Source organism: Amycolatopsis sp. cg9 (assembly GCF_041346945.1).
In the GTDB taxonomy this organism is placed as follows: Bacteria; Actinomycetota; Actinomycetes; order Mycobacteriales; family Pseudonocardiaceae; genus Amycolatopsis.
On sequence record NZ_CP166850.1, the window covers coordinates 6,130,349 to 6,240,921 of the forward strand.

At 72.8% G+C, this 110,573-nt stretch carries 111 protein-coding genes and 1 riboswitch (2 of these 112 running past the window's edge); of the genes, 61 read left to right on the forward strand and 50 right to left on the reverse strand.

Features of this window, described 5'->3' with window-relative positions; genetic code table 11:
• The 3 genes in view from AB5J73_RS28520 to AB5J73_RS28530 are tightly spaced (at most 55 nt apart) and all read left to right on the forward strand, a layout consistent with a single transcriptional unit that may run on beyond the window.
• Window positions 1-341 carry the 3' portion of an RIP homotypic interaction motif-containing protein gene (locus tag AB5J73_RS28520; RefSeq protein WP_370961742.1) on the forward strand. It extends 52 nt beyond the left edge of the window, so 341 of the gene's 393 nt are visible here — the last part of the coding sequence; its start codon lies beyond the left edge, outside the window; it ends in the stop codon at window positions 339-341.
• Entirely contained in the window at window positions 338-2,587 is a 2,250-nt protein-coding gene (locus AB5J73_RS28525; RefSeq protein WP_370961743.1) for an AAA family ATPase, read from the forward strand. The genes AB5J73_RS28520 and AB5J73_RS28525 overlap by 4 nt, the downstream gene beginning before the upstream one ends.
• Window positions 2,588-2,642: 55 nt before the next feature.
• The gene (locus tag AB5J73_RS28530) at window positions 2,643-3,473 is read left to right on the forward strand and encodes an NAD(P)H-binding protein (RefSeq protein WP_370961744.1); all 831 of its coding nucleotides are present in this window, start codon (window positions 2,643-2,645) and stop codon (window positions 3,471-3,473) included.
• A 15-nt stretch (window positions 3,474-3,488) separates the two neighbouring features.
• Here AB5J73_RS28530 and AB5J73_RS28535 read toward each other — a convergent pair whose 3' ends face one another.
• Together AB5J73_RS28535 and AB5J73_RS28540 are read right to left on the reverse strand one after the other, a co-directional pair.
• Entirely contained in the window at window positions 3,489-4,259 is a 771-nt protein-coding gene (locus tag AB5J73_RS28535; protein ID WP_370961745.1) for an IS5 family transposase, read from the reverse strand.
• A 47-nt stretch (window positions 4,260-4,306) separates the two neighbouring features.
• On the reverse strand, window positions 4,307-5,476 hold the full coding sequence (locus AB5J73_RS28540; RefSeq protein WP_370961746.1) for an MFS transporter: 1,170 nt from the start codon (window positions 5,474-5,476) through the stop codon (window positions 4,307-4,309).
• Between the two features lie 73 nt (window positions 5,477-5,549).
• On the opposite strand from AB5J73_RS28540, the gene AB5J73_RS28545 reads away from it, so the two are divergent.
• Window positions 5,550-6,080, forward strand: a complete 531-nt coding sequence (locus tag AB5J73_RS28545; protein ID WP_370961747.1) for an ABATE domain-containing protein — start codon at window positions 5,550-5,552, stop codon at window positions 6,078-6,080.
• A gap of 52 nt (window positions 6,081-6,132) precedes the next feature.
• On the opposite strand, the gene AB5J73_RS28550 is transcribed toward AB5J73_RS28545, so the two are convergent.
• Entirely contained in the window at window positions 6,133-6,567 is a 435-nt protein-coding gene (locus tag AB5J73_RS28550; protein WP_370961748.1) for an OsmC family peroxiredoxin, read from the reverse strand.
• A complete protein-coding gene (locus AB5J73_RS28555; RefSeq protein WP_370961749.1) occupies window positions 6,554-7,012 on the reverse strand; it encodes a MarR family winged helix-turn-helix transcriptional regulator in 459 nt (152 codons plus the stop codon). Before AB5J73_RS28555 ends, AB5J73_RS28550 begins: the two co-directional genes overlap by 14 nt.
• An 80-nt stretch (window positions 7,013-7,092) precedes the next feature.
• On the opposite strand from AB5J73_RS28555, the gene AB5J73_RS28560 reads away from it, so the two are divergent.
• The gene (locus tag AB5J73_RS28560; protein WP_370961750.1) at window positions 7,093-7,596 is read left to right on the forward strand and encodes a DinB family protein; all 504 of its coding nucleotides are present in this window, start codon (window positions 7,093-7,095) and stop codon (window positions 7,594-7,596) included.
• Here the strand turns inward: AB5J73_RS28560 and AB5J73_RS28565 are convergent.
• Window positions 7,583-8,344 carry a DUF1295 domain-containing protein gene (locus AB5J73_RS28565; protein ID WP_370961751.1) on the reverse strand — a complete coding sequence of 254 codons (762 nt, stop codon included), beginning with the start codon at window positions 8,342-8,344 and terminating at the stop codon, window positions 7,583-7,585. The genes AB5J73_RS28560 and AB5J73_RS28565 overlap by 14 nt on opposite strands.
• Window positions 8,344-9,615 carry a class I SAM-dependent methyltransferase gene (locus tag AB5J73_RS28570; protein ID WP_370961752.1) on the reverse strand — a complete coding sequence of 424 codons (1,272 nt, stop codon included), beginning with the start codon at window positions 9,613-9,615 and terminating at the stop codon, window positions 8,344-8,346. The genes AB5J73_RS28565 and AB5J73_RS28570 overlap by 1 nt, the downstream gene beginning before the upstream one ends.
• An 82-nt stretch (window positions 9,616-9,697) precedes the next feature.
• On the opposite strand from AB5J73_RS28570, the gene AB5J73_RS28575 reads away from it, so the two are divergent.
• The 11 genes from AB5J73_RS28575 (at window position 9,698) to AB5J73_RS28625 (ending at window position 18,806) form a co-directional block, all read left to right on the forward strand.
• The gene (locus AB5J73_RS28575; RefSeq protein ID WP_370961753.1) at window positions 9,698-10,966 is read left to right on the forward strand and encodes an NAD(P)/FAD-dependent oxidoreductase; all 1,269 of its coding nucleotides are present in this window, start codon (window positions 9,698-9,700) and stop codon (window positions 10,964-10,966) included.
• Window positions 10,960-11,694, forward strand: coding sequence for a DUF1365 domain-containing protein (locus AB5J73_RS28580; RefSeq protein WP_370973370.1), 735 nt, complete (start codon window positions 10,960-10,962; stop codon window positions 11,692-11,694). The genes AB5J73_RS28575 and AB5J73_RS28580 overlap by 7 nt, the downstream gene beginning before the upstream one ends.
• Entirely contained in the window at window positions 11,687-12,292 is a 606-nt protein-coding gene (gene sigK, locus AB5J73_RS28585) for an ECF RNA polymerase sigma factor SigK (protein WP_370961754.1), read from the forward strand. Before AB5J73_RS28580 ends, sigK begins: the two co-directional genes overlap by 8 nt.
• 11 nt (window positions 12,293-12,303) lie before the next feature.
• The gene (locus tag AB5J73_RS28590; protein WP_370973372.1) at window positions 12,304-13,059 is read left to right on the forward strand and encodes an anti-sigma factor domain-containing protein; all 756 of its coding nucleotides are present in this window, start codon (window positions 12,304-12,306) and stop codon (window positions 13,057-13,059) included.
• Window positions 13,060-13,301: 242 nt separating this feature from the next.
• Window positions 13,302-14,609 (forward strand): cell division protein FtsZ, encoded by a 1,308-nt coding sequence (gene ftsZ, locus AB5J73_RS28595; protein WP_370961755.1) that lies wholly within the window; start codon window positions 13,302-13,304, stop codon window positions 14,607-14,609.
• A gap of 83 nt (window positions 14,610-14,692) precedes the next feature.
• Window positions 14,693-15,397: a peptidoglycan editing factor PgeF gene (pgeF, locus tag AB5J73_RS28600; RefSeq protein WP_370961756.1), complete on the forward strand. Its 705-nt coding sequence runs from the start codon at window positions 14,693-14,695 to the stop codon at window positions 15,395-15,397.
• Window positions 15,394-16,104 (forward strand): YggS family pyridoxal phosphate-dependent enzyme, encoded by a 711-nt coding sequence (locus AB5J73_RS28605; RefSeq protein WP_370961757.1) that lies wholly within the window; start codon window positions 15,394-15,396, stop codon window positions 16,102-16,104. The genes pgeF and AB5J73_RS28605 overlap by 4 nt, the downstream gene beginning before the upstream one ends.
• A 97-nt stretch (window positions 16,105-16,201) precedes the next feature.
• Window positions 16,202-16,801 carry a cell division protein SepF gene (locus tag AB5J73_RS28610; protein WP_370961758.1) on the forward strand — a complete coding sequence of 200 codons (600 nt, stop codon included), beginning with the start codon at window positions 16,202-16,204 and terminating at the stop codon, window positions 16,799-16,801.
• A 116-nt stretch (window positions 16,802-16,917) separates the two neighbouring features.
• Complete coding sequence (locus AB5J73_RS28615) at window positions 16,918-17,193, forward strand: YggT family protein (protein WP_013224824.1); 276 nt, start codon at window positions 16,918-16,920, stop codon at window positions 17,191-17,193.
• A gap of 52 nt (window positions 17,194-17,245) precedes the next feature.
• Window positions 17,246-18,091 (forward strand): DivIVA domain-containing protein, encoded by an 846-nt coding sequence (locus tag AB5J73_RS28620; protein ID WP_370961759.1) that lies wholly within the window; start codon window positions 17,246-17,248, stop codon window positions 18,089-18,091.
• A 124-nt stretch (window positions 18,092-18,215) separates the two neighbouring features.
• Window positions 18,216-18,806: a hypothetical protein gene (locus AB5J73_RS28625; protein ID WP_370961760.1), complete on the forward strand. Its 591-nt coding sequence runs from the start codon at window positions 18,216-18,218 to the stop codon at window positions 18,804-18,806.
• 124 nt (window positions 18,807-18,930) lie between these two features.
• Here the strand turns inward: AB5J73_RS28625 and AB5J73_RS28630 are convergent, their stop codons facing one another.
• Window positions 18,931-19,677 (reverse strand): ArsR/SmtB family transcription factor, encoded by a 747-nt coding sequence (locus tag AB5J73_RS28630; RefSeq protein WP_370961761.1) that lies wholly within the window; start codon window positions 19,675-19,677, stop codon window positions 18,931-18,933.
• Between the two features lie 64 nt (window positions 19,678-19,741).
• Here AB5J73_RS28630 and AB5J73_RS28635 point away from each other — a divergent pair, with 64 nt between their 5' ends.
• A complete protein-coding gene (locus tag AB5J73_RS28635) occupies window positions 19,742-21,052 on the forward strand; it encodes an MFS transporter (RefSeq protein WP_370961762.1) in 1,311 nt (436 codons plus the stop codon).
• 76 nt (window positions 21,053-21,128) lie between these two features.
• Here AB5J73_RS28635 and AB5J73_RS28640 read toward each other — a convergent pair whose 3' ends face one another.
• Both AB5J73_RS28640 and AB5J73_RS28645 read right to left on the reverse strand, forming a co-directional pair.
• A complete protein-coding gene (locus AB5J73_RS28640) occupies window positions 21,129-23,846 on the reverse strand; it encodes a hypothetical protein (protein ID WP_370961763.1) in 2,718 nt (905 codons plus the stop codon).
• Window positions 23,843-25,660, reverse strand: a complete 1,818-nt coding sequence (locus tag AB5J73_RS28645) for an HSP90 family protein (RefSeq protein WP_370961764.1) — start codon at window positions 25,658-25,660, stop codon at window positions 23,843-23,845. Before AB5J73_RS28645 ends, AB5J73_RS28640 begins: the two co-directional genes overlap by 4 nt.
• A 320-nt stretch (window positions 25,661-25,980) precedes the next feature.
• Here AB5J73_RS28645 and ileS point away from each other — a divergent pair, with 320 nt between their 5' ends.
• From ileS to AB5J73_RS28690, 9 genes are all read left to right on the forward strand, one after another.
• The gene (gene ileS / locus AB5J73_RS28650) at window positions 25,981-29,139 is read left to right on the forward strand and encodes an isoleucine--tRNA ligase (RefSeq protein ID WP_370961765.1); all 3,159 of its coding nucleotides are present in this window, start codon (window positions 25,981-25,983) and stop codon (window positions 29,137-29,139) included.
• Window positions 29,140-29,219: 80 nt separating this feature from the next.
• On the forward strand, window positions 29,220-30,842 hold the full coding sequence (locus AB5J73_RS28655; protein ID WP_370961766.1) for a penicillin-binding transpeptidase domain-containing protein: 1,623 nt from the start codon (window positions 29,220-29,222) through the stop codon (window positions 30,840-30,842).
• Window positions 30,843-30,990: 148 nt separating this feature from the next.
• Window positions 30,991-31,674 (forward strand): ArsR/SmtB family transcription factor, encoded by a 684-nt coding sequence (locus tag AB5J73_RS28660; protein ID WP_370961767.1) that lies wholly within the window; start codon window positions 30,991-30,993, stop codon window positions 31,672-31,674.
• 97 nt (window positions 31,675-31,771) lie between these two features.
• The gene (locus tag AB5J73_RS28665) at window positions 31,772-33,250 is read left to right on the forward strand and encodes a potassium/proton antiporter (protein WP_370961768.1); all 1,479 of its coding nucleotides are present in this window, start codon (window positions 31,772-31,774) and stop codon (window positions 33,248-33,250) included.
• Between the two features lie 107 nt (window positions 33,251-33,357).
• A complete protein-coding gene (locus tag AB5J73_RS28670; RefSeq protein ID WP_370961769.1) occupies window positions 33,358-34,008 on the forward strand; it encodes a M23 family metallopeptidase in 651 nt (216 codons plus the stop codon).
• 73 nt (window positions 34,009-34,081) lie between these two features.
• Window positions 34,082-34,196: riboswitch (SAM riboswitch) on the forward strand.
• A 38-nt stretch (window positions 34,197-34,234) separates the two neighbouring features.
• Complete coding sequence (locus AB5J73_RS28675; protein ID WP_370961770.1) at window positions 34,235-35,593, forward strand: aminotransferase class V-fold PLP-dependent enzyme; 1,359 nt, start codon at window positions 34,235-34,237, stop codon at window positions 35,591-35,593.
• Window positions 35,594-35,609: 16 nt separating this feature from the next.
• Window positions 35,610-36,224: a hypothetical protein gene (locus tag AB5J73_RS28680; RefSeq protein ID WP_370961771.1), complete on the forward strand. Its 615-nt coding sequence runs from the start codon at window positions 35,610-35,612 to the stop codon at window positions 36,222-36,224.
• Between the two features lie 23 nt (window positions 36,225-36,247).
• Window positions 36,248-36,898, forward strand: coding sequence for a signal peptidase II (gene lspA / locus AB5J73_RS28685; RefSeq protein WP_370961772.1), 651 nt, complete (start codon window positions 36,248-36,250; stop codon window positions 36,896-36,898).
• The gene (locus AB5J73_RS28690) at window positions 36,895-37,824 is read left to right on the forward strand and encodes an RluA family pseudouridine synthase (RefSeq protein WP_370961773.1); all 930 of its coding nucleotides are present in this window, start codon (window positions 36,895-36,897) and stop codon (window positions 37,822-37,824) included. Before lspA ends, AB5J73_RS28690 begins: the two co-directional genes overlap by 4 nt.
• Here AB5J73_RS28690 and AB5J73_RS28695 read toward each other — a convergent pair.
• On the reverse strand, window positions 37,821-38,819 hold the full coding sequence (locus AB5J73_RS28695) for an AsnC family transcriptional regulator (protein WP_370961774.1): 999 nt from the start codon (window positions 38,817-38,819) through the stop codon (window positions 37,821-37,823). The genes AB5J73_RS28690 and AB5J73_RS28695 overlap by 4 nt on opposite strands.
• A gap of 134 nt (window positions 38,820-38,953) precedes the next feature.
• Between AB5J73_RS28695 and AB5J73_RS28700 the strand changes: the two genes are divergently transcribed.
• The 5 genes from AB5J73_RS28700 (at window position 38,954) to AB5J73_RS28720 (ending at window position 49,496) form a co-directional block, all read left to right on the forward strand.
• Complete coding sequence (locus AB5J73_RS28700; RefSeq protein ID WP_370961775.1) at window positions 38,954-45,574, forward strand: DUF885 family protein; 6,621 nt, start codon at window positions 38,954-38,956, stop codon at window positions 45,572-45,574.
• A complete protein-coding gene (fahA, locus tag AB5J73_RS28705; RefSeq protein WP_370961776.1) occupies window positions 45,571-46,776 on the forward strand; it encodes a fumarylacetoacetase in 1,206 nt (401 codons plus the stop codon). Before AB5J73_RS28700 ends, fahA begins: the two co-directional genes overlap by 4 nt.
• A gap of 82 nt (window positions 46,777-46,858) precedes the next feature.
• On the forward strand, window positions 46,859-47,773 hold the full coding sequence (locus AB5J73_RS28710) for a YhjD/YihY/BrkB family envelope integrity protein (protein WP_370961777.1): 915 nt from the start codon (window positions 46,859-46,861) through the stop codon (window positions 47,771-47,773).
• A gap of 92 nt (window positions 47,774-47,865) precedes the next feature.
• Complete coding sequence (locus AB5J73_RS28715) at window positions 47,866-48,354, forward strand: hypothetical protein (RefSeq protein WP_370961778.1); 489 nt, start codon at window positions 47,866-47,868, stop codon at window positions 48,352-48,354.
• Window positions 48,355-48,455: 101 nt separating this feature from the next.
• Window positions 48,456-49,496 carry an LLM class F420-dependent oxidoreductase gene (locus tag AB5J73_RS28720; RefSeq protein WP_370961779.1) on the forward strand — a complete coding sequence of 347 codons (1,041 nt, stop codon included), beginning with the start codon at window positions 48,456-48,458 and terminating at the stop codon, window positions 49,494-49,496.
• 67 nt (window positions 49,497-49,563) lie between these two features.
• Here AB5J73_RS28720 and AB5J73_RS28725 read toward each other — a convergent pair whose 3' ends face one another.
• Window positions 49,564-50,151 carry a class F sortase gene (locus tag AB5J73_RS28725; RefSeq protein ID WP_370961780.1) on the reverse strand — a complete coding sequence of 196 codons (588 nt, stop codon included), beginning with the start codon at window positions 50,149-50,151 and terminating at the stop codon, window positions 49,564-49,566.
• A 242-nt stretch (window positions 50,152-50,393) separates the two neighbouring features.
• Between AB5J73_RS28725 and AB5J73_RS28730 the strand changes: the two genes are divergently transcribed.
• A complete protein-coding gene (locus AB5J73_RS28730; protein ID WP_370961781.1) occupies window positions 50,394-51,335 on the forward strand; it encodes a Ppx/GppA phosphatase family protein in 942 nt (313 codons plus the stop codon).
• 41 nt (window positions 51,336-51,376) lie between these two features.
• Window positions 51,377-51,559: a hypothetical protein gene (locus AB5J73_RS28735; protein ID WP_370961782.1), complete on the forward strand. Its 183-nt coding sequence runs from the start codon at window positions 51,377-51,379 to the stop codon at window positions 51,557-51,559.
• On the opposite strand, the gene AB5J73_RS28740 is transcribed toward AB5J73_RS28735, so the two are convergent.
• From AB5J73_RS28740 to AB5J73_RS28750, 3 genes are read right to left on the reverse strand one after another with little or no spacing between them, the layout of a single operon-like run.
• Complete coding sequence (locus tag AB5J73_RS28740; protein ID WP_370961783.1) at window positions 51,540-53,942, reverse strand: glycoside hydrolase family 65 protein; 2,403 nt, start codon at window positions 53,940-53,942, stop codon at window positions 51,540-51,542. The genes AB5J73_RS28735 and AB5J73_RS28740 overlap by 20 nt on opposite strands.
• The gene (locus AB5J73_RS28745; protein WP_370961784.1) at window positions 53,939-54,670 is read right to left on the reverse strand and encodes an HAD family hydrolase; all 732 of its coding nucleotides are present in this window, start codon (window positions 54,668-54,670) and stop codon (window positions 53,939-53,941) included. Before AB5J73_RS28745 ends, AB5J73_RS28740 begins: the two co-directional genes overlap by 4 nt.
• 9 nt (window positions 54,671-54,679) lie before the next feature.
• Window positions 54,680-55,048, reverse strand: a complete 369-nt coding sequence (locus AB5J73_RS28750; protein WP_086863094.1) for a helix-turn-helix transcriptional regulator — start codon at window positions 55,046-55,048, stop codon at window positions 54,680-54,682.
• 124 nt (window positions 55,049-55,172) lie between these two features.
• Between AB5J73_RS28750 and AB5J73_RS28755 the strand changes: the two genes are divergently transcribed.
• Window positions 55,173-55,679, forward strand: a complete 507-nt coding sequence (locus AB5J73_RS28755; protein ID WP_370961785.1) for a PaaI family thioesterase — start codon at window positions 55,173-55,175, stop codon at window positions 55,677-55,679.
• Window positions 55,680-55,715: 36 nt separating this feature from the next.
• Here AB5J73_RS28755 and AB5J73_RS28760 read toward each other — a convergent pair whose 3' ends face one another.
• Window positions 55,716-56,192 carry a MarR family winged helix-turn-helix transcriptional regulator gene (locus AB5J73_RS28760; protein ID WP_370961786.1) on the reverse strand — a complete coding sequence of 159 codons (477 nt, stop codon included), beginning with the start codon at window positions 56,190-56,192 and terminating at the stop codon, window positions 55,716-55,718.
• Between AB5J73_RS28760 and AB5J73_RS28765 the strand changes: the two genes are divergently transcribed.
• Window positions 56,191-56,652 (forward strand): pyridoxamine 5'-phosphate oxidase family protein, encoded by a 462-nt coding sequence (locus AB5J73_RS28765; RefSeq protein WP_370961787.1) that lies wholly within the window; start codon window positions 56,191-56,193, stop codon window positions 56,650-56,652. The genes AB5J73_RS28760 and AB5J73_RS28765 overlap by 2 nt on opposite strands.
• Here AB5J73_RS28765 and AB5J73_RS28770 read toward each other — a convergent pair.
• Complete coding sequence (locus AB5J73_RS28770) at window positions 56,649-57,803, reverse strand: ROK family protein (protein ID WP_370961788.1); 1,155 nt, start codon at window positions 57,801-57,803, stop codon at window positions 56,649-56,651. The two genes, AB5J73_RS28765 and AB5J73_RS28770, sit on opposite strands and share 4 nt — an antisense overlap.
• A gap of 139 nt (window positions 57,804-57,942) precedes the next feature.
• Between AB5J73_RS28770 and AB5J73_RS28775 the strand changes: the two genes are divergently transcribed.
• Entirely contained in the window at window positions 57,943-58,683 is a 741-nt protein-coding gene (locus AB5J73_RS28775) for a DUF427 domain-containing protein (RefSeq protein WP_370961789.1), read from the forward strand.
• A gap of 29 nt (window positions 58,684-58,712) precedes the next feature.
• On the opposite strand, the gene AB5J73_RS28780 is transcribed toward AB5J73_RS28775, so the two are convergent.
• Window positions 58,713-59,402 carry a hypothetical protein gene (locus tag AB5J73_RS28780; RefSeq protein ID WP_370961790.1) on the reverse strand — a complete coding sequence of 230 codons (690 nt, stop codon included), beginning with the start codon at window positions 59,400-59,402 and terminating at the stop codon, window positions 58,713-58,715.
• 58 nt (window positions 59,403-59,460) lie between these two features.
• Between AB5J73_RS28780 and sigC the strand changes: the two genes are divergently transcribed.
• The 4 genes from sigC (at window position 59,461) to AB5J73_RS28800 (ending at window position 64,250) form a co-directional block, all read left to right on the forward strand.
• Window positions 59,461-60,006: an RNA polymerase sigma factor SigC gene (gene sigC / locus AB5J73_RS28785; RefSeq protein WP_125312161.1), complete on the forward strand. Its 546-nt coding sequence runs from the start codon at window positions 59,461-59,463 to the stop codon at window positions 60,004-60,006.
• A gap of 164 nt (window positions 60,007-60,170) precedes the next feature.
• Window positions 60,171-62,417 (forward strand): molybdopterin cofactor-binding domain-containing protein, encoded by a 2,247-nt coding sequence (locus AB5J73_RS28790; protein ID WP_370961791.1) that lies wholly within the window; start codon window positions 60,171-60,173, stop codon window positions 62,415-62,417.
• A gap of 14 nt (window positions 62,418-62,431) precedes the next feature.
• Entirely contained in the window at window positions 62,432-62,890 is a 459-nt protein-coding gene (locus AB5J73_RS28795; protein ID WP_370961792.1) for a (2Fe-2S)-binding protein, read from the forward strand.
• 136 nt (window positions 62,891-63,026) lie between these two features.
• On the forward strand, window positions 63,027-64,250 hold the full coding sequence (locus AB5J73_RS28800) for a PucR family transcriptional regulator (RefSeq protein WP_370961793.1): 1,224 nt from the start codon (window positions 63,027-63,029) through the stop codon (window positions 64,248-64,250).
• Here AB5J73_RS28800 and AB5J73_RS28805 read toward each other — a convergent pair.
• The 4 genes from AB5J73_RS28805 to mgrA form a co-directional block, all read right to left on the reverse strand.
• Window positions 64,247-64,522 (reverse strand): cyclic-phosphate processing receiver domain-containing protein, encoded by a 276-nt coding sequence (locus AB5J73_RS28805; protein WP_370961794.1) that lies wholly within the window; start codon window positions 64,520-64,522, stop codon window positions 64,247-64,249. The genes AB5J73_RS28800 and AB5J73_RS28805 overlap by 4 nt on opposite strands.
• Complete coding sequence (locus tag AB5J73_RS28810; protein ID WP_370961795.1) at window positions 64,519-65,388, reverse strand: TIGR03564 family F420-dependent LLM class oxidoreductase; 870 nt, start codon at window positions 65,386-65,388, stop codon at window positions 64,519-64,521. Before AB5J73_RS28810 ends, AB5J73_RS28805 begins: the two co-directional genes overlap by 4 nt.
• A 16-nt stretch (window positions 65,389-65,404) precedes the next feature.
• A complete protein-coding gene (locus AB5J73_RS28815) occupies window positions 65,405-66,064 on the reverse strand; it encodes a TetR/AcrR family transcriptional regulator (RefSeq protein ID WP_370961796.1) in 660 nt (219 codons plus the stop codon).
• An 88-nt stretch (window positions 66,065-66,152) separates the two neighbouring features.
• Window positions 66,153-67,181, reverse strand: coding sequence for an L-glyceraldehyde 3-phosphate reductase (gene mgrA / locus AB5J73_RS28820; RefSeq protein ID WP_370961797.1), 1,029 nt, complete (start codon window positions 67,179-67,181; stop codon window positions 66,153-66,155).
• A 63-nt stretch (window positions 67,182-67,244) separates the two neighbouring features.
• On the opposite strand from mgrA, the gene AB5J73_RS28825 reads away from it, so the two are divergent.
• Together AB5J73_RS28825 and AB5J73_RS28830 are read left to right on the forward strand one after the other, a co-directional pair.
• Window positions 67,245-68,126 carry an AAA family ATPase gene (locus tag AB5J73_RS28825; RefSeq protein WP_370961798.1) on the forward strand — a complete coding sequence of 294 codons (882 nt, stop codon included), beginning with the start codon at window positions 67,245-67,247 and terminating at the stop codon, window positions 68,124-68,126.
• The gene (locus tag AB5J73_RS28830) at window positions 68,123-69,490 is read left to right on the forward strand and encodes a VWA domain-containing protein (protein ID WP_370961799.1); all 1,368 of its coding nucleotides are present in this window, start codon (window positions 68,123-68,125) and stop codon (window positions 69,488-69,490) included. The genes AB5J73_RS28825 and AB5J73_RS28830 overlap by 4 nt, the downstream gene beginning before the upstream one ends.
• On the opposite strand, the gene add is transcribed toward AB5J73_RS28830, so the two are convergent.
• Entirely contained in the window at window positions 69,468-70,442 is a 975-nt protein-coding gene (add, locus tag AB5J73_RS28835) for an adenosine deaminase (RefSeq protein ID WP_370961800.1), read from the reverse strand. The genes AB5J73_RS28830 and add overlap by 23 nt on opposite strands.
• Window positions 70,443-70,570: 128 nt before the next feature.
• Between add and AB5J73_RS28840 the strand changes: the two genes are divergently transcribed.
• Window positions 70,571-70,801, forward strand: coding sequence for an antitoxin (locus AB5J73_RS28840; protein ID WP_370961801.1), 231 nt, complete (start codon window positions 70,571-70,573; stop codon window positions 70,799-70,801).
• Between the two features lies 1 nt (window position 70,802).
• Here the strand turns inward: AB5J73_RS28840 and recQ are convergent, their stop codons facing one another.
• Window positions 70,803-72,638 carry a DNA helicase RecQ gene (gene recQ, locus AB5J73_RS28845; RefSeq protein WP_370961802.1) on the reverse strand — a complete coding sequence of 612 codons (1,836 nt, stop codon included), beginning with the start codon at window positions 72,636-72,638 and terminating at the stop codon, window positions 70,803-70,805.
• A gap of 68 nt (window positions 72,639-72,706) precedes the next feature.
• Between recQ and AB5J73_RS28850 the strand changes: the two genes are divergently transcribed.
• On the forward strand, window positions 72,707-73,144 hold the full coding sequence (locus AB5J73_RS28850) for a DUF6314 family protein (protein WP_370961803.1): 438 nt from the start codon (window positions 72,707-72,709) through the stop codon (window positions 73,142-73,144).
• A 68-nt stretch (window positions 73,145-73,212) separates the two neighbouring features.
• On the opposite strand, the gene AB5J73_RS28855 is transcribed toward AB5J73_RS28850, so the two are convergent.
• Window positions 73,213-74,100, reverse strand: coding sequence for an SDR family oxidoreductase (locus AB5J73_RS28855; protein ID WP_370961804.1), 888 nt, complete (start codon window positions 74,098-74,100; stop codon window positions 73,213-73,215).
• A gap of 11 nt (window positions 74,101-74,111) precedes the next feature.
• Entirely contained in the window at window positions 74,112-74,855 is a 744-nt protein-coding gene (locus tag AB5J73_RS28860; RefSeq protein WP_370961805.1) for an SDR family oxidoreductase, read from the reverse strand.
• Between the two features lie 224 nt (window positions 74,856-75,079).
• Here AB5J73_RS28860 and AB5J73_RS28865 point away from each other — a divergent pair, with 224 nt between their 5' ends.
• The 3 genes from AB5J73_RS28865 to AB5J73_RS28875 all read left to right on the forward strand — a co-directional run bounded on the left by AB5J73_RS28865 (window position 75,080) and on the right by AB5J73_RS28875 (window position 76,923).
• Window positions 75,080-75,775, forward strand: coding sequence for a hypothetical protein (locus tag AB5J73_RS28865; protein ID WP_370961806.1), 696 nt, complete (start codon window positions 75,080-75,082; stop codon window positions 75,773-75,775).
• A 2-nt stretch (window positions 75,776-75,777) separates the two neighbouring features.
• Window positions 75,778-76,341 (forward strand): hypothetical protein, encoded by a 564-nt coding sequence (locus AB5J73_RS28870; protein WP_370961807.1) that lies wholly within the window; start codon window positions 75,778-75,780, stop codon window positions 76,339-76,341.
• A 72-nt stretch (window positions 76,342-76,413) separates the two neighbouring features.
• Window positions 76,414-76,923, forward strand: coding sequence for a DUF664 domain-containing protein (locus tag AB5J73_RS28875; protein ID WP_370961808.1), 510 nt, complete (start codon window positions 76,414-76,416; stop codon window positions 76,921-76,923).
• A gap of 4 nt (window positions 76,924-76,927) precedes the next feature.
• Here AB5J73_RS28875 and soxR read toward each other — a convergent pair whose 3' ends face one another.
• A complete protein-coding gene (soxR, locus tag AB5J73_RS28880; protein ID WP_370961809.1) occupies window positions 76,928-77,407 on the reverse strand; it encodes a redox-sensitive transcriptional activator SoxR in 480 nt (159 codons plus the stop codon).
• A 90-nt stretch (window positions 77,408-77,497) separates the two neighbouring features.
• Between soxR and AB5J73_RS28885 the strand changes: the two genes are divergently transcribed.
• Complete coding sequence (locus AB5J73_RS28885) at window positions 77,498-78,088, forward strand: NADPH-dependent FMN reductase (RefSeq protein WP_370961810.1); 591 nt, start codon at window positions 77,498-77,500, stop codon at window positions 78,086-78,088.
• A gap of 12 nt (window positions 78,089-78,100) precedes the next feature.
• Here the strand turns inward: AB5J73_RS28885 and AB5J73_RS28890 are convergent, their stop codons facing one another.
• The 3 genes from AB5J73_RS28890 to AB5J73_RS28900 form a co-directional block, all read right to left on the reverse strand.
• Complete coding sequence (locus AB5J73_RS28890) at window positions 78,101-78,589, reverse strand: hypothetical protein (RefSeq protein WP_370961811.1); 489 nt, start codon at window positions 78,587-78,589, stop codon at window positions 78,101-78,103.
• Window positions 78,586-79,929, reverse strand: a complete 1,344-nt coding sequence (locus AB5J73_RS28895; protein ID WP_370973374.1) for an ATP-binding protein — start codon at window positions 79,927-79,929, stop codon at window positions 78,586-78,588. The genes AB5J73_RS28890 and AB5J73_RS28895 overlap by 4 nt, the downstream gene beginning before the upstream one ends.
• 62 nt (window positions 79,930-79,991) lie before the next feature.
• Complete coding sequence (locus tag AB5J73_RS28900) at window positions 79,992-80,681, reverse strand: response regulator (protein ID WP_370961812.1); 690 nt, start codon at window positions 80,679-80,681, stop codon at window positions 79,992-79,994.
• Window positions 80,682-80,791: 110 nt separating this feature from the next.
• On the opposite strand from AB5J73_RS28900, the gene AB5J73_RS28905 reads away from it, so the two are divergent.
• Window positions 80,792-81,706 carry a phosphatase PAP2 family protein gene (locus tag AB5J73_RS28905; RefSeq protein ID WP_370961813.1) on the forward strand — a complete coding sequence of 305 codons (915 nt, stop codon included), beginning with the start codon at window positions 80,792-80,794 and terminating at the stop codon, window positions 81,704-81,706.
• On the opposite strand, the gene AB5J73_RS28910 is transcribed toward AB5J73_RS28905, so the two are convergent.
• Window positions 81,694-82,311, reverse strand: coding sequence for a hypothetical protein (locus AB5J73_RS28910; RefSeq protein ID WP_370961814.1), 618 nt, complete (start codon window positions 82,309-82,311; stop codon window positions 81,694-81,696). The two genes, AB5J73_RS28905 and AB5J73_RS28910, sit on opposite strands and share 13 nt — an antisense overlap.
• Window positions 82,308-82,613 carry a PadR family transcriptional regulator gene (locus AB5J73_RS28915; protein ID WP_370961815.1) on the reverse strand — a complete coding sequence of 102 codons (306 nt, stop codon included), beginning with the start codon at window positions 82,611-82,613 and terminating at the stop codon, window positions 82,308-82,310. The genes AB5J73_RS28910 and AB5J73_RS28915 overlap by 4 nt, the downstream gene beginning before the upstream one ends.
• A gap of 135 nt (window positions 82,614-82,748) precedes the next feature.
• Between AB5J73_RS28915 and AB5J73_RS28920 the strand changes: the two genes are divergently transcribed.
• Complete coding sequence (locus AB5J73_RS28920) at window positions 82,749-84,134, forward strand: aspartate aminotransferase family protein (protein WP_370961816.1); 1,386 nt, start codon at window positions 82,749-82,751, stop codon at window positions 84,132-84,134.
• Here the strand turns inward: AB5J73_RS28920 and AB5J73_RS28925 are convergent.
• Window positions 84,131-85,765 (reverse strand): thiamine pyrophosphate-dependent enzyme, encoded by a 1,635-nt coding sequence (locus AB5J73_RS28925; protein WP_370961817.1) that lies wholly within the window; start codon window positions 85,763-85,765, stop codon window positions 84,131-84,133. The genes AB5J73_RS28920 and AB5J73_RS28925 overlap by 4 nt on opposite strands.
• Window positions 85,766-85,779: 14 nt before the next feature.
• On the opposite strand from AB5J73_RS28925, the gene AB5J73_RS28930 reads away from it, so the two are divergent.
• Together AB5J73_RS28930 and AB5J73_RS28935 are read left to right on the forward strand one after the other, a co-directional pair.
• A complete protein-coding gene (locus AB5J73_RS28930; RefSeq protein ID WP_370961818.1) occupies window positions 85,780-86,442 on the forward strand; it encodes a GntR family transcriptional regulator in 663 nt (220 codons plus the stop codon).
• A complete protein-coding gene (locus tag AB5J73_RS28935; RefSeq protein ID WP_370961819.1) occupies window positions 86,439-87,290 on the forward strand; it encodes an alpha/beta fold hydrolase in 852 nt (283 codons plus the stop codon). Before AB5J73_RS28930 ends, AB5J73_RS28935 begins: the two co-directional genes overlap by 4 nt.
• Here AB5J73_RS28935 and AB5J73_RS28940 read toward each other — a convergent pair.
• The 3 genes from AB5J73_RS28940 to AB5J73_RS28950 all read right to left on the reverse strand — a co-directional run bounded on the left by AB5J73_RS28940 (window position 87,264) and on the right by AB5J73_RS28950 (window position 89,278).
• Window positions 87,264-88,259, reverse strand: coding sequence for a pirin family protein (locus AB5J73_RS28940; protein ID WP_370961820.1), 996 nt, complete (start codon window positions 88,257-88,259; stop codon window positions 87,264-87,266). The genes AB5J73_RS28935 and AB5J73_RS28940 overlap by 27 nt on opposite strands.
• Window positions 88,260-88,367: 108 nt before the next feature.
• The gene (locus AB5J73_RS28945) at window positions 88,368-88,658 is read right to left on the reverse strand and encodes a hypothetical protein (protein WP_370961821.1); all 291 of its coding nucleotides are present in this window, start codon (window positions 88,656-88,658) and stop codon (window positions 88,368-88,370) included.
• Between the two features lie 185 nt (window positions 88,659-88,843).
• The gene (locus tag AB5J73_RS28950; RefSeq protein WP_370961822.1) at window positions 88,844-89,278 is read right to left on the reverse strand and encodes a single-stranded DNA-binding protein; all 435 of its coding nucleotides are present in this window, start codon (window positions 89,276-89,278) and stop codon (window positions 88,844-88,846) included.
• A gap of 125 nt (window positions 89,279-89,403) precedes the next feature.
• Here AB5J73_RS28950 and AB5J73_RS28955 point away from each other — a divergent pair, with 125 nt between their 5' ends.
• A complete protein-coding gene (locus tag AB5J73_RS28955) occupies window positions 89,404-90,015 on the forward strand; it encodes a PhoU domain-containing protein (protein WP_370961823.1) in 612 nt (203 codons plus the stop codon).
• A gap of 196 nt (window positions 90,016-90,211) precedes the next feature.
• Here the strand turns inward: AB5J73_RS28955 and AB5J73_RS28960 are convergent, their stop codons facing one another.
• The gene (locus AB5J73_RS28960; protein ID WP_370961824.1) at window positions 90,212-90,679 is read right to left on the reverse strand and encodes a zinc-ribbon domain-containing protein; all 468 of its coding nucleotides are present in this window, start codon (window positions 90,677-90,679) and stop codon (window positions 90,212-90,214) included.
• A 153-nt stretch (window positions 90,680-90,832) separates the two neighbouring features.
• Between AB5J73_RS28960 and AB5J73_RS28965 the strand changes: the two genes are divergently transcribed.
• Window positions 90,833-91,258: a nitroreductase/quinone reductase family protein gene (locus AB5J73_RS28965; protein WP_370961825.1), complete on the forward strand. Its 426-nt coding sequence runs from the start codon at window positions 90,833-90,835 to the stop codon at window positions 91,256-91,258.
• On the opposite strand, the gene AB5J73_RS28970 is transcribed toward AB5J73_RS28965, so the two are convergent.
• From AB5J73_RS28970 to AB5J73_RS28990, 5 genes are all read right to left on the reverse strand, one after another.
• Window positions 91,259-93,373, reverse strand: a complete 2,115-nt coding sequence (locus tag AB5J73_RS28970) for a transglycosylase domain-containing protein (RefSeq protein WP_370961826.1) — start codon at window positions 93,371-93,373, stop codon at window positions 91,259-91,261.
• Window positions 93,374-93,409: 36 nt separating this feature from the next.
• Window positions 93,410-94,231, reverse strand: coding sequence for an ABC transporter permease (locus AB5J73_RS28975; RefSeq protein ID WP_370961827.1), 822 nt, complete (start codon window positions 94,229-94,231; stop codon window positions 93,410-93,412).
• Window positions 94,191-94,994, reverse strand: coding sequence for an ABC transporter ATP-binding protein (locus AB5J73_RS28980; RefSeq protein WP_370961828.1), 804 nt, complete (start codon window positions 94,992-94,994; stop codon window positions 94,191-94,193). Before AB5J73_RS28980 ends, AB5J73_RS28975 begins: the two co-directional genes overlap by 41 nt.
• On the reverse strand, window positions 94,991-95,431 hold the full coding sequence (locus AB5J73_RS28985; protein WP_370961829.1) for a MarR family winged helix-turn-helix transcriptional regulator: 441 nt from the start codon (window positions 95,429-95,431) through the stop codon (window positions 94,991-94,993). Before AB5J73_RS28985 ends, AB5J73_RS28980 begins: the two co-directional genes overlap by 4 nt.
• 70 nt (window positions 95,432-95,501) lie before the next feature.
• Window positions 95,502-95,822 carry an ArsR/SmtB family transcription factor gene (locus AB5J73_RS28990; protein ID WP_370961830.1) on the reverse strand — a complete coding sequence of 107 codons (321 nt, stop codon included), beginning with the start codon at window positions 95,820-95,822 and terminating at the stop codon, window positions 95,502-95,504.
• A gap of 86 nt (window positions 95,823-95,908) precedes the next feature.
• Between AB5J73_RS28990 and AB5J73_RS28995 the strand changes: the two genes are divergently transcribed.
• The 4 genes from AB5J73_RS28995 (at window position 95,909) to AB5J73_RS29010 (ending at window position 98,891) form a co-directional block, all read left to right on the forward strand.
• On the forward strand, window positions 95,909-96,898 hold the full coding sequence (locus AB5J73_RS28995; protein WP_370961831.1) for an NAD(P)-dependent alcohol dehydrogenase: 990 nt from the start codon (window positions 95,909-95,911) through the stop codon (window positions 96,896-96,898).
• 224 nt (window positions 96,899-97,122) lie between these two features.
• Window positions 97,123-97,680 (forward strand): hypothetical protein, encoded by a 558-nt coding sequence (locus tag AB5J73_RS29000; protein ID WP_370961832.1) that lies wholly within the window; start codon window positions 97,123-97,125, stop codon window positions 97,678-97,680.
• Window positions 97,681-97,762: 82 nt separating this feature from the next.
• Window positions 97,763-98,173, forward strand: a complete 411-nt coding sequence (locus AB5J73_RS29005) for a VOC family protein (RefSeq protein ID WP_370961833.1) — start codon at window positions 97,763-97,765, stop codon at window positions 98,171-98,173.
• Window positions 98,174-98,252: 79 nt separating this feature from the next.
• Window positions 98,253-98,891, forward strand: coding sequence for a hypothetical protein (locus tag AB5J73_RS29010; RefSeq protein ID WP_370961834.1), 639 nt, complete (start codon window positions 98,253-98,255; stop codon window positions 98,889-98,891).
• On the opposite strand, the gene AB5J73_RS29015 is transcribed toward AB5J73_RS29010, so the two are convergent.
• A complete protein-coding gene (locus AB5J73_RS29015; protein WP_370961835.1) occupies window positions 98,810-99,445 on the reverse strand; it encodes a hypothetical protein in 636 nt (211 codons plus the stop codon). The two genes, AB5J73_RS29010 and AB5J73_RS29015, sit on opposite strands and share 82 nt — an antisense overlap.
• A gap of 75 nt (window positions 99,446-99,520) precedes the next feature.
• Between AB5J73_RS29015 and AB5J73_RS29020 the strand changes: the two genes are divergently transcribed.
• Window positions 99,521-100,198 (forward strand): GNAT family N-acetyltransferase, encoded by a 678-nt coding sequence (locus AB5J73_RS29020; protein WP_370961836.1) that lies wholly within the window; start codon window positions 99,521-99,523, stop codon window positions 100,196-100,198.
• Here the strand turns inward: AB5J73_RS29020 and AB5J73_RS29025 are convergent.
• On the reverse strand, window positions 100,195-100,620 hold the full coding sequence (locus AB5J73_RS29025; protein WP_370961837.1) for a hypothetical protein: 426 nt from the start codon (window positions 100,618-100,620) through the stop codon (window positions 100,195-100,197). The two genes, AB5J73_RS29020 and AB5J73_RS29025, sit on opposite strands and share 4 nt — an antisense overlap.
• Window positions 100,621-100,755: 135 nt before the next feature.
• On the opposite strand from AB5J73_RS29025, the gene AB5J73_RS29030 reads away from it, so the two are divergent.
• Window positions 100,756-101,112 carry a hypothetical protein gene (locus AB5J73_RS29030; RefSeq protein ID WP_370961838.1) on the forward strand — a complete coding sequence of 119 codons (357 nt, stop codon included), beginning with the start codon at window positions 100,756-100,758 and terminating at the stop codon, window positions 101,110-101,112.
• Between the two features lie 110 nt (window positions 101,113-101,222).
• On the opposite strand, the gene AB5J73_RS29035 is transcribed toward AB5J73_RS29030, so the two are convergent.
• The 6 genes from AB5J73_RS29035 to AB5J73_RS29060 form a co-directional block, all read right to left on the reverse strand.
• Window positions 101,223-102,659: an APC family permease gene (locus tag AB5J73_RS29035; RefSeq protein ID WP_370961839.1), complete on the reverse strand. Its 1,437-nt coding sequence runs from the start codon at window positions 102,657-102,659 to the stop codon at window positions 101,223-101,225.
• An 87-nt stretch (window positions 102,660-102,746) separates the two neighbouring features.
• Window positions 102,747-104,024, reverse strand: coding sequence for a sensor histidine kinase (locus AB5J73_RS29040; protein ID WP_370961840.1), 1,278 nt, complete (start codon window positions 104,022-104,024; stop codon window positions 102,747-102,749).
• A gap of 176 nt (window positions 104,025-104,200) precedes the next feature.
• On the reverse strand, window positions 104,201-105,631 hold the full coding sequence (locus AB5J73_RS29045; RefSeq protein ID WP_370961841.1) for a carboxylesterase/lipase family protein: 1,431 nt from the start codon (window positions 105,629-105,631) through the stop codon (window positions 104,201-104,203).
• Window positions 105,632-105,776: 145 nt separating this feature from the next.
• Window positions 105,777-107,951: a xanthine dehydrogenase family protein molybdopterin-binding subunit gene (locus tag AB5J73_RS29050; RefSeq protein ID WP_370961842.1), complete on the reverse strand. Its 2,175-nt coding sequence runs from the start codon at window positions 107,949-107,951 to the stop codon at window positions 105,777-105,779.
• Entirely contained in the window at window positions 107,948-108,910 is a 963-nt protein-coding gene (locus AB5J73_RS29055) for a xanthine dehydrogenase family protein subunit M (RefSeq protein ID WP_370961843.1), read from the reverse strand. The genes AB5J73_RS29050 and AB5J73_RS29055 overlap by 4 nt, the downstream gene beginning before the upstream one ends.
• A complete protein-coding gene (locus AB5J73_RS29060) occupies window positions 108,897-109,349 on the reverse strand; it encodes a (2Fe-2S)-binding protein (protein ID WP_370961844.1) in 453 nt (150 codons plus the stop codon). The genes AB5J73_RS29055 and AB5J73_RS29060 overlap by 14 nt, the downstream gene beginning before the upstream one ends.
• 194 nt (window positions 109,350-109,543) lie before the next feature.
• On the opposite strand from AB5J73_RS29060, the gene AB5J73_RS29065 reads away from it, so the two are divergent.
• Window positions 109,544-110,110, forward strand: coding sequence for a TetR/AcrR family transcriptional regulator (locus AB5J73_RS29065; protein ID WP_370961845.1), 567 nt, complete (start codon window positions 109,544-109,546; stop codon window positions 110,108-110,110).
• 341 nt (window positions 110,111-110,451) lie between these two features.
• Here AB5J73_RS29065 and AB5J73_RS29070 read toward each other — a convergent pair whose 3' ends face one another.
• Window positions 110,452-110,573 carry the 3' end of a hypothetical protein gene (locus tag AB5J73_RS29070; protein ID WP_370961846.1) on the reverse strand. The gene runs 238 nt beyond the window's last position, so the window shows 122 of its 360 coding nt (coding positions 239-360); its start codon lies beyond the right edge, outside the window; the stop codon is at window positions 110,452-110,454.

Sequence of the window (110,573 nt, forward strand, 5' to 3'; positions counted from 1 at the left end):
CGGCCGGGGCGAAGGACACCGCTTCGGTGGCGGTGAAGGATGCCTACGCCGGCCTCGTCGGCGGGATCCGCCGCCGGTTCGGGGCGAAGGCGGCCGAACGGCTCGAGGACGCCGCCCGCGACGACGCCGCCCCGGACAAGCACCGGCGGATCCGGGACGAGCTGGCCCGGGCCCTCGACGAGGCGGCCCTCGAGCCGGACGACGAGCTGGTCGCCGCCGCCCGCACCCTGCTCGACCGGACCGGCGGCAAGTACACCGTCGACGTCCGCGAGTCCCAGGGCGTGCAAGTCGGCGACCACAACTCGATGACGCTGAACTTCGGCCCGCACCCGCCGCGGTGACCGAGCCGCGCCCGCCGGCGGTCGACGCCCGGCACGGGCAGGGCGTGCAGATCGGCGACCACACCACGCAGCACATCCACCTGCCGGCCGGTGCCGGTGCCGGCGCGGTGGTGACCGCGGTCCACGCCGACCCCGGCACCGGGGTGTTCGTGGGCCGGGAGCCGGACCTCGGCCGGCTGGCCGCGTTCCTGGCTCCCGGCGGGACCGCCGGCGCGGGTGTCGTGCAGGGGATGGGCGGCAGCGGCAAGACCGCGCTGGTCCGGCGGGCCGCCGCGGCGGCGGTGGAACGGGACTGGTTCCCCGGTGGCGCGGTGTTCGCCGACCTGCGCGGCTACGAGCCGGTCGCGGCGGACCGGATCAGGCCCGGCCGGGTGTTCGCGCCGGTGCTGCGGGCCCTGGGCGTGCCGGCCGAGGGGATCCCGTCCGACGCCGCCCAGCAGCCGGCCGCCTACCACCGCCACCTCGACGCGCTGGCCGGGCAGGGCCGGCGGGTACTGGTGGTCCTGGACAACGCGGCCGACCTCGACCAGGTCCGGGACCTGCTGCCCACACCCATGGCCGCCCGCACCCACCGGGTGCTGATCACGTCCCGCGACGCGGTGCCGCTGCCCGGGGCCGACCGGGTGGAGCTGGGCGTGCTGCCCCCGGGCGAGGCCGCGGAGCTGCTGCGCGCCGTGCTGGAGCAGCGGGTCCCGGGGGACCCCCGGCCGGCCGCCGAGGCCGGCGCGGTCGCGGAAGTGCTGCGGTGGTGCGGGTTCCTGCCCCAGGCGGTGGTGATCGCCGCCGGCGTCCTGGCCGGCGAACCGGACCTGGCCGCCGGCGAACTCGCCGAGGAGCTGGCCGACACGCGAACCCGCCTCGACGTGCTGGACGACGGTTCCGGCGGGGTGCTGACGGCGTTCCTCGCGTCCTGGGATCGGCTGCGCACCCACGACCCGGAGGCCGCCCGGCTGCTCTGCCTGCTGACGATCGCGCCCGGCCCGGACATCGGCCTTTCCGCCGCGGCGGCGGTGCTGGGGACGGACGAGGCGGTCGCCCGGGTCCGCCTGCGCGTGCTGACCCGCGCCCACCTCCTGCTCGGCGGCCCGCGGCGCTGGGAGTTCCACGATTTGCTGCGCCTGGCCGTCACGCGGCACGCCGTCGCCGCCCTCGGGCTCGCAGAGGCGGACCTGGCCGCCGCGACCGACCGGGTGCTCGGCCACCACCTGGACACGACGCGGGCCGCGTCGGACTGGCTGGCGACGGTGCGCTCGCGCGTCCCGCCCCCGGCGGACAGCCGCTTCGCCGGGTGGGACGAGGCCTCGGCCTGGCTGGACGCCGAACGGGCCTGCCTGGTCGCCGCGGTCGCCGTGGCCGGGGAGACGTCGCGGGACCGGACGGCGGTGGACCTGGCTGCCGCCCTGTCCGGCCTCTTGTCCTGGCGGCGGCAGGTGGCCGACTGGGTCGGCGTCGCGGAGGTCGCCGACCGCGCGGTCCGGCGGCTGCGCGATCGGCCGGCGACGGTGCGGGCGAGCGAGAACCTGGGGGCGGCGCTGATCGAGGCCGGCCGCTTCGAGGAAGCCGTCAGCGCCCTGGGTACCGCCCGGCTGGTGGGCCGAGTCCTCCTCGACGACCTGGCGAGCGAAGCGCGCGTGTGCGACGACCTGGGCTTGGCGCTGCAGGGCACGGCCGATTTCGCGGGCGCGGCGGGGCAGCACCACCACGCGCTCGAGCTGTTCCGGGAACTCGGCGACCGGCGCGGTGAAGCGGTGGCCCTGAGCCACTTGGGGAACGTCTTCCGGCAGTGGGGTGAGTACTCGCGCGCGATCCGGGCGCAGGCCGCCGCGGCCGAGGTCTTCGCGGAGATCGGTGACCGGGCCGGCGAAGCGATGGCGCGGGGCAACCTGGCGATGACGCTGCACCGGATCGGCTCGTCGGGCGCGGCGGTCACCGAGTTCCTGGCCGTCCGCGCCGTCTTCCACGAGCTCGGCGACCGCCACGGCGAGGGGCAGGCGTGGCGCAACCTCGGCGTCGTGTTCCGCGACGTGGGGCGGCCCGGCCACGCCTCGACCGCGTTCTTCGCCGCGGCCGAGCGCTACGCGGAGGCCGGTGACCGGCGTGCGGAAGTCCGGGCGTGGCGCGAGGTGGAACGCCTGTACCGCGAGGCCGGCCGGCCCGACGATGCCCGGCTTGCCGCGGAACGGGCCGGCGCGGAGGGCGAGGACGAGCCGATCCGGTCCCTGCGGGGGTGGCGGATCCGGGCGTGACCTTCGATTCCCGTATGTCGTACGATGTCGTACGGCATACGGGAAGGGGATGGCGATGACGATCCTGGTGACGGGCGCGACCGGCAGCGTGGGGCGCCTGGTGGTCGACGAACTGCTGGCCGCGGGGGTGCCGGTGCGGGCGCTGACCGTCGACCCCGCACGCGCGGACCTGCCGCCGGAAGCCGAGGTGGTGGTGGGTTCGCTGGCCAAGCCGCCGACGCTGCCCGCCGCGCTCGAGGGGGTCTCGGCGGTCTACCTGGCGCCGATGGCGCGGACCGTGCGGCGCTTCTGCGAGCTCGCCGCCGACGCCGGGGTCGAGCGGGTGGTCGCGCTGTCGGGCAGCAGCGTCGGGGACGGCCACGAGGAGTCCAGCGGCACCGAATACGGCGCCGTCGAGGCGGCCGTGCGGGAGGCCGGCTTCGCCTGGACCTTCCTGCGGCCCGGGGCGTTCATGAACAACACGCTCGACTGGGCGGACATGGTCCGCGCGGGCGAGGTCCGGATGGCCTTCGGCGACGCCACGCAGACCCCGATCGACCTGGGCGACATCGCGGCGGTGGCCGCCCGGGTGTGCACTTCGGACGGGCACGTCGGCGCCACGCACGTCCTCAGCGGACCGGCGGCGATCAGCCTGCGCGGCCAGGTCGCGACGCTGGCATCGGTGCTGGGCAAGGAGATCCGCTTCCACGAGCTGACCCGCGACGAGCAGCGCGCGCAGTGGATCGGCTTCGGCGTCCCGGAACCGGCGGTCGACTGGCTGCTCGACGGCTTCGAGGAGACGCTGCGCCACCCGCAGGTGCCGACCGGCGTCGTCGAGGACCTGCTCGGCCGTCCCGGGACGACGTACGCGGAATGGGCCGCCGCGCGGCGGGACGTCTTCGCCTAGGAGCTGTCCTGTAAGTCATCGGAGCCAGAGCACGATGGCGGCGATGGTGAGCTCGGCCTGGTAGTAGGCGGCGCGTTTGGCGTAGCGGGTGGCCAGGCCACGGAACTGCTTGAGCCGGTTGAAGCACCGTTCGACCACGTTGCGCTGCTTGTAGACCTCAGCATCGAAGGCCGGTGGCCGCCCGCCGCGGGAGCCTTTGGCCGCGCGGTGGGCGATCTGGTCATCCCGCTCCGGGCCGACGAACGTGATCTGCCGGTCCCGCATCGCCCGGCGGGTCGAGGGATGCGAGTACGCCTTGTCTGCGATCACCGTCTCCGGCTGGCAGCGTGGCCGGCCTGGCCCGGGGCGGGCGACGCTGATGCCGTCCAGCAGCGGCAGCAGCTGCGGGTTATCTCCGGCTTGGCCGGGGGTGAGCAGGATCTGTACCGGCAGGCCTCGCCCGTCGACGGCCAGGTGGATCTTGGTGCTCAGTCCGCCGCGGGACCGGCCGAGTCCTTCCCCGTCGAGGGCGAGGACTTCGACGGCGTCGTCTTTGACGATCACCCGGTCGAGGATCCGATCCCAGGTGCCGTCTTCGGTCCACAGCCGCAGCCGTTCATGGGCGGTTTTCCAGGGGCCGTAGCGTTCGGGCAGGTCACGCCATGGGGCGCCGGTGCGGAGTTTCCACAGGATCGCGTTGATGACTTGGCGGTGATCACGCCACCGCCGTCCGCCGCCTTGCCGCGGCGGCAGCAACGGTTCAATCACCGCCCATGCCTTATCCGTCAACTCACCGCGACCAACCACCGCGCACAACTACCAGAGGTCCAGCTCAACCGCTTACAGGACACGCCCTAGACGCGCGTGCGGGTCATCCCGGCCAGGCCGAGCAGGGGGAGCACGCCCGCGAAGACGGTGACCGCCGTCCAGCCGCCGAGGTGGTAGGCGATCGAGCCCGCCTGGGAGCCGATCGCGCCGCCGATGAAGAACGTGCCCAGGTAGACGCTGTTGACCCGGGCGCGGGCGGACGGGTCGAGCTGGTAGATCACGTGCTGGCCGGTCACCAGCGTCGTCTGGACCGCCATGTCGACCGCGATCGCGGCGATCGCCAGCAGGACGACGCTGTGCGCGCCGAACCCGGCGAGCGCGAAAGCCGCCGCGCAGAGCACGAAGGCGCCCGCGGTGAGCCGACGGCCGTGGCCGTGGTCCGACCACCGCCCGGCCAGCGGGGCCACCGCGGCGCCCGCGGCACCGGCCAGCGCGAACAGGCCGACGCCGAGCTGGCTGTAGCCGAACGGCGGCGCGGTCAGCACGAAAGCGATGGTCGTCCAGAACGCGCTGAAGGCGCCGAACATCGCCGACTGGTACAGCGCGCGGTGGCGCAGCGCCGGGTGCTTCCGCGCCATGGCGAAGGTCGAGCGGATCAGCTGTCCGTAGTGGACGTCGGTCTTGGGTGCCCGCCGCGGCAGGGTGAACCGCAGCACCGCGGCGAGCGCGGCCATCGCCGCCGCGGAGAGGAGGAACACCACCCGCCAGCTGGTCACTTCGGCCAGGAAGCTCGCGACCACGCGCGAGAGCAGGATGCCGAAGAGCAGCCCGCTCACCACCCGCCCGACGATCCGGCCGCGGATGTCGTCGGGGGAGAGGTCGGCGGCGAACGGGATGAGGATCTGCACGACGACCGACGTCGCCCCGACGAGCAGGGAAGCGATCAGCAGCACGGCGAACCCGGGCGCGACGCCGGTGACGACCAGGCCGGCGCAGGCGACCGCGAGCAGCGTCGCGACGAGCCCCCGGTTCTCGAGCCGGTCCCCGAGCGGGACGAGCAGCAGCATCCCGGCGGCGTACCCGATCTGGGTGGCGGTGACGACCCCGCCGGCGGCGGCTTCGCCGACCCCGAACGTCCCGCGCAGTTCCGCGAGCAGCGGCTGGGCGTAGTAGAGGTTCGCGACCGTCAGTCCACAGGAGACGGCCAGCAGCAGTACGAGCCACCCGGGTGGTGCTTCCTGCTTCGTGTCGGTCATCGTGCTCCCTGGAACCGGTTTGATCGGTTCCCGACGGTACCAGTCAAACCGGTTCCGGCGTACTGTGAGCCCCATGACGGAACGCTTCCGCTCGGGTGCGGGCAGGCTGTGCCTGGACTTCGTTCGCACCCTGCGCTACCGCGGCGCGCCCGCGGAGACGGAGGAGCTCCCGGACGCGGCGGCGTGGGGCGCGTGGATCGACCAGCTGGGCCCGTTTTCCGCGCCGGTCCGCCCGGCCGCCGTGGACGACGCGCGAGCGGCGCGCGAAGCGATTTACGAACTGCTCACCGGCTCCCTGCGCCCGTCGTCGCGTCAGCGGTTGAACCGCTTCGCGGCGCTGCCGGCGCCGGCGCCGTCACTGAACGCCTCGGGCGGCTTGCGCTGGCAGGCCGAGGATCCCGCGGCGGCGATGCTGGCCCTGCTGGCCCGGGACGCGCTGGAGCTGGCGACGTCCCCGGAGCTCGCGCGGGTCCGGCGCTGCGCGGGGCCGGCGTGCGGCGCGCTGTTCCTGGACACGTCGAGGCCGGGCACGCGCCGGTGGTGCTCGATGGAGATCTGCGGCAACCACGCGAAGAAGTCGACTTATCGAGCCAAGGTCCACTGACGCGAAAACGGCCCCCTCGGCCAGAAGGAGGGGGCCGTTTTGGCGACGAACGTCAGTTGAGGGCCGCGTCCATCGTGATCGTGGTGCCCGCCAGCGCCTTCGACACCGGGCAGGTCTTCTCGGCCGTCTCGGCGTACTCGGCGAACTGCTCCGCCGTGACGCCCTCGATGGACGCCCGCAGCGTGATCGCGATGCCGCTGATCTCGAAGCCGCCGCCGGCCGCCGGGCCGAGCGTCACCTCCGCGCTCACGTCGATCGAGTCCGCCGTGATCTTCTGGGCCTCGAGCACGCCCGACAGGTTCATCGCCAGGCACGACGAGTGGGCCGCCGCGATGAGCTCCTCGGGGCTGGTCTGGCCGTCCGGGTTGCCCGCGCGGGTCGGGAACGAGACGGCGAACGTGCCGGCGTTGGACGAGTCCAGCGTGACCTCGCCCTTCCCGTTCTGCAGTCCGCCGACCCAGTGGGTGGTCGCGTCACGGCTGGGCATCAGGGCCTCCAGGTGAGTAGGCGGCGGCCGACGTCGTCAGCCGCCGCAGGGTGTCGATGAGCTGACGCCGCTCGGTGTCGTCGAGGCCCAGCGCGCAGCCGATGGCCGACGGGACGCCGGCGGCGCGCGTGCGCACCGCCCGGCCCGCCTCGGTCAGGCTGATCACCACGGTGCGCTCGTCTTCGGGCAGGCGCGCCCGCGTGAGGAGCCCGTTGGCCTCGAGTCGCTTGAGCAGCGGGGAAAGCGTGCCGTAATCCAGGTGCAGCGCCTCGCCGATCTCCTTGACCGGCCGGGCGTCGGACTCCCACAGCACCAGCAGCACCAGGTACTGCGGGTAGGTGAGACCCAGTTCGCCCAGCAGGGGACGGTAAGCGTCCGTCACCGCGCGCGACGCCGCGTAGAGCGCGAAGCAGGCTTGCTCTTCCAAGAGGAACTCGTCCGGCACGCGATCGAACCTAGCCCACGATTACATCGTGCGCAAGGTATCGGGAAAAACTGTCGGACCCCTCTGGCAGAGTTCCCGCCATGACCCGACCCGAGCGCCCGAAGGTCCCGCTGACCGGCGGCGAGCGCGAAATCCTGACCAGCCAGCTCGACTACCTGCGCGCCACCGTCGCCTGGAAGTCCGAAGGCCTCACCGACGACCAGGCCCGGCTCGTCCACCTGCCCAGCGAACTGACGACCGTCGCCGGGCTGCTCGGCCACCTCACGCTGAACGAGTGGTACTGGTTCGCCGTCGTCGTGGCCGGCGAGGAGGACACCTGGGAAGAACGGCTCAAGGCCGACCCCGACGCCGAGTTCCGGTTCGCCGGGGAAACGCCGCTGCCCCGGCTGCTCGCGGACTACGCGAAGCAGTCCGAGCGCAGCCGGGAGATCGTCGCGGCGCGCGATCTCGACGACCAGGTGACGCACAACGGCGAAACGTTCAACGTCCGCTGGGTGCTCACCCACATGATCGAGGAGACCGCGCGCCACGCCGGTCACTTCGACGTGCTGCGCGAGCTCACCGACGGCCTCACCGGGGAGTGACCTTCTTGGGTGGCAGCGGGAAGAAGCCGCTGGTCCGCTCGACGTAGTGCGCGTACGCGGGGCGCCGCTCCGCCATGCCCTTCTCCAGCATGGGTTTTCCCGTGCCGCGGGCGAGCGTGAACGTCATCGCCACGGGGGAGAGGATCGTCAGCGCGCCCGGCCACGTCGAGCAGGCCAGCAGGTAGAGGCCCCACCACACGCACGCGTCGCCGAAGTAGTTCGGGTGCCGCGTGTAGCGCCACAACCCGGTGTCGAGCACCTTCCCCTTGTTCGAGGGATCGGCCTTGAAGCGGCGCAGCTGGTCGTCGCCGACCGTCTCGAACCCGAAGCCGATCAGCCACACGACGACGCCGAGCCAGCCGAGCACGCCGATCCCCGCGCCGTCCACGGCGAACTGCACCGGGAGGGAGACGAAGTACAGCACCACGGCCTGGAACAGGTAGATGCGCACGAACATCTTCAGCGGCCCGTAGCCCATCCGCGCGTACCGCGGGTCCTCGGGCAGCTTGTGGTTGCGCAGGTGCAGGTGCACCGAGAGCCGCACGCCCCAGACGACCGTCAGGAGGACCACGACGAGCCGGAGGTGCAGCGGGCCGTCGCCGAACGGGAACGCGGCGGCCGCGACGATCGCGAAGCCGAGTCCCCAGAACGTGTCGATCGTGTCGTAGCGCTTGCGCGCCCGCGCGATCCCGAAGGTCACGGCGACCGCCACGAGCGTGACGGCGGCCGTGACGAGCAGCTGCGGCATCAGAGCCACTCCCGGGTCGCCGGCATGCCGCTCACGCCGTGCTCGTCCGGCCGCACGCTCAGGATCTGGTCCACGCCCATCCGGTTCTCCTCGAACGCCAGTGCCCCACCGACCAGGTAGAGCCGCCAGACCCGCGCGCCCGTCTCACCGATCAGCGCGACGACATCGGCCCAGTTCTGCTCCAGGGTGTCGGCCCAGGCGCGCACCGTCCAGACGTAGTGCTCGCGCATCGCGTGCACGTCCCGGACCTCGAGGCCCGCGTTCTCGAGGTGCTCGACCGTCCGGCCCACCGGGCGCATGGTCATGTCGGGGGCGATGTACCGCTCGATGAACGCGCCGCCGCCGGGGGCGACGTTCCCGCGCGACATCTGCTGGATCAGCACGCGCCCGCCGGGCTTGACCATCTTGTGCAGCGTCGCGGCGTAGGTGGGGTAGTTGACCTCGCCGACGTGCTCGCCCATCTCGATCGAGGCGACCGCGTCGAACGGCGCGTCCGGCAGCTCCCGGTAGTCCTGCCGCCGCACCTCGACGCGGTCCTCGAGGTCGTGCTGGGCGAGCCGCCCGCGGATGTGCTGCAGCTGCTCGGCCGAGAGCGTGATGCCGACGGCGTGCACGCCGTGGTGCTTGGCCGCGTGGACCAGCAGCGAGCCCCAGCCGCAGCCGATGTCGAGCAGCCGCATGCCGGGCCGCAGCCCCAGCTTGCGGCAGATCATCTCCAGCTTGTCGTGCTGGGCCTGCTCGATGCCGTAGCCCGGCTCGTCCGAGGTGAAGTACGCGCTCGAGTAGGCCATCGACTCGTCGAGCAGCAGCTGGTAGAAGGCGTTGCCCAGGTCGTAGTGGTGGGCGATGGCGGACTTGTCGCGCAGCAGGCTGTGCAGCTTGCCGGTGAGCCGCGCCTCTTCGGCGGGCGGCTTCGGCGGCGGTCCGACGACGCCGAGCGACGCGGCGAGCTTGACGGCCTCCGCCCAGTCCCGCGGCCCGAGCTTGACCCGGTTCAGCTCCCCCGAGCGGGTGAGCGCCCAGATCCGGCGGAAGCCGTCCGCCAGGTCACCTTCGACATCGAGGTCACCGGTGACGTAGGCGCGGGCGAGACCCAGCTCACCCGGGGCGTAGAGCAGACGGCGGAGGGCGCGGCGGTTGCGGAGCACGACGGTGGGCGCGTCCACTGGGCCGGCGCGGGTTCCGTCCCAGGTCCGCAAGCCCACGGGGAGCTGCCCGCCGAGGAGTTTTCCGGCGAACGAGGCGAGGCGGTGCGCGGTGCTGTTCGGCATGTCCGGGATTCGCTCTCCCCTGCGCGGTGGATTGGTGCCGCGTCCACCCAATCCAGATCCGGCGCGGCGGCGAACCACCGGTGTGGAGATCACGGGAGAACGCATCGCCGTCATCGGCAGCGGGGTGGCCGGGCTGACGGCGGCATACCTGCTGCAACGCAAGCACGAGGTCCTGCTCTTCGAGGCCGACGACCGGCTCGGCGGGCACGCGCACACCCACGACGTGCCCAGTGCCCACGGCGGCACCGTCGGCGTGGACTCGGGGTTCATCGTCCACAACGAGCGCACCTACCCGACGCTGCTCAAGCTGTTCGGGGAGCTCGGCGTGCGCACCCGCGACACCGAGATGTCGATGAGCATCCGCTGCGACGGCTGCGGCCTCCAGTACGCCGGCGCGAAGGGGCTGGCCGGGCTGTTCGCCCAGCGCGGCAACCTCACCCGGCCCCGCTACCTGCGGATGCTCGCCGAAGTGAAGCGGTTCCACCGGCACGCGAAGCGGCTGCTGGCGGCGAACGAAGCGGGGGACGTCACCCTCGGCGCGTTCCTCGCCATCGGCGGCTACACGCGCTACTTCGTCGACCACTTCATGCTGCCGCTGGTGTCGACGGTGTGGTCGGCCGACCGCAGCGACACCCTCCGGTACCCCGCGCGGTACCTGTTCGAGTTCCTCCGCAACCACGGCATGCTGAGCGTCAAGGACTCGCCGGCCTGGCGGACCGTCGTCGGCGGCTCCCGCGAATACGTCGAACGCGCCGCCAAGCAGCTCACCGCGGTCCACCTGTCCACGCCGGTCCGGTCGGTGCTGCGGACCGCGAACGGCGTCGAGATCCGCGACGACGCCGACACGCCGCACCGGGTCGGCAAGGTCGTCGTCGCCACGCACGCCGACCAGGCGCTGGCCCTGCTGGCCAACCCGACCGACGCCGAGCGCGAGGTGCTCGGCCCGTTCCGCTACTCCGCCAACGAAGCCTGGCTGCACACCGACACGAGCGTGCTGCCCTCGCGGGCCGACGCGCGGGCCGGGTGGAACTACCGCGCGCCCGTCTGCGGCGCGCCGACCGGTGCCGTCCAGGTCAGCTACGACATGAACCGGCTGATGCGGCTCGACGAGCCGACCGGCTACGTCGTCACGCTGAACCCGGGCGACGGCCCCGAAAAGGAGCACGTGGTCGCGCGGATGCGGTACGAGCACCCGGTCTACACCCCGGAATCCGTGGCCGCGCAACGCCGGTTGCCCGAGCTCAACGACGGCGTGTTCGCCTACGCCGGCGCCTACCACGGCTGGGGCTTCCACGAGGACGGCTGCTCCTCGGGCGCCCGCGCCGCCGAAAGCCTCGGGGTCGCCTGGTGACGAACGCGCTCTACGACGCCACGGTCGCGCACGTGCGGCGGATCGACCCGCCGCACTCCTTCGCGCACCGCGTGTACCTGTGGCTGGTGGACCTGGACGCGCCGCCGCGGCTGCCGTGGTGGCTGCGGCCGTTCGCCCGGTTCGACCGACGGGACCACTTCGTGGCGGCCGATCCGCGCGGGATCCGGGAGAAGCTGGACGCCTGGCTCGCCGAACGCGGCGTCGACCTGCGCGGCGGCAAGGTCGTCATGCTTGCCGCCGCCCGCGTGCTCGGGTACGTCTTCAACCCGATCAGCGTCTACTGGTGCCACGACCCGGACGGCCGCCTCGAATGCGTCGTGGCCGAGGTCCACAACACCTACGGCGGCCGGCACGCCTACCTGCTGCGCCCGGACGAGGCCGGGCTCGCACGGGCGGCCAAGGAGTTCTACGTCTCGCCGTTCCAGGAGATGGACGGCGAATACCGGATGCGCCTGCCGCACCCGGAAGCGTTGCTCGACCTCACGGTCGCGTTGCGCCGCGGGAGTTCGACGCCGCTGGTCGCTACGCTTCGGGGAGTCCGCCGCCCGGTGGACCCGCGGTGGCTGGCCCGGCTCGTGCTGGCCCGGCCGCTGCTCCCGCAGCGGGTGTCCGCGCTCATCCGCCGCCACGGCGTCGCACTGTGGCTGCGCAAGGCGCCGGTCATCGCGCGCACCCCGCAGAACGCCGGAGGACAGCTGCATGGATGAGCCGGCCCGCCCGCGCCACATGGCGCCGGTGCCCTCCGACGCCGCTCCGGGGCCCACGGCGGAGGAGCTCATGGTGCGCGTCGCCAAGGGCGACGAACGGGCCTTCGAGCTGCTCTACGACCAGTTCGCCGGCCCCATCTTCGGGCTCGTCCGGCGGATCGTGCGCGACGCGGCCCAGTCCGAAGAGGTGGCCCAGGAGGTCCTCGTCGAGCTGTGGCGCACCGCGACGCGGTACGCGCCGGACAAGGGGTCCGCGATGAACTGGGCGATGACGCTGGCGCACCGCCGCGCCGTCGACCGGGTCCGCTCCGCGCGGGCCAGCACCGAACGCGAGCAGAAGGCGACCTTCGAAGCCGCCCGCGGCCGTCCCTTCGACGAGGTCGCCGAGTCCGTCACCGCGCGGCTCGAACGCTCCCAGGTGCGCCGGTGCCTGTCCTTCCTGACCGATCTGCAGCGCGAGTCCGTGCTGCTCGCCTACTACCAGGGCTATACGTATCGCGAGGTGGCCGAAGTGCTGTCGACGCCGCAAGGAACCATCAAGACGCGGCTGCGGGACGGGCTGATCCGCCTGCGGGACTGCTTGGGGGTGACCGCTTGAGCACGCCGGAAATGCACACCCTGGCCGGCGCCTTCGCCCTCGACGCCGTCTCCGACGTCGAGCGCGCCGAGTTCTCCCGCCACCTCGAGCAGTGCGAGTCGTGTGCGCAGGAGGTCGCCGAGCTGCGCGCGACCGCGGCCCGGCTGGGCGCGGCGATGGCCGAGGAGCCGCCGCCGGAGTTCAAGGACCGCGTCCTGGCCGCCATGCACGCCACCCGCCAGCTGCCGCCGCGGCCCCGGCCCGGCTCGCCCGAGCGGCATCGCCGCTCGGTCCGGGCCCCGCGGTGGGCGGTGTTCGCGGCCGCCGCGGCGGCGGTCGTCGGGCTCGCCGCGGGCGGCGTGTTCGGCGGCATCGCGCTCACCCAGCAGCAGCAGCTCGAGACCGCGCAGAGCCGGCTCGACCAGGCACGGGACCGCTACGAGCCGGTGGCGGCGCTGCTCGCCGCACCGGACGCGAAGACCATCCACGGCGAAGCGCCGATCGGCGGCGGCGTGACGGTCATCGCGTCGAAGTCGCTGAACCGCGTCATGGTGATGGACGCCGGGCTGCCGGCGCAGCCGGGCGGGAAGGTCTACGAGGCCTGGCTGATCACCGGCGGCGCCGCGCCGCGCTCGGCCGGGGTGATCGCCGCGGCGGACGACGGCGGCCTGGTCGTGGCCGACGGCGTCGGGGCGGTGGACCGGCTCGCGGTGAGCGTCGAACAGGCGGGCGGATCGCCCAGCGGGGCGCCCACCGAGGTGCTCATGAGCATGCCCGCGCCGGCCTGATCGGGTGCCATAGCAGACGGGGCTCCGGCGGTGATCGCGGCTCCTCGCTCTTGCGCGCTCGAACGTGTTGTGGCAAAACACCTTTGCGACACACGGCGTGCCTACTGGATTAGAGCGTGCCTGGTGCCTACCGTCCTGCCTAACGTCGGCAGTTGACATAACTCTCAATCTGGGGTTGAGGTTGAGAGTCGATCACCGGCCGGCGGGCTGTACGGGCACAACGATCAGGAAGGCGGACTTCGATGACGCCCCCGCACAACTACCTTGCGGTGATCAAGGTGGTCGGCATCGGCGGTGGCGGCGTGAACGCCGTGAACCGCATGATCGAGGTCGGCCTCAAGGGTGTCGAGTTCATCGCGGTGAACACCGACGCCCAGGCACTGCTCATGTCCGACGCCGACGTCAAGCTCGACATCGGCCGCGAACTCACCCGGGGCCTCGGTGCGGGTGCCGCACCCGAGGTCGGCCAGAAGGCCGCCGAAGACCACCGCGAAGAGATCGAAGAGGTCATCAAGGGCGCCGACATGGTGTTCGTGACGGCCGGCGAAGGCGGCGGCACCGGCACCGGTGGCGCCCCGGTCGTGGCGCAGATCGCCCGCAAGCTGGGCGCGCTGACCATCGGCGTCGTGACCCGCCCGTTCACCTTCGAGGGCAAGCGCCGCGGCAAGCAGGCCGAGGACGGCATCCAGTCGCTGCGCAACGAGTGCGACACCCTCATCGTGATCCCGAACGACCGGCTGCTGCAGCTCGGCGACATCGGCGTCTCGCTGATGGACGCGTTCCGCTCCGCGGACGAGGTGCTGCTGTCCGGTGTCCAGGGCATCACCGACCTGATCACCACCCCGGGCCTGATCAACCTCGACTTCGCCGACGTCAAGAGCGTCATGTCCGGCGCGGGCTCCGCGCTGATGGGCATCGGGTCGGCCAGAGGAGAGGGCCGGGCGATCCAGGCCGCGGAGAAGGCGATCAACTCGCCGCTGCTGGAGGCGTCGATGGACGGCGCCCACGGCGCGCTGCTGTCCATCGCCGGCGGCTCCGACCTGGGCCTGTTCGAGATCAACGAGGCCGCCTCGCTGGTGCAGGAGTCCGCGCACCCGGACGCCAACATCATCTTCGGCACGATCATCGACGACTCCCTCGGCGACGAGGTCCGCGTCACGGTGATCGCGGCCGGGTTCGACGCCGGCGCGCCGACGCACAAGAAGCTCGACCCGTCGACCTTCGGCTCCGGCTCGCGCCAGTCGTCGACGACCGCGTCGGCCACGGCCGGCCAGGTCTCGAACCCGCCGACCCCGCCGTCGGGGGCCACGCCGGTGCCGTCCACGGGCAGCTCCGGCTACCCGGTGGCGCCGCCGCGGTCGCACTCGCCGCTGCCGTCGGCGTCCGGCGGACAGCCGTCCGGCGGTCTCCCGCAGCCCGGCGGCGGCTCGCGCGGCTACTCGCCGATCGGCTCCAATGCGACCCAGGGCAGCCTGCCCGGGCGCGCGATGCCGGTGCACGACGACCCGTCGGACGACGAGGTCGACGTCCCGCCGTTCATGCGGCGCTAGAACCGACAGCTGTTCGTGAAGGCCACCTTGCGGAACTCTGAGTTCCGCAAGGTGGCCTTCACGGTGTTTGGGAGGATGAAGGTATGCGGGTTCGGCGAGTGGTGACCACCAGGGCGGGCGGCGCGTCGCGGCCGCCGTACGACACCTTCAACCTGGGGGACCACGTCGGCGACGACGAGGGGAACGTCCACGCCAACCGCAAGCGCCTGGCGGCCGAGCTGGGCCTGGCCGAGGACAAGCTGGCCTGGATGGAGCAGGTCCACGGCCGCACGGCGACCATTGTGGACGGCTCGGAGACCCGCGCCGCCGAGGCGACCGACGCGCTGGTGACCGCGGCCCCGGGCGTCGCGCTCGTGGTCCTGGTCGCCGACTGCGTGCCCATCCTGCTGGCCGACGCCGAGGCCGGCGTGGTGTCCGCGGTGCACGCGGGCCGGGTCGGCACGCGCGTCGGCGTGGTCCCGGCCGCCGTGGCCGCGATGCGGGAGGCGGGCGCCGAGCCGCACCGGATCGAAGCCCTGCTCGGCCCGGCCATCTGCGGCGACTGCTACGAGGTCCCCGCCGAAATGGCCGCCGACGTCGAGAAGCACGTCCCCGGCAGCGCGTGCAAGACCCGCAAGGGCACGCCCGGCCTCGACCTGCGCGCCGGTCTCTGGCGCCAGCTCGCCGACCTGGGCGTCGGCAAGATCGGCGTCGACCCGCGGTGCACGAACGAGGACAAGACGCTGTTCAGCTACCGCCGCGACGGGACGACCGGCCGGATCGCGGGCATCACCTGGGTCGAGGCATGACCGACCGCAAGGCCGAGCTGGCCGCGAACCTCGCCGAGGTCGAGGCGCGGATCGCCGCCGCGTGCCGCGCCGCCGGACGGCCCCGCGACGAGGTCAAGCTGATCGCGATCACCAAGACCTTCCCCGCGTCCGACGCCGCGCTGCTGGCCGAGCTCGGCGTCACCGACGTCGGCGAGAACCGCGACCAGGAGGCCGGGCCGAAGGCCGCCGAGGTTCCCGGGCTGCGCTGGCACATGGTCGGCCGGCTCCAGCGCAACAAGGCACGGTCCGTGGTCGCGTGGGCGCACGAAGTGCAGTCCCTCGATTCGGCCCGGCTCGCCGACGCGCTCGCGAAGGCGGTCCGTGCGGCTCGCGACGCGCAGATACGTGACGAACCCCTCGACGTGCTGATCCAGGCGAGCCTCGACGACGACCCCGAGCGCGGCGGCTGCCCCCTCGACGAGCTGGGCGCGCTCGCCGAGCACGTCACCCACACGGACGAGCTGCGGCTTCGCGGGCTGATGGCCGTCGCGCCGCTCGGCGCCGACCCCGCCGCCGCCTTCGAACGCCTCGCTCGCGCGGGGGAGCGGCTCCGCAAAGATCACCCGAATGCCGCAACCGTGTCGGCCGGGATGAGCCATGATCTCGAGCAGGCGATCACGCACGGCTCGACCTGTGTGCGTGTCGGAACCGCGTTGCTCGGTGGACGCGGTTTAGCCTCGCCGTAGGGAGCTCGCGCGGCCGTCACGTTTAGTGGTCGCCCGCGCGGGGCACTGACGGCGTGGAGAAACGTTGGTGCGGGAGCGGCTAGGGCTAGGGAGAGGCATGAGCGCGCTGCAGAAGCTGAAGGCCTACTTCGGGATGGTGCCCGCTGACGACGATGGCTACGACGTCGAGGACGACTACCGGCGCGGTTACGACGACGAGTACGACTCCTACGAGGAGCCGGCTCCCCGGTCGTCCCGCTCACGGTACCGCGAGGTCGACGACACGTACGACGAGCCCGTCAGCCGCAGCCGGTCACGCTCCGTGGCGGGCTCGGAGCCGGCCGTCCACGGCGCGCTCGCGATGGATCGCCAGCCCGAGCCCGTGGCGCGCCTGCGACCGGTCACCGAGCCGGTCGTGCGCCAGCCGGTGCGTGACCCGTTGAGCCGGATCACCACGCTGCACCCGACCAGCTACGCGGAGGCGCGGGCGATCGGGGAGCACTACCGCGAGGGCATCCCGGTGATCATGAACCTCACCGAGATGGAGAACGCGGACGCGAAGCGGCTCGTCGACTTCGCCGCCGGGCTCGCGTTCGCGCTCCGCGGGTCGATGGACAAGGTCACCAACAAGGTGTTCCTTCTCTCACCGCCCGATGTGGACGTGACGGCCGAAGACCGCCGGCGGATCGCCGAAGGAGGATTGTTTTTGCGCGGCTGAAGTCGCGCGTACCGCTGAGCGCAAGCAGACGTGATTTTGTCGACTCGATGCGACGTCGACCCCCCTTGACTGCGTCTTATGGCCGGGCGCCTGGTTAGAGTAGGCATGTGGAAGCTGTGTGGCTGGTCGTCTGGTACGTGCTGTTCGCCTTCTGGCTGCTGCTGACGGCGCGGATCGTGGTCGAACTCGTCCGGACGTTCGCGCGTGAGTGGCATCCCGCCGGAGGGGTTGCGGTGACGCTCGAGACCATCTACACAGTGACGGACCCGCCGGTCCGGTTGTTCAGGAGGATCATTCCGATGGTCCGGATCGGCGGCGTCGGACTGGACTTGTCGATTATGGTGCTGCTGTTGGTTGTGTTCTTCGCGATGCAACTGGCGACTCCAAGTTGATCGGGGAGACTTGGGTGGACCCTGCAGGCCATGGAGTGCGTGAGGTGATCTGATGTCGTTGACCCCCGCTGACGTGCATAACGTTGCGTTCAGCAAGCCGCCCATCGGCAAGAGGGGCTACAACGAGGACGAGGTGGACGCGTTCCTCGACCTGGTGGAGACCGAGCTGGCCCGCTTGATCGAGGACAACAACGAGCTGCGCCAGCAGATGGAGCAGCTCGACGCCGAGCTCGAGTCGACTCGGAGCGAGCTCGACAGCGCCAAGTCGGCGCCCCCGATGCGTGAAGAACCGTCGCGCCGGCTGGCGCCGGTGCCGCCGCCGCAGTCCGCCATGGAGCAGACCCAGGCGCACTCGATGGTCGGCGACAGCACGGAGCCGAACGTGCAGGCCGCCAAGGTCCTGGGCCTCGCCCAGGAGATGGCCGACCGGCTGACCGCCGAGGCGAAGACCGAGTCCGACGGGATGCTGGCCGAGGCCCGCACCAAGTCCGAGCAGCTGCTCTCGGACGCCCGGGCGAAGTCCGACTCGATGGTCAACGAGGCCCGCACCCGCGTCGACACGATGCTGAACGACGCGCGGACCCGGGCGGAAACCTTGGAGCGCCAGGCGCGCGACAAGGCCACGACGCTCGAGCGCGAGTCGCAGCGCAAGTACACCGAGACGATGAACAGCCTCAACTCCGAGAAGAGCGGGCTGGGCAAGAAGATCGAAGAGCTGCGCACGATCGAGCGGGAGTACCGCACGAGGCTGCGCGGGTTCCTCGAGTCCCAGCTGCGCGAGCTCGACGACCGCGGTTCCGCCGCACCCGCGTCGGCCTCGTCCGGCTCCGGCCAGTCGTCCGGCTCGTCCAGCGGCGGCCAGGGCTACTCGTTCGGCCCGCGCGCCGAAGCCGGCTGAGTTTTTCGTCCGGGCCTGCCCCGTCGGTGTGAGCCGCCGGGGCAGGCCACGGTTCGGAGTCGATCCGGTACGGCACGTGGGTGGGTCGCGGTCCGATCTTGCCCGGTTCGTGTTGTAATGCAGCGTGCTTTACATCGTGCTGGTACTGGTACTGGCGGCTCTGGGGTTGCTCGTCACCGCGCTGATCACCGCTTCTTCGCTGTGGGCGTGGGTTTCCATCGGGCTGTCGGTACTGGCAGGCCTGATCTTGGTGGCCGACTGGCTGCGCCGCCGTCGCCGCGCCTCGGCACCCTCCGACGTCGCTGAACCTGATCCGGCTGCTCCCGCCGCTCCGGCTGCTTCGGTCGCCGAGCCGACGCCGGAAGAGGTACCGGCCGAGGCGGAACAGACCGTCCTGATCCCGGCGGCCGGCGACCTGGGAGACCCGGCCGACACCCCCGACCCCGAACCCGCCGCGGAAGAACCCGCTGCGGAGGTGGAAGCGGAGGCCGAACCAGGCGAGGAAAAGACCCCGGCCGACGACATCGCCGTCCTGGCGGACCTCGAGGACGAGGTCGTGGTCGTCGACGAGCACCCCCGCTACCACCTGCGAGCCTGCCCGTGGCTCGGCACCCGCGAACTCATCCCGATCGGCATCGGCGAAGCCCGCCAGCTCGGCTTCACCCCGTGCGCCCGCTGCACCCCGGACGCAACCCTGGTAGCCGCCCACAGCTGACCCGGCGTGGGGCCCGCCCGCATCTCGCCGCGTGTTGTCGGGTCGGCCAGGCTCAGTGGCTTTCCGACGCCCACGCGCCCTCCGGCGTGGGCCGAAAGAACCCCGTCCGCCCGGCCACCCGCTATCAAGCCGCCAGGTTGGCCAAGCCCAAGTGAGTCTCCAGCGCCCGGGCCCCCTCCGGCGTGAGCCGGACCGCGCGGTGGGCCTCCGCGCGCCGCCGGACCCAGCCCGCCTCCGTGAACCGCGTGGCCACCGCCGCGCCCAGCGCGTCCGCCAGGTGGTGGCGCTGCTCGCTCCAGTCCAGGCAGAACTTCAGCAGCGGCCGCCGTCCGGACGCCGCCGCGGCGAGGTCGATGCCCAGTGCCGTGAACACCGGCTCCGCCGCCGGACCCAGCGTGTACGGGTGTTCGCGCAGCGGAGCCGAAATGCGGTCGCCCGTGCGCCGCCGCGTGTCCGGGGCGCCGGCCAGCGCGCCCCGCGCCAGCAGCGCCGCGGTGACCGCGACCCCGAGCCGGCCCGCCAGGTGGTCGTAGCACGTCCGGGCCGTGCGCAGCGCCTCCGCGCGCGTGCCCTCGCGCAACGACGTCACCGGCTGGGACGGCGAGAACCGCGCCAGCGTCTCCAGCAGCTCGGCGGGATCCGGCCCGGCCAGCCGGTAGAACCGGTGGCGCCCCGACTTCTCCGCGACGACCAGGCCCGCCGCCCGCAGCTTCGCCAGGTGCGCGCTGACACCCGGCGCGGACAGCCGCGCCTCGGCGGCCAGCACCGACGCCGCCAGCGCCCGGCCGTCGCCGAGCGCGAGCAGCACCCGGACCCGCGCCGGGTCCGCGAACAACGCGGCGGTGCGGGCGATGTCGGCGTCCCCTTCCACGGCTCCAGGATGCCCCCGGCACGCTTCCACCGCGACGGAAGCGTCCGCGCGGTGCACTGGGCGCATGCTCCTGCTCACCATGTGCGCCGGGATGTTCCTCGTGCAGCTGGACGTCACGGTCGTCAACGTCGCCCTGCCCGCCCTCGGCGCGGACCTGCACGCGGGCCTCGCGGCGCAGCAGTGGGTGGTCGACGGCTACACCGTCGTCCTGGCCGCGTTCCTGCTCACCGGCGGCGCCCTCGGCGACGTCTTCGGTCACCGCCGGATCGTCCTCACCGGCTTCGGGCTGTTCGGCGTCGCCTCGGCCGCGTGCGGGCTCGCCGCCACGGCGCCCGTGCTCGTCGCCGCCCGCGCCGGACAGGGCCTGGGCGCGGCCCTGCTGCTGCCCGGCACGCTCGCCGTGATCACGAACGCCCACCCGGGCCGCGCCGAGCGGGCCCGCGCCCTCGGCGTCTGGGCCGGGGTGTCCGCGCTGGCCCTGGCGGCGGGCCCGGTGCTGGGCGGCGCGGTCGTGGCGGCGGCGGGCTGGCGGCCGGTGTTCTGGCTCACCGTCCCGATCGTGCTGGCGGCGGCCGGAGCGACCCGGCGGCTCGTCCCGTGCGGCACTCGCGCGCCCGGCCGGCGGGTCGACGTCGCGGGTGCCCTCACCGCCGCACCCGCCCTCGGCGCCGGGGTGTACGCGGTCATCGCCGGAAGCGCGGTGGCCGCGGTGGTGGCGGCCGTCGCGCTGGCGGCGTTCCGGGTCGTGGAACGCCGGTCACCCGACCCGATGCTGCCTCCGGACGTCGTCCGGCGGACGTCGAGCGCCACCTTCGTCTCGGCGGCGATGAACTTCGTCGGGATCGGCGCGATCCTGGTGCTGACGCTGTACTTGCAGGGCGTGCGGCACGCGTCCCCGCTGACCGCCGGGTTCGAAGTGCTGCCGCTGTTCGGCCCGCTCTCGGTGCTGGCCCCGGTCACGGGCCGGCTGACCGCCCGGTTCGGCCCGCGGCCGCTCATGGTCACCGGGCTCGCGCTGGGCGTGCCCGGGATGCTGAACCTGGTGCTGGTCAAGGAAAACAGCGGCTACGCGGCCCTCTTGCCGACGCTGCTGGGCCTCGGCGTCAGCATGGGCCTGCTGACGACGGCGGTGGTGACGGCCGCGGTCTCCGGCCTGCCGCCGGAGCGGGCGGGAGTGGCCAGCGGGGTGAACAACACCGCCCGGCAGGCGGGCGGCGCGCTCGGGGTGGCGGTCCTCGGCTCGGTCGCGGGTGCGCCGGGAGCGGGCTTTCTCGCCGGACTGCACGAGGCCGGCGTGATCGCGGCGGCACTGTGGCTGGCGGCGATCGGCGTCACGCTCGCGGGGATCCGAGCCCCGGCGGCGGCCGGCTCCTGAGCACGGCTGTCTTGAATGAGTCATTCAGGATCTCCCACGACCTGAATGACTCATTCAAGACACCACCGGCCCGGGATCAGTCTTCGAGCTCCTCCAGCAGGGTCTCGATGTTCTCGCGCTGCCCGGCCGCCTCCTCGGGCAACCGCGCCAGCGCCGCGTTCAGCACCTCCCGGGCTTCGGCCACCTTCCCCAGATCCCGCCACAGCCGTCCACAAAGGACTTCCGCGGCGACCGCCGGGCCCTCGGCTTCCATGGCCCGCAAGGCTTCCGCCGCCGCCGTGGCGCGGGGGAGCGCCTCCTCCGGACGCTCCAGGTTGGCCAGCAACCGGGCACCGTCGTAGGCCGCCAGCGCGCTCTCCCACTCGAACTGCGGTCCTTCGCCCGTCACCGCGTCCGCGGCCGCCAGCGCTTCCTCCGCCCGCGCGGGCTCGCCGGCCCACAGCCACGACAGCGCCGTGCGACGGCGGTTGCGCAGCTCTTCGGCCGGCAGCTCGGCGGTCCGGAACCGCGCGGCCGCGGCCGCGAAACCCTCCGCCGCTTCGGCGTCCCGGTCCAGGCCGTCGAGGACCTCCGCGCGGGACTCGGTCGCCTGCCCCGCCGCGGCCTCGTTCCCCAGCTCCGCGAAGTGTCCGGCGGACGCGGCGAACAGCTCCACCGCCTGGACTTCACGGTCCAGCTCCTGGCACGCCTTCGCCAGCAGGTACCGGCCGCGCGCCAGCTCGTGGCCCGCCCCGGCCCGTTCCAGGACCGCTTCCGCGTCCTCGATCGCTTCGGCCGCGTCTTCCGGGCGGCCGGCGTCCAGCGATGCGGCCGCGAATTCGACCCGCGTCACCGCCGCGTCCACCTCGGCCCCGAGCGCGGCGAAGTCGCCGACGGCCGCCCGGAAGGCGGTGGCGGCGTCCTCGGAGCGGCCGAGGTCGGTGGCCAGGTGCCCGCGCACCTGCTGCAGCTGGGCCCGCGCCGACAGGTCGGTGCCCGGGTCGATCGACGTCGCTTCGGCGAACGCCGCTTCCCGGTCGCCGAGGCCGGCGCGGAACCGGACGCCCAGCAGCCGCGCGTTCGCGGCCCGCTCGGGCGCGCCGATCTCCGCGTACCGCGCCGCCGCGTCCGCCACGAGCTCGATCGCGCCCGGCAGGTCGCCCTGGTTCGCCAGCACCAGCGCCCGGCGTTCCAGCCACGCCCCCGTCAGCTCGGGGGTGGCGCGGACCGGGTCGCCGGCCCGGTCGAGGACCTCCGCGGTGGCCTCGAGGTCTTGCCGGGCGAAGTGCAGGACCGCCAGCCGCAGCAGGGCCCGGCCGTGGTCGGCGGGCTCGCCGATGGCCGCCAGGCGCGCGGCCGATGCTTCGAGCTCTTCGGCCGCCTCCGGGCGGTCCCCGGCCAGTGCCGCGAACAGGATCTCCTTGCCGCGCGCGGCTTCCGCGCCGACGGCGTCGCCGGCTTCCTCGAACAGCCCGGCCGCGTGCGCGAAGCCGCGGCTCGCGGCCTCGAGGTCGCCGGGCACCTCGGCATCGGCCGCCGCGGTCAGCCGCCGGGCGCGCAGCGTCCCCGACGGATCGGGGCACACCTCGTCGAACCGGGCCCAGACGGCGTCGGGCGAGCGGCCCAGCCGGGCCTCCCGCTCACCGAGGTCGGCCAGCTCCTCCGGCGACTCCGGCCAGACGCGGGCGGGCGCCGGAACGGGGACCGGCGCGGCGGTCCCGGACAACGGCAGGTGCTCGACGAGCGGTTCGGCGGCGAGCACCGCGCGGACCCGGTCGCTCTGCTCGGCCGTGCCGTTGCGCGCGTCGAACCGCGTGGCGATGGCCAGCGCGCGTTCCGCGAGCTCGTCGCGCAGCCCGGCCACCGTGGTCGTGCCGCCGGTGGCGCGCACCGGCGCGTCGCCGTGACCGCCCTCGGCCACCAGCCGCAGGTTCAGCGCGGCCGCGGCGGCGAACTCCTGCTCCGCGTACGGCGTCGGCGGCGCTTCGAGCCAGCCGAGGTGCCGCTCGACGAGGTCGAGGCCGCGGGCGTGGTTCCCGGTCAGCGCGCAGAACGCGAGGTGGGTGGCGATCGCCTGCAGCTGCGCCGGATCGTGCCGCATCGCCCGGTACGCGCGGCGGTGCGCCTGGACCGCGTCCTCGTACCGTCCGATGTGGACGTAGGGGAGCAGCAGCTCGGTCAGGATGTGCTGCGGCTGCTCGACGCAGCTGAACTGCCCGCCCAGCACCGGCTCGGCCACCTCGGCGGCTTCGGCGTACCGGCCGAGCCAGCTCAGGTGCGCGACCTTGTCGCTCGGCTCGCAGCCCACGCAGTCGGACATCTGCCCGCGGGGCGCGGCCGACCACAGCCGGTACTGCTCGGCGGCGGTTCCGCGGTCGCCGACGTGCCGGGCGAGCACGGCGCGGTACTGGTGCACCGGGTTCATCGTGTACCCGGCCGCGCGGTAGCGGCGTTCCATGTCGTCGAGCACGGCACGGGTCCGGTCGAGCGGCACCTCCGGGAAGGTCGCCATCGACCCGGCCATGAACTTGAAGTACCAGTGCAGGTCGTGGGTCCAGCGCGGGTCGGCTTCGCCGCGGTCGTGCACCGCCAGGCACCACGCGAACGGCACGAACGCCTTCGCGGGCTCGCCGCCCTGCTGGTAGGCGCTGGTGAGGAAGATCCGGGCGCCGAAGCGCAGTTCGGGCGAGCCGAGGGCGTCGGCTTCGCGGAGCCCGGCTTCGAGCGCGGCGATCTGGGCGCGGCCGCGCGGCAGCCGTTCGGCGGCCCACAGCCGGTCCCAGACCTCCTGCTCGCCGGCGGTGGGGGTGGTCATCGGGTCTCCTCTTCGGGGACGGCCTGGTCCAGCAGGCCGAGGAACGAACGGTTCAGCAGCGCGGCGTCGGCCGGCCGGATCGGGTGCCTGCCGAACAGCAGGGCCTGCCCGTAGAGCGACTCGACGGCGAGCCCGCGCAGCGTGTCGTCCCGGAGCAGGCTGATCCGCCGCACCAGCGGGTTGCGGTGGTTGAGCACCAGCTGGGGGCGGTCGTCGGCCGGCTTCTCGAACGCCGAGAGCACCCCCGCCCACAGCTCGTCGACCTGGTCCTTGGTGGCCCGCAGCTCGCCGGCGAACGCCGCGGCCCGGTCCAGCAGGTAGAGCACCGGCAGGCTCGACGGCTGGAACTCGCGCAGCACGACCTCGCAGCCCAGCCGGTCGAGGTGGCGCTGCGCGGCCGCGACGAACGGCCGGGTGGCCAGCGCGGTGGCGCTGTCCAGCTCGGCGAACGCGGTGGTCAGGTCGCTCGGCTCGAGCCGGGTCACCACCAGGTCCGGTTCGAGCGCCCGCATCCGCTCGGCCAGCTCGCTGTCGTAGGTGTAGCCGCCGTTGATCACGGCGATGTCCTGCGCGGCCGCGACCCCGGCCAGCTGCTGGAACTCGTCGGCGGTGGCGCAGTAGCGCAGCAGCCCGTAGCGGCCGCGGAACTCGGCCATCGTCATCCGGCCGACGTTGGTCTCCAGCGGCCACCACTGCTCGACCAGCCGCAGCATCTCGTCGTCGTGCAGGGCGAGCGCCTTGACCCCGAGGTGGTGGATCCCGAGGAACCGGTTCAGCCGGTCGGGTGCGGTCCGCGCCAGCCCGGCGAGCCAGCCGCGCAGCCGGTCGCCGAGCGCTTCGCGCGCCGACTCCAGCTGGCCGTCGTCGTAGAGCGCCTCACGGCTCGCCGTCGGCCGCAGCTCGCCCGCGTCGACGACGCAGCGGGCGAAGAACGCCCAGTCCGGCAGCAGGCCCGGCGCGTTCTCCGCGAGCAGCATCCGCTTGAGGTAGACGCGGTGGCCGCCGTGCTCGGCCGGGCTGGCCGGGAACGGCAGCACGTACGCCACGCCGGTCAGCCCGGCGGCGGGCACGTCCAGTTCGACGACGTCGAACGGCGTGAAGCCCAGGGTGTCCTGCGCGTAGCCGACGAGATCGGCCTGCCGCTGCCCGGGCGCGCGGTCGTCGGCGGCCCACGGCACGGGCGTGGTGACCGGCCGGCCGTCGACGGTGATCCCGAACGGCAGCATCGAGCCGTACAGCGTGGCCAGTTCGGCGACCGTCCCGGGGACGAACCACTGTTCGGCGCCGGGGCGCGCGTCGAGGGTCACCGTGGTGCCCGGCTCGTCCCGTTCGCCCGGCCCGATGGCGTAGGTGCCGTCGGAGCGGCCGGTCCAGGCGACGGCCGGGCCGCCGTCCACCGACCGCGTCACGACGCGCACCTCGTCGGCGACGAGGAACGCCGACAGCAGCCCGATCCCGAACTGGCCGAGGAACTCGTGCCGCTGGAAGCCCAGTTCGTCCCTTTTGGAGCTGCGGCCGATCGTCGCGAGCAGTTCGTGCACCTGGGCTTCGGTCAGGCCGATCCCGGTGTCGGTGACGCGCAGGACGCCGTCGCCGGCCTCGACCGCGATCTCCGCGGGCGCGCCGGGCTCCCGCGCGCGGCGCGCGGTCACCGCGTCGACGGCGTTCTGCAGGAGCTCCCGCACGTACACGCGCGGGCTCGAGTAGAGGTGGCGGCTGAGGAGGTCGACGACCCCGCGAAGATCCACCTGAAAAGTGCGGCTCACTGTGAAAAGTTCCCCCGTGGTTCCCGGCCGCGGACTCTTCGGCGGCACGCGGTCATGCTAACGGGGGATCGCCGCGGCGGTCCCGTTCGTTTCCGGTGCGCCCCTCGTGGCAACGGGTTGCGCGGAGCGGTTAACCTGGTACCAGCAAGGCGCCGATCCGGCCATCACCGGGGAGCCTCCGGAAGAACCGAGCTTCACCGCTCTCAGTAGAACCGGACGGGTGCGGCCCGTGACAGCCGCCGAACGAAGCGGCCCGCGCGAGCGGGCAAGCGGGGTGGTACCGCGGAACGCCGGAAGGCGTCTCGTCCCCGTGTGGGTGACCGGGAGCCGGTCGTCCGTACGAGAGCGACGAACCGAGGAGCACCCGGATGTACCCCCAGGCCCAGCTGACCGACGGTGCGGGCGTCCCGTCGCAGCCGTCCTTCCCCGAGCTGGAGAAGCAGGTCCTCGCCTACTGGGAGACGGACCGGACGTTCCAGGCGACCATCGACGCGCGCCCGGCCGGCGAGCGCGGCGACAACGAGTACGTCTTCTACGACGGCCCGCCGTTCGCCAACGGCCTGCCGCACTACGGCCACCTGCTCACCGGGTACGTCAAGGACCTGGTGCCGCGCTACCAGACGATGAAGGGCCGCAAGGTCGAGCGCCGCTTCGGCTGGGACACCCACGGCCTGCCCGCCGAACTCGAGGCCATGCGCCAGCTCGGGATCACCGAGAAGGCCCAGATCGACGAAATGGGCATCGCGAAGTTCAACGAGGTTTCGCGCGAGTCCGTCCTGCGCTACACGAACGAGTGGCGCGACTACGTCACCCGCCAGGCCCGCTGGGTCGACTTCGACAACGACTACAAGACCCTCGACGTCAGCTACATGGAGTCGGTGCTGTGGGCGTTCAAACGCCTGTGGGACAAGGGACTCGTCTACGAGGGCTACCGCGTCCTGCCGTACTGCTGGCGCGACGAGACGCCGCTGTCCAACCACGAGCTGCGGATGGACGACGACGTCTACGCCACCCGCCAGGACCCGGCCGTCACGGTCGGCTTCCGCCTGCAGGGCAACGACAACGACCTCGACGGCACCTACCTGCTGATCTGGACGACGACGCCGTGGACGCTGCCGGCCAACCTCGCCACGGCGGTGCACCCGGACGTGGACTACGTCGTGGTCGAGAGCGACGGCAAGCGGTTCCTGCTCGCCGAAGCGCGCGTCGCCGCGTACGCGCGGGAGCTCGGCGAAGAGCCGCCGGTGGTCGCGCGCTACACCGGCGAGCAGCTGCTCGGCACCCGCTACGCGCCGCCGTTCCCGTACTTCACCGGCACCGAGAACGCGCACCGCGTCCTGCCCGCCGACTACGTCACCACCGAAGACGGCACCGGGATCGTGCACATCGCGCCCGCCTACGGTGAAGAGGACAAGGTCGTCACCGACGCCGCCGGCATCACCCCGGTGACGCCGGTCGACGCGCAGGGCAAGTTCGACGCGACCGTGAGGGACTACGCCGGCCAGCAGGTGTTCGACGCCAACCCGAACATCATCCGCGACCTGAAGAACGGCACGGGTTCCGCGGCGGAGCAGGGCGCGCTGCTGCTGCGCCACGAGACCTACGACCACCCGTACCCGCACTGCTGGCGCTGCCGCAACCCGCTGATCTACCGCGCGGTCTCGTCGTGGTTCGTCGCGGTGACGCAGTTCAAGGACCGGATGATCGAGCTGAACCAGCAGATCACCTGGTACCCGGAGAACGTCAAGGACGGCCAGTTCGGCAAGTGGCTGGAGAACGCGCGCGACTGGTCGGTCTCGCGCAACCGCTACTGGGGCACGCCGATCCCGGTGTGGCAGTCCGACGACCCGGCGTACCCGCGCACCGACGTCTACGGCTCGCTCGACGAGCTGGAGGCGGACTTCGGCGTGCGGCTGGACAACCTGCACCGGCCCTACATCGACGAGCTGACCCGGCCGAACCCGGACGACCCGACCGGCAAGTCGACGATGCGCCGCGTCGAGGACGTCCTGGACGTCTGGTTCGACTCGGGCTCGATGCCCTACGCCCAGGTGCACTACCCGTTCGAGAACGCCGAGTGGTTCGAGCACCACTATCCGAGCGACTTCATCGTCGAGTACATCGGGCAGACCCGCGGCTGGTTCTACCTGCTGCATGTGCTCGCGACGGCGCTGTTCGACCGGCCGGCGTTCCGCGCCTGCGTCTCGCACGGCATCGTGCTGGGCTCGGACGGCGCGAAGATGTCCAAGTCGCTGCGCAACTATCCGGACGTCAACGAGGTCTTCGAGCGCGACGGCTCCGACGCCATGCGCTGGTACCTGATGGCGAGCCCGATCCTGCGCGGCGGCAACCTGATCGTCACCGACAAGGGCATCCGCGACGCCGTCCGCCAGGCCGTGCTGCCGCTGTGGAACTCGTACTACTTCCTCGCGCTGTACGCGAACGCCGAGGGCGTCGAAGGCAAGTGGCGCACGGATTCGCCGAACGTGCTCGACCGGTACGTCCTGGCGAAGACGCACGAGCTGGTCACCGACGTCGAGTACGCGATGGACAGCTACGACGTCGCGGGCGCGTGCCAGACCGTGCGGGACTTCCTGGAGGTGCTGACCAACTGGTACGTGCGCCGCTCGCGCGACCGCTTCTGGGCCGGCGACCAGGACGCGATCGACACGCTGCACACCGTGCTCGAGGTGACGTCGCGGGTCGCGGCGCCGCTGCTGCCGCTCACCACCGAGGTCGTCTGGCGCGGCCTCACCGGCGGCCGCTCGGTGCACCTGACCGACTGGCCGAACGCGCTCGACCTGCCCGCGGACGCGGCGCTCGTCACCGCGATGGACCGGGTGCGGCAGGTGGCGTCGTCGGCGCTGTCGCTGCGGAAGGCGAACAAGCTGCGCGTGCGGCTGCCGCTGTCGTCGCTGGTCGTGGCGGCCGAGGACGCCGGGTCGCTGACGCCCTTCGCGGACATCCTGCGCGACGAGGTGAACGTCAAGGCGGTCGAGCTGACCACCGACGTCGCCGCGCACGGCGGGTTCGAGGTCGCGGTGAACGCCCGCGCCGCCGGCCCGCGGCTGGGCAAGGACGTCCAGACGGTGATCAAGGCCGTCAAGGCGGGGGACTGGTCGCTGCAGGGCGACACCGTGGTCGCGGCCGGGATCGCACTGCAGGAGGGCGAGTTCGAGCGCCGGCTGGTCGCCAAGGGCGGCGGCGCGGCCGCGGAGCTGCCCGGCGGGTCCGGGCTGGTCCTGATCGACACCGAGGTGACGCCGGAGCTGGCGGCCGAAGGCGTGGCCCGCGACCTGGTCCGGGTCGTGCAGCAGGCCCGCCGCGACGCCGGGCTCGACGTCGCGGACCGGGTCGCGCTGACCGTCGACGCCCCGGCCGACGTCGTCGAAGCGGCTCAGGCGCACCAGGAGTTCCTGGCCGCTGAGGTGCTGGCGACGTCGGTGACCTACGAGCCGGTGGGCGAGGGCTTCGCCGGCACGGTCGGCGACGGCACGAAGGTGACCGCGGCGGTCGTAAAAGCCTGACACGGGTCGTGGGTGGTAAGTAGGGTGACAACCCGGCTTGCCACCCACGGCGTGGCGGGCACTGGGGGAGGGGAACCGGGATGAGCCCTGGCCGGAGACGCGGGATCCTGATCGGCGGCGCGCTGCTGGTCGTCGTGGTCGTGGTGGCGGCTTTCTTCGTGCTGAACGGCGGGGACGCGGCGCCGACGGCGGAGGCCGGGGCGACTTCGGTCGAGAGCCCGGGCGCGCTCGACCCGCACTCGGCGATCACCGAGTACGTCCAGGACCTGACCGAGAACAACCCCGACGCGGCCGCCCGGCTCACCGACGACAACGCGGCGGCCGCGGTGGCGCTGCGGGACGCGCGGAACACGCTGAGCCCCCAGTCGTTCAGCGCCAAGCTGACCGTCCTGCAGCCGACGCCGGCCGGGGCGAAGACGACCGGCGGGACCTTCAGCGCGGCGTGGTCGCTGAAGGGCGGCGTGTGGAGCTACGACGTGCCGTTCCAGCTCAACCTGGCCGGCGGGAAGTGGCTCGTGCACTGGGCGCCGTCGTTGCTGCACCCGAAGCTGGAGGCGGGCCAGCGGCTGGTGGTCAGCACCGCCGCGACGGACACCACGGCGGTCGCCGACCGCGACGGCAAGCCGCTGCTCATCGCCGGGGCGGGCGGCCTGCGCACGGCCGAGGGCAACCCGGCGCCGCTGCTGCGTTCGGCGCTCGGCGGGCAGGTCACGGCCATCGCGGGCAGCGGGTTCGCCGTCCAGCGCGTCGACACCGGCGGGAAGAACCTGGAGACGCTGTTCGGCAAGGCCGACGACGGCGGGACCAAGCCGCTGACGTCGAGCTTGAGCCTGGCCGCGCAGAACGCCGCGCAGGCCGCGGTCGACGGCTACCCGGGGTCGGCCATGCTGGTCGCGCTTGACACCGGCTCAGGCGACATCCTCGCCGTCGCGCAGAACGCGGCCGCCGGGAACTCCCCGAAGGCGCTCAGCGGCCTGTACGAGCCCGGCTCGTCGTTCAAGATCGCGACGGCCGTCGCGGCGGTCCAGCAGAGCGGGCTCACCGCGGCCTCGCCGGTCGACTGCCCGGGCGTCGCGACCATCGGCACCCGCACGGTGCGCAACGAGGACTTCGAGCTGGGCGCGACGAACCTGCAGACGGCCTTCGCGCGGTCGTGCAACACGACGTTCGGGCAGCTGGCGCTGGCGCTCCCGGCGGACGGGCTGAAGAAGGCGGCCGACGAGCTGGGCCTCAACGCCGACTACGAGATCCCCGGCATCAAGACGGAGCTGGGCAAGGTCGAGCCCGCGGCGAGCAAGGACGAGCAGGTCGAGGACGGGTTCGGCCAGGGCCGCATCCAGGCCAGCGCCCTCGGCGGCGCGGTGATGGCCGCGACGGTGGCGGCGGGCAAGGCGATCACGCCGAGGCTGTGGCACGACCTGCCGACCACGGTGGTCAAGGGCTACTCGGCACCGCCCGCGGCGGTGCTCGGCGAGGTCCGCAAGCTGATGCGCGCGGTGGTGACCAGCGGGACCGGCCGGGCCGCGGCGGGCGCCGGAACGGTGTTCGGCAAGACGGGCACGGCCCAGTTCGGCGACGGTTCGAACGCGACGGGCTGGTTCGTCGGCTACCGGGGGAGCGTGGCGTTCGCGGTGGTGCTGGAGAACTCGAACGACTCGGGCCCGGCGGTCACCCTGGCGGCGAAGTTCCTGAAGGCGATCTGACCCCCGGCCCCCACGCGCACTTTCACGTGAAAGTGCGGCTCCCAGGTGCGCACTTTCACGTGAAAGTGCCCGGGGCCTGGGGCGGAACTTTCCCTATGAAAGTGACACTTCGGTGGGGGCCGAAGGGTGCGGCTCGTACCGTGGGGGCATGGAGACGATCGCCCTCGCCGAGGTCGCCGCGGTGCTCGCGGACCCGAGCCGGGCCACCATGTGCCTCGTCCTGCTCGACGGGCGCGCCTGGACGGTCGGCGAACTCGCGAAAGCGGCCGGGATCGCGCTCTCCACCGCCAGCGAGCACGTCACCCGGCTGACCGACGCCGGGTTCGTCGCCCGCGTCAAGCAGGGCCGGGCCAGCTACGTGCGGATCGCCGACCCGCGCGTGGCCGAGCTGATCGAGCACCTGGCCCAGCACGCCGAGCACCGGCCGGTGACCGGCCTCAAGGCGTCGCTGCGGGTGAAGCGGCTCGGCTTCGCGCGGACCTGCTACGACCACCTCGCCGGTGTCCTCGGCGTCGCCCTCCGCGACGGCATGCTGGTGACCGGGCTGGTCGACACGGCCGACGGCCTGACGCTGACCGGGCACGGCCGCGAGGTGCTGGCCGGCCTCGGCGTGCCGGTCGCCGCCGGGCGGCGGGCGCTGCTGCGCGACTGTCTCGATTGGACGGAGCGCCGCGACCACCTCGCCGGCGCGCTCCCCGCGGCCCTGCTGGACCGGGCCGTCGACGCCGGCTGGGTCGTCCGCGACGGGCACCGCGCGGTCAAGGTCCTCCCGGCGGCGCGGCGGCCGTTCGCGGCGCTCGGTGTCGAGCTCGACGCGCTCGGCAGTCCTTAACACACCGGGTGTCCGACTCGCGGCAGCGGTACACGAACGTGTTAACCCGCCCGCCTCACTATTCTGAGGGCCCTACGGCACTCGGGAGGGAGGCGGCATGGACCAGCTTCCCGTGCTGCTCGGCGTCGGCGGCGTCGTGCTGCTCGCCTCCGTGCTCGCCGTGCGGGTCTCGATCCGGCTCGGCCTGCCCTCGCTGCTGCTCTACCTCGCGATCGGGGTGCTGCTGGGCGAAGCCGGCTTCGGCATCCGGTTCGACAACCCCGAACTGACCCAGTCGCTCGGCCTCGCCGCGCTGGTCATGATCCTCACCGAAGGTGGGCTGACCACGCGCTGGTCGGCGGTGAAACCCGCGCTGGGCATCGGGATCGCACTGTCCACAATGGCCGTGGTGGTGAGCATCGCGGTCACCGGCGCGGCGCTGCACTGGCTGCTGGGCCTCGACTGGCGGATCGCGCTGCTGTGGGGCGCGGTGCTCGCCTCCACCGACGCGGCCGCGGTGTTCTCCGTGCTCCGCGCGGCCGGGATCGGCAAACGGCTCACCGGTGCGCTCGAACTGGAGTCGGGCATCAACGACGCGCCGGCGTACATCGCCGTCGTCGTGCTGGCCGAAGGCACCACTGTGGACTGGTCGCTGCCGCTGCTCGCGGTCTACGAGCTCGCCACGGGCCTGGCCATCGGGCTCGCGTTCGGCTGGCTCGGCGGGATCGCGCTGCGCCGCGCCGCGCTGCCGGCGACCGGTCTGTACCCGCTGGCCACGGTCGCGGTGTGCGTCGTGGCGTACTCCTCCGGGCAGCTGCTGCACGCGTCCGGGCTGCTCGCCACCTACGTCGCCGCGCTGGTGCTCGGCAATTCGCGGCTGCCGCACCGCTCGGACACGCTCTCGTTCGCCGAGGGGCTGGGCTGGCTGGCGCAGATCGGGCTGTTCGTGCTGCTCGGCCTGTTCGCTTCGCCGGGCCGGCTGCTCGACGCGATCGTGGCGGGCCTGGTCGCGGGCGCCGTCGTGCTGCTGCTGGCGCGGCCGATCTCCGTCGTGCTGTCGATGCTGCCGTTCCGGTTGCCGTGGCGGGAACAGGCCTTCCTGTCGTGGGCCGGGCTGCGCGGCGCGGTGCCGATCGTGCTCGCCATGATCCCGCTGTCGAAAGGGGTGCCGGGCGCGCAGCGGCTGGTCGACGCGGTGTTCGTGCTGGTCATCGTGCTGACGCTGCTGCAGGGCGCGACGCTCGGCCCGCTCGCGCGCTGGCTGGGGCTGGCGAAGAAGTCCGAGGCGCACGAGATCGAGGTCGACTCGGCACCGCTGGACGAGCTCGGCGCCGAGCTGCTGCAGGTCCGCATCCAGCCCGGGTCGAAGCTGCACGGCGTGTACCTGTCCGAGCTGCGGCTGCCCGTCGGCGCGACGGTCAGCCTGGTCGTGCGCGGCGGCGCGGGCTTCACCCCGCAGAAGACCAGCCGGCTGCAGGAGCACGACCAGCTCCTCGTGGTCACGACGTCCGTGGTGCGCGACGCCGCCGAGCGACGGCTGCGCGCGGTCGACCGGGCCGGGCGCCTGGCCCGCTGGAAGGGCGAGTCGGGGCGCTGACGCGGCCGGCTCACGAAAACCTCACCTGATCTTCCCTGCTGTCCTCCTTTTGGCTTACTGTGCGCTCATTCGAATGGGTGAGTGTTCACGCCAAAGGAGTACACAGGGTGACGAAACTGCGCTGGGCGGCCGCGGCTGCCACGATCACCACGGCACTCGGCCTGCTCGGCGCGCCGGCCGCGACCGCCGAAGCGGCCCCGTTCCCGGCGCTCGCGCTGCCGTTCAAGGCGGGCCAGCAGGTCTACTCCGCCGGCATCCACTCCGACGACGGCAGCACCGGCGTGAAGAACGCCATCGACTTCAGCCCCGCCGACCGCACCGTGCGCGCGCCGCTCGCCGGCACCGTCCACCTGCAGCACTGCGCCGGCGGCGACTGGGTGACCATCGACCACGCGGGTGGCTGGCGCACCGGCTACTACCACATGGAAGGTATCGCGGTCACCGACGGTGAGCACGTCGAGGCGGGCGCGGTGCTCGGTTCGACCGGCAACGCGCTGCCGTGCGGCGGCACCAGCACGGGCGCCCACGTGCACTTCACGCTCTGGACCCTCCCGGACGCCCCGGCGGCGAACTGGGACGGCGTCGCCTTCGGCGCGGTCTCGACCACCCTCGCCACGGCGTACGGCGAGCCGGTCGACGGCAAGTCGTTGGGCGGCTGGCGGTTCACGGCGGGTGCCGAGCAGTACGAGGGCACCGCGACCCACGTCGCGGACGACGCGGTCACCGAACTGCCGGGGCGGTTCCGCGCGAAGCCCTGAGTTTGTGAGCGGCGTCTCAGAATGTGAGGCGGGGGTTGGCCACCCGGAGCGTTCTCGGTTACCTTCTGTGCCAGGTCATGAGTGCCAGCGTCAAGCCCCGGCTTGCTGGCCGGCAACCCTCCTACCGCGGTGGGGTGCCCCGGGTGAAGACCGGGCCGGTCGCGTCCCGCGACGGGCAAGCGCGGGCCCCTCGCCGGGGTCCCCCGGACCGCCGAGGAGGCACCCGATGACTCTCGCCATCGACCGCACCAGCGTCACCGTCCACCCCGCCACGCCCGTCGAAACCGGTGCCCCGCAAGGCATCCCCACCGCCGCCGGCGCGTCGCTGCGGGTCCCGCTCGTCACCGGCGAGACCATCGGCTACGCCAACCTCGACCACGCGGCGAGCGCCCCCTGCCTCGACGCCGTCCGCGCCAAGGTCGACGAGTTCCTGCCCTGGTACGCCAGCGTCCACCGCGGCGCCGGCTTCGCCTCCCAGGTCTCCACCAAGCTCTACGAGCGCACCCGCGACGTCCTGCGCCGGTTCGTCGACGCCCGCCGGACCGACACCGTCGTCTTCACCCGCAACACCACCGACTCCTTCAACCTGCTCGCGCGCAGCCTGCCGCGGAACACGAGCGTCGTCGTCTTCGACACCGAGCACCACGCCGCGCTGCTGCCGTGGCAGGGCCCGAACGTCCGGCGGATCCCGACCCCGCGCACGCGCCTCGCAGCGGTGTCCGCTGTGGACGAAGCGCTCGCGGATTCCCCGCAGGGGCCCCGGCTCGTGGTCGTCACCGGGGCGTCCAACGTGACCGGTGAGCTGCTCCCGGTGGCCGAGATCGCCGCCGTGGCGCGGAAGCACGGCGCCCGCATCGCCCTCGACGGCGCGCAGCTCGCGCCGCACCGCCGGATCTCGATCCGGGACCTCGACGTCGACTACGTCGCCATCTCCGGCCACAAGCTGTACGCGCCCTTCGGCGCGGGCGCGCTGATCGGCCGCGCCGACTGGCTGCGCGCCGCGCGCCCGTACCTCGCCGGCGGCGGCGCGACCAAGCTCGTCACCGGGGACGCCGTCGTCTGGAACGACGGGCCGGAGCGCCACGAAGCCGGTTCGCCCAACACCGTCGGCGTGTACGCGCTCGGCGTCGCGTGCGAGACCCTCTCCCGCGACTGGGACGCCGTCGCCGCGCACGAGCAGGCCCTGCTCGCCCGGCTGCGCAAGGGACTCGAGAGCATCCCGGGCTGCGCCGAGCTGCGGCTGTTCGACGCGCCGGTCGACCGCGTCGGCACGGTCAGCTTCACCGTCGCCGGGTTCGACCCCGGCTGGCTCGCGGCGGTGCTTTCCGCCGAATACGGCATCGGCGTGCGCGACGGCGCCTTCTGCGCCCACATCGCGGCCAAGCGCCTGATCGCCGTCGCCGGTGGCGAGGGGCAGCAGGCGATCCGCGTCAGCCTCGGCCTGGGCAGCACCGAAGAGCACGTCGACCGCGTGCTGCTGGCACTGCGCCGGATCGTCGCGCGCGGAGCGGACTGGGAGTACGCGAAGGTGGACGGCCGCTGGGCCCCGGTCGGCGACCCGCGGGAGCTCCCGCCGTTCTGCTGAGCGCTAGCCTGGCCCGATGGGGAGAGGGCCGCGTTTCTGGTTTCCGCTGGCGTTGCTGGGGTTCGCGCAGATCGGGGCGGCGGCCGTGCAGCTGCTGTCGCGCCGGAGCCCGGCCGAGGGCGACTCCGTGAACCTCGTGTCCGGACCGCCGGGACACCCGCTCGGCACCGGTGGTGTCGGCGGCACGGGCTACCCGGCGGCGCAGTTCTTCACCCAGGACGCCTACTACCTGCCGGGCGCGGGGCTGCCCGCTGGGCCGGTCTGGCTGGTCGCCCTGCTCGTCGTGGTGGCCGGCACGGCCGTCTGGTACGCCCTCGCGCTGCGGCCGGCCCGCACCGGGTGGTTCGTCCTCGGCGCGCTCGGGGCGCTGCTCGCCGTCCCGCTGCTCGACCTGGTCGGGTCCTGGCAGTTCCGGCTCGGGGACGGGCTGCGCGGCCCGCTGCTGGCCACTCTCGGCCTGCTGGTGCTCGCGGCGTACGAGCGCAGTGTCTTCGTCCTGGTCACCGCGGCCCTGTTCGCGCTCGTGGCCGTCGTCCTCTCGGCGGATCTCGCAGGCGTGCTGCTGGCGGCGGCCGTCCTGCTCGCCGCCGCCTTCACCGCGCTCCTGCGGCACCGCCGCGACACCGCGTGACCAGCGCCGTGGACAATGGAGCGGTGAGCACCGAGCCCAGCCGTCCCGAACCCGACACCGCCGCGCCCGAAGAGGCGGTGCCCGACCAGGCGGCCGACGCCCCGGAGAACCCCGAGGTCCCGGCGAAACCGCTGCTGCCGAAGCGGCGGGTCGGCTGGGTGTTCGCGATCGCCGTCGTGTTCTGGGCGATCGACCTGGTGACGAAGAACCTGGTCACCGCCAACCTGGAGGGCAAGGAGCCGGTCAAGATCCTCGGCGGCCTCATCTACCTGCAGGTGATCCGCAACCCCGGTGCCGCGTTCTCGATGGCCACCGGCATGACGTGGGTGCTGGCGCTGGTCGCGCTCGCCGTCGTGATCGCGATCATCTGGCTGTCGCGGCGGCTGCGCTCGATCGGCTGGGCGATCGGCCTCGGGCTGGTGCTCGCCGGCGCCACCGGCAACCTCACCGACCGCATCTTCCGCGCGCCCGGCGGGCTGCAGGGCCACGTCGTCGACTTCATCTCGGCGTTCGCCCCCAACGGCAAGGGCTTCGCGATCTTCAACATCGCGGACTCGGCGATCTGCGTCGGCGGCGCGCTCATCGTGCTGCTGTCCCTGCTGGGCAAGGACTACGACGGCACCTCGACCAAGGACAAGAAGAAGATCGAGAAGACCCAGGAGGAGCAGGCGTGAGCTCGCGGATGCTCCCGGTGCCCGACGGGCTCGACGGGATGCGGGTCGACGCCGGCCTCGCCAAGCTGCTCGGCCTGTCCCGCACGGTCGTCGCCGAGCTGGCCGAAGCCGGCGACGTGCTGCTCGACGGCCGTCCCGCCGGCAAGTCCGACCGGCTGTCCGGTGGCGGCCTCCTGGAGATCACGCTGCCGGAGCCGGCGAACCCCGTCGAGGTCGTGGCGGAGCCGGTCGAAGGCATGCGGATCCTCCACGACGACGACGACATCGTGGTGCTCTCGAAGCCGGTCGGCGTCGCGGTCCACCCGAGCCCGGGCTGGACCGGCCCGACGGTCGTCGGCGGCCTCGCCGCGGCCGGCCTGCGCATCGCGACCTCGGGCGCGGCCGAGCGCCAGGGCGTCGTGCACCGGCTCGACGCGGGCACCACGGGCGTGATGGTGGTGGCCAAGAGCGAGCACGCGTACACGGTGCTGAAGCGGGCGTTCAAGGAGCGCACGGTCGACAAGGGCTACCACGCGATCGTCCAGGGCCACCCGGACCCGACGCGCGGCACGATCGACGCCCCGATCGACCGCCACCCCCGCCACGACTACAAGTTCGCGGTCGTCCAGGGCGGCCGCCCGAGCGTGACGCACTACGAAGTGGTCGAGGCCTTCCGGGCGGCGTCGCTGGCCCACATCAAGCTCGAAACCGGGCGCACGCACCAGATCCGCGTCCACTTCTCGGCCCTGCGCCACCCCTGCGTCGGCGACCTGACGTACGGCGCGGACCCGGTCCTGGCCCGCCACCTCGGCCTGAGCCGCCAGTGGCTGCACGCGAAAACCCTGGCCTTCGCCCACCCGGCGGACGGCCGCTGGGTCGAGTTCGAGTCCGAGTACCCGGACGACCTGGCGAAGGCGCTGAAGATCCTGCAGGACGAAAGCTACTAGTCCTCGATCGACCAGGTCAGCGTGCGCTCGTCCGGCTCCGGCCGCGGGCTCCACCGGACCGACACCACCCGCGTCGCGTCCGGCAGGACGTACACCGTGTGCCCGCCGAGGGTTTCGCCCGGCTTGACGCCGATCTTGTGCGGGGGCCGCGAGGTCAGCGAGACCGGCGCCTTGCCGATCGCCGTCCCGTCGGCGGTGAGCAGCTCGAGGTAGTTGTCCGGCAGCGACGCGAACGGGATCGACCCGCGGTTGGTGATCTCGGTGTGCACGACCACCGCGCGCTCGCCGTCCTCCAGGCGGTAGCCGGCCGCGCTGAACAGGTAGTCCGCCGGGTCCTGGACCTCCAGGAGCTGCACCGACAGCTGCTCGCCCTCCAGGCCCTGGGTCTCCATGACCTCGCCGGACCGGCCGCGCTTGCCCGTGCCGGCCGGCTTGACCGGTTCGTCGCCGCGGGCCCACGACGCCGTCTGCGGGAGGCCCCACGTGCTCACAGCGGGGTCGAGCGGCACCGGCGGCGGCGCGAACGGGCGCGGCGGCTGCGGCGGGCGCGGCGGCGGGCCCGGGTACCGCCCGGACGGCGTGCCCTGGACGTTGTAGGGCCCCGAAGGCGCGCCTTGGACGTTGTAGGGCCCCGAAGGCGCGCCCTGGACGTTGTACGGACCGGACGGCGCGCCTTGCACGTTGTAAGGCCCCGAAGGCACGCCCTGGACCGGCGGCGGCTGCTGCGGCACCGGCTGCGACGGCGGCGCCGGGTACTGCGGCGGCGGCCGGTTCGCCCACGACGGCGGCGCGCCCGCGATGGCCGCGCGCAACCCCTGCGGGTCGCTTTCGACGCCGACGAGCAGGGGGAGCCCGCTGCCGGAAAGGGCGACCAGCCGGTAGGCGACTTCACGCGGATCCATGCCGACCTTGGCCGCGAGCTCGTGCACCGCTGCCTTGCCGAGTTCGGCGAGCGCGGCGAGCAGGCGGGTATCCACGGGATCGGTCACGGCCACTCCCGGAACGCTACCGCTTCGCCCGTCCGGCCGTGCCGAAGGCTGTCCGCCCCCGGCGAAATGCGCGCCGTTTCTGTCGGTGATCTCCGTTAGGGTCGCGGACGAGACACCGAACGAAGCTGGGGGTCCTGCCCATGACCGCGGTCACCGAACTCGCCGACGAGTTCGTCGAAGCGCTGTTCGCCGCCGATCCGCTGACGCCCGCGCTGCTGGGCATCCGCCCGGCGGAACCCGGTCTGCCGGACCAGTCCGCCGAGGCCGAGCGCGCGTTCCGGGCGCGGCTGGCGGAGTTCCTGGAGCGCGCCCGCGCGATCGCCGCCGACGGCCTCTCGGCCGACGACCGGGTCACCCGCGAGGTGCTGATCTCCACGGCGGAGAACCGCATCGCGTCGGCCGACAGCCGGATGGCCGAGTTCACCGTCACCGACCTCTCCATCGGCCCCGCGGCCGGCCTGCTGATGGCCCTGCCGATGACGACCGTGACCGCGGGCGAGGCCGCGGAGGCGCAGCTCGGGCGGCTCGCCGCCGTCCCGGGGTTCCTCCGCCAGTCCGCCCGGCGGCACGCCGAGGGCATCGCCGACGGCCTGGTCCCGGTCGCCCACCTGGTCGACGCCGCGGTCGCCCACCTCGACCGCTACCTCGCCGACCCGGCCACCGACCCGCTGCGCCGCCAGCCGGCGCCGGACGAAGACTTCGAGCGGCGGCGGGACGAGCTGCTCGCCGACGTCGTCCGCCCGGCCTTCGCCGAGTACCGCGAGTTCCTGCTCACCGAGGTGAAGCCGCACGGGCGGCCCGAGGACCGGCCCGGCCTGTCGTGGCTGCCGGGCGGCGGCGAGACGTACGCGCGCTTGGCGCGGATGCACACGACGACCGAGCACACCCCGGCGGAACTGCACCGGATCGGGCTCGACGTCATCGACTCGCTCGCCGCCGAGTACCGCGAGCTGGGGCAGCGGGTGTTCGGCACCGACGACCTCGCCGGGATCTTCGAGCGCCTGCGCACCGACCCGGCGCTGCGCTGGGGCAGCGCCGACGACCTGCTGGAGACCGCTCGCACGGCCGTCGCCCGGGCGGCCGCCGAGGCGCCGAACTGGTTCGGCAGGCTCCCCGAGCAGCAGTGCACGGTCGAAGCGGTCCCTCCGGAGGTCGCGCCCGGCGCGCCCGCGGCGTACTACCTGCGCCCGGCCGCCGACGGCTCGCGGCCCGGCATCTACTTCGCCAACACCCACCAGGCCACCGAGCGGCTCCGGCACATGGCCGAGACGACCGCGTTCCACGAAGCCGTGCCGGGGCACCACTTCCAGCTCAGCATCGCGCAGGGGCTCACCGAGCTGCCGCTGCTGCGCCGCATCGGCGGCTTCACCGCCTACATCGAGGGCTGGGGGCTCTACAGCGAGCGCCTGGCCGAGGAGATGGGGCTCTACTCCGACGACATCGCCCGGCTCGGCATGCTGGCCGGCGACTCGCTGCGGGCGGGCCGGCTGGTCGTCGACACCGGGCTCCACGCGCTGGGCTGGAGCCGGCAGCAGGCCATCGACTACCTGCTGGAACACACGCCGGAGGCGCGCCCCGAGATCGAGTCCGAGGTCGACCGCTACATCGCGTGGCCAGGCCAGGCGCTGTCGTACATGGTGGGGCGGCTGGAGATCCAGCGGAACCGCGCTCGCGCCCAGGAGCGGCTCGGCTCGCGGTTCGACGTCCGCGCGTTCCACGACCTCGTCCTGGCCGGTGGCCCGTTGCCGCTGTCGGTGCTGGCCTCCGTCGTCGACGAGTGGGTGGCCGGGCACGGCGACACCGTCGACGGCCTGGCGCGCGAGCTCGTCGAGCTGACGTTCGAGCAGGAGCCGCTGACCCCGTCGGTGCTCGGCCTGCCCGGCGGCCACGACCGGCTCGCCGACCAGACCCGGGCCGCGAAGGAGCGCTACCGGGCCTCCTACACCGATCTCGCGGCCCGTGCGCGGGCCCTGCCGGGCGATGACCTGTCGCCGGAAGAAGCCGTCACGCGTGAGGTCGTCATCGCCGCCGCCGAGGTGGAGGCCGACAGGCTGGGCGCGCGCACGGCCGACATCGCGGTCAGCGACGGGCTCACCGCTCCCGCGCTCGAGCTGCTGATGTACCTGCCGTACTACAAGCTGGACGACGAGAAGAAGGCGCGCGGCTACCTCGCCCGGCTCGCCGCGATCGAGACGTTCCTGGCGACGCTGACCGAACGGCAGCGCGAGAGCCTCGCCGACGGGCTCGTGCCGCCGGCGTACCTCGCCCGCGTCGGCGCCGAGTACATCGACCGCTACCTCGCCGCACCGGACCGGGATCCGCTGAAGGTGGGCACGACGGCGGCCGTCGAGGGCTTCGAAGCCGAACGCGACCGGCTGCTCGCCGAGGTCGTCCACCCGGCGTACACGCGCTATCGCGACTTCCTGCGCGCGGAGGTCGAGCCGGTCGGGCGCCCCGACACCGCGCCCGGGATCAGCCACGTCCCGGGCGGTGCGGAGCGGTACGCCGCGCTGATCCGCGCGGAGACGACGACCGAGCGCACCGCGCGGGAGCTGCACGAGACCGGGCTGGCGCTGATCGAAAAGCTCGGGGCGGAGTACCGCGAACTCGGGGAGAAGGTCTTCGGCACCACCGAACTCGCCGAAATCTTCGAGCGGCTGCGCACCGACCCGGCCCTGCGCTGGCGCGACGGTGACGAGCTGCTGTCCGCGGCGCGGGACGCGATCGCCCGGGCCGAAGCCGTGGCCCCGCGGTGGTTCTCGCACCTCCCAGCGGAAAAGTGCGAGGTCGCGCCGGTCCCGGAGGCGGACGCGGCGAGCGGCACGATCGCCTACTACCTCCCGCCGGCGCTCGACGGCACGCGGCCGGGCACCTACTACGCGAACACCCACGAAGCGGACAAGCGGCCGCGGTTCACCAGTGAAGCCATCGCCTTCCACGAAGCCGTGCCGGGGCACCACTTCCAGCTCAGCCTGGCCCAGGAGCTGAGCGACCTGCCGCTGCTGCGCCGGATCGGCATGTTCAACGCCTACGCCGAGGGCTGGGGCCTGTACGCCGAGCGCCTGGCCGACGAGATGGGCTTGTACTCCGACGACGTCTCGCGGTTCGGCATGCTGACGCAGGACTCGATGCGGGCGGGCCGGTTGGTCGTCGACACCGGGCTGCACGCGCTGGGGTGGAGCCGGCAGCAGGCGATCGACTTCCTGGTCGAGCACACGCCGATGGCGCGGCTGGAGATCGAGGCCGAGATCGACCGGTACGTCGCCTGGCCCGCTCAAGCGCTCGGGTACATGGTGGGGCGCCTGGAGATCCAGCGGCTGCGGGCGGACGCCGAAGCGGCGCTGGGGGAGCGGTTCGACATCCGCGGCTTCCACGAGGTCGTGCTCGGCCACGGCATGCTGCCGCTGTCCGCGCTGGCCAAGGTGGTCACCGACTGGGTGGCGGCCCAGGACGACACACCCGGGCGGCTCGCCGACGACCTGGTGGCGCTCAACTTCGAGCGGCAGCCGCTGTACCCGTCGGTGTTCGGGCTGCCCGGCGACCACGGCAAGCTGCCCGACCCGGCCGCGGAAGACCGCTTCCGGGCCGGCTACGCGGCGATCGCCGCGCGGGCCGAGGCGCTCGACCCCGCGGGCCTGCCGGCCGCCGAGCGGGTCACCCGCGAGGTCGTGCTGTCCCAGGCACGCATGGAAATCGACGAGATCGACTCGCGCCGCGCCGACATCGCGGTCAGCGACGGTCTCGGCGCGCCCGCGCTGCAGCTGCTGCTCTACCTGCCGCAGACGGTGCTGGACGACGAGCCGAAGGTCCGCGGCTACCTGAGCCGGCTCGCCGGCGTCGGCGCCTACCTCGACGCCCTGATCACCCGGCAGCGCGCCGCGGTGGCCGAGGGGCTCGTGCCGCCGGAGTTCCTGGTGCGCATCGGCATCGGCTACGTCGACCGCTACCTCGCCGCGCCGGAGGGCGACCCGTTGCGGGTGACACCGCCGTACGCGCTCGAGGGCTTCGAGGCCGAGCGCGACCGGCTGCTCGCGGAGGTCGTCCACCCGGCGTACGCGCGGTACCGCGCGTTCCTGGCCGGCGAGGTCGCGCCGGTCGCGCGGCCGGAGACGTCGCCGGGCATCGGCGACCTGCCGGGCGGCCCGGAGCGGTACGCGGCGCTGATCCGCGCCGAAACGACCACCGACCGCACCGCGCAGGACCTGCACGAAACCGGGCTGGCGCTGATCGGAAAGCTGGGGGAGGAGTACCGCGAGCTGGGCGCGAAGATCTTCGGCACGACCGTGCTCGCCGAGATCTTCGACCGGATCCGCACCGACCCGGCGCTGCGCTGGCGCGACGGCGAGGAGCTGCTGGCCGGGGCCCGCGCCGCCATCACGCGCGCGGAAGCCGTGGCCCCGCAATGGTTCTCGCGGGTCCCGGCGCAAAAGTGCGTGGTCGCGGCGGTACCCGAAGCGGAGGCGGCGAGCGGCACGATCGCGTACTACCTCCAGCCCTCGCTCGACGGGACGCGCCCGGGCACCTACTACGCGAACACCCACGAGGCCGAGAAGCGGCCGCGGTTCACCAGCGAGGCCGTGGCGTTCCACGAGGCCGTGCCGGGGCACCACTTCCAGCAGTGCCTCGCGCAGGGCCTCACCGGCCTGCCGCTGCTGCGCCGAATCGCGCACGTGAACGCCTACGCCGAGGGCTGGGGCCTGTACGCCGAGCGGCTGGCCGACGAGATGGGGCTGTACTCCGACGACGTCTCGCGGCTGGGCATGCTGACCCAGGACTCGATGCGCGCCGGCCGCCTGGTGGTCGACACCGGGCTGCACGCGCTGGGGTGGAGCCGGCAGCAGGCGGTCGACTACCTCGTCGAGCACACGCCGATGGCTCAGCTGGAGATCGAGGCGGAGATCGACCGGTACGCCGCCAACCCGGGCCAGGCGCTCGGGTACATGGTGGGGCGCCTGGAGATCCAGCGGCTGCGGGCCGACGCCGAGCAGGCGCTGGGCGAGCGGTTCGACATCCGCGAGTTCCACGACGTCGCGCTGGGCAGCGGGACGCTCCCGCTGCCGGTGCTGGCCGGCGTCGTCGCCGACTGGGTGGCCGGGCACGGCGACACGCCCGACCGGCTGGCCGACGAGTGCGTGGCGCTGATGTTCGAGGCGCAGCCGCTGATCCCGTCGCTCTACGGCCTGCCGGGCACGCACGACAAGCTCGCCGACCAGACCGCCGAGGCCGCCGAGCGGTACCGCGCCGGGCTGGCCGGGCTCATCGCGCGGGCCGAAGCGCTCGACACGGCGGCGCTGGCCCCGGCCGAGCGCGTCACCCGCGACGTGGTGATCTGGCAGGCGCGCACCGAGATCGACCTGCTCGACTCCGGCCGGGCGGACATCGCGGTGAGCGACGGCCTGGCCGCCCCGGCGCTCATGCTGCTGGTCGAGCTGCCGCAGACGGTGCTCGACGACGAGCCCAAGGCCCGCGGCTACCTGAGCCGGCTCGAGGCCATCGGCCCGTACCTGGACCAGCTGATCGAGCGGCAGCGGGCGGCGCTCGCCGAGGGCCTGACACCGCCGGAGTTCCTGGCGCGCATCGGCATCGGGTACGTCGAGCGCTACCTCGGCGCCCCGGACGAAGACCCGCTGAAGGTCCCGGTCCACGGGCTCGAGGCGGAGCGCGACCGGCTGCTGGCCGAGGTGGTGCGGCCCGCGTACGCGCGCTACCGCGACTTCCTGGCCGGCGAGGTCGTGCCGGTCGCGCGGCCGGAGACGTCCCCGGGTCTCGGCGACCTGCCGGGCGGCCCGGAGCGGTACGCGGCGCTGATCCGCGCGGAGACGACGACCGAGCGCACGGCCCAGGAGCTGCACGACACCGGGCTGGCGATCATCGAGAAGCTGGCGGGGGAGTACCGCGAGCTGGGCGAGAAGGTGTTCGGCACCACCGAGCTCGCCGCGATCTTCGAGCGGATCCGCACCGACCCGGCGTTGCGCTGGCGGGACGGCGAGGAACTGCTGGAAGCGGCCCGCCAGACGATCGCCCGGGCGGAAGCCGTGGCGCCGCAATGGTTCCTGCGCGTTCCCGAGCAGAGCTGCGAGGTCGCGCCGGTGCCGCCGGCCGAGGCCGAAAGCGGCTCGATCGCGTACTACATCGACCCGTCGCTGGACGGCTCGCGGCCGGGTACGTACTACGCCAACACGAACGAGGCGGAGCAGCGGCAGCGGACGCTGAGCGAGTCGGTCGCGTTCCACGAAGCGGTGCCGGGGCACCACTTCCAGCTGACGCTCGCGCAGCAGCTGACGGGAGTGCCGCTGCTGCGCCGGATCTGCATGTTCAACGCCTACGTCGAAGGCTGGGGCCTCTACGCCGAGCGGCTGGCCGACGAGATGGGCCTGTACTCCGACGACGTCTCGCGGTTCGGCCTCCTGACCCAGGATTCGATGCGGGCGGCCCGGCTCGTGGTGGACACGGGCCTGCACGCACTGGGCTGGAGCCGGCAGCGCGCGGTGGACTTCCTGCGGGACAACACCCCGATGGCCCCGATCGAGATCGAAGCGGAGATCGACCGCTACGCCGGCCACCCCGGCCAGGCCCTCAGCTACATGGTGGGCCGCCTGGAGATCGAGCGCCTGCGTGCCGAAGCGGAGCGGGCACTGGGCGACCGCTTCGACATCCGGGAGTTCCACGACACGGTGCTGGGCAGCGGAACCCTGCCCCTCCCGGTGCTGGCGACGGTGGTGGCCGACTGGGTGGCCGCCCGGGCGGGGGAGCGCTCGTGACCTGGCTCGAACTCCCCGAAGACACGCCGTTCGGCCTGGACAACCTGCCCCACGGCGTGTTCTCGGTCGCCGGCGCGCCCGAGCGCCGGATCGGCGTGCCCGTCGGCGACCAGGTCCTCGATCTGACCGCCGCGGCCGCCGAGACCGCGGCGGCGTTCGCCCCGCTGCTCACCGCCGGGGTGCTCAACCCGCTGCTGGCCGCCGGGCCGGGCACGTGGCGGGAGGTCCGCGAGAGCGTCCGGGAGTGGCTGACCGAATCCCGGTACGCCGACCGGCTGCGCCCCCACCTGGTGCCGCTGAACGAGGTGACCACCCACCTGGCGTTCGAGGTCGCCGACTACGTCGACTTCTACTCCAGCGAGCACCACGCGCTCAACGCCGGGAAGATCTTCCGGCCGGACGCCACCGAGCTGCCGCCGAACTGGAAGCACGTGCCGATCGCCTACCACGGCCGGGCGGGCACCGTCGTGGCGTCCGGTACGCCGGTCGTCCGTCCGCACGGGCAGCGCAAGCCGCGCAACGCCGAAGTTCCTTCGTTCGGGCCGTCGCAGTTGCTGGACATCGAGGCGGAGGTGGGCTTCGTCGTCGGCGTGCCGTCCACGCCGGGCACCGGAGTGTCCACAGCGGACTTCGCGGACCACGTGTTCGGCGTCTGCCTGGTCAACGACTGGTCGGCCCGCGACATCCAGGCGTGGGAAATGCAGCCGCTGGGCCCGTTCCTCGGCAAGTCGTTCGCGACGTCGGTGTCTCCGTGGATCGTCTCGCTGGCGGCGCTGGAGCACGCGCGCGTCGCGGGCCCGCCGCAGGACCCGGAGCCGTTCGAGTACCTGCGGACCGGCGGGAACTGGGGCCTGGACCTCGCCCTGGAGATCCGGCTCAACGGCCACCTGGTGTCGAGCCCGCCGTTCGCCACGCAGTACTGGACGGCTCCGCAGCAGCTGGCGCACCTGACCGTCAACGGCGCGCACCTGCGCACGGGCGACCTGTACGCGTCGGGCACGGTGACCGGCCCGGAGCGCGACCAGCGCGGCTCGTTCCTCGAACTGTCCTGGGGCGGGCGGGAACCGCTGGCGCTGCCCGGCGGTCAGACCCGCGCGTTCCTGGAGGACGGCGACGAAGTGGTGATCAGCGCGACCGCGCCCGGGCCCGGCGGCACCCGGATCGGGTTCGGTGACGTGCGGGGCACGGTGGTGCCCGGCTGACGCGTGACGATCCGGCGCCCGCCGTGTCCGGACTGCGGAGGACACGTGCGGATGAGAGGGTCGGCCGGTGGCGCGTGGAGTGGTGAAGCGGGGGTTCCGGCGAGCCGGGGCGACACTGGCCCGGTACCGGGAGCGCGACGGCGACCACTACGCCGCCGCGGTGACGTTCTTCAGCCTGCTCGCGCTCGTCCCGCTGATCATGGTCGCCGTCTCGGTGACCGGGTTCGTGCTGGCCGGTGACCGGATCCTGGCGGCCGAGCTCGACCGCGTCATCGACAGCTCGCTGCCGCCCGAAGTCGCGGGCCAGGCGACGAACCTCGTGCACACCGTGGTCGGCGAGCGCGGCCGGATCGGGCTGCTCGCGCTCGCCGTCGCCCTCTACTCGGGCTGGAGCTGGATCAGCAACGTCCGCGATGCCGTCACCGCGATGCTCGGCCAGGAACGCACCCCGCGCCCACTGCTGCGCGGCATCGTCACCGACGTCCTGGTCCTCGTCGGGATCGGCCTGGCGGCGGCGGTCTCCTTCGGCCTGGCCTCCCTGACCGGCGCGGCCGGCGCGGGCCTGCTCCGGCTGACCGGCCTGGACGGCGGGTTCGCGCACTTCGTGCTGGTCGCGGGCTCGCTGCTGCTCGGCCTCGCGGCGAACTGGCTGGTCATCGCGTGGTGCCTGGCCCGCCTGCCCCGCCGCCCGCTCCCGCTGCGCTCGACCCTCCGCCCCGCGGGCGCCGCCGCGGTCGGCCTCGGCGCGATCCAGCAGGCCGGCGGCCTGTACCTCCACCTGCTGGGCCGTTCCCCGGCGGTCGCGGCCTTCGGCACCCTGGTCGGCCTGCTGCTGTTCGGCTACCTGATCGTCCGCTGGCTCCTGATGGTCACGGTCTGGCTGACGGTCCGCGACGAACCGACGGGCACGCTCGCGGCGGACGTCCGCTACGCGGGCACGACCCTGGGCGCGGGCGCCTCGGCGGAATTGGTGGTCCGCACCCTGTCGGGCCGCTGAGCAGGCGTCGGTAACGCCGCGCCGGGCCAGGCGACGAACCGGGTGGTGGCGCCCGCGCCACCGGAAGCCGGCTGCGGAGGGGGAACACCGTGATGCGTCGATTCACCCGGACCACTGCCGCCCTGGCCTTGGCGATGATCCTGTCTTCGGTCACGGCCGGGGTGGCCGCCGACCCCGCGGCCGCCGCCTGCCCGGGGAAGGGAACGCGGTTCGTCACGCCCATCACCGGTCAGCGGGTCTACCTCGTCGGCCCGGGCCGTTCCGGCGCTGCGGTCCTGCTCGAAATCCCCGACTCCTACGCCTACTTGAGCCTCTGGGGGACCTGGGACGGGATCATCACCCGCCCGCGCCCCCTCGACTGCTGGAACGGTTCGGCCGTGTTGCACGACCCGATCCTGGTCAAGGCCCCCGACGGGAAGGTCTACATCTACGACTCCAACGAAGCCGTCGAAGGCTACAGCAACGGCTTCCGGTGGATCGTCGACTGGAACACCTTCGCGAACGTGTACCACTTCGACCCGGCGAAGATCGTCAACGTGAGCTACCAGTACCTCGGCACTCCTGGCGCCCCCTGGACCTGAGCCGCGTCCGCCCGAGTGGCGGGGCGCACATCGCCCGCACACGGACCGCTCCGCCGCCGTAGGATCCGCCACTAAGCGCTTGCTCAGCAACGGAGGTGGACATGCGGATCGGGACCGCGATCAACTACGCCGGAGGCTTCGCCGACAGCGTCGCGGACATCGTCGAACTGGAGAAGGTGGGGCTCGACGTCGCCTTCGTGCCGGAGGCGTATTCGTTCGACGCCGTCAGCCAGCTCGGCTACCTCGCGGCCAAGACCGAACGCGTCCAGCTGGCGTCCGGGATCTTCCAGATCTACACGCGCACGCCGACGCTCACGGCGATGACCGCCGCCGGGCTCGACTTCGTTTCCGATGGGCGGTTCATCCTGGGGCTCGGTGCGTCCGGTCCGCAGGTCATCGAGGGCTTCCACGGCGTGAAGTACGACGCGCCGCTGGGGCGGACCCGGGAAATCGTCGAGGTCTGCCGCCAGGTGTGGCGCCGCGAGCGGGTGGTGCACGAGGGCAAGCACTACACGATCCCGCTGCCGCCGGAGCAGGGGACCGGGCTCGGGAAGCCGCTGAAGCTGATCAACCACCCGGTGCGCGAGCGCATCCCGGTGCTGCTGGCTTCGCTCGGCCCGAAGAACGTCGCGCTCACCGCGGAAATCGCCGAAGGCTGGCAGCCGATCTTCTTCCACCCGGAGAAGGCGGCCGACGCCTGGGGCGCCGCGCTGGCCGAGGGCAAGGCGAAGCGCGCGCCGGAGCTGGGTGAGCTGGACACGTACGTGACGGTCGCCCTGGCCATCGGCGACGACGTCGAGCCGCTGCTCGACCACCTGCGCCCGATCCTGGCGCTGTACATCGGCGGGATGGGCGCGCGCGGCAAGAACTTCTACAACGACCTCGCCCGCCGCTACGGCTACGAGGCCGAGGCGAAGCTGATCCAGGACCTGTACCTCGACGGCAAGAAGGAAGAAGCGGCGGCGGCCGTTCCCCTCGAACTGCTGCGCGCGATCTCCCTGGTCGGCCCGGCGGGCTACGTGAAGGAACGGCTGGCGGCCTTCAAGGAGGCGGGCGCGACGACGCTCGTCGTGAACCCCCTGCTGCCGGGCCGCGAAGCCCGCGTTGCGGCGGTTTCCCGGCTGCGCGACCTGATCGGCTAGGCCCGGAGATTCGTGAAGGCCACCTCGAGGAAGCACGAGGTGGCCTTCACGAACTTCGGCCGGGGTGTCAGGCGGGGGTTGCGTAGACCGCGACCCGTGCCCCGCCCAAGCCCGCGTTGTCGTAGCGCCCGTCGCTGGTGATCAGCCGCAGCTGCGGCCCCGGCCCCTCGGGGGCCACCAGCGTGGTGTCCGGCTCGTTCGCCGGGAACAGTGCCGTGCGGCGCACCGTGAAGCGGGACTCCCGCCCGTCGCCGTCGCGGATCGTGATCGCCGCGCCCGGCCGGAGCGTCGACAGCCGCGCGAACGCGCCGGCCGAGTAGCCGAAGCCCGTGTGGCCGGACAGCACCGCGACGCCGGGGGCGCCCGGGGCCGGGCCGTCCGCGAACCAGCCCACGCCGAGCGCCGTGCCCGGCTGCTCCCGCCGGCCGCCGACGTGGCCCAAGGCGACCACGTGGTCGAGCGCCAGGCCGAGGTCGGGGATCCGCACCGACGCCGGTGGGGCGCCGATGGCGGGCAGGGAAGCCGCGGCTCCGGCGGGGACGGTCGTGGCCGGGGCGAGGACCGAGGTCACGCCCAGGAGCACGCAGCCGAGCCCGGCCACGACCGCGAGCACGGCCGCGGCCGGCCGGGCGAGCTCGGATCGCCGTTCGCGCACTTTTCCCCGCTCCGCACCGGTGCTGATGTCCGGTTGATCGCAGCACCGCCCCCGACGTTACCGAATCGTGTCCAATTCACTCGTTCGGGTTATCTCGCTGTGACCTTCGCGTCAGAAACACACCGCCAGAGGGTCCAATCCCGTGAAACACCCGGCGGCGCGCGGTGAGATCCGACATCATTGCTGGTTTCAACGAGTCCCGCTGGGGATATTCAGCAGGTGGAAGTGAGGTGCGCCGAGTCGTGCGAAAAATCGAAGAGCCCGCGGTGGGCGTGCTGGACGTCGGTTCGTTCAGTGCCCGGCTCGTGGTGGTGCCCGTCACCGGGTCACCGCGTGAGCCGGTGCTGAACCACCAGACGCGCCTGCGCCTGGACCGCGAGCTCGACGGCCGCGGCCGGCTCACCGACCGGGGCGTGGCCGCCGTCACCGCCGCCGTCGCCGCCGGGATGAGCACCGCGTACCGCCACGGCGTCCACGGCGTGTATCCGCTCGCGACCTCGTCGATCCGCGACGCGGCCAACTCCGCCGACGTCGTCCGGCACGTGGCCGGGGAGACCGGCGTCGAGCTGCGGTTCCTGACCGGGCCGGCCGAAGCCGGGCTGGCCTACCTGGCCGCCCGCCGCTGGTACGGCGCGGACGCCGGGCCGCTGCTGGTGCTCGACATCGGCGGCGGCACCGTCGAGCTGGCCGCGGGCCACGGCGAGCTGGCCTCGTTCGCGCGGTCGCTACCGCTGGGCGCCCGGTCGATGACGCGGGACTGGCTGCCGTCCGAGCGGGTGTCGAACAAGCAGGTCAAGGCGCTGCGCACGCACGCGCTCGACGTCGTGACCACCACGCTCGGCGCGGCCGGCGTCGACGATCCGCGGGTCGTCGGCTGCTCGAAGGTGCTGCGGCAGCTGGCCCGGCTGTCCGGCGCGCGGCCCGGGAAGTGCCGGGAACTGCGGCTCGACGACCTGCGCGCCTGGATCCCGCGGCTCGCCGCGCTCCCGCCGTCGAAGCGGGCCGAACTGCCGGGTATTTCGCGCAGCCGCGCCCACCAGGCGCTGGCCGGCGCGATCGTGGCGGAGGCGCTGCTGACGGTCGCGGGCGGCAAGGTCGCGATCTGCCCGTGGTCGACCCGCGACGGCCTGCTCCTCACCCTGCAGGACAAGGCGAAAGCGGCCGCGGGCACCCGGGCGGCTTGAACCCCTGGCCGGGACCGGGAAAACCGGGTATCCCGGAAACCATGAGCGAACAGCAGCGCATCCACGGCCGCGACGACGAAGACGAAGAGCTCCCGAAGCTCCCGACCCCCGGCAGCCTGACGCACGACGTGCCGACCGCGCCCGACCCGGACGTGAACCCGGGCGGGACCGAAGACGTTCCGGCCCCGCCGGGCCGCGACGCCCTCAGCGACCTTCCGGAGTGATCGGGTTGGCCGGTTCCGCGTACTGACGCACCATTTCCGAGTCGCGCCGCATCGGGGCGCGGCCCGGCGGCTGCTTCGGCGGGTCGCCCGCGTCGATCTTCGGGATCGCGAACCGCTGCGGCTCCGGGGTGAGCGTGATGCGTTCGCCGTGGTGCAGCACTTCCAGCGGCTCGCCGTCGAGCACGTGGTAGGTGACCTGGTCGGGGTCGATCTCGACCTGGAACCGCGTGCCGCGGTGCATCAGGCGGAAGGTGAGCCGCCCCAGCTGCTCCGGCAGCCGCGGGGAGAACGCCAGCGTCCCGCCGTGGTCGCGCAGCCCGCCGAACCCGGCCACGGCGCCCTGCCACGCCCCCGCGAGCGAGGCCATGTGCAGGCCGTTGCGCACGTTGTTGTGCACGTCGTGCAGGTCGGTCAGCGCGGCTTCGGCGAGGTAGTCGTAGGCCAGCTGCAGGTGCCCGACCTCGGCCGCGACGACGGCCTGCGTGCCCGCCGACAGCGAGGAGTCCCGCACGGTCCTCGCTTCGTAGTACGCGAAGTTGCGGGCCTTCTCCTCCGGGCTGAACGAGTCGCCGCACAGGTGCAGTGCCAGCACCAGGTCCGCCTGCTTCACGACCTGCTTGCGGTACAGGTCGAAGTACGGGTAGTGCAGCAGCAGCGGGTAGTGCGCCGGGTCGGTGTTCTGGTAGTCCCACTCGTCGTGGTCGAGGAACCCTTCCGACTGCGGGTGCACGCCGAGTTCTTCGTCGTAGGGCAGGTACATCGCCGCCGCGGCCGCGCGCCACGAGTCCAGTTCGACGGTGTCGACGCCGAAGTGCGCGGCCACGTCCCGCTGCCGTTCGCAGGATTCCGCCGCGGCCAGCAGGTTCCGGCGCGCCATCAGGTTCGTGTAGACGTTGTTGTCCGCCACCGCGGAGTACTCGTCGGGCCCGGTGACGCCGTCGATGCGGAACGTCCCGTGCCGGTCGTGGTGGCCCAGCGACGCCCACAGCCGCGCGGTTTCCAGCAGCAGCTCGGTGCCGTAGTCGCGCTCGAACTCCTCGTCGCCGGTCGCGTTGAGGTAGCGCAGCACGGCGTCGGCGATGTCCGCGCTGACGTGGAACGCCGCTGTGCCGGCCGGCCAGTACGCCGAGCACTCGGCGCCGTTGATCGAGCGCCACGGGAACGCCGCGCCGCGCAACCCCAGCTGGTGCGCGCGTTCCCGCGCCTTGTCCATTGTGGAGTGACGCCAGCGCAGCGCGTCGCGCGCCGCGTCCGGGATGGTGTAGGTGAGCACCGGCAGGACGAACGACTCGGTGTCCCAGAACGCGTGCCCGTCGTAGCCCGGGCCGGTCAGGCCTTTGCCCGCGATCGCGCGGCTTTCGCCGCGGGCCCCGGCCTGCAGGAGGTGGAACAGGGCGAAGCGGACGGCCTGCTGCAGCTCGGGATCGCCCTCGATCTCGATGTCCGACGTGGCCCAGTAGTCGTCGAGGAACTGGCGCTGCTCGGTGACCAGGCCCTTCCAGCCGGTCTGGCGCGCACCCGCCAGCGCCGCCTCGACCTGCGACCGCAGGGCGGGCACCGAGCGCTGCGCCGACCAGCCGTAGGCGAGGAACTTGGTGATGCGGAGCTTGCCGCCCTTGGGGACGTCGACCGCGACCGTGAGCCGGGCGAGGTCCTCCTCGGAGTGGATGCGGGCGCGGATGCCGTCGTCCACCTCGATCTTGTGGTCCATCGCCGCGGCCATCCGCAGCCCGGACCGGCGGGTCTGGTGCACCAGCACGGCGTTGTAGTCCGACGCGCGGTGGAACTCGCCGACCAGCGGCGAGTTCAGCGCGGCGGCCACCCGCGGGTCGCTGGTGTCGGACTCGATGGGCTCGTTGGCCAGCAGGTCGGACTGCACGACCAGCTGCAGGTCCTCGTCGAGCGGCTCGACCTCGTAGCGGATGGCGGCGATCGCGCGCTGGGTGAACGAGACCAGCCGTTCGGTGCGCACGCGGACCCGCCGCCCGGTCGGCGACGACCACTCGGTGCTGCGGCTCAGCGTGCCCTTGCGGAAGTCGAGCACCCGGTCGTGCCTGGTGGCCGCGCCGTAGCGCATGTCGAGCGGCTCGTCCTCGACGAGCAGCCGGATGATCTTGCCGTCGGTGACGTTGACGACGGTCTGGCCCTCTTCGGGGTAGCCGTAGCCCCCTTCGGCGTAGGGGAGTTCGTGCTGCTCGTAGAACCCGTTGAGGTAGGTGCCGGGCAGCCCGCGCGGCTCGGCCTCCTCGAGGGTGCCGCGCAGCCCGATGTGGCCGTTGGACACCGCGAACGCCGATTCGGTGCGCTGCAGGGCGTCGACGTCCATGCCGCGCCAGCGCAGCTCCCACGGGGAACACTCGTAGCCGCGGGGTTCGTCGGTCATCGGTCCTCCAGCAGTTCGGCGAGGTCGTCGACGACGATGTCGGCCCCGTGGGCCTTCAGCTCGGCGGCCTGGTCGGCCCGGTTCACGCCGACGACGTACCCGAAGCCGCCGGCTTTCCCGGCCTGGACGCCGGATCGGGCGTCCTCGAAGACGGCCGCGTGCGCGGGCTCGACGCCGAGCGCGGCGGCGCCGGCCAGGAACGAGTCGGGCGCGGGCTTGCCCTTGAGGTGCCGCTCGCGGATGACGAGGCCGTCGACGCGGGCCTCGATGTACTTGCTCAGGTCGCCGGCGTCGAGGACCTTGGCACCGTTGGCCGACGACGTCACGACGGCGATCCGCAGCCCGGCGGCCTTGACGGCTTCGAGGTAGCGCACCGAGCCGGGGTAGGGGCTGACACCGCGTTCGTCGATGATCTTCAGGACCAGGTCGTTCTTGCGGTTGCCGATGCCGTTGACGGTCGGGGCGTCCGGTGGGTCGTCCGGGGTGCCCTCGGGCAGCTCGATGTCCCGCGACCGCAGGAACTCCCGCACGCCGTCGGCACGGGGGCGGCCGTCCACAAAGGCCGCGTAGTCGTGGTCGGTGAACTCCGCGAACCCGGCGCCGTCACGGGTGCGGAGGAATTCGTCGAATGTCCGTTTCCACGCTTCGCGGTGGAGAATGGCCGTCCCGGTCAGCACTCCGTCGAGGTCGAACAGGCAGGCGGTGATGGCTTCCGGCAATCCCGTCATGCCCGCACGCTACCGGTCCTCGTCGTCGTTCGCGGGATGTTCGGGGTGGGGCCGGACGTGGTGGATGAGTTCGTGCACGGTCGCGTCGGCGAGCCGGTAGCGCACCACGCGGCCGGTGCGCTGCGGCGTGACCAGGCCGTGGGCCCGCAGTAGCCGCAAAGCTTGCGACACGGCGGTGTCCGTCATGCCGGTGGCGGCGGCGAGGTCGGTGACGCTGATCTCGCGGGCGTAGTGGATGGAGACCAGCAGGGCCAGCCGGGACGGGTCGGCGACCACGGAGAAGCGCCGGGCCCATTCGTCGATGACGGCGCGGTCGCCGAGCCCGTCGACCGCCGCCGAGACGCGTTCCGGGTCGATCAGCTTGCGCTCGGTGCTCACCCCAGGATGATTCCACCCGCGCTCCGGGCGGACCACCGGTGGCCTGGGTCACGCCGCGCTTGACGCCGCCCCGGTGCCGGGCGAAGCTGCGGTTAAGACACTTGTCATAATCGAGGAGCCCGAGATGACCGACGTGGCCGCCGCAGCGGAGACCCGCTCGAAGACCATCACCTGGCAGGACCCGCTGCCGACCGCCCGGCTCGGCGCCACCCTGTCCGGCCTGGAGTACCTGACGGCCATCAAGGACGGCCGCATCCCGGGCCCGCCGATCGCCGCCCACTTCGGGCTCCGCTGGGAGCGCATCGAGCACGGCGTCGTCGAGGCGGTCGCCGAGCCGGACGAGTCGCTGTACAACCCGATCGGCATGGTCCACGGCGGCGTGGCGGCCACGATGCTCGACTCGGTGGTCGGCTGCGCGGTGCACTCGACGTTGCCGGCGGGGGTCGGGTACGCGTCGGTGGAGCTGAAGGTGAGCTACCTGCGCGCGATCCACGCCGGCCGCGGCGAGATCCGGGCGGTCGGCCGCGTGGTGAAGGAGGGGTCGCGGATCGCGTTCGCCGAGGGGGAGATCCGCGACGCCGAGGGCAAGCTGCTGGCGACGGCGTCGGGGACCTGCGTGCTCACCCGCTAGCGTCGCGCGTCCGAGGTTCGTTGACAGCTGGGGCAGTCAGCGGGGCGGCCGGACACGGCGGCCGCGGATCGCGGCGTCGCCGCCGAAGCGGCCGATCACCGAAGCCAGCAGGTCCCGGGCGTCCTCGACGCGGCCGGCGCCGTACTCCGCGACCAGTTCCTCCTGGAGTTCCTGCCGCAGCACGCGGGTCGCCTCGACGGCGGCCAGCGCGTGCCCGGTCAGGTGCAGCAGTTTCGTGCGGGCGTCATCCGGTGACGGTTCGCGCCGCAGCAGACCCCGGCGTTCGAGGTCGGCGACGGCCTTCGACGCCGCCTGCTGCGTCACGCCCATCCGCTCGGCCAGCACGGTGATCGACAGCGGGGCGGCCAGGACGTGCTGGATCACGACGCCGTCGTTGAACCGCAGTTCTTCGAAGCCCTGCCCGGCGAGGCGCCGCTGGACCTCGTCGGTCATGGCCCAGCCCGCGAAGAGCGCGGTCAGGGACAGGTCGAGGGTGCTAGGATGCACAACCATGGTTGTGGAATCTAGCAGAGTGCCGGCCGGGCTGGCCGAAGCGTTCGTGCGCGTGGCGCACCGGATCGTCTGGTGCACGCTGGTGACGGTCGACCGGCGGGGCCGGCCGCGGTCCCGGGTCGTCCACCCGATCTGGGAGCGCACGCCGGATGGCTTGCGCGGGCGGCTGTTCACCCGCCCGACGCCGTTGAAGCTCGCGCACCTGGCGGCGTCGCCGTACGTGTCGTGCTCGTACTGGGACCCGCGGCACGAAGTCGCGGTCGCGGAGTGCCGGGCGGAGTTCGCCGACGACGAGGAGAGCCGGAAGGACCTGTGGGACCTCTTCGCGTCGACCCCGGAGCCGCTCGGCTACGACCCGAAGATCCTGGGCGGGGAAGACCACCGCGACCCGAAGATCACGGTGCTGCGCCTGACACCCTGGCGGATCTCGGCCGCCGGCGAAGCCTGGCGCGCGGCCTAAGCGCCGACGCGGTGGTCGAAGACCAGGCCTTCCGCCGCCCGCAGCCCCACGCTGATCGCGCCGGTCAGCACCGCGTCCTCGCCCAGTTCGCCCTGGACCACCTTCGGCACCAGCGGCGTGAACGCGCGCAGGGCGCGGTCGATCGGCTCCAGCAGCAGGTCGGCCGCCGTGCCCATGCCGCCGCCCAGGACGATCAGCTCCGGGTCGATCACCGCCGCCACCGACGCCACCGTGTACGCGAGGCGGTCGGCTTCCGTTTCCACCGCGCGCCGGGCGAGTTCGTCGCCTTCGCGGGCCAGGCGGAAGACCTCGCGGGCCGATTTCGCCGTGCCGAGGCCGAGTTCGCGGGCGCCGCGGACCACCGACTGCGCCGCCGTCGCCTCTTCGAGGTGGCCGCGGGCGGGCGGGCTCGTGGGCTCTTCCGCCGCGCGCGTGCGCCCGTAGGGCAGGTAGCCGATCTCGCCCGCCGCGCCGGTCGCGCCCCGGAACACCCGGCCGTCGACCATCATGCCCATGCCGACGCCGGTGCCGATCGTGATGCAGCCGAACACCGACGCGCCGCGCGCCGCGCCGCTTTCCCACTCGCCGACCGCGGTCAGGTTCGCGTCGTTCTCGACCATCAGGTCCGGGCCCAGCGCGGCCTCGAGGTCGTCGATCAGCCCCGCCCGGCCCCAGCCCGGCAGGTTCGGCGCGTGCCGGAAGCAGCGCTTTTCCGGATCGGCGACGCCGGGGGAGCCGACCACGCGGACAACGATGTCGGCCGCCGTCAGGCCCGCTTCGGCGACGGCGTCGGCGGCGATCTTCCCGACCGCGGTCACGAGCGCCGCCCCGGACCGCGCCGTGTTGCGCTCGTCGCGGCGCGCCACCAGCACGCGCCCGAGGTCCGACACCGCGACCCGGATGTGCTCGCGGCCGATGTCGACGCCCAGCACGTACCCCGCCGTGGGATCGGCCTCGTACAGCACCGCCGACCGGCCGGTGCCGGTGGACGTCTGCCCCGTCGGGCGCGCCAGCCCCGCGGCCTCCAGCGCCAGCAGCGCCTGGCTGACCGTCGGCTTGGACAGCCCGGTGTCCTTCGCGACCTGCGGCCGGGTCGCCGGCCCGCTGCGGCGCAGCAGGTCCAGCACCGCCCGCTGGTTGATCTTGCGCATCCCGGCGGGGGTCCCGACCGTTGGAGCTCCTACGCCGGTCACCCGTGCCTGCCTCTCGTCTTCGTTCTCCCCGCCACGCTAGCCGCCCGGAACCCGGTTTTCCCGGAATACGTCCGATCCGGAACCCGTTGACCGGGGCATGAGCACTCCGGTACGCGGCCGGGTCCGCGTGGCACAAGGCGCGAAGCGGGTACGCGTGTTCCTCGGCGGGGAACTCGTCGCGGACACGGTGCACCCCCTTCTGGTGTGGGAAGTCCCGTACTACCCCACGTACTACTTCCCGCGCGCGGACGTCGTGAGCGGCGTTCTCACCCCCTCCGGCCGGACGACGCACTCGCCGAGCCGGGGAGAAGGTGTTCTGTCGACGATAAAGGTCGGCCGGGCCGAGGCGGTGGACGGCGCGCTGGAACACCCGGATTCGCCCATCGAGGAGCTCCGGGACCACGTCCGCTTCGACTTCGCCGCGTTCGACTGGTTCGAAGAGGACGAGCAGATCTTCACGCACCCGCGCGACCCCGGCGTGCGCGTCGACGTCCTGCCGAGCTCGCGCCACGTCCGGATCGAGGTGGACGGCGTCACGGTCGCCGACACGGTCCGGCCGCACCTGCTCTTCGAGACCGGCCTGCCGGTCCGCTACTACCTGCCCCGCGTCGACGTCCGGATGGACCTGCTCGAGAAGATCGACGTGGTGACGCACTGCCCGTACAAGGGCGCCGCCGAGCACTTCGACGTGGCCGGGCACGGCGACCTCGCGTGGAGCTACCCGACGCCGCTGCCGGAGAGCATCCGCGCCGCCGGCCTGGTGGCGTTCCTCGACGAGAAGGTGGACGTGTTCGTGGACGGGGTGCGGCAGGAGCGCCCGAAGACGAAGTTCGCCTGACCCGCGTATAACGCCCTATACCGCCCCGCTCAAGCCGCGTGGCGGCCGTGGGCCTGGCGCCGGAACCCGCGGGGGCGCGGCCAGCCCGCCACCGGGGCGTCCACAGTGGACCCGGTGGTCGTCCCGTCCCCGCCGGTCGCCGCCGGGATCGGGGCGCCGCGGTCGCGGTGCCCGCGGTGGACCGCGTAGAGCAGCGCCAGGCCCAGCACCACCAGCAGGTGGGTGGCCAGCCGGGACAGCGTCACCGTGCCCGCCGCCAGGTCGCCCGCCGACAGCACCAGCAGCACCCCGACGAAGCCGGTCAGCAGCGGCAGCTGGCCGGCCGCCGTCTTCGGGCGGAGGACCGCCGCCAGCAGGCCGATGCCCACCGCCAGGTTCCACGCGCCGCCCTCGTGGTCGAGGTGGATGCCGCCGTGCCCGCCCGCGGTGCCCAGCAGCTGGGCGAACGCCAGGCCGAGCTGGGCGATCGCGACCACGGCCAGCGCGATCCGCAGGCCCCAGCCTTCGCCGGACGGCGCCGGGGTGCGCTCGAGGATCGCCGCGGTGAGGTCCGGGACCGGGGGAGCCGGGCGCAGCAGCATCGCGCGCCGCAGCCGGTCCGCGCCGGCGAACCACTCCTGGCAGGCCGCGCAGGACGCCAGGTGCTCATCCGGCGAAACCGGTTCGCTCTCGCCGTCCAGCCGGGCCGACAGTGCCTCGCGGCAGTCCTCGCACCTCATGGTCCACTAGTCGGACGGCGGGGTCACAAAGTTCCTCGTTACTGCTACGTTCCGGATCATGACCCGCGGTGAGGACGACGAACGCGTCACGGCCCTCGCGCTGGCCGCCGGCCGGGGCGACCGGCGCGCTCTGGAGGAGTGGGTCCGCGCGACCCAGGCCGACGTCTGGCGCTTCCTCGCGCACCTCACCGACGCGGCCGCCGCCGACGACCTGACGCAGGAGACCTACCTCCGCGCCTTCGGCAGCCTCCGCCGCTTCGCCGGCCGCTCGTCGTCGCGGACCTGGCTGCTGGCCATCGCGCGCCGGGTGGTCGTCGACCAGATCCGGGCCGCCTCGGCCCGGCCGAAGATCGACTGGGACGCCCCGGTCGACCAGGGGCGCGCCGCCGCCGGGTTCGAGGACCTCGTCGAGCTCGGCGTGCTGCTCGACGGCCTCGACCCGGACCGGCGCGAGGTGCTCGTGCTGACCCAGGTGCTCGGGTTGTCCTACGCCGAGGCCGCCGACGTCTGCGGCGTGCCGGTCGGCACCGTCCGCTCCCGCGTCGCGCGCGCCCGCGACGACCTGCTCGAAGCCCGCCGGGAACGCGGCTCGGACGCCGGCTGAACCAACCGGTTACGCCGTCCGGCACTGTGGCGGCGCACACATTCGACGGCTCCGACTGTCACCTCGTCACAGGAATGGGCGAACACGACTACTCCGCGTTGACGGCCTGACAACGCCTGCTTAGCGTGGCGCGCACCCCGCCACCACGCTGCAAGGGATTCCCGATGGCCAGTCCCACCACCGAACCCGCCGAGCCCGCCGAAGCCGGAAAAGTCGGCCGCCGCCGCTTCCTGACCTACCTCGTCGCCGCGCCCACGCTCACCGTCGCCACGAAGCTCACCGCCGACGCGGTGGCCCCGGCGACCGCGGACGCCGTCGTCCCGACGCTGCCGCAGCCCGCGGAGATCCTCGACCTCGGCGACGTGCTGACGCTGTCGTGCGCGCCGACCGCGGGGATGCTCGTGCTCGAAATGACGTCCGACGGGCGGGCACGGCTGCAACTGCCCCGGGCCGAAGTCGGGCAGGGCATCACCACGGCGACCGCGATGCTCGTCGCCGAGGAGCTGGACCTGCCGCTCGACCGCGTCGACGTCGTGCTGTCCGACGCCCGCACCGAGCTGCTGTTCAACCAGCTCACCGGCGGCTCCAACACGATGCGCTCGCTCTACGACCCGGTCCGCGCCACCGCGGCGACCGCGCGCGCCCGGATGGTCGCCGCGGCCGGGGCGCAGTGGGGAACCGACGCGTCCCGGCTGTCCACTCGCGACGGTGCGGTGTGGGCGCCCGACGGCCGCAGCGCCGGCTACGGCGTCCTCGCCGGGCCGGCTTCGCGCACGGACCTGACCACCGGGGCCATCGCGCCGAAGGCCGAGTCGGCGCACACGCTCGTCGGGACGCCGACCTCGCGCAAGGACGCCCGCGCGATGGTCACCGGCAAGCAGGTCTACACGCTCGACCTCGACGTCCCCGGCGCGAACCCGGTGATGGTGCGGCGCCCGCCGTCGATCAACGGCACCGTCGGGAAGGTCAACAACGAGGCCGCGGTCCGGGCGATGCCGGGGATCATCGACATCGCCGTCGTGCCGACCGGGGTCGCGGTGATGGCCGAGACCTTCGGGCAGGCCCTCGACGGCAAGAACGCCCTCGACGTCACCTGGGGTCCGGGCACCGTGGACGGCGAGGACAACGAGAGCATCAAGAAGAAGCTGCGCGGCGCCGCGCTGCCGTTCGTGGTGCCGCCGCTGCTGACCCAGTACGTCGACGGCGAGTTCGACTTCGCCTTCGCCAGCCACGCGCCGATGGAGTCGAACTCCGCGGTCGCCGACGTCCGCGAGGACAGCGCGACCATCTGGGCCGGGCTGAAGTCGCCGATCGTGGCGAAGCAGACCATCGCCCAGGAACTGGGGCTGCCGGAGAACAAGGTCACCGTGCACGTCCAGCAGGGCGGCGGGTCGTTCGGGCGCCGGCTGTTCTTCGACGCCGCCCTCGAAGCCGCGCGCATCTCGAAGGCGATGAAGAAGCCCGTCCGGCTGATGTGGAGCCGGATCGACGACATGCGCCACGGCCGGGCGCGCGCGGCCAGCTTCCACCGGATCCGCGCCACCTTCGCGCTCGGGCAGGTGCTGACGTTCGAGCACCGCGTCGCCAGCGTCGAAACCGACTGGAGCCACGGCCTCGGCGAGATCCTCACGGCGTTCGCGGCGAAGCTGCCGGTCGGCGGCAACCTGAGTTTCGCGCAGACGGTGTTCCTGCTGACCATCAAGTCGCCGTACAACTTCGGCGTCACCACGCAGCTGCTCAACGAGGTGCCGCTGAAGTTCCACACCTCGGCGTGGCGGTCGGTCTACTCGGCGAACACCCGGGGCGCCGAAGAGATCATGGTCGACGAGATCGCGAAGAAGCTCGGCAAGGACCCGGTGGCCTTCCGCCGCGAGTTCATCAAGGAGGAGCGGCAGCGCGCGGTGCTGGACAAGGTCGCGGAGCTCGGCGAGTGGGGCAAGAAGATGCCCGCCGGGTTCGCGCAGGGCATCGCGGTGCACGGCGAGTACAAGTCCTACACCGCCTGCCTGGTCGAACTGGACGCCCGCGACCCGAAGCACCCCCGCGTCACGAAGGCGACGATCGCGGTCGACGTCGGCAAGCCGGTGAACCCGCGCGGGATCCAGGCGCAGATGCTCGGCGGCCTGACCGACGCGATCTCGACGACGCTCACCGCCGGCCTGCACATCGACAAGGGCCTGCCGCTGGAGGGCAGCTACTCGCAGTTCCACTACGCGCGGCAGAAGAACTCGCCGAAGGACGTCACCGTGCACGTCATGCCGGCCACCGGGGACGACATCGGCGGCGCCGGCGAGCTCGGCCTGCCCGCCCCGGTGGGCGCGATCGCCAACGCCTACGCCCGGGCGACCGGGATCAAGCCCCGCAGCTTCCCGATCACCTTCCCGGTCGACTTCGACCCGTTCCCGCGCTGAGGAGTGCCCCTGCCATGCCCAACTACACCTTCGTGGTGAACGGGAAGACCGTCACCGTCGACGCGCCCGCCGACCTGCCGATGCTGTGGGCGCTGCGCGACAAGCTCAAGGTCCGCGGGCCGAAGTACGGCTGCGGCATCAACGTCTGCAAGGCCTGCACCAGCCACCTCGACGGCGAGGCGTTCAACCCCTGCGTCACGCCGGTCTCCGACTGCGCGGGCAAGGAGGTCACCACGATCGAGGGCCTGGCCGACGGCGACGAGCTGCACCCGGTCCAGGAGGCCTGGCTGGAGCAGGACGTCGCGCAGTGCGGGTACTGCCAGCCGGGCCAGATCATGGCGGCCGTGGCGCTGCTGAAGAAGACGAAGACCCCGACCGACGCCGAGATCGACGCGATCGAGAACGTCTGCCGGTGCGGTACCTACTTCCGGATCCGGGAGGCGATCAAGAGCGCGGCCGCCAAAATGGCCTGACGCGGATGCGGAGGTTCTACAGAAGAACCTCCGCATCCGCGGTTCCTGTAGAAAGTTCACCCGGTCGTGGGCGGCGCTTTCGGGTTAGATGCGGTTCTCCGGCCTCGACGAGGAGGCCGGGGGACCGGAGGGCACCATGCATTATCAGGCGCTGCTGTCCGACGGGCTCGCCCCGCGGGTCGCCGTCCTCGCCGCCGACGTCGAGCGGAAGCTGCCCGAACTCATCGAGAGCACCGTGCGGCAGATCCGCGCCGAGATGCCCGTCTACGCCGACGCCCGGTTCGTCACGCACACCGAGCTGCGCGCGTCGGTGCGCGCCAACCTCGAGCACGTCATGCGCACGTTGCGCGGCTCGGAAGGCCCGGACCTCGCCCAGGCCCACGCGACCGCCCGGGCCCGGGCGCTCCAGGGTGCGCCGCTGCCGGAACTGCTGCGGGCGTACCGGATCGGGCTGACCGAGGTGTGGCACCGGTTCGTCGAGCTGACCGCCCGCGAGCAGGACCTGGCCGGGCTGGTCGCGGCGACGACGGCGATCTGGGCGCTCATCGACGACCTCGCCGAAGCCCTCACGACGTCCTACCGCGACACGACGGCCGAAGTCATGGTGGCGCACCAGAACCGGCGCTCGGCGCTGGTCGAGGCGCTGTTCGCGGGCGGCACCGCGACCGAGGGCACGCTGTGGGACATCGCCCGCGTGCTGGACCTGTCGCTGGACGGCACGTTCGTCGTCGTCGCGGCGGAAACCCCGCGCCTCGGCCAGGAACCGCTGCCGCAGGTCGAGGCCCGGCTCCGCGCGTTGCACCACGCGTCGGCCTGGCGGCTGACCCCGGACCTGCAGGTGGGCGTGGTGTCCCTGCGCGACCCGGCGGCGTCGAAGGCCATCGTGGACCTGGTCGGCGAGCACCCGGTGGGCCGGGTGGGCATCAGCCCGGTGTTCACCGGCCTCGGCAACACCGCCCGCGCGCTGCACCTGGCCCGGGTCGCGCTGTCCAGCATGACGCCGGGCACGCCGGGCCTGGTCCAGTTCACCGAGTCGCCGCTGGCCGGGCTGGTGGCCAGCGCCCCGGAAGCGTCCGTGCAGCTGGCCCACCACGTCCTCCAGCCGGTGCTGGACCTCCCGGGCGACGACCGCAACGTGCTGCTGCTGACGCTGCGCGCGTGGTTCGACTGCCAGGGCTCGACGAAGCTGACGTCGGAGCGGATGTTCTGCCACCCCAACACGATCCGGCACCGCCTGAAGCGGATCACGGAGGAACTGGGCCGGTCGCTGACGAACCCGGCGGACATCGCCGAGCTGGGCGCGGCCCTGCGGGCGCTGAACCTGTTCCCGGAGGCGACGCACCTGCCGGCACCGCGCTAGGCCACCCCCGGGCCGTAGCGCCGGGCCATCCCCGTCAGCCACTCGCGCCCGACCGGGTTGGCCGTGTGGACGTGCACCCGCGGCGGCCAGCGGTCGTGTTCGCACAGCCAGAGCACGACCGGGCGGGTCGTGTCGTCGCCGCCGAGGTCGTGGTCCAGGGAGATCTCGGCGAATTCGCCCGCGTCGAGGAGCGTGATCGCTTCGGCGCTCGACTTGGCCCACGTCCAGCCGGGCGGGGCCGGCCTCAGGTCGTCGACCCAGAGGCGGTTCACGCGGCCAGCAGTTCGCGCGTGCGGGCCTGCTCGGCCGGCGAGCCGAAGGGCATCACCAGCAGTTCGGTCGCGCCCGCGTCCTCGAGGGCTTTCACCTGGCGCCGCACGGTTTCCTCGTCGCCGGCGATCGCGGTGTCGGAGATCCGGTCGTGGCCGCCGCGGTCCAGGACGGCGCGGTAGGCGCGGACGTCCGCCGCCGCGCCGTACGCCTCTTCGACCCACTTCCGGGCTCCGTCCACATCGGACGTCACGCAGACCAGCTGGCCGGACACCACGCGGGAGGCGCTCCCGAGCGCCGGCACCACGAACTCGCCGGTCGCCCGCGGACCGGCCCACGTCGTGATCACGCCGTCGGCGAGTTCGCCGGCCAGGCGCGTCGACTTCGGGCTCACCGAGCCGATCAGGACCTGGGGCCGGGCGGCGCCCGGGGTGTTCAGTCCGCTCGCGGCCGTCAGCGTCTCGCCGTGGACGTCCGCCTTTTCGCCGCGCAGCAACGGGTTCAGCGCTTCCAGGTACTCGCGCAGGTGCCGCAGCGGGCGGTCGTAGGAGTACCCGAACTCGCCTTCGACGATGAACCGGTGGCTCAGCCCGATCCCGAGGTGGACGGGCGCCCCGGTCGCCGCCTGCGCGGTCAGCGCCTGCGCGGCCATGGTGATCGGGTGCCGCGGGTAGGTCGGCACGACGCACGTGCCCAGCCCGATGCCGGGTGCGGCCGCGCCGAGCGCGGGCAGTGCCGTGAGCGCGTCCCAGCCGCCGCGTTGCGCCAGCCACAGCGTGTCGTAGCCGAGCTTCGCCGCTTCGCGGGCTTGAGCGGTCAGGCCGTCGAAGCCGACGCCGAGCTCGTCGATCAGGATTCCGGTGCGCACGGGTCCTCCCAGGGTTTCAGTACGCGCGCTCGAGCTGCTTGCGGTCGAGCGCGACGGATTCGGTGAACAGCTCGAGGACCCGCGGCGCGACCGCGCGCAGCTGCCTCGTCGAAGGCGCGGCCGGTTCGAAGGCGTGCGCGACGGTGTCGGCGATCAGCGCCGGGGGGTGCGCGGCGAGCAGGAAACCGTGCAGCACGGCCTGGTAGGCGACGGCGAGCTCGCGCGCCGGCCGGTCCGTCCGCAGCAGGTCGTTCGCCGCCAGCAGCTCGAGGTAGTCGACGAACGCCTCGTCGTGGCGCGGGTCGAGCTTGGCGTGCAGCTTCGGCAGCAGCTTGCCGAGCGTGTCGGCGTCGTCGGCGTACCCGGCGCGCAGCAGCGGCCGGCCCAGCACGTTGGCGTACTGGATCTCGGTGAGCCGGGACAGCCGCGCGGCGAGCGGGTCGGCCTCGAGCGCCGCCACGAGGTCTTCCAGGCTCCGGACGGACTCGCGGAGCAGCACCGCGAGGAACAGCTCCTCGCGGTTCTTCCAGTGCAGGTAGACGGTCCCCTTGCCGACGACGGCGCGCTCGGCCACGTCTTCGACGGTCGTGCGCCGGTAGCCGGCGCGCAGGAGCAGCTCGGCGGCCGCGTCGAGGATCCGCTCGGCGCGTTCGGCGCGGTCTTCGGCAGGAGGCACGTCGCCATCGTATGACCAAATACGAAATCTGGTCAAACGTCGGGTCGGAAAACGGCGGGACGCGTGGTGCGTCCCGCCGTCGCCGGCCTCAGGCGTCCGAGGACCGCTTCCAGAGGTTGATGTCCGCGTCCGTCGCGTGGCCGTCGATCTCGGTCAGCTCCTCCGAAGAGAAGTCGAGGTTGCCGAGCGCGCCGACGTTGTCCTCGAGCTGCTTCACGCTGCTCGCGCCGATGAGCACCGACGTCACCCGGTGGTCGCGCAGCGCCCACGCCAAGGCCAGCTGCGCCAGTGACTGGCCGCGCCGTCCCGCGATGTCGTTGAGCGCGCGGACGCGGTTCAGGCGGTCCTCGTCGAGGGTGCCCGGGTCGAGCGACTTGCCCTGCGCGGCCCGCGAGTCCGCCGGGACGCCCTTGAGGTACTTGTCCGTCAGCAGGCCTTGCGCGAGCGGCGAGAACGCGATGCAGCCCGCGCCCGCCTCGTCCAGGGTGTCGAGGAGGCCGTCGTCCTCGATCCAGCGGTTCAGCATCGAGTACGACGGCTGGTGGATCAGCAGCGGCGTGCCGAGTTCCCGCAGCAGCCGCGCCGCTTCGGCGGTCCGCTCCGAGCTGTACGACGAAATCCCGACGTAAAGCGCCTTCCCGGCGCGGACGGCGCTGTCGAGCGCGCCGACCGTCTCCTCCAGCGGTGTCTCGGGGTCGAAGCGGTGGGAGTAGAAGATGTCGACGTAGTCCAGGCCGAGCCGCCCGAGCGACTGGTCCAGTGAGGACAGCAGGTACTTGCGGGAGCCCCACTCGCCGTACGGGCCGGGCCACATGTCGTAGCCGGCCTTGGTCGAGATCACCAGCTCGTCGCGGTAGGGCTTGAAGTCGGTGGCCAGCAGCCGCCCGAAGTTCTCCTCCGCGGAGCCGTAGGGCGGGCCGTAGTTGTTCGCCAGGTCGAAGTGGGTGATGCCGAGGTCGAAGGCGCGGCGGGTGATGTCGCGCTGGGTCTGCAGCGGCCGGTCGTGGCCGAAGTTGTGCCACAGCCCGAGCGAGATCGCCGGCAGCTTCAGCCCGGAACGCCCGCAGCGCCGGTAGGGGATCGAGTCGTATCGGCCGGATGCCGCAACGTAGGTCACGCGGCCGATGCTAGCCCGCCAGTCGGGTACGCTCCGGGTGAGCGACCGCTTAGGAGGCACGTGGTGGGCACCGGATTCTTCACTTCCGTCGACGACGTGTCGGCCAAGCTGGCCGAGGCGGGCTACCTGGCGTCGACGGCCGTGGCGACCACGGTGTTCCTCGCCGATCGGCTGGGCAAGCCGCTGCTGGTCGAGGGCCCGGCCGGCGCCGGCAAGACCGAGCTCGCCAAGGCGGTCGCCCAGGTCAGCGGCTCGCGGCTGGTGCGCCTGCAGTGCTACGAAGGCATCGACGAGGCCCGCGCGCTCTACGAGTGGAACCACGCGAAGCAGCTGCTGCGGATCACCGCCGGCCGCGACGAGAGCTGGGAGCAGGCCCGCACCGACATCTTCGGCGAGGAGTTCCTGCTCCGCCGCCCGCTGCTCACCGCGATCTCGTCCGACGAGCCGACCGTGCTGCTGATCGACGAGACCGACAAGGCCGACATGGAGGTCGAGGGCCTGCTGCTGGAGGTGCTCGGCGACTTCCAGGTCACCGTCCCGGAGCTCGGCACGATCACCGCCACGCGCCCGCCGTTCGCCGTGCTGACCTCGAACGCCACGCGCGAGCTGTCCGAAGCGCTGCGCCGCCGCTGCCTGTTCCTGCACATCGACTTCCCCGAAGAAGAGCTCGAACGCGAGATCGTCCGGCTCAAGGTCCCGGGCATCGACGCCGCGCTCGCCGATTCCGTCGTCCGGGTGATCGCCGCCCTGCGCGCGATGGACCTGCGGAAGCTGCCGTCGGTCGCGGAGACCATCGACTGGGCGCGCACGCTGCTCGCGCTCGGCGCGTCGACGCTGGACGAGCGGGTCGTGCGGGAGAGCCTCGGCGTCGTGCTCAAGCACCAGGACGACATCGCCAAGGCCGGCGCCGGGCTGCAGCTCGAACAGGTCCTGGACGCGTCGTGACCGGCGGCGTGCCGGAGCGGCTCGCGTCGTTCGTCAAGGCACTCCGGGCCCAGGGCATCCCGGCCGGCCCCGCCGAGACGGTCGACGCCGCGGCCGCGCTGGAGGTGCTCGGCCTCGACGACCGCGAACTGGTCCGCGAGGGCTTGGCCGCCGCCCTGGTCCGCCGCGGCGGGCAGCGCGCGGTCTTCGACGCCGCCTTCGACCTGTACTTCCCGGCCGGGATCGGCGCGCCGGAGCGAGCCCGCGAAGACCAGCCGTCGACGCTGGAGGAGCTGCGGGAAGAGCTCGCGGCCGCGCTGGCCGAGGGCGACGAGCAGGCGCTCGCCCAGCTCGCCGGGCTCGCGGTGGACATGCTCGGCCAGTACGGCTCGTCCAGCGGCCCCGGTGGCGGCTTCTCGGCGCACCAGACCCTGGAGCGGCTGCAGCCGCAGACGCTGATCGCGCGGGTGCTGGCCGCGGTCCGCGGCGGGGGCGCGCGCGGCGAGTTCACCGACCGGCTCGACCGCGACGAGATCCGCCGCCGCGTCGAGGGGTTCCGCGGGCGGGTCCGCACCGAAGCGCGCCGCCGCGCGGCCGAGGTCCGCGGCCGCGAACGCGTCGCCAAGCACGCCATCGCGCCCGCCGCCGACCGCGTCGACTTCCTCATCGCCAGCCGGAACCAGCTCGCCGAGCTGCGCCGCACGATCCAGCCGCTGTCCCGCAAGCTGGCGACGCGCCTGGCCGCCCGCCGCAAGCGCACCACGCGCGGGCAGATCGACCTGCGCCGCACGCTGCGGCGGTCGCTGTCCACCGGCGGCGTCCCGCTGCGCCCGGCCTACCGCCACCGGCGGCCGGGCCGGCCGGAAATCGTGCTGCTGTGCGACCTGTCCGGTTCGGTGGCGGGGTTCGCGAACTTCACCATGCTGCTGGTGCAGGCGCTGCGCGACCAGTTCAGCAAGATCCGCGTGTTCGCCTTCGTCGACAGCGCCGACGAGGTCACCCACCTGGTCACCACCGGCACCGCCGACCCCGAGCACCTCGGCGCGCGCATGCTGTCCGAAGCGGCGCTGGTGCGCTGGGACGGCCACAGCGACTACGGTGGCTCCCTGCGCCAGTTCACCGAGAACTGGCTGGACGCCGTCGGCCCCCGCACGTCGGTGCTGATCCTCGGCGACGCCCGCACCAACGGCGGCGACCCCAACCTCGACGCGGTGCGCGAGATCAAGTCCCGCGCCCGCCACGTCTATTGGCTGAACCCCGAACGACGCTCGCTGTGGTCGACCGGCGACTCCGCGGCGCTGGAGTACGCCGACGTCGTCGAGATGCACGAGTGCCGCACGGTGCAGCAGCTTTCGGCGCTGGTCACCCGCCTGCTGCCGGTGTGAGCCACGCGTCGATCCCTTCGAGGAGCTTTCGCTTCGTCGCTTCGGGGGCGAAGGACGCCGTGACGCTCGCCCGCGCGAAGTCCGCCATCGTGGCGTCGTCGTAGCCGAAGGCGTCCCGGACCCGGCCGTACTCCGCGGCGAGCTCCGCGCCGGTCACCGAGGGGACGTCGGTGTTGAGCGTGACCGTCAGCCCGGCGTCGCGCAGGCGGGGGAGCGGGTGCTCGGGCAGCGAGGGCACCAGCCCCAGCGTCACGTTCGACGACGGGCACACCTCCAGCGCCAGGCCCCGCTCGCGCACCTCGGCGACGAGCGCCGGGTCGTCGAGGACGCGGATGCCGTGCCCGAGCCGTTCGGTCCGGCCGACTTCGAGCGCTTCGCGGATGCTGTCCGGCCCCGCGTCTTCGCCGGTGTGGTGCAGCAGGCGGATCCCGGCCGCCCTGGCCTTCTCGAAGAGCGTCGCGAACGGCCGCAGCGAGTGGTTTTCCTCGCCCGCCATGCCGATCGCGAACACTTCGTCGTACTTCAGCGCGAGGTCGAGGGTGCGTCCGGCACGCTCTACCGAGCGCCGCCGGGAGTGGTCGAGCACCAGCCGCCACTCGAGGCCCCGGCTCGCCGACAGTCCTTTGAGGACGGACTCCAGCGGCATTTCGGGGTCGCCGAGCCGTTCTCCGTGCGACGCCGCCGTGAACGTGACTTCGGCGTAGCGCGTGCCTTGCGCGACTTCGTCCTCGACGTACTCGCGCGCGATCCGCTCGAAGTCCGCCGGCCGCTGAAGACACGATCGGATGAGTGCGTTGTAGTCGGCGAACGCGCGAAAACCGTCGAACTCCGGCGGTTCGGCCGGGACGGCGACGCCGTTCGCCTCGCCGAGTTCGCGGAGCGTGCCCGGCCGGATCGTGCTCTCCAGGTGGACGTGCAGGTGGGCCTTCGGCAGGGCCGCCAGGTCGCGCATGAGCCAGACCCTAGAGGCCGCCGGGCACCGCTCGCGCGGCAATTTTGTTTGGCCCGCGTCACACGGGGAACCTCCGGGTGGTTCGTCCGCGTTGTCAGGATGACCGCACACCGACGAGGGAGACGACGATGGCTTTCCTGCGCAAGCTCACCGTGCTGGCCGGCGCGGCCGGCGCCGCCCGCGCGTACGCCAAGAAAAACCCCGAAAAGGTGAACGGGGCCGTCGGCAAGGCGGCCAAGTTCGTCGACGACAAGACCAAGGGCAAGTACCACCAGCAGATCGCCGGCGCGGTCCGCAAGGTCAACTCCGTGACCGGGGAACCGGGACAGCCCGGGCAGCCGGGGCCGGCCGCCCGCTAGGTCACTCGGCGGTCAGGACTTCGAGGACCCCCTCGCCGTACTTGGCGAGCTTGTTCTCGCCGACCCCGCTGACCGTGCCCAGATCCGCCAGTGAAGACGGCTTTCGCGTGGCGATCTGGCGCAGGGTCGCGTCGTGGAAGATGACGTAAGCGGGTACGCCCTGTTCCTTCGCGACGCCGGCTCGCCAGGCGCGCAGGCGTTCGAACAGCGGAGCCGCCTCCGCGGGCATGTCCACCGCGGCGGCGGCTTTTCGCGTGCCCCGGACCTTCGCGGCCGCCGCGCGCTCGGGCTCGCGGCGCAGCATCACCTGGCGATCGCCGCCCAGCACCTCGGCGCTGGCCTCGGTGAGCACGAGCGAGCCGTAGTCGCCCTCGACCGCGAGCAGGCCCTGGGCGAGCAGCTGCCGCACGACCGCCCGCCAGTCCTGCTCGCGCAGCTCGGTGCCGATGCCGAACGTCTTGAGCGTGTCGTGCTGGAACTGCGTGACCTTCGGCGTGGACTTGCCGAGCAGGATGTCGATGACCTGCCCGGCGCCGAACTTCTGCCGCCGCTCGTTGCGCAGCCGCACGACCGTCGACAGCAGCTTCTGCGCCGCGATCGTCCCGTCCCACTTCTCCGGCGGGTTCAGGCACGTGTCGCAGTTGCCGCACGGCCCGGCCTGCTGCCCGAAGTAGTTGAGGACCTGCACCCGGCGGCATTCCACCGTTTCGCACAGCGCGAGCATCGCGTTCAGGTGCGCGCCCAGCCGTCGGCGGTGCGCGTCGTCACCCTCGGACGTGTCGATCATCTTGCGCTGCTGCACGACGTCCTGCAGCCCGTACGCCAGCCAGGCGGTCGAGGGCAGGCCGTCGCGGCCCGCGCGGCCGGTTTCCTGGTAGTAGCCCTCGACCGACTTCGGCAGGTCGAGGTGCGCGACGAACCGGACGTCCGGTTTGTCGATGCCCATGCCGAACGCGATCGTCGCCACCACGATCAGCCCGTCCTCGCGCAGGAACCGCGACTGGTGCTTCGCCCGCGTGCGCGCGTCGAGGCCCGCGTGGTACGGCACCGCCGGAATCCCGTTCTGCACCAGGAATTCCGCGGTCTTTTCGACCGAGTTCCGGGACAGGCAGTAGACGATCCCGGCGTCGCCCTGGTGTTCGGTGCGCAGCAGCTCGAGCAGCTGCCGCTGCGGCGAGTTCTTCCCGACGATCCGGTACTGGATGTTCGGCCGGTCGAAGCTCGCGACGAAGTGCCGGGCTTCGTCGAGCCCCAGCCGCGCGGAGATCTCCTGGTGCGTGGCCTCGGTCGCGGTCGCCGTCAGCGCGATCCGCGGTACGTCCGGCCAGCGCTCGTGCAGCGCGGACAGCTGGAGGTAGTCGGGCCGGAAGTCGTGGCCCCACTGGGCGACGCAGTGCGCTTCGTCGATCGCGAACAGCGAAATCTTGCCGCGGTCGAGCAGCCGCACGGTCGACTCGACCGAAAGCCGTTCCGGCGCCAGGTAGAGCAGGTCGAGCTCGCCGCTCACGAACGCCGACTCGACCTCCTGTCGGGCCGCGTAATCCTGGGTTGAGTTGAGGAACCCGGCGCGGACACCGGCGTTGCGCAGCGCGTCGACCTGGTCCTGCATCAGCGCGATCAGCGGGGAGATCACCACGCCGACGCCCGGGCGCACGAGCGCGGGAATCTGGTAGCACAAGGATTTCCCGCCGCCGGTGGGCATCAGCACGAGCGCGTCGCCGCCGGCGATCACGTGCTCGACGATCGCCGCCTGGTCGCCGCGGAAGCTGTCGTAGCCGAACACGCGCCGGAGGGTCTCCAGCGCGTCGGACGCGGGTGCGAGGTCGGTCTCTGCCACCCGGCCGACTATAGAGCGGGGGTCCGACAGTTCCGGCCCGCCCCGCCGCCGGGTGGCAGACTGGGCGCGTGGAGTACTGGCCGGTTCCCGATCTCGTCGCGCATTTCGCCGGTGCGTGGCGGCTCGACCGCGAAATCCTCACCGCCGACGGCGAGGCGGTGGGGGAGGTGACCGGCACCGCGAGCTTCACCGAAGAAGACGGCGTCCTCGTCTACCGCGAAGCCGGCGAGATGCGGCTCGGCGGCTACACCGGCCCGGTCACGCGCACCCTGCACTACCGCCCCACCGCGCCCGGACGGGCCGACGTCCACTTCGACCACGGCGGCTTCTTCCACGAGCTCGACCTGCGCGCCGGTCACTGGGCCACCGACCACCCCTGCCGAGCCGACCTCTACCGCGGGAGCTACCAGGTGCTCGGCGCGCGGCGCTGGCGGCAGGAGTGGGCGGTCCGCGGCCCGGCGAAGGACCACCTGATCGTCACCCGGTTCACGCGGGTGCCGGGCTGAGCAGGTCGGCGAGGTCGATCCGCCGCAGGAACTCGCGCCGGCGAGGGATCACCTGATCGTGACCCGGTTCACGCGGGTGCCGGGCTGAGCAGGTCGGCGAGGTCGATCCGCCGCAGGAACTCGCGCCGGATCCGGTCGCCGACCTCGGCGACCAGCCAGCCGCCGTCGTCGGCCGGGTCGATGTGCACCCGGAACGGCCGCCGGCCCTTCGGCAGGTCCACCACGCGCGCCAGCTCCTCGGCCACCTTCGCGACGCCCGCGCCGGGCGGGGTGATCTCGGCGAGCTTCCGCCCGACGTGTTCGCTCAACCCGGCGTAGCGCTCCTCGTAGGCCGCTTCGACGGCTGCGTCGGCCGGGTGTCCCGCGTGCGGGAAGTGGTTGGTGCCCGCGGTGAAGGCGCCCGGCACCACGATGGTGGTGTCGATGCCGAACCGGGCCAGTTCCCCGGCGTAGCCGACCGCGAGGCTGTCCATCGCCGCCTTCGCCGCGAAGTACGGCGCGAGGTAGGGCGGGGTGCCGCCGCGGACGCTGCTGCTCGACACCCACACCAGCAGTCCGTCCCGCTGCGCGCGCAGGTGCGGCAGTGCCGCGCGGTTGACGCGCTGGGTGCCGATCGCGTTGGTGTCGTAGAGCTCGGCGAGCTGCTCCGGCGTGAACGCCTCGGCCGGGCCGAGCGCCATGTGCCCGGCGTTGTGCACGACGACGTCCAGCCGGCCGTGCGCGGCGACGATCCCGGCGACGGCCGCGTCGGCCGACGCCTGGCTCGCGACGTCGAGTTCGACGGTCCGCAGGTCGGCGCCGTGTTCGCCGGCGTACGCGGCGGCGGCTTCGACCTGGGGGGCGTTGCGGCCGAGGGTGTCGCGCATGCCCGCGTAGACGGTGTGCCCGGCGCGGGCCAGCGCCCGGGCGGAGAGGGCGCCGATCCCGCTGGAGGCGCCGGTGACGACGATGATCACGACTGTCCTCCTCAGACGATTCCGCCGTTGGCGCGCAGCACCTGGCCGTTGACCCAGCGGGCCGGCCCGGCGAGGAACGCGACGACCTCGGCGATGTCCTCCGGGCGGCCGAGCCGCTCCAGCGGGGGCTGCTTGGCCATCCGCGCGACCGTCTCCTCGTCCTTGCCGTCGAGGAACAGCGCGGTCGCGGTCGGGCCGGGGGCGACGGTGTTGACGGTGATGTCGCGGCCGCGCAGCTCGCGGGCGAGGATCATGGTGATCGCCTCGACCGCGCCCTTGGTGGCGTTGTAGACGCCGTAGCCGGGCAGGTTCAGGCCGAGCACGGACGTCGAGGTGGTGATCACGGCGCCGCCGTCGCGCACCCGCTTCGCGGCCTGCTGCGCGACCGCGAACGTGCCGCGGATGTTGGTGCGGTGCACCCGGTCGAGGACTTCGAAGTCGGTGTCCGCGATCGGCGTCGGCGCGTTCATCACCCCGGCCAGGTGCGCGACGACGTCCACGCCGCCGAAGGTGCGCTCCGCGGTGTCGAACAGCTCCGCGACCTGGGCGGGCTCGGCGACGTCGGCCCGGACGGCGATGGCCTGCCCGCCGCGTCCGGTGATGGCGCCGACGGCGGCCCGGGCTTCCTCCTCGTTGCCGGCGTAGTTGACGACGACGGCCATGCCGTCGGCGGCCAGCCGCTCGGCGACCCGGCGGCCGATGCCGCGCGAGCCGCCGGTGACGATCGCGACGCGGGGTTCGGTGGTGGTGCTCATCGGTGCCTGCTTCCTGCTCGGTAACACTGGTTCCCTCTTTCTGTTATCGACGATACCACTTCAGTGGGTAGCAGTGTTAGTGGAGAGGTGTTATCAGCGTTACATCGCGCATCCGGCGGCATCCGCGCGGCCGGTCGGCCGAATCGCGCCGCGCGATGGTTTCGGCGTCCGCGTTCCGGGCACACGAGAGCCATCGGGGGCGACATCCATGAAGGAGTTGTGTGATGCCCACCTGGCTGATCGTCGTGATCGTCGTCGTGGCCTTCGCGGTGCTCGGCGCCGTGATCTGGCTTGTGACGCAAGAGATGCAGCGAAAACGGCTGCAGCAGCGGTTCGGCCCGGAGTACGACCGCGCCGTGGAGGAGAGCGACAACCCGCGTGCCGCGCAGCGCGAACTCGCCGAGCGGGAACGCCGGCACAAGGAGCTCGACATCCGCCCGCTCTCGGCGTCGGCGCGGGAGCGCTACGCCCGGGAATGGGCGCAGGTGCAGGAAAAGTTCGTCGACCAGCCGTCCGCGGCGGTCACCGAGGCGGACCGGCTCCTCGTCGGCCTGATGGCCGAACGCGGCTACCCGACCGAGGGGTACGAGCAGCAGCTGTCCGACCTTTCCGTGCGCCACGCCAAGACCCTCGAGCACTACCGCGCCGCGCACACCACGCAGCAGAAGCGCGACGGAGCGTCCACTGAGGACCTGCGCGACGCGATGGTCCGCTACCGCACCGTGTTCGAGGACCTGCTGACCGACGGCGCCGACGAAGAGCACCGCGACCACGACCGCGACCGCGAGCACCACGACCGCCGGAACGGTCACCAGCACGACCACGACCGCGAGCACGACCGCGACGGCCGTCGCGACACCGAGCAGCACGAGCACCAGGCGTCCGCGCAGCCGCGGACCGAGTGGAACGGAGGACGCTGACCATGACCGAGCACCTGACGCGGCACAGCACCGACCAGGACGACGACTTCGGCCGCGACGACCTCGCGCGCGACGACTCGTCCCGTGACGACCTGTCCCGTGACGACCTGTCCCGTGACGACTTGTCCCGCGACGACACCGCCGAAGTCCCCGACCGGGAGCACACCGAGTTCCGCGAGCCGGGCACCGGCCAGGACCACAGCCTGAGCACCGCTGACCTCGCTTCGGCGTCGGCGGGCTCCGACACCGCCCGCCCGGCCGCCCAGAGCGCGCCCGCGGAATCGGGCGGCGACGTCGAGACGCCCCCGCTGATCGACGAGGAGAAGGTCACCGGCTTCCGCGACCGCTGGCAGAACGTCCAGACCGGCTTCGTCGACGACCCGAAGCAGGCCGTGCGCGAGGCCGACGAACTGGTCGCCGCCGTGATCAGCGCGCTGGCGACCACGTTCGCCGAGCACAAGAGCGACCTGGAAGGCCAGTGGCAGCAGGGCGAACCGGCCACCGAGGAGCTGCGGATCGCACTGCGGCGCTACCGCTCGTTCTTCGACCAGCTGCTGCCGCGCTAGCGGGAACCGTTTGCCGGCGGGCATGATCGGGTAGCACGCCGGCAAACGGCGTCAGCAACGGGAGGCAGTCGAATGAACGTGGCCGATCTGCTCGTCGACGGGTTCAGCCGGGTCCAGGGCAACGTGCACGCGGCGGTGGAAGGGCTCACCGCCGAGCAGCTCCTGGCCCGGCTGGACGACGAGGCCAACTCGATCGCCTGGCTGGTGTGGCACCTGACCCGGGTCCAGGACGACCACGTCGCGGACGTGGCGGGCACGGAGCAGGTGTGGATCGGCCAGGACTGGCTGTCGCGCTTCGGCCTCCCGTTCCCCGCGGGCGACACCGGCTACGGCCACCGCCCCGCGGACGTCGAGGCGGTCCGCGTCGACAAGCCGGACCTGCTCACCGGCTACTACGACGCCGTGCACGAGCAGACCGTCCGGTACGTGACCGGCCTCGACGCCGCGGCGCTCGACCGGGTCGTCGACGAGGCCTGGGACCCGCCGGTGACGCTCGGCGTGCGCCTGATCAGCGTCCTCGACGACGACATCCAGCACGCCGGCCAGGCGATGTTCCTGCGCGGCGTCCTGGAACGCCGGTGAAAGTTCAGTCTTCGTAGCCGTCCGCGCGATGATCGGCGAGGCGCTGCGGCCCCGGGCCGTCGGCGCCGAGCCGGTCGCCGGGGTTGGCCAGCCGGCACTTGGCCAGTGACATGCAGCCGCAGCCGATGCAGTCGGTCAGGTCGTCGCGCAGCTGTTCCATCTGGCGGATCCGCGCGTTCAGGTCTTCCCGCCAGCACTGCGAGATCCGCGCCCAGTCGGCACGCGTGGGCGTCCGGTCGTCGGGCAGCAGGGCCAGCACTTCCCGGATCGTGGACAGCGGCATGCCGACCCGCTGCGACATCCGGATGAACGTCACCCGCCGCAGGGCGTCCCGGCAGTACCGCCGCTGGTTCCCGGCGGTCCGGCGGCTGCGGATCAGGCCTTCGTCTTCGTAGAACCGCAAGGCCGACGCGGGGACCCCGCTGCGCCGGGAAAGTTCGCCGACCGTCAAGTCCGGCAGCGTCGCGTTCACCATGCCGGTCATGCAACCACAGCTCCGCGCTTGACTTCAAGCGAGCTTGAAGTCCCATCCTGGCCCGGACGGCGAAAACGCCGCAGTGGCAAGGAGGAAAGCGTGTCCGAAGCACCCGTGCGGGTCGCGGTGATCGTGGGAAGTGTCCGAGAGGGACGGTTCGGCCCGGTGGTGGCCACCTGGCTGGCCGGCGTCGCGGCGGAGACCGGCGGCTTCGCGGTCGACGTCGTCGACCTCGCCGAACCGGACCTGCCGCTGGCGATGCCCGCGTTCGGGTCGGCGCCGGCGCCGGCGGTGCAGGCGGAGATCGGGAAGGTGACCCCGCGGCTCGAGGCCGCGGACGCGTTCGTCGTCGTGACCCCGGAGTACAACCACAGCTACCCGGCCTCGCTCAAGAACGCGATCGACTGGCACCGCGACGAGTGGCGGGCGAAGCCGGTCGCGTTCGTGTCCTACGGCGGGATCTCGGGCGGGCTGCGCGCGGTCGAGCACCTGCGGGCGGTCTTCGCCGAGCTCCACTCGGTGACGATCCGCGAGACGGTCAGCTTCCACGGCGCCCACACCCGCTTCGGCCCGGACGGCGTGCCGACCGACGAAGCGGCGGGGGTCGCGGCGAAGGCGATGCTCGACCAGCTCGGGTGGTGGGCCCGTTCGCTGACGGAAGCGAGGGCCGCCCGGCCCTACCCCGGCTGAGCGCCGGTTCGGTCAGAACGCCTGGCAGGTCTGCGCCGGCAGCTTCGTGTCGGTCCCGGCGATCGAGACGGAGTTCTCGATGACGTACCGGCTCTGGGCGGCCAGCGCCGCGAACGTCGTGCAGACCACCTGGTTGATCGCGGTCGGGTTGAGCTGCTGGACCGGGAACGGCAGCGTGATCGTCGGCGGGGGATCGGGGGACAGGGAGATCTCCCCGCCGGCCGCCGGCAGCATCGTCGTGTAGCCGTCGGCCGCTTCGGCGTAGGACGGCCCGCTCAGCAGCAGTGACAGCGTCGTGTTGACGCCCACCGAGCTGGTGATCGGGCGCGACACCGGGGTGAGCCGGCCGTCGAGGACGAAGTAGAGGATCACCTCGGCGCCGCGCGCGCTGCCCTCCGGGTTCCGCAGGGTCGGCGCCGGCCCGGCGCCGACGACCGGCGTCGGCTTCACCCCGCACGCGCTCACCAGCAGCAGGACCGCGAGGACGAGGAGCTTCTTCACCACGCCTCCCGGGGCAGCCGCAGTTCGAACCGGGCGCCGGAACCGGTGTTGGCCGCGGTGATGTCACCGCCGTGCAGCCGCGCGTTTTCGCGGGCGATGGACAGCCCGAGCCCGCTGCCTTCGGACCGCGCGCGGGCCGTGTCGGCCTTGGTGAACCGGTCGAACACGGCGGGCAGGACCTCCGCCGGGATCCCCGGTCCGTGGTCGGTGACGGTCAGCACGACGTCGCCGCGCTCGGCCCGCAGGACCACTTCCACCGGCGGCGCGCCGTGCCGCATCGCGTTGCCGACCAGGTTCGCCACGACGATGTCGAGCCGCCGCCGGTCGAGCGAGGCCATGATGCCGACCGGGAGCTCGGCGACCAGGTCCTCGCCGGTTTCCCAGCCGCGCGCGGCGAGGCTGTCGGCGACCGCCGAGGCGACGTCCAGCTGTTCGCGCCGCAGCTCCGCGCGCCCGGCGTCGAACCGCGAGATCTCGATCAGGTCCTGCACCAGCCGCGTCAGCCGCTTGGTCTCCGCCGACACCAGCCGCGCCGCGACCGCGGTGTCCGCCGGCAGGTCGGCGGCGTCCTCGTCGAGGACGTCGGTGACCGCGTTCATCGCAGCCAGCGGCGTGCGCAGCTCGTGCGAGACGTCGGCGACGAACCGCCGCGCGTCCGCTTCCATCGCCTGCAGCGTGCCGACCGTGCGCTGGAGCTCCGCGGCGGTGTTGTTGAACGTCGCGACCAGCTGGGCCAGCTCGTCGGACCCGGTGGCGCGCAGCCGCACGTCCAGCCGTCCCCGGCCGAGCTGGCTGGCCGCGGTGTTCAGCGCGCGCACCGGCCGCAGCACCTGGCGCGCCGCCAGCAGGGCCACCGCGACCGCGAACGGCAGCGCGAGCGCGGAGTAGAGCCAGGCCTTGCGCGCCAGGTCGTCGATCGCCTCCTGCTGCTGGGTCAGCGAGACGGTCGCGTACACCTCCAGCCCGCTCGGTTCGCCGCCGTTGCGGCCGGTCTGCACGGGGACTCCGACGAAGAACATCGGGAAACCCTGCATGTCGACCCGCTGGAACTGGATGTTCGTGCTGTGCGCCACCGCCTGGCGCAGCTCGGCGGGCACGCTGTCGTAGTCGATGCCCGAAGTCGCGCTCATGCCGTGGTAGACGACGAGCGCGCCGCTGGACTTCAGCGCCGTCGCGAAGGCGTCGAGCGTGCCCTGCGTTGGCGGCAGGGAGACGGTCGGCAGGTACGCGGTGATCTGGTCGCGCAGCTTCAGCATCGTCTGGTCCTGGATGCCGCCGAGGATGGCGGTGCGCGCGGAGACGTAGCTCGCCCCCGCCGCGGCGGTCGCGCCCAGGATCATGATCACCGCGAACGCGGCGACCAGCCGGACCCGCAGCCCGGTGAGCCACGCGCGGACGCGGCTCACGACCGGCCGAACCGGTAGCCGAACCCCCGGACGGTCTGCACGTACTCCGGCTTCGCCGGCACGTCCTCGATCTTGGCGCGCAGCCGCTGCACGCACGCGTCGACGAGCCGGGAGTCCCCGAGGTAGTCGTGGTCCCACACCGCGGAGAGGATCTGCTGGCGGCTGTAGACCTGCCCGGGCGTGCGCGAGAGTTCCAGCAGCAGCTTCAGCTCGGTCGGGGTCAGCGACACCGCCGCGCCGCGCTTGGTCACCTCGAGCGCGGCCCGGTCGATCACGAGGTCGCCGTGGCGCTCGTCCGGCTGCGGCGGCTCGCCCGGCCGCTCGCTGACCGCCCGCCGCAGCACCGCCCGGATCCGCGCGTCCAGGACGCGCGGCTCGACCGGCTTGGCCACGTAGTCGTCCGCGCCCGCTTCGAGCCCGGCCACGATGTCGAAGTCGTCGGTGCGCGCGGTGAGCATGATGATCGGGACCGGGCCGGACGCCCGCATCCGGCGGCACGTTTCGAAGCCGTCCATGCCCGGCAGCATCAGGTCGAGCACGACGATGTCGGGCCGGTGGTGCACGAGCACCTCGATCCCGAGCTCGCCCGATTCCGCGGTGCGCACCACGTGTCCCTGCCGGCGCAGGGCCAGTTGCAGTCCTTCCCGCACCGCCGCGTCGTCTTCCACCACCAGTACCTCGGCCACGGCGCCATTATTCGGAAAACCGCACGTCGTGGCGACCCGGGCCGATCTTGTAGCAAAACCATGACATCACGCTGACGGGATCCCGAAACAGCGGATCCAGACTCGGGGACATGGCAGTGATCAGCTCCGAGGTACGCCCTGTGACCCCGCCGCCCGGACGCCACGCGCTCGTGACGCGGGCCGCGTCCCGAACCACCGTGCTCGCGGCGAGCGCGGCCGGGTTCGCCCTCGCCTTCGTCGCGGCCTACCTCCTCTTCGTCCGCACCGAGACCGGCCGCGGCGTCGAGAACGGCGTCGTCCGCAGCGCCCAGTCCGCCGCGCACGTGGTGGAGTGGGCCGAGCCGCTGCGGCAGTCCGACCAGGTGGTGGTGCTCGGCGGCATCGCGCTGCTGGTCGTGGTGATCGCCCTGCTGCGCCGGCGGCTCGCGCTGGGCGTGACGGCCCTCGCGCTGCTGGCGGCGCCGCTGGTGGTGGCGCAGCTGCTCAAGCTGTACGTCCTGGACCGCCCGAGCACCGGCGACCGCTTCGGCGTCGCGAGCCACAACAGCTTCCCGAGCGGGCACGTCAGCGCGGCGATGGCCATGCTCGTGGCCCTCGCGATCGTCCTGCCCCGCCGCTTCCGCCTGCCGGCCCTGGTCACCGGCGGGATCGTCGTCGCCTGGGTCTCGGCCGCGGCCGTGGCACTGGGCTGGCACCGGTTGAGCGACACCGTCGGCGGCTGCCTCCTGGTCGCCGCGGTCACCTGCGCCGGGGCGGCGGTGGTGTCCGCCCGCCGCCCCGACGGTGACCGGGTCCCGCTGGTGCCGGCGCTGTCGGGCCTGTTCGCCCCGCTGGCCCTGGTGCTGGCCGGGTACGCGGTGCTGGGGACGGCGACGTCCGGCGCGGCCCAGTTCGTCGCCGCGATGGTGCTGGCCGCGCTGTCGGCGATGGCGGTGGTGCTGCTGCTGACGGGCCCGCTGCGCCGGGTGACGTTCGACCCGGCCGAGGGCCGCGTCCGCCGGCTCCGGGGTCGTCAGGCGTCGTAGCAGGCCCTGAGTCGTTCCGCGAGGTCGGCGGCGTCGCGGTTGTTTCGCCGACGAGCTGCTTCGTCGCTGAGCGGGCGCATGCGGTCGGCAGGCTCGAAGACGTAGGCGCCGGTGAAGCGGCCGCTGGAGACCCGGGTGGTGAGCAGCCTCCCGGCCAGGGGAGTGATCCTGGTGGGAACGTCCAACCACTCGATGGGGCCGGAGCCGAAGACGGCGGCTCCCATGGTGACTTCGGCGGCGTGGGCGAGGAAGCTCGCCCGGCGTGCTGCTTCGGGGGAAAGCTGGTCGGACGTGGCCGCTTCGGCGCTCTCCGGTGAATCGGGCCCGGCGGAGGTGGGCCGGGCTCGGGAACGCAGCTCGCTGATGCGGGCCGGCACCCCGTCGAACAGGACGGTGGCGCACTGCCCGAACACCCAGGTCAGCCGCTCCCGCAAGGGAACGACCTCCAGTTCGGCAGGGAGTTCCCGCCGGCGAGGGTGGTCCGGCGGGTACACCAGCACGATGAGGTTCACGACGAACTTGGGGAAGAAGCCGAAGAGCACCGCGACGGTCAGCGTCGCGCCGACGCCCCACTCCGTGACGAGAGCGAGCAAGTCCTTGGTCACGCGTACCCCAGGTTCATCCCGCGGAACCGCTGGTCCTGATCGGCTCTGGTCAACAGGGCGCCCAGTTCGGCCTTCCCCCGCTCGGTGAGGGTGTAGTAGCGGCGAGGCGGTCGGCCGTCGGCCTCCTGCTGGTCCTCCCAGCCGTCCTCGAGCCAGCCTTCGGCCAGCATCGTGCTGAGCCGGGGGTACATGGCGCCGGACTGGACGCCGGAAGCCTTCGACAGCTGGTAGCCCCAATGCCGGTCTTCGGGTGCTGCCATCAGGGCAGCGGCGAGCTGCACCAAGGCGTAGGTCGTCCGCATGGGGCAAGTTTGACCTATGTCGCGGAAGAAGTGCCCGACGCTCGGACGCCCCGGCGTGTCGCCCGGGATTCGAGCGGGCCAGTTTCGGGGGATTGGCCCGCGACAGCCCGTGGAGGTGCGGCTTAGCGTCGGGGAATGCACCCGAGGCTTGCCGAAGACCTGGACTCGCTGCCCGACCTGCTCGACGCCGCGAGCAAGCTCGCCGCCGGTGCGCTGGCCGGGGTCGGGGAGCGGGCCGCCGCCGTGCCGCCCGGGGGTGCGGTGCCGGCGCCGCTGCCGGTGGGCGGGGTGGGGGCGCGGGGTGCGCTGGACGAGTTTTCGCGGCGGTGGGAACCCGGGTTCGCGGCCAGTGCGGGGCCCCGGTACCTCGGCTTCGTCACCGGGGGTGTGACGCCCGCCGCGCTCGCCGGGGACTGGCTCACCTCGGCGCACGATCAGAATTCCGCCAGCGGGATGGACTCTTCGGCGCAGGACCTCGAGCGCGAGACGGTCGGCTGGCTGGCCGAGCTCTTCGGGCTGGGGGCGGAGTTCTCCGGGGCGTTCGTCACCGGGGCCACCATGTCGACGGTGACCGGGCTGGCCATCGCCCGTGAGTGGCTGGGCGAGCGGGCCGGGGTGACGGTTTCCGAAGACGGTGCCGTCGCGCTCGGGCCGGTGACCGTGCTGTCGGGGACGCCGCATTCGAGCGTGCCGAAGGCCTTGTCGTTCCTCGGGATGGGGCGCTCGGCGCTGCGGAAGGTGCCGGTGCTCCCCGGGCGTGAAGCCGTCGACGTCGGGAAGCTCGCCGAGGTGCTCGAGTCGCTCGACGGGCCGGCCGTCGTCGTCGCCAACGCCGGGACCGTCAACACCGTCGACTTCGACGACCTGCGCGCGATCGCCGCCCTCAAGCGGCGCCACGACTTCTGGCTGCACGTCGACGCCGCGTTCGGCGGGTTCGCCGCGCTGGCGCCGGACCACGCGGCGCTGACCGCGGGCCTCGAGCAGGCCGACTCGGTCGTCGTCGACCTGCACAAGTGGCTCAACGTGCCCTACGACTCGGCCGTGCAGTTCACCCGGCGCCGCGATCTGCAGCTGCGAGTGTTCGGCAACAACGCCGCCTACCTCGGCGAAATCGGCGAGACGCCGGACTTCCTGCACCTGACGCCGGAGAATTCGCGGCGGCTGCGCGCGCTCCCGGCGTGGTTCTCGCTCACGGCCTACGGCCGCGACGGGCACCGCGAGATCGTCGAGCGCTGCGTTTCGCTGGCGCGCGACCTCGGCGCCCGGATCGACGGCTCGCCGCACTGGCGGCTGCTCGCGCCGGTGCGGCTCAACGTCGTCTGCTTCGCCCCGGCCGGGGACGGCACCCAGGACCGCGTCGACGCCCTCGTCCGCGCCATCGCCGAGGACGGGACCACCTTCCTCACCCCGACCGGCTACGCCGGCCGCCCGGCCCTGCGCGCGGCGTTCAGCAACTGGCGGACCACCCCGGCCGACGTCGAGCGGGTCTTCGCCGCGCTGGAACGCGTGGCCGCCGGCTAGCTGCGCTCCGACTTCGGCATCAGGTACTTCCACGGCGAGGCGCCGGTGCCCAGCTCGCACGGCACGTGCACCAGCGCCGGGCGGCCTGACGCGAACGCCTTGTCCAGTGCGGCGCGCAGGTCGTCCGGGGTGCGCGCGGTCAGGCCGAGCGCGCCGAACGTCTCGGCGAGCCGGGCGAAGTCCGGGTTCCGCAGCCGCCCGCCCAGTGCCCGGCCCTCGAACAGGCGCTCCTGGTCGAGGTGGACGTTGCCGTAGAAGCCGTTGTCGAACACCACCGCGACCACGTTGAGTCCGTATTGGACGGCGGTGGCGAGCTCCTGCGCCGCGAACATGAACCCGCCGTCGCCGGCCACCGAGACGACCGGGTGGCCGGGGAAAGCGGCCTGCACGCCCAGCGCCGTCGGGTAGCCGAAGCCGAGCGTGCCCTGGTGGCCGCAGGTGATGAAGGTGCGCGGGGCGTAGACCTCGAACCCGAAGTAGGACGCGAAGCCGACCTGGCAGATTTCTTCGACGAAGAAGCCGTCGCGGGGCAGCACGTCGCGGATCGCCCGCAGGTACTCCAGTTCCGGGCCGACGTCGGTGAAGCGCTGCGCCACCGTGGCTTTCAGCGCGGTGAACTCCGCCGTCCGGTCCGTCCGCTGTGGACCGGCGGCTTCGGTGAGCGCGGCCGTGGCGTCGGCCGCGTCGGCGACGATCGCGACGTCCGCTTCGAGCCGGGTCGCCTGCCGCGGGTCGATGTCGAGCAGGATCGTCTTCAGGCCCGCCGGTTTGTCCGGCCAGCGGAACCACGACAGCTCCAGCCGCGACCCGATGCCGATCACGACGTCCGTCTCGGCCCACCGCTCGAAACCGGTGCCGCAGGTGAACCCGAGCGGGTGGTCGTCGCCCACGACGCCGCGCCCGCCGCGGAACGGGACCACCGGCGCCTGCAGCCGCTCGGCCAGCGCCCGGACCTCGGCGGCCGCGTGCCGGGCGCCGCCGCCCACCATGATCATCGGGTGCTTCGCGCCGGCCAGCAGCTCCGCGGCCTGCGCCACCGCGACCGGGTCGACGGCCGGGCGGGGGAGCGGCAGCGGTGCGGTGGCTTCCGCCGGGGCGCGCATCCCCAGCACGTCCCACGGCACCGCCAGCGAAACCGGCCGCGGCCGCCCGCCCGCCGCTTCCCGGAACGCGGTCGCCAGCGCGTCCGGGATCCCGGCCGGGTGCTCGACCAGCGCCGACCACTTCGTCATCGTGCGCAGGGTCGCCAGCTGGTCGGGCATCTCGTGCAGGTGGCCGAGCCCGCGGCCGAGGTACGCGCGCGGGATTTCGCTCGTCAGGCACAGCACCGGCGCGCTCGCCCCGTGCGCCGAGAGCAGCGCGGCCGACGCGTTGAGGACGCCCGGACCCGGCACCACGGTGCAGACGCCCGTCCGGCCGGTCGCCTGGGCGTACCCGAAGGCCATGTAGGCCACCGTCTGCTCGTGCCGGGCGCCGATCACCCGGATCTCGCCCTGCGCGCGGGCGAGGCTGTCGAACAGCTCGTAGGTCTGCACGCCGGGCAGCCCGAAGACGGTGTCCACGCCGTGGGCCCGCAGCCCGTCGACGATCAGGTCGGCCGCGGTCGGGGAGGGGGACGCAGGGGAGACCATATATTGTTTCCTACATGATCAGCGCGTCCTCGGGAAGACCGGTCACGAAGTCCCAGCTGGCCTACGAGACGATCAAAGCCCGGATCCTGGACGGGAGCTACGGCCCGGGGTACCGGCTCGTGCTGGACCAGATCGGCCGGGAACTCGACGTCAGCGCCGTGCCCGTCCGCGAGGCCCTGCGCCGGCTCGAGGCCGAGGAACTGATCCAGTTCGAGCGGAACGTCGGCGCCCGGGTGACCGCCATCGACCCCGTCGCCTACCGGCACGCGATGCAGACGGTCGCGATCGTCGAGGGCGCCGCCACCGGCCTCGCCGCGCCGCTGCTCACCCCGGACGCGCTGGCGCGGGCCCGCGCGCTCAACGACCGGATGCGCCGCAGCCTCGCCGAGTTCGACCCGCTGGCGTTCACCGCGCTGAACGCCGAGTTCCACGAGGTGCTGTTCGGCGCCTGCCCCAACCCGAACCTGGTCGACCTGGTGCAGCGCTGCTGGACCCGGCTCGCCGCCGTCCGCGACAGCACGTTCGCGTCCGTGCCCGGGCGGGCGCCGAAGTCCGTCGAGGAGCACGATCGGCTGCTGGAGCTGATCGAAAGCGGGGCCGGTCCGGACGAGGTCGAGCGGTTCGCCCGCGAGCACCGGCTGGCGACGCTGGAGGCCTACCTGGCCCGGACCCGGTGAACGCCGGCGGTTTCTCCGCGCCGGACGGGACCGGACTCGTCGTCCGCGTTTCCGGCTCCGGTGCCGAGCCGCCGGTGGTGTGCTTGCCCGGCGGGCCGATGCGGGCCGGGGCCTACCTCGGGGACCTGGGTGGGCTGAGCGCGTACCGGCGCACCGCCGTGCTGGATCCGCGGGGCACCGGCGACTCCGCGGAGCCCGTGGACCCGGGCACTTACCGGTGCGACCGGCAGGTCGAGGACGTCGAGGCGCTGCGCAAGCACCTCGGCCTCGACCGGTTCGACCTGCTCGGGCACTCGGCCGGGGCGAGCCTGGCCGTGCGGTACGCCGAGCGGTACCCGGAGCACCTGCACCGGCTCGCGCTGATCACGCCGAGCCCGCGGGCCGTCGGCTTGGAGCTGCCGGTCGCCGAACGCCGGCGGATCATGGCGCGGCGGGCCGGCGCCCCGTGGTTCGAGGCCGCGGCCGCCGCCTACGAGTCCATCGCCGCCCGGACCGCCACCCGCGCCGACTGGGCCGCCGTGGCGCCGATGTACTACGGCCGCTGGGACGCCGCGGCCCGGCGGCACCAGGCCGCCGAGCCCGGCCAGCGCAACGGTGAGGCCGCGCGGCGGTACAACGCCGCCGGTGCTTTCGAGCCTGCGGTGACCCGCGCCGCGCTCGGCGCCGTCACCGCCGAGGTGCTCGTGCTGGCCGGCGAACTGGACTGGATCGCCAGCCCGGCCGTCGCCGCCGAATTCGCCGCGCTCTTCCCGCGTGGCCGGGCCGTGGTGGTGCCCGGTGCCGCGCACTACCCGTGGCTGGACGACGCGGCCGCGTTCGCCTCAGCCGTGGGCGGTTTCCTGGCCTGACCCCGGGTTGCGGCGCGGCTTGATGCGGACCGCGGGCAGCGCGGGCGCGGGCAGCCGCTCGCCCGGGTAGCCCGTGACGCTGCCGAACTGGTCGGATCCGGCTTCCCAGGCCTCGCGGAAGGCCGCGATCTCCTCGTGGGTGCGGCCGACGAAGTTCCACCACATGAGGATTTCTTCCTCGAACGGGGTGCCGCCGAGCAGGAGGAACCGGGCCGGGGCGGTCCCGCGGTTGCTCAGCGTCAAGGTGCGGACGCCGGTGCCCACGTAGCCCAGTTCGGCCGCGCGGACGCGGGTGCCGGCCACCTCGACGTCGCCGGTGTCGACGAGGACGCCGTGCTCGAAGCGGGGGTCGACGCCGAGGGACATGTGGGCGTCCGGGCCCAGGACGATCTCCGCGCCCAGCAGCGGGGTGAACGTCGGGATCGGCGACGTGCGCCCGGCCAGCGAACCGAGGAACACCCGGATCTCGGCGCCTTCGATCCGGTTCACCGACGGCACGTAGTGGTCGAAGGCGCGGGCGGTGTTCCGGTGGCGCTCGGGCAGCGCCACCCAGAGCTGGACGCCGTGCAGGGTCTTCGTGGCCGCGGTCGAGACCTCCGAGTGGCAGATGCCGTGGCCGCCGGTCATCAGGTTGAGCTCGCCGGGGCGGACCATCGCGTGCGTGCCGAGGCTGTCGCGGTGCTCGATTTCGCCGGCGAAGAGCCAGCTCACGGTCTGCAGGCCGGTGTGCGGGTGCGGGGCGACGTCCATCGAGGCGACTTCGTCGGGGCCGTAGTGATCGGCGAAGCACCAGGCGCCGATGAGGGAGCGGGAGCGCTGGGGGAGGGTTCGCCGGACACGCATGGCGCGGGGGCCGCCGAGGGGGACTTCGCGCGGGGTGAGGATCTCGACGGCGGGACGGTCGGGATCGGTGACCGTCGGGCGGTCGGCGCAGGCGAGCTCGGCCGGGGTGGCCTCGGTGTTGCTCATGTCCGCCACGGTAGCCGGGATCTGGGTGGTGGGGCCTGGTGGCCGGGTGGTGGCGGCGTGGGCCGTCGCTTTGCTTTCTGGAGTTGTCAAACAGCGGCCCGTTCGCCGTCAGGCGGCTGGGCGGTGCTTCTCGGCCAGGACCGCTTGGCCGGCCGTCGTCAGGAGGGCCGGGACCAGCTCGCCGGGGCGGCCCGGGCGGGCGGGGCGGACCAGGCCCTGGTGGGCCAGTGCGTGGGCGGAAAACTGGTCGCCGCACGAGAGGCCGTCGATGAAGAGGTCCGGTTCGCTGCTGCACGACACCAGGCCCCGGCCCGCCGCCACCGCTCGCAGCATCGCGCGCATCCGGTGGTTGAGCTCGGGGCGTGCTTCCGGTGATCCGGTGTTCTCGTTCCCGCTCATCTCGGTCCCTCCCGCTCGTCGTCCGGCCTCGTCCTACCCGTGCGTCGAACCGGCTGAGCGGATTTCGACAGCACACCCGGGTTCGGTCCGGCCTGAGCGCTCCCTCATCGTCACCGCCGCTGATCCAGTACGGCTCGAAACCCCGTCGACGGACGTTCGGATGCCGGGCGCGAACGGATAGGAGGTCAGAACGGCGGACCCTCCGCACCCACCGGTTCCGGGGTCCAGGTGCTGCTGCCTTCGGTGCCGGCCGGGCGGCTGAGCTTGGTGACCTTGGCCGTCGCGTAGCGCAGGGACGGGCCGAGCTCGTCGACGTCCAGCTCCGTCACCGTCCGCTTCTCGCCCTCCGGTGTGTCGTACGACCGCTGTCTCAGGCGGCCGTGCGCGATCACGCGCGATCCGCGCAGGAGGGACTCCGCCGCGTTTTCCGCGAACTGCCGCCACACGCTGCAGCGCAGGAACATCGGGTCGCCGTCGCGCCATTCGCCGGATTCGCGGTCGAGCTGCCTCGGGGTGGACGCGATCGTGAAGTTCGCGACCGCCGCGCCGGCCGGGGTGAACCGCAGTTCCGGGTCCGCCGTCAGGTTGCCGACCACCGTGACCATCGTTTCGCCCGCCATCGGGCTCTCCTTCCGCTCCGGGTGCGGGGTGCACCGCTCTCGCCGTCGAGGAGAGCACGGGGGTCCGACAATTCCGGGCCGGGCGACGAGGTGCCGGAACCCGGCCGGGCTGGTTTCCTGCCGCCATGCCGACGGCGTTTCAGAAGGAACTGGTCACGCTCGCCCACCGGCTGGCGGACCTGTGCGCGCTCGTCGCGATCGCGCTCGAAGAGGCCACGCGCGCGGTCCTCGAAAGTGACCACACGCTGGGCGGACGTGCCCGCGAACAGGCCGCGGCGGTGGCCGCGCTCGGAGCCGCGTGCGAGGACCAGGCGGGGGCGCTGCTGGCGCTGCACGCCCCGCGGGAGGAGGAGGTGAAGGCGGTGCTCGCCGCCGTCCACGTCGCCGCCGAAGTCACTCGGATGGGTGGACTTGCGCGGGAGGTCGCGGACGCGCGGGGAATCGTGCCGGCGCCGGTGAGGCCCGTGGTGGCCCGGTTGGGGGCGCACGCCGCCGAGGCCGCTCGTGCGCTGCGGGAGCTGCTCTGCGGTGGGGGCGGCGGCGGGCTCGGTGACGCTGTCGCGCTCGCCGGGGTGGCCGAGCGGGAGTTGCGGGAGCGGGCCGGTGGGCCCGAGTGGCCGTACGGGGGGCGGGCCGCGGTCGATGTGGTGTTGCTCGCGGCTTTGCACGCGCGGTTCGCGGCGATGGCGGCTCGGGTTGCGCGGCGGGCTGCCGGGTTCGCGCCGGTTGGGGCTTAGTGGCGAGTTCGCCTCGGTGACGGGTGTTCGGGTCCGCCGCGCTGTGGGAGCTGGCTCGGCTGCGGGCGGCCTGCCGGTGCGAAGGGATCCGGCTGGCTCGCGCTTGCTGGGGCTTGCTGGCTCTGTGGGGAAACTGACCCGGCTGCGGGCGGCCCGCCGGTGCCGAGGGGTCCGGCAGGCTCGCGCCCGCTGGGAGCTACTGGCCCTGCTGGGGGAACTGGCCCGGCTGGCCCGGCTGGGGGAAGCCCTGCGGCTGCGACGGGTGCGGCGGCTGGAAACCCTGCGGTGCCGGGAAACCCTGGGGCTGGGAGGGGTGCGGGGACTGGAAGCCCTGCGGACCGGCGTCCTGCGAAGGGAAACCCTGCGAAGGGTGCTGCGGCTGGGACGGGTGCGGCGGGTAGCCCGGCGCGGCCTGGGCCTGGCCGTGCTGCTCCTCCTGTGCCTGCAGGCGGACCGCGTCCTCCTTCGGGATGCGGTTTTCGATGCCGCAGAAGGTGCACTGCGCGGTGTACTTGACGCCGATCGGGAAGAGCGGGATGAAGAACAGCGTGAACTTCGTGACCGCCTTGCGGACCGCGTGCGAAGCGGGGTTGCCGCAGCGGCCGCAGAGGAACGTCGTCATCGCCAGCACGTAGATCCGTGTCCGCCAGCCCCAGATCAGCATCGGTCTTCTCTCTTTCGGTCCGTGTTCGCCGCAGCCTCGCACACCGCTCGCGCGCCGCGTGGGGGTTTTCGGGAACTGGTGCGGACCGGGAGCGGGCAAAGTGGACATCGGGGCCGAACGGTGACGGCGGGTGGGCGGGGCTAGATTGGGCCCATGCCGAGCGACCGCGTCCTGAAGACGATGAACGCCGTGCACCGCGGCCTGATCAAGCTCACCGGCGGGCGCGTCGGCTGGCAGGCCGGGATGCCCGTCCTCGAACTCACCACCGTCGGGCGCAAGAGCGGGCAGCCGCGGACGGTGCTGCTGACCTCGCCGCACCAGGAGGGCGACGCGCTCGTCGTCGTGGCTTCGCGCGGTGGGGACGACACGCACCCCGCGTGGTTCCTCAACCTGCGCGACCGGCCGGACGTCGAGGTGTCGCTCAAGGGCGCGCCGAAGCGGCCGATGCGCGCGCGGGTCGCGAACGCCGAAGAGCGCGCGAAGCTCTGGCCGAAGATCGCCGGCCAGTTCAAGAACTACGCGCAGTACCAGACCAAGACCGAGCGCGAGATCCCGCTCGTCTTCCTCGAACCGCGCTAGCTAGCTCCGCGCCTGCAGGTACGCCGGGTCCGGGCCGGGGATCGGCTGGTCCGGGACCCCGGCCAGCAGCTCGCTCATGGCGTGGAAGTACGGCGGCGCGGCGACCGTGCCGCCGAACGCGCCGTGGCCGCAGTCGCCCAGGTGCACCGGGGTACCCGGGCAGATCTCCCGTGGGTGCGAGCCGTCGGCGAAGACCATCGACGACACCGCGTAGCCGTCGACGCCGCCGACGAACGCGACCGATTCGCTCTGCTGGGTCGTGCCCGTCTTGCCGATGTCGGGGCGGGTCCAGCCGGCCGCGTGGGCGGCCTGGGCCGACGTGCCGTCCGTCGTGTCCTTGCTCAGGCCCGCTTCGAGGGTGTTCGCCACGCCGGTCGGGATGACCTGCTCGCACGCCTGCTGCGGCACCGGCACGGCGTTCCCGTTCCGGTCGGTCACCGCCAGGATCGGGTCCGGCGGGCACCAGACGCCGCCGCTCATCAGGGTCGCCGAGACGTTCGCCATCTCCAGCGGGCTGACCGGGCTGTTGCCGAGGGTGAACGACAGCAGGTTCCGGAAGTACGCCGACTGCGGCTCGCTGAACTGCGGGTTGCCCGAAGCGGGGTTCGGCGCGGCACCGGCGTCGTTGGTCGCGAGGGTGTTCCGCAGCCCCAGCTTGTACGCCATGTCGAGCACCGCGGGCATGCCGACCTGGCTCTCCAGCCCGACGAACGCCACGTTCGGCGACGTCGCCAGCCCGTCGGCGAGGCTGATCGGATCGGCGTAGTGGCCGTCGTTGTGGACGGTGTAGCACGACGAATGGGCGTCCGGCACCGGGAAGCACTGGCTGTCCGGGTTCGGCAGCGGCGTGTCCAGGCCGGCCTTGCCGGTGACGAGCGCCGCGGCCGAGGTGAAGATCTTGAACGACGAGCCGGCGCCGAACTCGTTGCTCGCGTCGGCCACGATGTCGGTGGACGTCTCGCCGCGCGCCGGATCCGTGCCGTAGTTCCGGTTGGCGACCATGGCGAGCACCTGGTGCCCGGCCGAACCCGGCTGCACGACGGCGAAGGTGTTCGCCACGCCGTCCTGGGTGGTCGGCACGTTCGCGTCGACGGCGTCCTTCGCCACCTGCGAGACGCGCGGGTCGAGCGTCGTCTTGACCGTGTACCCGCCGGTGGCCAGCCGGTCCGCGGTGAACCCCGCGTGCACGAGGTAGTTTTCCGCGTAGGCGCAGAAGAAGCCCGCGTCCGGCGCCGCGCCCATGCACGTACCGGACGGCGTCACCGGCCCGTCCGGCAGCAGCCCGAGCGGTGCCGCTTTCGCCGTCGCCGCGTAGGACGCCGGGAGGGACCCGTTGGTGACCATGTCGTCGATGACGAGGTTGCGGCGCTGCAGCGCCTTGTCCGGGTGCGTGTACGGGTTGTAGACGCTGGGGTTGTTCACCATTCCGGCGAGCAAAGCGGCCTGCGGCACGGTCAGTTTGTCCGCCGTAGTCCCGAAGTACGCTTTCGCCGCCGCGCCGACCCCGTACACGGTTCCGCTGAATTCGACCACGTTGAGGTAATCGGCCAGAATGTCGTCCTTGCTCATCGTGTCGTTGAGCTGGACGGCCATTTTCGCCTCCCGCAGCTTGCGGGCGAGCGAATCCTCGCGGTCGGCCTGCTGGGCCACCGGGTCGGTCCGGTCGACGACGTTGATCAGGTAGTTCTTGACGTACTGCTGGGTGATCGTCGACGCGCCCTGCAACGCGCCGCCGGTGCTGTCGTTGACCGCCGCGCGCAGCATTCCCTGCGGGTCGACGCCGCCTTCGGTGTAGAAGCGGCGGTCCTCGACCCCGATGATCGCGGCCTTCATCGTCGTCGCGATCCCGGCCGCGGTGACGGGGAGGCGGTACTGCGCGTAGAGCGTCGCGATCGGGGTGCCGTCGCGATCGGTCACCGTCGTGGTGAGCGGCGGATCGGCCGCCGCGAGCTGCGCGGAAATGGCGTCCACCGAATCGCTCACCTGATTCGACAGCAGTCCCGCGCCGATGGCGGCGGGCGCCACCGTGCCCGCCACCAGTATTCCGGCGAGAACGCACAATCCGACCAAAGAGAACACGCCAGGGCGACCATTCACGGAACCGAGATTAGCCATCCGGGAATGAAGCTTCCGTTCGGTGAGAGATGGGCCTCACCGGGCCAACCTGCCGAGCAGCGCCGAAGCGACCGAAATCGCCGCCGCCGTCGCCGCGGCCAGCACGCCGAAGTCGAGACCCAGGTGCGCCGGCGTGCCGATCAGCAGGCCGCGCAGCGCGTCCACCTGGTAGCTCAACGGGTTGACGTGGCTGAGCACCTTCAGCCACGACGGCATCAGGTCCACCGGGTACAACGCGTTGGAGCCGAAGAACAGCGGCATGGTGATCGCCTGCCCGATGCCCATCAGCCGTTCGCGGGACAGCACGATCCCGGCGATCACGATGGACAGGCAGCAGAAGAACGCCGACCCGAGCACGAGGACGACGGCCATCGCGAGCAGCTTCACCGGGTTCGCGGTCAACCCGACGCCGAGGACCGCGGCCAGCACGAGGACCATGAGCGCCTGGACGAGCGCGCGGACCCCGGCCGCGAACGCCTTCCCGGCGACGAGCGCCGCGCGCGGGGTCGGGGTCACCAGGAGCTTGGCGAGCACGCCCGCGTCCCGTTCCCAGATGATCTGGATGCCGTAGAAGATCGCGATGAACAGCGCCGACTGCGCGAGGATGCCCGGCGCGAGGTAGTCGAGGTACGGCGTCGAGCCGGTCGGGATCGCCTTCAGCCGGGTGAACGTCTCCCCGAAGATCAGCAGCCACAGCGCGGGCTGGATCGCGCGGGTGAGCAGCTCGGTCTGGTCGCGGCGCAGTTTCTGCAGTTCCACCAGGCACATCGCGCCGACGCGGGCGACGAGCACGCGCAGCCGGCCGAGCGGACCGGGGTCAGCCGAGACGGCGGGCGGTGCGGCGAGTGGCACGGACACTGCGGATCCCTCCTTCGTCGCTGTCGAGGCGGTCGCCGGTCGCCGCGCGGAACACGTCGTCCAAAGTGGACTCCGGCCCGAGGCCCGCTTCCAGCTCGGCGGGGGTGCCCAGCGCGCGGATCCGGCCGGCGTGCATCAGCGCGACGCGGTCGCAGTGCTGCTCGGCCTCGTCCATGTAGTGGGTCGTGACGAGCACCGTCATCCCGGTCGCTTCGCGGATTTCGGCGATGCGGTCCCACACCGACGAGCGGGCGACCGGGTCGAGGCCGATGGTCGGCTCGTCGAGGATGAGCAGCCGCGGCGAGCTGACCAGGGCCTGGGCCAGCTCGAGGCGGCGGATCATGCCGCCGGAGTACGTCTTGGCCGTGCGGTCGGCGTCGCCCTCGAGCCCGACCAGCTCCAAGGCGTTCCGCACCTGCTGGGTACGCCGCGCGCGCGGGACGTCGAAGAGCCGGGCGAACAACGCGACGTTTTCGCGGCCGGTCAGCGCGCCGTCGGCGGACAGCTGCTGCGGGACGTAGCCGATCAGCCGTCGCACGGCCATCCGGCGGCGGGCGACGTCGACGCCGAAGACCGTGATCTTCTCCGGCGCCGTGGGCAGCAGGGTGGTGATCATCCGGAGGGTGGTGGTCTTGCCCGCGCCGTTCGGGCCGAGCAGGCCGAACACCTCGCCCGCGCGGATCTCCAGGTCGACGCCGTCCACCGCGCGGGTCGGGCCGAACGAATGGCTCAGGCCGGTGCAGCGCACCGCGGGTTCGGTCATGGCTGCTCCTTCAGGACGCCCATGAGTTTTTCCAAGGCCGGCAGCGCGTTCTCGATCGCCTCACGGTCCTCTTCGGACAGTGTGGTGAGGGCTCCGGCGACGAGCCCGGTCCGGGCGCGCCGCCACGACGCCATCCGGTCGCGCGCGGCGCCGGTGATCTCCAGCCGGGCCGCACGCCGGTCCGCGGGGTCGGGCTCGCGGCGCAGCAGCCCGGCGTCGGCGAGCTGGTTGACCAGCGTGCTGACCGAGTTGTTCGCCAGGTGCAGCTCGCGCGCGGCCGCGGCGACGCCGATGCCGGGGTGGTCGGCCACCACGCGCAGGACTTCGACCTGGGCGCCGGGCAGCGGGGAACCGGGCGCTTCGGCGCGCACCCGGCGGCGCACCACGCGGCGGATCCCCTGGACGGCGCCCAGCAGCCGGTCGGCGAGTTCGGTCATGCCGCCAAGGTAGCTCTGACTCAGATCTATTAGCAACGCTAAATGTCTGGTTGGCGCGGAAGCTCCCGGATCAGCGCCCGGCTTCGGCGAGGGCCAGGTCGAGCAGGCCGGGGAACCGGGCGTCGAATTCCTCGCGACGCAAGGCGTTCAGCCGCTGCGTGCCGCTGTCCCACTGCTTGAGCAGGCCCGCCGCGCGGAGGATCTTGAAGTGCCGGGACGCCGCGGGCTTGCTGACCGGCGGCATGATCGCACCGCAGGACTGGCCCGGTTCGCGGGCGAGGGCGGCGACCATGGCCAGCCGGTGCGGGTCGCGGAGGGCTTCGAGGGCCGCGCCGAACGGGACGTCGTCGAGGGCCGGGTGGTCCAAGGGGGTCGCGGTGCGGCTGGCCATGTCCTGAGTATCCCTGGTTGCCGGGGCGCGCGGAGCTGTGCCATGGTCGATGTTAGCCATTCAGTTAACATGAGGGAGGTTCCCCGGTGCGCGTCTACCGTCCCGAGGCCGGAAAGCTGGTCCGCCGCGACGAACCGGAGCCCGAACCGCAGCGCGGGGAAGTGCTCGTCCGCGTCCGGGCGACGTCGCTGAACTACCGCGACCTGCTCATCCTCGACGGCGACCACTTCACCACCGGGCCGGGCGACCTGATCCCGCTGTCCGACGCCGCGGGCGAGGTCGCCGCCGTGGGGGAGGGGGTCACGCGCTTCGCCGCCGGCGACCGGGTGCTCGGTGCCTTCCACTCGCACTGGATCGCCGGACGGCTGCCGGACACGCTGGTCGGCTACGGGAACGGCCAGGACGGCTGGCTCGCGGAGTACCGCGCCGTGCCGGAACACGCGCTCGTCGCGCTGCCGGACTCGCTGACCTACGAGCAGGGCGCGACGCTGCCGTGCGCCGCGGTCACCGCGTGGACGTCGCTCGCCGGCGTGCGCCCGGGCGACGTGGTGCTGACCCTCGGCACCGGCGGCGTCTCGCTGTTCGCCCTGCAGCTCGCCAAGCAGCTCGGCGCGCGGGTCGTCGCGACGACGTCGAGCGAGGAAAAGGCGGCCAAGCTGACCGAGCTCGGCGCGGACACGGTGCTCGACTACCGGGCGACGCCGGAGTGGGGCAAGGCGGTCCTCGACGCCACCGGCGGCCGGGGCGCGGACCGGATCGTCGAGGTCGGCGGGCCGGGCACGTTCGCCCAGTCGCTCGTCGCGGCCGGGACGCACCACGCCGAGATCGCGCTCGTCGGGTTCGTCGGCGCCGAGGGGCCGCCGGTCGAGTTCATGGACCTGTTCCGCAGCGGCGCGACCATCCGGAAGATCTGGGTCGGCAGCCGCGAGGACACCGAGGACCTCCTCCGGTGGCTCGCCGTCCGGCCGCTCGAGCCGGTCGTCGACGGTGTTCACCCGTTCGACGACGCGAACGCCGCCGTTGAGCGGTTCCGGAGCCGGCAGAACTTCGGGAAGGTCGTCATCTCGGCGGCGTGAGGTGAAAGGGGTACCGCTGATCGGCTGAACCTGACCCGGAGTGACCGTTCGGCGGCGAAGTGCTGCCGTTCGCCGCGTGACCGCGTGGTTCCGGACCGGAACCACGCGGCGCGGGCGCATGCTGTCCTTTCCGACCCCGGTGTCCCCGCGCCTGACGTCCACTGTGGACATTGCCAGTGCGCCCGGCCCGGCGGTCTTCTCGACCGGAGATAGGACACATCGTCGTGACCCTGCTGGACAGCAAGCTCGTCCGGTGCTGGACGTCCCGCCCGCACCTGCAGTCCCTCTACACCCTCGCCGCCGCGGCCCCGCGGATGCGCGCCGCGCTCGGCCTCGCGCCCACCGGCGGCGGCACGGTCGGCTTCAAGGTGACCGGGGACGCGCTGGCCCGCACCGAAGCCGAGCTGCTGGCCGCGACGTCGGCCCGGCTGCCGGTGCACCCGCTGGTGACCCAGGACCTCGACGGCCGCTCGACGGTGCGGTGCTGGCGCCGCAACCGCGACCTGCGCGTGCTGACCGCCGACCTGGTCGACGTCGCGGACCGGCTTTCGCGGGCGGGGTACGGCGGCTGCCTGCGGTTCGCCACCGTCGAGTTCGGCGAGCAGACCGGCCGCCTCGACCGGAAGCTGGCTCTGGTGTACCTGTTCGACCGCGGCACGTTCCACACCGCGCCGGCCCCGGGCACGCGGCCGCTCGACCGCTCGCTGGAGCTGCGCGCGCGGGCCGCGTTGCACGGCGCGCTGCCGCTGGAACCCGACGCCCAGCGCCGGTTCGTGCTCTGAGGGTGACGCTGAAAATCCGCCGATTGGCGCTGTCCCGGCGTTCTGCGAGGATGCTGCTCTCTGCCGATCGAAGGAGATGGCCGTGGCTTCTCGTCTCAACCCGTACCTGAGCTTCCGCGACGACGCGCGGCAAGCGATGGAGTTCTACAAGGGCGTCTTCGGCGGCACCCTGACGGTGAACACGTTCGGGGAATTCGGGTCACCCGAAGGGGCGGACGCGGACAAGATCATGCATTCCCAGCTGGAGACCGACAACGGCTTCACGCTCATGGCGTCGGACACCCCGGCCGGGATGGAACACCGGCCGGGCACGAACATCACGGTCAGCCTCAGCGGCGACGACGCCGACGACTTGCGCGGCTACTGGGAACAGCTGAGCGACGGCGCGACCGTGACGGTTCCGTTCGAAAAGCAGATGTGGGGCGACGAATTCGGCGCCCTCGTCGACAAGTTCGGCATTCCCTGGATGGTCAACGTCGTCCAGGGGGCGTAGCGGACCGTTGCAGCGCGCGCCCTCGTCGGTGACGATGAGGTGACGGCGCTTGCGATGCGCCGGGCCCGAAGGAGGCCCGATGGCGGGTACCCCGTGGATGTGCGCGCAGTGCGGTGCGGTCAACGACCCCGCCGCCGGGCGCTGTGGCACCTGCGCGGGCCTGGCCCCGGGCCGGGCCCGCGCGCGGGCGCTGTGGGTGCTGCTGACCCTGATGGTCGTCGCCGGCGTCGCGGTCGGCGGTGTCCTGCTGTTCACCGGGCGCTCGGAGCCCGGCCCGGCCGCGTCCGGGCCCTTCCCGGAGTACACGACGCCCGCGCTGCCCACGACCAAGACCGTGGTGACGACCGCCGGCGCGCTCACCCCGCCGGTCACGCCGTCCACGCCCACCACCACGACTTCTCCGCCGGCCGGAAAGCCGTGCCCCGGCGACGCCGCGCGGTTCCTGCCCGGCGGCCAGGGGACGGCGCTGCTCGTTGGGCAGACGGTGAAGTCGCAGGTCACGATCTGCCGGACCCCGGACGGCCGGATCTTCTACGACGGCCAGGCCCGCGGGCAGGCGGCGTCGGACGACACCCACATCGTCCTGCCCGCCCAGGAGTCGGGCGACGGCTTCGTCGCGGTGAACGGCGAGTACAGCTACAAGGTGGGCGGCGGCCGGCTGGTCGTGTCGGCCGGGTCCGCAGTGCTTTCCGACGAGCCGCTGACCCCCGTCGGCTGAGCGCCGATCGCCTCGATCGCGGCCAGCGGTTCCGCGTCGAACCCCAGGTCGAGGCGCATCTTCGCGCGCAGGAGGCGGTACCCGCGCTGACCCTCCGTCCAGAACGGGCGGTTGTCCTCGCCGAGGTTCTCGGGGTCCATCAGCCGCGAGGCCAGCCGCATCCTCGGCAGCGTCGCGTCGCTGACGAGCTTCCGGACGGGTTCCGGCGCGTGCAGCGCGACCGCGCCGAGTGCGTGCTGGGTTTCGCTCCGCACCTCGCGCAGCTCGGTGAGCTGGTGCTCGTCGACGGGTTTGCCGAGCTCGTGGGACCGGAGCGTCCGGAACAGGACCATGTCGAACGCCTCGAGGACGCCGAGGAGCTCGGCGTAGGCGGCGGCGCGGGTCTCGTGCGTGCGGGCCTCCCGCTCGCGCTGCCACCGGCGCTCTTCGCGGGCGGTTTCCTCGGCCATCCGCTTGGTCTCGCGACGGCCTGAGAGCACCTGCGTGGTGAGCACCCCGGCCAGGCCGAGCAGCGCGACGACGATCGGTATCCACACCGGGACCTGGGAACCCACGAGCGCACCCTACCGGCGGCGCTCAGGATGTGGGACCGGCGCCGCCGGGCCCGCCGGTGCGGGGATCCTGGCGGTATGGCTTCTCCGCTCGACAACCCGGCTTGGGCGTCGCTGACCGGTCCGCACGCCCACTTCGCGGAACGGCGCGGCCGCGTGCTGCGCTACCCCGAGGACGTCGCTCCCTTCCTCGCCCTGCCCGACGACCCCGGTGCGCAGGACTGGCTCGACGTGGCCGAGCTCGCCGGACCGGGAGCGACCGTCGTGGTCGCCGCGACCGTCGAACGGCCGCCGGCCGGCTGGGAGGTGCTCGGCGAGACCCCGGGCGTCCAGCTCGTGGACGAGGGGATCGCGGCCGCGCCGGAGCCGGAGGCCGTGCGGCTGGGGCTCACCGACGTGCCCGAGATGCTCGACCTCGTCGAGCGGACGAAGCCCGGGCCGTTCCGGAAGCGGACCGTCGAACTCGGCACGTACCTCGGCATCCGGCGGGGCGGTGCGCTGGTCGCGATGGCCGGCGAGCGGCTGCACCCGCCCGGCTACACCGAAATCAGCGCGGTCTGCACGGACCCGGCCCACCGCGGGGAGGGCCTGGCGACGCGGCTCGTGCTCGCCGTGGCGGCGGGGATCCGCGAGCGCGGCGAGACGCCGATGCTGCACGCGGCCGCGAGCAACACCTCCGCGATCCGGTTGTACCTGTCGCTCGGGTTCGCCCTGCGGAAGCGGCCGGACTTCGTCGCGGTCCGCGTGCCCGGCTAGGCGCCGGTCGAGGAGCCCGGCCGCACGATCATCAGGACCGTCACCGCCGCCCACAGCAGGTTGAACACCCCGGTGACCATCGCGAGGCGGCTCAGCTTGTCCGGAGTGGACTCACCGGTCAGGAGCCGCTTCTGCCTGGGCAGCACCAGAAGCGCGAGGACCGCGGCCGCGACGGCGGTCAGGCCGATCGACGTGAGCAGCCACGGGTCGCCCATGACGTGCATGGTGCCCGCGACGCCGAACCCGAACACCGGGACGGCGATGGCGGCGTAGGCGTAGACGTGGCAGATCCGGTGCAGCATCGCCGTCACCTCGACCTCGCCCTTGCGGACGGCGGCGGGGAACATGCTGGCCGCGACGGCGACCGGGCCGACGGCCAGCACCGCCGCCAGGACGTGGACCGAGAGCAGGAATTTCGACACGCAGGGAACCTACTGGGCCCGGTGCGCGCCGGGGAGTGGCTGGAACGCCAAGAACCACCGGGTTCCGGCCAACCTCACCGGCATGTCGAATCCGGCGGTCCCCCTTCGACGAACAAGTAGCGAAAGGGGACCACGATGACCACCACGACCTGCACCACCACCCGGGTCCGCAGCCTGCCGGTCCTGCTCGCCACCGAAGACGACGCCGAGGACACCGGCCTGCTGGCGCCCGACGACCGCCTGACCTGCCACGTGCACGGCCGGTGGATCAACCAGTGCGTCGCCTCGCCCGCCCACGTCAGCCCGGTCACCCGGCACCGCTGGTGCCGCGGCTGCCGGACCGAACTGTCCGTCGCGGTGGACGAGCTGTCCCTGGCCGTGGCGATGTCCTGCCCGCGCTGCGGGGACGGCCGCAGCGCCGCGACCACCCGGCTGACCGCCGCGTGCCGGGCGAGCCTGGCCGCCGAGCGCGACATCCGCCGCGCGGCCTGAGCGACCGGCTCGAAGCGCCCAATGTGGCGTTGGGTGCGTCCAGCGCACCCAATGTGGCGTTCGGTGCGCTGGATGCCACCAACGCCACATTGGGGTGCTTGTGGCCGGGGTCAGCGGGGGGCGGGTTCGGTGGCGAGACCGAGTTCGTCGAGGCCCGCGTAGACGTCCGGCCGGCGGTGCCGGAGCCAGGCCGCGAGGCCGAGGCCGGCGGCCGCCGCCACCGCGAGCAGCCAGGGCAGCAGGGCGATCGCGGGGGCTTCGGAGCCGGCGAGCGTGGGGAAGTTGACGATCGCCAGTGCCGTCACGGCGATCAGGCCGAGCCCGCCGAGGCCGGGGGCGATCGCGGTGCGCCACCGCCGCGGGTCGCGCCGTTTGCGGAAGAACGCGACGACGGCGATCCCGGCCAGCGCCTGCAGGGCGATCACGCCGAGGGTGCCGATGCCGGTCATGCTGGCGGTGAGGTCGGCGAGGGGGTCCAGCCCGGCCAGCGCGTACGCCCCGGCGATCAGCGCCGCCAGTCCGATCTGCGTGCCGCTCGCGATGTACGGCGCGCCGTTCGCCGCGTTCGTCCGGCCGAGGACGGCCGGCAGCACGCGGGCCCGGCCGAGGGCGAACAGGTAGCGCGTCGCGGAGTTGTGCAGCGCCAGCAGCGCCGCGAACAGGCTCACGACCAGCAGCAGCATCATCACGTCGGTGAAGAACGAGCCCAGGTACGTCCGGCTGATCGAGAAGACGAGGTCGCCGGTCGCGAGGTGGTCCTGGGCGGTCTGCCCGGCCTGGGCGACGCTCGTCGCGCTGACGATCGCCCACGTCGTGACCGCGGCGAACACGCCGATCAGGACGATCGCGGTGTAGGTCGCGCGGGAGATCGTCCGGTGCGGGTCGCGCGCCTCCTCGCTGAACAGCCCGGTGGCCTCGAAGCCGACGAAAGCGTTGAAGGCGAACAGGAACGCGATCCCGATCGAGCCCGAGAACACCACACCGGGCGAGAACGCCTGGACGTCCAGTCCGGTCCGGACGGCCACCGCGACGTCCAGGACGAGCAGGATCGACACCTCGAGGACGAGCGAAACACCGAGCACCTTCGCGCTGACGTCGACCCCGCGGCGGCCGAGCGCGAACACCGCGACCGCGGAGACGAGGCTCCACAGCTGCCACGGGGTGTGCCGGCCGAAGACCTGCTCGACCACGTTCGCCGTGAAGAAGCCGCTCGTCCCGACCGCGCCGGCGACGAAGCAGTTGTAGCCCAGCAGGGCGATGAGCGCGGCGACGAGGCCCATCGGGCGGCCGAGCCCCTTGGTGACGTAGACGTAGAAGCCGCCCGCGCCGGTGACCACCTTGCTCATCTGCGCGTAGCCGACGCCGAAGAGCACGAGGATCAGCGCGGCGAGCAGGAACGCGCCGGGCATGCCGCCGCCGTTGCCGAGCGCGATGCCCAGGGCGGCGATGACGACGATGCCGGTCAGCGGCGCGACGGCGGCGAGGACGAGGAAGACGACGCCCGGTGTGCCCAGCGCGTCGCGGCGCAGGGAGCCCGAATCGGCCATGGGGGTTTCTCCTCCCGCGGGGACTGTCCCGGGCATGGTGCGCCCCGGCCGTCGCGGGAGTCTTGTGCCGCAGCGCAGATCCGTTGCCTAGCCCGGCACCCACATCGTGACGCGGGTGCCGCGGCCGGGCTGCGAGTCCACGGTGCCGTGCCCGCCGACCTCGGCCAGCCGGGCCACGATGGACTGGCTGATGCCGAAGCCCGGCGGCCGGTCGTGGACGTCGAAGCCCTGGCCTTGATCGCGGGCCACCACCGCGATCCCGCCGTCGCGTTCCTCCACGCGGAGCACGACCTGCTTGGTCCCGGAGTGCTTCACGGTGTTGCGCAACGCTTCCCGGACCGCCTCGACCAGCGCGGTGCGGCGGGCGGAGGAAACCTTGTGGTCGTCGGCGAAGTCCGCGGCGACGAGCTGCGTGCGCAGGCCGTCGCGGGCCAGCTCGGTGGCGACGTCGGCGAGTTCGACCGCGAAGCTGCGCGTCGGGCCCGTCGGCACCGGCTCGGTGATCTGGCGGCGCAGCTCGGCCGCTTCCGCCTTGGCGACCGAGCGGAGTTCGGCCAGCCGCGTGACGGCCTGCGCTTCGTCGCCGGGCGCCGAGATGGCCAGTGCTTCGAGCGTCTGCAGCACGCTGTCGTGCATGATGCGCCGGGTCCGGCGGCGTTCGGCTTCGCGCCCGCGCCGCAGCCCGATGTCGACCGCGAACCGGGTGCCGACGCCGAGCAGGATGAGGATCGCGACGGCCAGCACGATTGCCACCGCCAGCGCGACCAGGCAGCCGATCGACCGCGTCAGGGCGAGCTGGTGGCCCAGCGGGAGGCCGCCCGCGACGGTCAGCGCCGCCCGCAACGGCACGGCCGCCGCGAACAGCCACAGCGCCGCGGGCAGCCCGGACGTGCCCGCCCACATGGCGACCGAGCCGACCAGCCAGGTCCACGACACGTCGACCGCGAACGGCTGCACCGAAGCCGGCGCCGTCATGGCCACGGCGAAGTTGAGCAGGACGCCGACGGCGAGGTCCAGGCCGAGGGCGCGGGTGGTGATCCGGGCCCGCAGCCCGCCGGACCGCAGCACCCAGACCGCCGCGGCGGTGTTGGCCAGCACCGCGAACGCGGTCGCGCCCAGCACCGGCCCGAGCCCGAGCCCGCCGTTGGCGGCGGCGAACCCGATGAACACCTTGACGAACGCCGCGATCCGGTACGCCAGCGGCACGAGCACCCAGTAGCGCGAGGCACGCGCGAGCGTCGCGTCCCCGACCGCGGTCAAGTCGCCGTTGTCGGTGGCGGGCCCGGCGGGCTCCGCGGGTGTGCCGCTGCGCAGCAGCGTGCGGACGAACGCGCGCGGCGGTGCGGCAAAGCCCGCCTCGGGCATCGGTGGTCCCCATTCATCCGGCCGTCCGGGCGGCCTGAGCCTGGCAGCGCGGCGGGGGAGTCGTCAACCGTCCCGGGCCGGAGTCCAGCCCGGTGGAGCAAGCCGCGCGACGGGTTCGTGACCTTGGGGGCCGCGATCGGTTGCGCGGTGCCGCCGGACGGCCGCGCGGTCGTCGCTCAGTACGCGTGGAACATCGTGTCCTCGCCCGCGTACTCCGGCCAGCCCGGCGAACCCGTGGTGGCGAAGCTGTGCCAGGCGCCGTTCAGCTCCGTGGCCAGCTCCTGCGGTGGGTTGTCGCCGAGGAGGCCGCGGGGGCCGGGGACCGCGGCCAGTGCGTCGAACACGAACGGCAGCTCGAGTCCGTGGCACGCGCCCAGGCGGCCGTCGAGGAGGGGGGAGCCCCACTCGAACTCGTAGCGGAACGTCCGGCCGGTGTGGTTGTCGGCCAGGTCGCGGACGCCGTCGCGGAAGACCAGGTCGGTCAGGGCTTCGACGAGGACCTGGCCGGCCGGGGCGCCGGAGCCGAGGCCGTAGGCGTGCAGCACGCCGGCTGGGTCCGGGTGGGACACCGCCAGCGACGCGATCGCCTGGTCGTCGGTCACCGCTTCCAGCGCGCCGGTGGGGACCAGGTAGAGCCGCATCTCCTCGCTGCAGCTCCCGGCGATCAGGTCGACGTCGCGGCCCGCGCCCGCCCGGATCGCCTTGGCCGGGTGGTGCGGGAGGACGTCGTCGCCGATCACCGGGAGGAAGGGACTCAGGCCGTAGCCGCGGTCGTAGCCGAGCGCGTCGCGCAGGTCGGGGGCGCCGCCGGGGCGCAGGACGGCGTCCTGGGCGTCGAGCAGCTGCTCGGTCGACACCTTCCGGAACGCCTCCGCGGTGGGTTCGACCTTCAGCTCGTCGGCGACCACCCGGGCCAGCCGCCGCGCCTGGACGCCGTCGCGGACCATGTCGGGGTGTCCGCTTTGGACGATCGCGCGCCGGAAGAGGCCCGGCGACAGCGGCGAGCCGAGCAGGCAGGCGACGCTGACCGCACCGGAGGCGGCGCCGAAGAGGGTGACGTTGGCGGGGTCGCCGCCGAAGCCGGCGATGTTCTCCTGGACCCAGCGCAGCGCCGCGAGCTGGTCGCGCAGCCCGAGGTTGGTGGTGCCGCCGTCCAGCGGCAGGAAGCCGTCGACGCCGAGCCGGTACTGCACGGTCACCAGCACCGCGCCGGCGCGGGCGAACGCCGTGCCGTCGTAGGCCGCGGCCGAGCCGGTGCCGCCGAGGAACGAGCCACCGTGGACGAACACCAGCACCGGCAGCGCGGCGGCGCCCGGCTGCGGCGTCCACACGTCGACCGTCAGGTACTCCGGGCCCGGCCGCCAGCCGGGGCCGGCGAGCGGGGTCAGGTCCAGGCCGGGGACGTCGTGGCGGCGCTGCGGGGCGGTCGGCCCCGGTCTTCTCGCGTCACGGACCTCTTCCCACGGAGGCGCGGGGACGGGCTCGGCGAAGCGCAGATCACCTTCGGGCGCGGCGGCGTACGGGACGCCCCGGAAGAGCGCGACGCCGTCGGCGGTGACCTGACCGCGGACCGCGCCGGAAGTGGTGGGGACGACCGGGTCGGTCATGCGGGGGATCCCTTCGTGGCACACCGGAGGAGGAGTCCCGACAGCCTAGGACCGCTGACGGGTCGCCGTCATGGGCGATCGTCCCCGCTGTTGTCGCGGATGGGTAACGGCGGGGCGGGGCACCCGCGGGTGCCCCGCCCCCCGGTCAGTCTTCGAGGAGGTCCTCGATGGTGATCGGGATGTGCCGGACCCGCGTGCCGGTGGCGTTGTACACGGCGTTGGCCACCGCCGCCGCCATGCCGACCGTGCCGATCTCGCCGAGACCCCGCGCGCCGACGGCGTTGTGCAGGGTGTCCGGGTACTCGACGAAGTGGACGTCGACCTCCGGGATGTCGGCGTTGACCGGGAGCAGGTAGCTCGCGAAGTCGCCGTTGGCGAGCCGGCCGTTCGCCTCGATCTCCAGACCCTCGTGCAGCGCCGCCGAGACGCCCCAGATCATGCCGCCCATGATCTGGCTGCGGGCCGCCTTGTCGTTGATGATCCGGCCCGAGTCGAACACGCCGAGCAGCCGCGAGACCCGGGCTTCGCGCGTCAGCTTGTGCACCCGGACCTCGCAGAACTGGGCGCCCCACGAACTGAACGAGTGCTTCGTGAGCTCCTCACCCGGTGCCGACGAGCCGGTCACTTCGAGCGACTCGCGGCCCACGGCGCGCAACAGCTCGCCGAAGGTCATGCTGCGGCCGTCCGCGAACACCTTGCCGTCGGCGTAGGTGACTTCGTGGCCTTCGAACGGCGCACCGGGATCGGCGGCGAGCGCCACGAGCTCGTCGATGGCCTTGACCGCGGCGATCATGATCGCCGTGCCCGCGCTCGCCGTCGCCGTCGAACCGCCGGACAGGCCGCCCGGCGGCAGCGCCGAGTCGCCGAGCCGCGGCGTGATCCGGTCGGCCGGGATGTCGAGCGATTCCGCGCCCACCAGGGAGAGCACGGTCAGCAGGCCGGTGCCGGGGTCCGCGCCGCTGGTGGCGACGTCGGCGGTGTCGTCCGCGCGCAGCGTGATGCCGACCGTGGCCGGGAACCGCAGCGCCGGGAACATCGCGGTGGCGACGCCCGTGCCGACGAGCCAGTCGCCTTCGGTGCGCGTGCCCGGCGGGCGGTGCGCCCAGCCGAAGCGCTGCGCGCCGATGCGGAAGCACTCGTCGAGGTGCTTGCTCGACCACTGCAGGTCCTTGCCGGGCGGGGCGGTCGAGTTGTTGCGGATGCGCAGCTCGATCGGGTCCATGCCCAGCGCGACGGCGAGTTCGTCGATCGCGCTTTCCAGCGCGAACGAGCCGGGTGCCTCGCCGGGGGCGCGCATGAACGTCGTCGGCGGGATGTTCAGCGGCACGATCTTCTGGCTGATGGCCAGGTTCTGCGTGGCGTACCACTCGCGCGAGGTGCCGTGCGACGTCGGCTCGACGAACGAGCGGGCGGTGTCGGTGCTGCACCACGAGTCGTGGCTGAGCGCGACGAGCGAGCCGTCCCGTTCGGCGCCGAGCTTGATGGTCTGGACCGTCGCGGCCCGGCCGGCGGTCGCGGTGAAGACCTGCTCGCGGGTGAGCGCGGCCTTCACCGGGCGGTCGAGGGCCCGGGCCGCCGCGGCGGCCAGGAACGCCGGCGCGGACGTCCGGCCCTTGCCGCCGAACGCGCCGCCGACGAACGGGTTCACGCAGTGGACGGCTTCCAGCTCCAGTTCCAGGGCGCTGGCCAGCTCCATCGCCTGCAGGTTCGACGCCTGGTTCCCGCTGTAGACGGTCAGCTCGCCGTTGTCCCACACCGCGACCGCGGAGTGCGGCTCCATCGCGGCGTGGTTCTGCGTCGCCGTGGTGTAGGTAGCCTCGACGACGACCGGGCTAGCGGCGAACGCGTCTTCGATGGATTCGACGCCGTCGGCGAGGACCTCCAGCGTCGGCGGCGCGCCGTCCCGGGCCGGCGGCGCGTCTTCGGCCGTGGCGAGGCCTTCGGTCAGCGACGTCTTGGCCGGCAACGGGCGGTAGGCGACGTTCACCAGCGACGCCGCGTCGCGGGCCTGCTCGAACGTCTCCGCGACGACGAAGCCGATCGGCTGGCCGTAGTAGGTGACTTCCTTGTCCTGCAGCGGCACCCACGTGTCGCCGAACAGCGGCGACGTGGCCGTGCGCATCTCCAGCGCGTCGAACGGCGAGTACACGCCGAGCACGCCGGGCGCTTCCCGCGCCGCGGAGAAGTCCATGGCCTCGATCTCGCCGTGGGCGATCGTGCTGAGCACGACGTAGCCGTAGGCCATGCCGGGGAAGTGGTGGTCGGCGCCGTACTTGGCCCGGCCGGTGACCTTCAGCGGCGCGTCCAGCCGGGTGATCATCGGGAGCTCTCCTCGGTCAGTTCGAGCAGTGCGCGGACGAGGGTGCGCTTGAGCAGCGGCACCTTGTACCCGTTGTCGGACAACGGTTCGGCGCCCTCGGCCGCGACGGCGGCGGCTTCTTCGAAGGTGGCCTGGGTGGCCGGGCGGCCGCGCAGGGCCGCTTCGACGGACGGCAGGTGCCACGGCACGGTGCCCACGCCGCCGGCCGCGACGCGCGCGTCGGCGACGACGCCGTCCCGCACGTCCAGCGCGACGGCGGCCGAGCACAGCGCGAACTCGTAGGACTGGCGGTCGCGCACCTTGACGTAGGTGGAGTTCGCCGCCCAGTCCAGCCGGGGCACGACCACCTCGGTGATGAGCTCGCCCGGCCGCAGGTCGTTCTCGAGCGCGGGGGTGTCGCCGGGCAGCTGGTAGAAGTCGCGCAGGGCGACTTCGCGCGTGCCTTCGGCGTCGGCCAGCTTCACACGTGCGTCGAGCGCGACCAGGGCGACCGCGACGTCACTGGCGTGCGTCGCGGCGCACGAGTCGCTGGTGCCGAGGATCGCGTGCATCCGGTTCGCGCTCGTGAGCGCCGGGCAGCCGCTGCCGGGCACGCGCTTGTTGCACGGCGAGGCGACGTCGCGGAAGTACGAGCAGCGCGTGCGCTGCAGCAGGTTCCCGCCGATGCTGGCCATGTTCCGCAGCTGCTGGGACGCGCTGAGCAGCAGGGCCCGCGAGATCGCCGGGTACACCTGCGGGTGCGCGGCGATGGCGCTCATCCGCTCCAGCGCGCCGAAGCGCAGGCCGTCGCTCGTGTCGATGCCGCGCAGCGGGACCTGGTTGATGTCGAGGACGTGCTCGGGCGTGAGGACGTCGAGCTTCATGAGGTCGACGAGCGTCGTGCCGCCGGCGAGGAAGGTGCCGGGGGTCGCGAGCGCCGCTTCGACGGAGGTGGGCGCGGTCAGCTCAAAGGGACGCATCGGCGCTCCTCGCCTGCTCGACGGCCTTGACGATGTTCGGGTAGGCGGCGCACCGGCAGAGGTTGCCGGACATGAACTCCCGCACGTCCTCGACGCCCTGCTCGACGGCGGCGACCGCCGACATGATCTGCCCGGCGGTGCAGAACCCGCACTGCAGCGCGTCCTGGTCCACGAACGCCTGCTGCACCGGGTGCAGCTCGTCCGCTGTGGACAGTCCTTCGACGGTGGTGACCGGCTCCGTGACGGTGGCGGCGAGGGTCAGGCACGACAGCACGGGCCGCCCGCCGACGTGCACCGTGCAGGCGCCGCACTGGCCGCGGTCGCAGCCCTTCTTGGGGCCGGTGACGTCGAGGCGCTCGCGCAGCGCGTCCAGGAGTGTCACGCCCGGATCGACGGTGAGGTGTTCGGTACTGCCGTTGACTTCGAGTGAGATGTCCACAGGTCTCTTTCCGCAGCTCGCCCGGAGCCGTTCCGGACGGTGGTGGTGGCGGCGATCAAGGGAGCGGATAGTCATCCGCTTCACCTGTTCGCGAGGCTAGCGGATTACAATCCGCTTCGCAACGAAGCGGTCACGCTGGAGTTGCTCCAGGTCTGGGTTAGATTCGGCGGACGGAACGAGGAACGGGAGGGACGATGACGACGGGCTCGGTCAGTCCCCGGCGCGCGGACACCCGGCGCAACCACGAGCGCATCCTCGTCGCGGCCGGGGAGTCGCTGGCCCGGACGGGCGAGGTCTCGTTCAACGCGATCGCGAAGCAGGCCGAGGTCGGCGTCGGCACGGTGTACCGGCACTTCCCGACGCCGGAGGCGCTGATCCTGGCGGTCTACCAGCGCGAGGTGCGGCACATCGTGGACATCGTGCCGGTGCTGCTGGAGAAGCACGGGCCGGACGAGGCGTTCCGGGTGTGGGTCACCGACCACCTGGCGCACTACATGATGACGAAGAAGGGACTCGCCGACGCCCTGCGCCGCGCGACGGCCTCGCGCGGCGAACTGCCGGCGAGTGCGTACGAGGCCATGATCGGCGCGATGGCGGGCCTGCTCGAGGCGAACGCGGCGGCGGGAACGGTGCGGCCCGGCCTCGACCCGGTGGTGGTGCTGCGCGGCCTGGCCGGATTGCTGCTGCTCGACCCGGGCGGCGACTGGCGGGGAGAGGCGGCCAGCCTGGCCGACCTGCTGTGGCACGGGATGGCTCGCTAGGCGGGTTTGGTGGGTGGCGCCGGACTGTTTTGGTGCCGGGTGGGTTTGCTGGGTGACGACGGGGTGCGTTGGTGCCGGGCGGGCCGGTGGGTGAGCTTGCGGGGTGGCGTCGACTTGGTGCGGTGCGGGCTGGGCCGCGCGGTGGGTTCGTGGGGCGGTGCCGGTTCGTTGTGGTGAGGGGTGGGCCGCGCGGTTGGTTCGTTGGGTGGCGCCGGTTCCTTGTGGGGTGGAGCGGGCCGGTGGGTGAGTTCGTGGGGCGGTGCCGACTTGGTGTGATGCGGGGTCGGCGGCGTGGCGGGTTTGGTGGGTGGTGGCGGTTTGGTGGGGCACGGCGTGGTCCGCTAGGCGGTTTCGTCCAGCTGGACGGTCACCGTGACGCGGCCTTTTTCGTCGCGGTGGGCGATGGCGTGGCCGGTGCGGTCGGTGTCGTCGAGTTCGAGGGACAGCGGGGCGCCGTCGCCGG

Excerpts from the sequence above, each read along its gene's own strand:
- AB5J73_RS29040 (WP_370961840.1), bottom strand. The coding sequence starts at position 104,024 with ATGCCCGAGGCGGGCTTTGCCGCACCGCCGCGCGCGTTCGTCCGCACG.
- AB5J73_RS28620 (WP_370961759.1), top strand. The coding sequence starts at position 17,246 with ATGTCGTTGACCCCCGCTGACGTGCATAACGTTGCGTTCAGCAAGCCG.
- AB5J73_RS28800 (WP_370961793.1), top strand. The coding sequence starts at position 63,027 with ATGCATTATCAGGCGCTGCTGTCCGACGGGCTCGCCCCGCGGGTCGCC.
- AB5J73_RS28915 (WP_370961815.1), bottom strand. The coding sequence starts at position 82,613 with ATGCGGACGACCTACGCCTTGGTGCAGCTCGCCGCTGCCCTGATGGCA.
- AB5J73_RS28990 (WP_370961830.1), bottom strand. The coding sequence starts at position 95,822 with ATGGCCAGCCGCACCGCGACCCCCTTGGACCACCCGGCCCTCGACGAC.
- AB5J73_RS28570 (WP_370961752.1), bottom strand. The coding sequence starts at position 9,615 with ATGCCGAACAGCACCGCGCACCGCCTCGCCTCGTTCGCCGGAAAACTC.
- AB5J73_RS28605 (WP_370961757.1), top strand. The coding sequence starts at position 15,394 with ATGACCGACCGCAAGGCCGAGCTGGCCGCGAACCTCGCCGAGGTCGAG.
- AB5J73_RS28720 (WP_370961779.1), top strand. The coding sequence starts at position 48,456 with ATGCGGATCGGGACCGCGATCAACTACGCCGGAGGCTTCGCCGACAGC.
- AB5J73_RS29065 (WP_370961845.1), top strand. The coding sequence starts at position 109,544 with ATGACGACGGGCTCGGTCAGTCCCCGGCGCGCGGACACCCGGCGCAAC.
- AB5J73_RS28715 (WP_370961778.1), top strand. The coding sequence starts at position 47,866 with ATGCGTCGATTCACCCGGACCACTGCCGCCCTGGCCTTGGCGATGATC.
- pgeF (WP_370961756.1), top strand. The coding sequence starts at position 14,693 with ATGCGGGTTCGGCGAGTGGTGACCACCAGGGCGGGCGGCGCGTCGCGG.
- AB5J73_RS28895 (WP_370973374.1), bottom strand. The coding sequence starts at position 79,929 with ATGATCCTGGGCGCGACCGCCGCGGCGGGGGCGAGCTACGTCTCCGCG.
- AB5J73_RS28700 (WP_370961775.1), top strand. The coding sequence starts at position 38,954 with ATGACCGCGGTCACCGAACTCGCCGACGAGTTCGTCGAAGCGCTGTTC.
- AB5J73_RS29035 (WP_370961839.1), bottom strand. The coding sequence starts at position 102,659 with ATGGCCGATTCGGGCTCCCTGCGCCGCGACGCGCTGGGCACACCGGGC.
- AB5J73_RS28775 (WP_370961789.1), top strand. The coding sequence starts at position 57,943 with ATGAGCACTCCGGTACGCGGCCGGGTCCGCGTGGCACAAGGCGCGAAG.
- AB5J73_RS28925 (WP_370961817.1), bottom strand. The coding sequence starts at position 85,765 with ATGGTCTCCCCTGCGTCCCCCTCCCCGACCGCGGCCGACCTGATCGTC.
- AB5J73_RS28965 (WP_370961825.1), top strand. The coding sequence starts at position 90,833 with ATGCCGAGCGACCGCGTCCTGAAGACGATGAACGCCGTGCACCGCGGC.
- AB5J73_RS28550 (WP_370961748.1), bottom strand. The coding sequence starts at position 6,567 with ATGCCCAGCCGTGACGCGACCACCCACTGGGTCGGCGGACTGCAGAAC.
- AB5J73_RS28635 (WP_370961762.1), top strand. The coding sequence starts at position 19,742 with ATGCTCCTGCTCACCATGTGCGCCGGGATGTTCCTCGTGCAGCTGGAC.
- AB5J73_RS28905 (WP_370961813.1), top strand. The coding sequence starts at position 80,792 with ATGGCAGTGATCAGCTCCGAGGTACGCCCTGTGACCCCGCCGCCCGGA.
- AB5J73_RS28955 (WP_370961823.1), top strand. The coding sequence starts at position 89,404 with ATGCCGACGGCGTTTCAGAAGGAACTGGTCACGCTCGCCCACCGGCTG.
- AB5J73_RS28610 (WP_370961758.1), top strand. The coding sequence starts at position 16,202 with ATGAGCGCGCTGCAGAAGCTGAAGGCCTACTTCGGGATGGTGCCCGCT.
- sigK (WP_370961754.1), top strand. The coding sequence starts at position 11,687 with ATGGATGAGCCGGCCCGCCCGCGCCACATGGCGCCGGTGCCCTCCGAC.
- AB5J73_RS28590 (WP_370973372.1), top strand. The coding sequence starts at position 12,304 with ATGCACACCCTGGCCGGCGCCTTCGCCCTCGACGCCGTCTCCGACGTC.
- AB5J73_RS28790 (WP_370961791.1), top strand. The coding sequence starts at position 60,171 with ATGGCCAGTCCCACCACCGAACCCGCCGAGCCCGCCGAAGCCGGAAAA.
- AB5J73_RS28860 (WP_370961805.1), bottom strand. The coding sequence starts at position 74,855 with ATGAGCACCACCACCGAACCCCGCGTCGCGATCGTCACCGGCGGCTCG.
- soxR (WP_370961809.1), bottom strand. The coding sequence starts at position 77,407 with ATGACCGGCATGGTGAACGCGACGCTGCCGGACTTGACGGTCGGCGAA.
- AB5J73_RS28655 (WP_370961766.1), top strand. The coding sequence starts at position 29,220 with ATGAGCCCTGGCCGGAGACGCGGGATCCTGATCGGCGGCGCGCTGCTG.
- AB5J73_RS28970 (WP_370961826.1), bottom strand. The coding sequence starts at position 93,373 with ATGGCTAATCTCGGTTCCGTGAATGGTCGCCCTGGCGTGTTCTCTTTG.
- AB5J73_RS28545 (WP_370961747.1), top strand. The coding sequence starts at position 5,550 with ATGACGGAACGCTTCCGCTCGGGTGCGGGCAGGCTGTGCCTGGACTTC.
- AB5J73_RS28840 (WP_370961801.1), top strand. The coding sequence starts at position 70,571 with ATGGCTTTCCTGCGCAAGCTCACCGTGCTGGCCGGCGCGGCCGGCGCC.
- AB5J73_RS28920 (WP_370961816.1), top strand. The coding sequence starts at position 82,749 with ATGCACCCGAGGCTTGCCGAAGACCTGGACTCGCTGCCCGACCTGCTC.
- AB5J73_RS28875 (WP_370961808.1), top strand. The coding sequence starts at position 76,414 with ATGAACGTGGCCGATCTGCTCGTCGACGGGTTCAGCCGGGTCCAGGGC.
- AB5J73_RS29055 (WP_370961843.1), bottom strand. The coding sequence starts at position 108,910 with ATGCGTCCCTTTGAGCTGACCGCGCCCACCTCCGTCGAAGCGGCGCTC.
- AB5J73_RS29045 (WP_370961841.1), bottom strand. The coding sequence starts at position 105,631 with ATGACCGACCCGGTCGTCCCCACCACTTCCGGCGCGGTCCGCGGTCAG.
- AB5J73_RS28735 (WP_370961782.1), top strand. The coding sequence starts at position 51,377 with ATGAGCGAACAGCAGCGCATCCACGGCCGCGACGACGAAGACGAAGAG.
- AB5J73_RS28660 (WP_370961767.1), top strand. The coding sequence starts at position 30,991 with ATGGAGACGATCGCCCTCGCCGAGGTCGCCGCGGTGCTCGCGGACCCG.
- AB5J73_RS28540 (WP_370961746.1), bottom strand. The coding sequence starts at position 5,476 with ATGACCGACACGAAGCAGGAAGCACCACCCGGGTGGCTCGTACTGCTG.
- AB5J73_RS28870 (WP_370961807.1), top strand. The coding sequence starts at position 75,778 with ATGACCGAGCACCTGACGCGGCACAGCACCGACCAGGACGACGACTTC.
- AB5J73_RS28675 (WP_370961770.1), top strand. The coding sequence starts at position 34,235 with ATGACTCTCGCCATCGACCGCACCAGCGTCACCGTCCACCCCGCCACG.
- AB5J73_RS28565 (WP_370961751.1), bottom strand. The coding sequence starts at position 8,344 with ATGCCGCAGCTGCTCGTCACGGCCGCCGTCACGCTCGTGGCGGTCGCC.
- AB5J73_RS28765 (WP_370961787.1), top strand. The coding sequence starts at position 56,191 with ATGGTTGTGGAATCTAGCAGAGTGCCGGCCGGGCTGGCCGAAGCGTTC.
- AB5J73_RS28745 (WP_370961784.1), bottom strand. The coding sequence starts at position 54,670 with ATGACGGGATTGCCGGAAGCCATCACCGCCTGCCTGTTCGACCTCGAC.
- AB5J73_RS28930 (WP_370961818.1), top strand. The coding sequence starts at position 85,780 with ATGATCAGCGCGTCCTCGGGAAGACCGGTCACGAAGTCCCAGCTGGCC.
- AB5J73_RS28680 (WP_370961771.1), top strand. The coding sequence starts at position 35,610 with ATGGGGAGAGGGCCGCGTTTCTGGTTTCCGCTGGCGTTGCTGGGGTTC.
- AB5J73_RS28940 (WP_370961820.1), bottom strand. The coding sequence starts at position 88,259 with ATGAGCAACACCGAGGCCACCCCGGCCGAGCTCGCCTGCGCCGACCGC.
- AB5J73_RS28985 (WP_370961829.1), bottom strand. The coding sequence starts at position 95,431 with ATGACCGAACTCGCCGACCGGCTGCTGGGCGCCGTCCAGGGGATCCGC.
- AB5J73_RS28945 (WP_370961821.1), bottom strand. The coding sequence starts at position 88,658 with ATGAGCGGGAACGAGAACACCGGATCACCGGAAGCACGCCCCGAGCTC.
- AB5J73_RS28770 (WP_370961788.1), bottom strand. The coding sequence starts at position 57,803 with ATGCGCAAGATCAACCAGCGGGCGGTGCTGGACCTGCTGCGCCGCAGC.
- AB5J73_RS28950 (WP_370961822.1), bottom strand. The coding sequence starts at position 89,278 with ATGGCGGGCGAAACGATGGTCACGGTGGTCGGCAACCTGACGGCGGAC.
- AB5J73_RS28530 (WP_370961744.1), top strand. The coding sequence starts at position 2,643 with ATGACGATCCTGGTGACGGGCGCGACCGGCAGCGTGGGGCGCCTGGTG.
- sigC (WP_125312161.1), top strand. The coding sequence starts at position 59,461 with ATGACCCGCGGTGAGGACGACGAACGCGTCACGGCCCTCGCGCTGGCC.
- AB5J73_RS29020 (WP_370961836.1), top strand. The coding sequence starts at position 99,521 with ATGGCTTCTCCGCTCGACAACCCGGCTTGGGCGTCGCTGACCGGTCCG.
- AB5J73_RS28665 (WP_370961768.1), top strand. The coding sequence starts at position 31,772 with ATGGACCAGCTTCCCGTGCTGCTCGGCGTCGGCGGCGTCGTGCTGCTC.
- AB5J73_RS28980 (WP_370961828.1), bottom strand. The coding sequence starts at position 94,994 with ATGACCGAACCCGCGGTGCGCTGCACCGGCCTGAGCCATTCGTTCGGC.
- AB5J73_RS28640 (WP_370961763.1), bottom strand. The coding sequence starts at position 23,846 with ATGACCACCCCCACCGCCGGCGAGCAGGAGGTCTGGGACCGGCTGTGG.
- AB5J73_RS28960 (WP_370961824.1), bottom strand. The coding sequence starts at position 90,679 with ATGCTGATCTGGGGCTGGCGGACACGGATCTACGTGCTGGCGATGACG.
- ftsZ (WP_370961755.1), top strand. The coding sequence starts at position 13,302 with ATGACGCCCCCGCACAACTACCTTGCGGTGATCAAGGTGGTCGGCATC.
- AB5J73_RS29050 (WP_370961842.1), bottom strand. The coding sequence starts at position 107,951 with ATGATCACCCGGCTGGACGCGCCGCTGAAGGTCACCGGCCGGGCCAAG.
- AB5J73_RS28740 (WP_370961783.1), bottom strand. The coding sequence starts at position 53,942 with ATGACCGACGAACCCCGCGGCTACGAGTGTTCCCCGTGGGAGCTGCGC.
- AB5J73_RS28865 (WP_370961806.1), top strand. The coding sequence starts at position 75,080 with ATGCCCACCTGGCTGATCGTCGTGATCGTCGTCGTGGCCTTCGCGGTG.
- AB5J73_RS29030 (WP_370961838.1), top strand. The coding sequence starts at position 100,756 with ATGACCACCACGACCTGCACCACCACCCGGGTCCGCAGCCTGCCGGTC.
- add (WP_370961800.1), bottom strand. The coding sequence starts at position 70,442 with ATGCGCGACCTGGCGGCCCTGCCGAAGGCCCACCTGCACGTCCACCTG.
- AB5J73_RS29010 (WP_370961834.1), top strand. The coding sequence starts at position 98,253 with ATGGCGGGTACCCCGTGGATGTGCGCGCAGTGCGGTGCGGTCAACGAC.
- AB5J73_RS28795 (WP_370961792.1), top strand. The coding sequence starts at position 62,432 with ATGCCCAACTACACCTTCGTGGTGAACGGGAAGACCGTCACCGTCGAC.
- AB5J73_RS28560 (WP_370961750.1), top strand. The coding sequence starts at position 7,093 with ATGACCCGACCCGAGCGCCCGAAGGTCCCGCTGACCGGCGGCGAGCGC.
- ileS (WP_370961765.1), top strand. The coding sequence starts at position 25,981 with ATGTACCCCCAGGCCCAGCTGACCGACGGTGCGGGCGTCCCGTCGCAG.
- AB5J73_RS28760 (WP_370961786.1), bottom strand. The coding sequence starts at position 56,192 with ATGGTTGTGCATCCTAGCACCCTCGACCTGTCCCTGACCGCGCTCTTC.
- AB5J73_RS28755 (WP_370961785.1), top strand. The coding sequence starts at position 55,173 with ATGACCGACGTGGCCGCCGCAGCGGAGACCCGCTCGAAGACCATCACC.
- AB5J73_RS28780 (WP_370961790.1), bottom strand. The coding sequence starts at position 59,402 with ATGAGGTGCGAGGACTGCCGCGAGGCACTGTCGGCCCGGCTGGACGGC.